The organism is Vibrio sp. T11.5 (assembly GCF_027587155.1).
In the GTDB taxonomy this organism is placed as follows: Bacteria; Pseudomonadota; Gammaproteobacteria; order Enterobacterales; family Vibrionaceae; genus Vibrio; species Vibrio neptunius.
On the sequence record NZ_JAPPTP010000003.1, the window covers coordinates 57,672 to 173,014 of the forward strand.

General features: G+C 45.2%; 105 protein-coding genes and 1 pseudogene (2 of these 106 cut by a window edge). 53 read left to right on the forward strand and 53 right to left on the reverse strand.

Going from position 1 to position 115,343, the window contains the following annotated elements:
* From OH455_RS04820 to OH455_RS04830, 3 genes are all read left to right on the forward strand, one after another.
* A protein-coding gene (locus OH455_RS04820; RefSeq protein WP_045974045.1) for a cysteine hydrolase family protein crosses the window boundary here: on the forward strand, nt 1–274 show its 3' portion. 245 nt of this gene lie to the left of the window's left edge; 274 of the gene's 519 nt are visible here — the last part of the coding sequence; its start codon lies off the left edge, out of view; it ends in the stop codon at nt 272–274.
* A 345-nt stretch (nt 275–619) separates the two neighbouring features.
* On the forward strand, nt 620–2,200 hold the full coding sequence (locus OH455_RS04825) for a S8 family peptidase (RefSeq protein WP_269980536.1): 1,581 nt from the start codon (nt 620–622) through the stop codon (nt 2,198–2,200).
* 447 nt (nt 2,201–2,647) lie between these two features.
* Nucleotides 2,648–3,241, forward strand: a complete 594-nt coding sequence (locus tag OH455_RS04830; RefSeq protein ID WP_269980537.1) for a helix-turn-helix domain-containing protein — start codon at nt 2,648–2,650, stop codon at nt 3,239–3,241.
* Between the two features lie 57 nt (nt 3,242–3,298).
* Here OH455_RS04830 and OH455_RS04835 read toward each other — a convergent pair whose 3' ends face one another.
* Nucleotides 3,299–3,694, reverse strand: coding sequence for a hypothetical protein (locus tag OH455_RS04835; RefSeq protein ID WP_269980538.1), 396 nt, complete (start codon nt 3,692–3,694; stop codon nt 3,299–3,301).
* 164 nt (nt 3,695–3,858) lie between these two features.
* Here OH455_RS04835 and OH455_RS04840 point away from each other — a divergent pair, with 164 nt between their 5' ends.
* Entirely contained in the window at nt 3,859–4,074 is a 216-nt protein-coding gene (locus tag OH455_RS04840; RefSeq protein ID WP_045974040.1) for a TIGR02450 family Trp-rich protein, read from the forward strand.
* Between the two features lie 136 nt (nt 4,075–4,210).
* On the opposite strand, the gene OH455_RS04845 is transcribed toward OH455_RS04840, so the two are convergent.
* Nucleotides 4,211–4,687, reverse strand: a complete 477-nt coding sequence (locus tag OH455_RS04845; protein ID WP_269980539.1) for a peroxiredoxin — start codon at nt 4,685–4,687, stop codon at nt 4,211–4,213.
* Nucleotides 4,688–5,076: 389 nt separating this feature from the next.
* Here OH455_RS04845 and OH455_RS04850 point away from each other — a divergent pair, with 389 nt between their 5' ends.
* The 6 genes from OH455_RS04850 to OH455_RS04875 all read left to right on the forward strand — a co-directional run bounded on the left by OH455_RS04850 (nt 5,077) and on the right by OH455_RS04875 (nt 13,129).
* Nucleotides 5,077–5,808 carry a GntR family transcriptional regulator gene (locus OH455_RS04850; protein ID WP_269980540.1) on the forward strand — a complete coding sequence of 244 codons (732 nt, stop codon included), beginning with the start codon at nt 5,077–5,079 and terminating at the stop codon, nt 5,806–5,808.
* Nucleotides 5,809–6,117: 309 nt separating this feature from the next.
* Nucleotides 6,118–7,563, forward strand: coding sequence for a xanthine dehydrogenase small subunit (gene xdhA / locus OH455_RS04855; RefSeq protein WP_269980541.1), 1,446 nt, complete (start codon nt 6,118–6,120; stop codon nt 7,561–7,563).
* Entirely contained in the window at nt 7,556–9,946 is a 2,391-nt protein-coding gene (gene xdhB / locus OH455_RS04860) for a xanthine dehydrogenase molybdopterin binding subunit (RefSeq protein ID WP_269980542.1), read from the forward strand. Before xdhA ends, xdhB begins: the two co-directional genes overlap by 8 nt.
* 37 nt (nt 9,947–9,983) lie before the next feature.
* Nucleotides 9,984–10,835, forward strand: a complete 852-nt coding sequence (gene xdhC, locus OH455_RS04865; protein ID WP_269980543.1) for a xanthine dehydrogenase accessory protein XdhC — start codon at nt 9,984–9,986, stop codon at nt 10,833–10,835.
* A gap of 30 nt (nt 10,836–10,865) precedes the next feature.
* Nucleotides 10,866–12,203 (forward strand): guanine deaminase, encoded by a 1,338-nt coding sequence (gene guaD / locus OH455_RS04870; RefSeq protein WP_269980544.1) that lies wholly within the window; start codon nt 10,866–10,868, stop codon nt 12,201–12,203.
* A 197-nt stretch (nt 12,204–12,400) separates the two neighbouring features.
* A complete protein-coding gene (locus OH455_RS04875) occupies nt 12,401–13,129 on the forward strand; it encodes a methyltransferase domain-containing protein (protein WP_269980545.1) in 729 nt (242 codons plus the stop codon).
* Nucleotides 13,130–13,145: 16 nt separating this feature from the next.
* On the opposite strand, the gene OH455_RS04880 is transcribed toward OH455_RS04875, so the two are convergent.
* From OH455_RS04880 to OH455_RS04890, 3 genes are all read right to left on the reverse strand, one after another.
* Nucleotides 13,146–15,248: an ATP-binding protein gene (locus tag OH455_RS04880; RefSeq protein WP_269980546.1), complete on the reverse strand. Its 2,103-nt coding sequence runs from the start codon at nt 15,246–15,248 to the stop codon at nt 13,146–13,148.
* Nucleotides 15,249–15,253: 5 nt separating this feature from the next.
* Nucleotides 15,254–15,754: a hypothetical protein gene (locus OH455_RS04885; protein WP_269980547.1), complete on the reverse strand. Its 501-nt coding sequence runs from the start codon at nt 15,752–15,754 to the stop codon at nt 15,254–15,256.
* Between the two features lie 123 nt (nt 15,755–15,877).
* Nucleotides 15,878–16,330, reverse strand: coding sequence for an Lrp/AsnC family transcriptional regulator (locus OH455_RS04890; protein ID WP_269980548.1), 453 nt, complete (start codon nt 16,328–16,330; stop codon nt 15,878–15,880).
* Between the two features lie 122 nt (nt 16,331–16,452).
* On the opposite strand from OH455_RS04890, the gene OH455_RS04895 reads away from it, so the two are divergent.
* Nucleotides 16,453–17,118 (forward strand): glutathione S-transferase family protein, encoded by a 666-nt coding sequence (locus OH455_RS04895; RefSeq protein WP_269980549.1) that lies wholly within the window; start codon nt 16,453–16,455, stop codon nt 17,116–17,118.
* 261 nt (nt 17,119–17,379) lie between these two features.
* On the opposite strand, the gene OH455_RS04900 is transcribed toward OH455_RS04895, so the two are convergent.
* The 5 genes from OH455_RS04900 to puuE all read right to left on the reverse strand — a co-directional run bounded on the left by OH455_RS04900 (nt 17,380) and on the right by puuE (nt 21,843).
* Complete coding sequence (locus OH455_RS04900) at nt 17,380–18,675, reverse strand: urate hydroxylase PuuD (RefSeq protein ID WP_269980550.1); 1,296 nt, start codon at nt 18,673–18,675, stop codon at nt 17,380–17,382.
* Between the two features lie 66 nt (nt 18,676–18,741).
* Nucleotides 18,742–19,305: an ureidoglycolate lyase gene (locus OH455_RS04905; protein ID WP_269980551.1), complete on the reverse strand. Its 564-nt coding sequence runs from the start codon at nt 19,303–19,305 to the stop codon at nt 18,742–18,744.
* A gap of 14 nt (nt 19,306–19,319) precedes the next feature.
* On the reverse strand, nt 19,320–20,306 hold the full coding sequence (gene alc, locus OH455_RS04910; RefSeq protein WP_269980552.1) for an allantoicase: 987 nt from the start codon (nt 20,304–20,306) through the stop codon (nt 19,320–19,322).
* A gap of 96 nt (nt 20,307–20,402) precedes the next feature.
* On the reverse strand, nt 20,403–20,918 hold the full coding sequence (uraD, locus tag OH455_RS04915) for a 2-oxo-4-hydroxy-4-carboxy-5-ureidoimidazoline decarboxylase (protein WP_206369520.1): 516 nt from the start codon (nt 20,916–20,918) through the stop codon (nt 20,403–20,405).
* A gap of 1 nt (nt 20,919) precedes the next feature.
* Nucleotides 20,920–21,843 (reverse strand): allantoinase PuuE, encoded by a 924-nt coding sequence (puuE, locus tag OH455_RS04920; RefSeq protein ID WP_206369521.1) that lies wholly within the window; start codon nt 21,841–21,843, stop codon nt 20,920–20,922.
* Nucleotides 21,844–22,195: 352 nt separating this feature from the next.
* Between puuE and uraH the strand changes: the two genes are divergently transcribed.
* The 4 genes from uraH to OH455_RS04940 all read left to right on the forward strand — a co-directional run bounded on the left by uraH (nt 22,196) and on the right by OH455_RS04940 (nt 26,586).
* Entirely contained in the window at nt 22,196–22,549 is a 354-nt protein-coding gene (gene uraH, locus OH455_RS04925) for a hydroxyisourate hydrolase (protein WP_045974022.1), read from the forward strand.
* Between the two features lie 130 nt (nt 22,550–22,679).
* A complete protein-coding gene (locus OH455_RS04930; RefSeq protein WP_269980553.1) occupies nt 22,680–24,023 on the forward strand; it encodes an NCS2 family permease in 1,344 nt (447 codons plus the stop codon).
* Between the two features lie 402 nt (nt 24,024–24,425).
* The gene (locus OH455_RS04935) at nt 24,426–25,277 is read left to right on the forward strand and encodes an alpha/beta fold hydrolase (RefSeq protein WP_269980554.1); all 852 of its coding nucleotides are present in this window, start codon (nt 24,426–24,428) and stop codon (nt 25,275–25,277) included.
* 154 nt (nt 25,278–25,431) lie between these two features.
* Nucleotides 25,432–26,586: a winged helix-turn-helix domain-containing protein gene (locus OH455_RS04940; RefSeq protein ID WP_269980555.1), complete on the forward strand. Its 1,155-nt coding sequence runs from the start codon at nt 25,432–25,434 to the stop codon at nt 26,584–26,586.
* 72 nt (nt 26,587–26,658) lie between these two features.
* On the opposite strand, the gene OH455_RS04945 is transcribed toward OH455_RS04940, so the two are convergent.
* On the reverse strand, nt 26,659–27,159 hold the full coding sequence (locus OH455_RS04945; RefSeq protein WP_269980556.1) for a GlcG/HbpS family heme-binding protein: 501 nt from the start codon (nt 27,157–27,159) through the stop codon (nt 26,659–26,661).
* A gap of 172 nt (nt 27,160–27,331) precedes the next feature.
* Between OH455_RS04945 and OH455_RS04950 the strand changes: the two genes are divergently transcribed.
* Both OH455_RS04950 and OH455_RS04955 read left to right on the forward strand, forming a co-directional pair.
* Nucleotides 27,332–28,006, forward strand: a complete 675-nt coding sequence (locus tag OH455_RS04950; RefSeq protein WP_269980557.1) for a response regulator — start codon at nt 27,332–27,334, stop codon at nt 28,004–28,006.
* Nucleotides 27,990–29,393 (forward strand): sensor histidine kinase, encoded by a 1,404-nt coding sequence (locus OH455_RS04955; protein WP_269980558.1) that lies wholly within the window; start codon nt 27,990–27,992, stop codon nt 29,391–29,393. The genes OH455_RS04950 and OH455_RS04955 overlap by 17 nt, the downstream gene beginning before the upstream one ends.
* 43 nt (nt 29,394–29,436) lie before the next feature.
* On the opposite strand, the gene OH455_RS04960 is transcribed toward OH455_RS04955, so the two are convergent.
* A complete protein-coding gene (locus tag OH455_RS04960) occupies nt 29,437–30,885 on the reverse strand; it encodes a coniferyl aldehyde dehydrogenase (RefSeq protein ID WP_269980559.1) in 1,449 nt (482 codons plus the stop codon).
* A gap of 255 nt (nt 30,886–31,140) precedes the next feature.
* Here OH455_RS04960 and OH455_RS04965 point away from each other — a divergent pair, with 255 nt between their 5' ends.
* Complete coding sequence (locus OH455_RS04965) at nt 31,141–32,028, forward strand: LysR family transcriptional regulator (protein ID WP_269980560.1); 888 nt, start codon at nt 31,141–31,143, stop codon at nt 32,026–32,028.
* 58 nt (nt 32,029–32,086) lie between these two features.
* Here the strand turns inward: OH455_RS04965 and OH455_RS04970 are convergent, their stop codons facing one another.
* The 3 genes from OH455_RS04970 to OH455_RS04980 form a co-directional block, all read right to left on the reverse strand.
* Nucleotides 32,087–33,460, reverse strand: coding sequence for an alkaline phosphatase family protein (locus tag OH455_RS04970; protein WP_269980561.1), 1,374 nt, complete (start codon nt 33,458–33,460; stop codon nt 32,087–32,089).
* Between the two features lie 118 nt (nt 33,461–33,578).
* Nucleotides 33,579–34,334 carry an MBL fold metallo-hydrolase gene (locus OH455_RS04975; protein WP_269980562.1) on the reverse strand — a complete coding sequence of 252 codons (756 nt, stop codon included), beginning with the start codon at nt 34,332–34,334 and terminating at the stop codon, nt 33,579–33,581.
* Nucleotides 34,335–34,469: 135 nt separating this feature from the next.
* Nucleotides 34,470–35,633 (reverse strand): AAA family ATPase, encoded by a 1,164-nt coding sequence (locus OH455_RS04980; protein WP_269980563.1) that lies wholly within the window; start codon nt 35,631–35,633, stop codon nt 34,470–34,472.
* A gap of 369 nt (nt 35,634–36,002) precedes the next feature.
* On the opposite strand from OH455_RS04980, the gene OH455_RS04985 reads away from it, so the two are divergent.
* The 8 genes from OH455_RS04985 (at nt 36,003) to OH455_RS05015 (ending at nt 42,616) form a co-directional block, all read left to right on the forward strand.
* Nucleotides 36,003–37,040, forward strand: a complete 1,038-nt coding sequence (locus OH455_RS04985) for a hypothetical protein (protein WP_269980564.1) — start codon at nt 36,003–36,005, stop codon at nt 37,038–37,040.
* 78 nt (nt 37,041–37,118) lie between these two features.
* On the forward strand, nt 37,119–37,859 hold the full coding sequence (locus tag OH455_RS04990) for a hypothetical protein (RefSeq protein ID WP_269980565.1): 741 nt from the start codon (nt 37,119–37,121) through the stop codon (nt 37,857–37,859).
* Between the two features lie 132 nt (nt 37,860–37,991).
* Nucleotides 37,992–38,483, forward strand: coding sequence for a lysozyme inhibitor LprI family protein (locus OH455_RS23390; protein WP_443088586.1), 492 nt, complete (start codon nt 37,992–37,994; stop codon nt 38,481–38,483).
* The gene (locus OH455_RS04995) at nt 38,480–39,229 is read left to right on the forward strand and encodes a hypothetical protein (protein ID WP_269980566.1); all 750 of its coding nucleotides are present in this window, start codon (nt 38,480–38,482) and stop codon (nt 39,227–39,229) included. Before OH455_RS23390 ends, OH455_RS04995 begins: the two co-directional genes overlap by 4 nt.
* Nucleotides 39,230–39,264: 35 nt before the next feature.
* On the forward strand, nt 39,265–39,681 hold the full coding sequence (locus OH455_RS05000; RefSeq protein ID WP_269980567.1) for a hypothetical protein: 417 nt from the start codon (nt 39,265–39,267) through the stop codon (nt 39,679–39,681).
* A 2-nt stretch (nt 39,682–39,683) separates the two neighbouring features.
* Nucleotides 39,684–41,225 (forward strand): hypothetical protein, encoded by a 1,542-nt coding sequence (locus OH455_RS05005; protein ID WP_269980568.1) that lies wholly within the window; start codon nt 39,684–39,686, stop codon nt 41,223–41,225.
* 24 nt (nt 41,226–41,249) lie between these two features.
* The gene (locus OH455_RS05010; protein ID WP_269980569.1) at nt 41,250–42,137 is read left to right on the forward strand and encodes a hypothetical protein; all 888 of its coding nucleotides are present in this window, start codon (nt 41,250–41,252) and stop codon (nt 42,135–42,137) included.
* A 2-nt stretch (nt 42,138–42,139) separates the two neighbouring features.
* Nucleotides 42,140–42,616: a hypothetical protein gene (locus OH455_RS05015; protein WP_269980570.1), complete on the forward strand. Its 477-nt coding sequence runs from the start codon at nt 42,140–42,142 to the stop codon at nt 42,614–42,616.
* Nucleotides 42,617–42,722: 106 nt separating this feature from the next.
* Here the strand turns inward: OH455_RS05015 and cyoE are convergent, their stop codons facing one another.
* From cyoE to OH455_RS05095, 16 genes are all read right to left on the reverse strand, one after another.
* On the reverse strand, nt 42,723–43,589 hold the full coding sequence (cyoE, locus tag OH455_RS05020) for a heme o synthase (RefSeq protein WP_269980571.1): 867 nt from the start codon (nt 43,587–43,589) through the stop codon (nt 42,723–42,725).
* An 8-nt stretch (nt 43,590–43,597) separates the two neighbouring features.
* Complete coding sequence (gene cyoD, locus OH455_RS05025; RefSeq protein WP_269980572.1) at nt 43,598–43,909, reverse strand: cytochrome o ubiquinol oxidase subunit IV; 312 nt, start codon at nt 43,907–43,909, stop codon at nt 43,598–43,600.
* Complete coding sequence (cyoC, locus tag OH455_RS05030; protein WP_269980573.1) at nt 43,909–44,505, reverse strand: cytochrome o ubiquinol oxidase subunit III; 597 nt, start codon at nt 44,503–44,505, stop codon at nt 43,909–43,911. The genes cyoD and cyoC overlap by 1 nt, the downstream gene beginning before the upstream one ends.
* Nucleotides 44,495–46,531: a cytochrome o ubiquinol oxidase subunit I gene (gene cyoB / locus OH455_RS05035; protein WP_045974000.1), complete on the reverse strand. Its 2,037-nt coding sequence runs from the start codon at nt 46,529–46,531 to the stop codon at nt 44,495–44,497. The genes cyoC and cyoB overlap by 11 nt, the downstream gene beginning before the upstream one ends.
* Nucleotides 46,531–47,418, reverse strand: a complete 888-nt coding sequence (gene cyoA / locus OH455_RS05040) for a ubiquinol oxidase subunit II (RefSeq protein WP_084720174.1) — start codon at nt 47,416–47,418, stop codon at nt 46,531–46,533. Before cyoA ends, cyoB begins: the two co-directional genes overlap by 1 nt.
* Before the next feature lie 701 nt (nt 47,419–48,119).
* Nucleotides 48,120–48,848: a transporter substrate-binding domain-containing protein gene (locus tag OH455_RS05045; RefSeq protein ID WP_269980574.1), complete on the reverse strand. Its 729-nt coding sequence runs from the start codon at nt 48,846–48,848 to the stop codon at nt 48,120–48,122.
* Nucleotides 48,849–48,870: 22 nt separating this feature from the next.
* Nucleotides 48,871–50,406 carry a methyl-accepting chemotaxis protein gene (locus tag OH455_RS05050; protein ID WP_269980575.1) on the reverse strand — a complete coding sequence of 512 codons (1,536 nt, stop codon included), beginning with the start codon at nt 50,404–50,406 and terminating at the stop codon, nt 48,871–48,873.
* A gap of 351 nt (nt 50,407–50,757) precedes the next feature.
* Nucleotides 50,758–51,273 carry a GNAT family N-acetyltransferase gene (locus tag OH455_RS05055; RefSeq protein WP_084720173.1) on the reverse strand — a complete coding sequence of 172 codons (516 nt, stop codon included), beginning with the start codon at nt 51,271–51,273 and terminating at the stop codon, nt 50,758–50,760.
* Between the two features lie 41 nt (nt 51,274–51,314).
* Nucleotides 51,315–51,869 carry a GNAT family N-acetyltransferase gene (locus tag OH455_RS05060; protein ID WP_269980691.1) on the reverse strand — a complete coding sequence of 185 codons (555 nt, stop codon included), beginning with the start codon at nt 51,867–51,869 and terminating at the stop codon, nt 51,315–51,317.
* Nucleotides 51,870–52,374: 505 nt separating this feature from the next.
* Nucleotides 52,375–57,120, reverse strand: coding sequence for an OmpA family protein (locus OH455_RS05065; protein ID WP_269980576.1), 4,746 nt, complete (start codon nt 57,118–57,120; stop codon nt 52,375–52,377).
* Nucleotides 57,117–58,277 carry a Tricorn protease domain-containing protein gene (locus tag OH455_RS05070; RefSeq protein ID WP_269980577.1) on the reverse strand — a complete coding sequence of 387 codons (1,161 nt, stop codon included), beginning with the start codon at nt 58,275–58,277 and terminating at the stop codon, nt 57,117–57,119. The genes OH455_RS05065 and OH455_RS05070 overlap by 4 nt, the downstream gene beginning before the upstream one ends.
* Before the next feature lie 13 nt (nt 58,278–58,290).
* Nucleotides 58,291–58,764 (reverse strand): hypothetical protein, encoded by a 474-nt coding sequence (locus OH455_RS05075; RefSeq protein WP_269980578.1) that lies wholly within the window; start codon nt 58,762–58,764, stop codon nt 58,291–58,293.
* On the reverse strand, nt 58,761–59,918 hold the full coding sequence (locus tag OH455_RS05080) for a Tricorn protease domain-containing protein (RefSeq protein ID WP_269980579.1): 1,158 nt from the start codon (nt 59,916–59,918) through the stop codon (nt 58,761–58,763). The genes OH455_RS05075 and OH455_RS05080 overlap by 4 nt, the downstream gene beginning before the upstream one ends.
* Before the next feature lie 13 nt (nt 59,919–59,931).
* Nucleotides 59,932–60,405 carry a hypothetical protein gene (locus OH455_RS05085; RefSeq protein ID WP_269980580.1) on the reverse strand — a complete coding sequence of 158 codons (474 nt, stop codon included), beginning with the start codon at nt 60,403–60,405 and terminating at the stop codon, nt 59,932–59,934.
* On the reverse strand, nt 60,402–61,565 hold the full coding sequence (locus OH455_RS05090) for a Tricorn protease domain-containing protein (protein ID WP_269980692.1): 1,164 nt from the start codon (nt 61,563–61,565) through the stop codon (nt 60,402–60,404). Before OH455_RS05090 ends, OH455_RS05085 begins: the two co-directional genes overlap by 4 nt.
* A gap of 36 nt (nt 61,566–61,601) precedes the next feature.
* Nucleotides 61,602–63,371 (reverse strand): hypothetical protein, encoded by a 1,770-nt coding sequence (locus OH455_RS05095; protein ID WP_269980581.1) that lies wholly within the window; start codon nt 63,369–63,371, stop codon nt 61,602–61,604.
* Between the two features lie 145 nt (nt 63,372–63,516).
* Here OH455_RS05095 and OH455_RS05100 point away from each other — a divergent pair, with 145 nt between their 5' ends.
* Together OH455_RS05100 and OH455_RS05105 are read left to right on the forward strand one after the other, a co-directional pair.
* Nucleotides 63,517–63,684 (forward strand): hypothetical protein, encoded by a 168-nt coding sequence (locus tag OH455_RS05100; protein ID WP_269980582.1) that lies wholly within the window; start codon nt 63,517–63,519, stop codon nt 63,682–63,684.
* A gap of 528 nt (nt 63,685–64,212) precedes the next feature.
* Entirely contained in the window at nt 64,213–65,253 is a 1,041-nt protein-coding gene (locus OH455_RS05105; protein WP_269980583.1) for a hypothetical protein, read from the forward strand.
* Nucleotides 65,254–65,443: 190 nt separating this feature from the next.
* On the opposite strand, the gene OH455_RS05110 is transcribed toward OH455_RS05105, so the two are convergent.
* From OH455_RS05110 to gcl, 4 genes are all read right to left on the reverse strand, one after another.
* On the reverse strand, nt 65,444–66,058 hold the full coding sequence (locus OH455_RS05110) for a TetR/AcrR family transcriptional regulator (protein WP_045977112.1): 615 nt from the start codon (nt 66,056–66,058) through the stop codon (nt 65,444–65,446).
* 302 nt (nt 66,059–66,360) lie between these two features.
* The gene (locus OH455_RS05115) at nt 66,361–67,257 is read right to left on the reverse strand and encodes a 2-hydroxy-3-oxopropionate reductase (RefSeq protein ID WP_045977113.1); all 897 of its coding nucleotides are present in this window, start codon (nt 67,255–67,257) and stop codon (nt 66,361–66,363) included.
* A 28-nt stretch (nt 67,258–67,285) separates the two neighbouring features.
* Nucleotides 67,286–68,062 (reverse strand): hydroxypyruvate isomerase, encoded by a 777-nt coding sequence (gene hyi, locus OH455_RS05120; RefSeq protein WP_269980584.1) that lies wholly within the window; start codon nt 68,060–68,062, stop codon nt 67,286–67,288.
* Nucleotides 68,063–68,123: 61 nt separating this feature from the next.
* Nucleotides 68,124–69,893, reverse strand: a complete 1,770-nt coding sequence (gene gcl / locus OH455_RS05125; RefSeq protein ID WP_269980585.1) for a glyoxylate carboligase — start codon at nt 69,891–69,893, stop codon at nt 68,124–68,126.
* 311 nt (nt 69,894–70,204) lie between these two features.
* Here gcl and aceB point away from each other — a divergent pair, with 311 nt between their 5' ends.
* Entirely contained in the window at nt 70,205–71,833 is a 1,629-nt protein-coding gene (aceB, locus tag OH455_RS05130; protein WP_269980586.1) for a malate synthase A, read from the forward strand.
* 20 nt (nt 71,834–71,853) lie between these two features.
* Nucleotides 71,854–72,291, forward strand: coding sequence for a GlcG/HbpS family heme-binding protein (locus tag OH455_RS05135; RefSeq protein ID WP_045977117.1), 438 nt, complete (start codon nt 71,854–71,856; stop codon nt 72,289–72,291).
* Nucleotides 72,292–72,713: 422 nt separating this feature from the next.
* Here the strand turns inward: OH455_RS05135 and OH455_RS05140 are convergent, their stop codons facing one another.
* The 5 genes from OH455_RS05140 to OH455_RS05160 all read right to left on the reverse strand — a co-directional run bounded on the left by OH455_RS05140 (nt 72,714) and on the right by OH455_RS05160 (nt 75,940).
* The gene (locus OH455_RS05140; protein WP_269980587.1) at nt 72,714–72,884 is read right to left on the reverse strand and encodes a hypothetical protein; all 171 of its coding nucleotides are present in this window, start codon (nt 72,882–72,884) and stop codon (nt 72,714–72,716) included.
* 346 nt (nt 72,885–73,230) lie between these two features.
* Complete coding sequence (locus tag OH455_RS05145; protein WP_269980588.1) at nt 73,231–73,365, reverse strand: hypothetical protein; 135 nt, start codon at nt 73,363–73,365, stop codon at nt 73,231–73,233.
* 346 nt (nt 73,366–73,711) lie between these two features.
* On the reverse strand, nt 73,712–74,500 hold the full coding sequence (locus tag OH455_RS05150; protein WP_269980589.1) for a DUF4225 domain-containing protein: 789 nt from the start codon (nt 74,498–74,500) through the stop codon (nt 73,712–73,714).
* Nucleotides 74,497–75,000 carry an Hcp family type VI secretion system effector gene (locus tag OH455_RS05155; RefSeq protein WP_206369553.1) on the reverse strand — a complete coding sequence of 168 codons (504 nt, stop codon included), beginning with the start codon at nt 74,998–75,000 and terminating at the stop codon, nt 74,497–74,499. The genes OH455_RS05150 and OH455_RS05155 overlap by 4 nt, the downstream gene beginning before the upstream one ends.
* Nucleotides 75,001–75,457: 457 nt before the next feature.
* Nucleotides 75,458–75,940 carry a MarR family winged helix-turn-helix transcriptional regulator gene (locus OH455_RS05160; RefSeq protein WP_045977122.1) on the reverse strand — a complete coding sequence of 161 codons (483 nt, stop codon included), beginning with the start codon at nt 75,938–75,940 and terminating at the stop codon, nt 75,458–75,460.
* 118 nt (nt 75,941–76,058) lie between these two features.
* Here OH455_RS05160 and OH455_RS05165 point away from each other — a divergent pair, with 118 nt between their 5' ends.
* On the forward strand, nt 76,059–76,958 hold the full coding sequence (locus OH455_RS05165; protein ID WP_269980590.1) for a DMT family transporter: 900 nt from the start codon (nt 76,059–76,061) through the stop codon (nt 76,956–76,958).
* Between the two features lie 62 nt (nt 76,959–77,020).
* Here the strand turns inward: OH455_RS05165 and OH455_RS05170 are convergent, their stop codons facing one another.
* Together OH455_RS05170 and OH455_RS05175 are read right to left on the reverse strand one after the other, a co-directional pair.
* Nucleotides 77,021–79,492 carry a putative bifunctional diguanylate cyclase/phosphodiesterase gene (locus OH455_RS05170; protein WP_269980591.1) on the reverse strand — a complete coding sequence of 824 codons (2,472 nt, stop codon included), beginning with the start codon at nt 79,490–79,492 and terminating at the stop codon, nt 77,021–77,023.
* Entirely contained in the window at nt 79,489–80,607 is a 1,119-nt protein-coding gene (locus OH455_RS05175) for a substrate-binding domain-containing protein (protein ID WP_269980592.1), read from the reverse strand. The genes OH455_RS05170 and OH455_RS05175 overlap by 4 nt, the downstream gene beginning before the upstream one ends.
* Nucleotides 80,608–80,690: 83 nt before the next feature.
* Between OH455_RS05175 and OH455_RS05180 the strand changes: the two genes are divergently transcribed.
* Complete coding sequence (locus OH455_RS05180) at nt 80,691–81,788, forward strand: substrate-binding domain-containing protein (protein WP_269980593.1); 1,098 nt, start codon at nt 80,691–80,693, stop codon at nt 81,786–81,788.
* A gap of 84 nt (nt 81,789–81,872) precedes the next feature.
* On the opposite strand, the gene OH455_RS05185 is transcribed toward OH455_RS05180, so the two are convergent.
* Nucleotides 81,873–82,490 (reverse strand): NUDIX hydrolase, encoded by a 618-nt coding sequence (locus tag OH455_RS05185; protein WP_269980594.1) that lies wholly within the window; start codon nt 82,488–82,490, stop codon nt 81,873–81,875.
* 77 nt (nt 82,491–82,567) lie between these two features.
* Entirely contained in the window at nt 82,568–83,479 is a 912-nt protein-coding gene (locus OH455_RS05190; protein WP_269980595.1) for a LysR family transcriptional regulator, read from the reverse strand.
* A gap of 119 nt (nt 83,480–83,598) precedes the next feature.
* Here OH455_RS05190 and OH455_RS05195 point away from each other — a divergent pair, with 119 nt between their 5' ends.
* The 3 genes from OH455_RS05195 (at nt 83,599) to OH455_RS05205 (ending at nt 85,647) form a co-directional block, all read left to right on the forward strand.
* Nucleotides 83,599–83,916 carry a monooxygenase gene (locus OH455_RS05195; RefSeq protein WP_269980596.1) on the forward strand — a complete coding sequence of 106 codons (318 nt, stop codon included), beginning with the start codon at nt 83,599–83,601 and terminating at the stop codon, nt 83,914–83,916.
* Nucleotides 83,913–84,284, forward strand: coding sequence for a hypothetical protein (locus OH455_RS05200; RefSeq protein WP_269980597.1), 372 nt, complete (start codon nt 83,913–83,915; stop codon nt 84,282–84,284). Before OH455_RS05195 ends, OH455_RS05200 begins: the two co-directional genes overlap by 4 nt.
* Nucleotides 84,285–84,399: 115 nt before the next feature.
* Nucleotides 84,400–85,647, forward strand: coding sequence for a leucine-rich repeat-containing protein kinase family protein (locus OH455_RS05205; protein WP_269980598.1), 1,248 nt, complete (start codon nt 84,400–84,402; stop codon nt 85,645–85,647).
* A 27-nt stretch (nt 85,648–85,674) separates the two neighbouring features.
* Here OH455_RS05205 and OH455_RS05210 read toward each other — a convergent pair whose 3' ends face one another.
* On the reverse strand, nt 85,675–86,016 hold the full coding sequence (locus OH455_RS05210) for a winged helix-turn-helix transcriptional regulator (protein ID WP_019277418.1): 342 nt from the start codon (nt 86,014–86,016) through the stop codon (nt 85,675–85,677).
* 104 nt (nt 86,017–86,120) lie between these two features.
* Here OH455_RS05210 and OH455_RS05215 point away from each other — a divergent pair, with 104 nt between their 5' ends.
* Nucleotides 86,121–86,888 carry an SDR family NAD(P)-dependent oxidoreductase gene (locus tag OH455_RS05215; RefSeq protein WP_269980599.1) on the forward strand — a complete coding sequence of 256 codons (768 nt, stop codon included), beginning with the start codon at nt 86,121–86,123 and terminating at the stop codon, nt 86,886–86,888.
* Between the two features lie 25 nt (nt 86,889–86,913).
* Nucleotides 86,914–87,570: a cupin domain-containing protein gene (locus OH455_RS05220; RefSeq protein WP_045977130.1), complete on the forward strand. Its 657-nt coding sequence runs from the start codon at nt 86,914–86,916 to the stop codon at nt 87,568–87,570.
* 52 nt (nt 87,571–87,622) lie between these two features.
* Here the strand turns inward: OH455_RS05220 and OH455_RS05225 are convergent, their stop codons facing one another.
* Nucleotides 87,623–88,354: an SDR family oxidoreductase gene (locus OH455_RS05225; protein ID WP_206369564.1), complete on the reverse strand. Its 732-nt coding sequence runs from the start codon at nt 88,352–88,354 to the stop codon at nt 87,623–87,625.
* Nucleotides 88,355–88,392: 38 nt separating this feature from the next.
* Nucleotides 88,393–89,298, reverse strand: a complete 906-nt coding sequence (locus OH455_RS05230; RefSeq protein ID WP_269980600.1) for a LysR family transcriptional regulator — start codon at nt 89,296–89,298, stop codon at nt 88,393–88,395.
* An 82-nt stretch (nt 89,299–89,380) separates the two neighbouring features.
* Here OH455_RS05230 and OH455_RS05235 point away from each other — a divergent pair, with 82 nt between their 5' ends.
* Nucleotides 89,381–89,620, forward strand: a complete 240-nt coding sequence (locus tag OH455_RS05235; RefSeq protein ID WP_269980601.1) for a DUF2798 domain-containing protein — start codon at nt 89,381–89,383, stop codon at nt 89,618–89,620.
* A 60-nt stretch (nt 89,621–89,680) separates the two neighbouring features.
* Here OH455_RS05235 and OH455_RS05240 read toward each other — a convergent pair whose 3' ends face one another.
* The 4 genes from OH455_RS05240 to OH455_RS05255 all read right to left on the reverse strand — a co-directional run bounded on the left by OH455_RS05240 (nt 89,681) and on the right by OH455_RS05255 (nt 92,452).
* Nucleotides 89,681–90,910: a lysozyme inhibitor LprI family protein gene (locus OH455_RS05240; RefSeq protein ID WP_269980602.1), complete on the reverse strand. Its 1,230-nt coding sequence runs from the start codon at nt 90,908–90,910 to the stop codon at nt 89,681–89,683.
* Between the two features lie 167 nt (nt 90,911–91,077).
* Complete coding sequence (locus OH455_RS05245) at nt 91,078–91,794, reverse strand: YebC/PmpR family DNA-binding transcriptional regulator (protein ID WP_198562688.1); 717 nt, start codon at nt 91,792–91,794, stop codon at nt 91,078–91,080.
* 89 nt (nt 91,795–91,883) lie between these two features.
* Complete coding sequence (locus OH455_RS05250; protein WP_006959884.1) at nt 91,884–92,093, reverse strand: DUF3283 family protein; 210 nt, start codon at nt 92,091–92,093, stop codon at nt 91,884–91,886.
* A gap of 161 nt (nt 92,094–92,254) precedes the next feature.
* Nucleotides 92,255–92,452 (reverse strand): PA3496 family putative envelope integrity protein, encoded by a 198-nt coding sequence (locus OH455_RS05255; protein ID WP_269980603.1) that lies wholly within the window; start codon nt 92,450–92,452, stop codon nt 92,255–92,257.
* Between the two features lie 371 nt (nt 92,453–92,823).
* On the opposite strand from OH455_RS05255, the gene OH455_RS05260 reads away from it, so the two are divergent.
* The 3 genes and pseudogenes from OH455_RS05260 to OH455_RS05270 all read left to right on the forward strand — a co-directional run bounded on the left by OH455_RS05260 (nt 92,824) and on the right by OH455_RS05270 (nt 95,069).
* Complete coding sequence (locus tag OH455_RS05260; protein ID WP_269980604.1) at nt 92,824–93,672, forward strand: ABC transporter ATP-binding protein; 849 nt, start codon at nt 92,824–92,826, stop codon at nt 93,670–93,672.
* Nucleotides 93,669–94,601 carry an ABC transporter ATP-binding protein gene (locus tag OH455_RS05265; protein WP_269980605.1) on the forward strand — a complete coding sequence of 311 codons (933 nt, stop codon included), beginning with the start codon at nt 93,669–93,671 and terminating at the stop codon, nt 94,599–94,601. Before OH455_RS05260 ends, OH455_RS05265 begins: the two co-directional genes overlap by 4 nt.
* Nucleotides 94,598–95,069: pseudogene (locus OH455_RS05270) on the forward strand (transcriptional regulator). The gene OH455_RS05265 and the pseudogene OH455_RS05270 overlap by 4 nt, the downstream one beginning before the upstream one ends.
* Before the next feature lie 494 nt (nt 95,070–95,563).
* Here OH455_RS05270 and OH455_RS05275 read toward each other — a convergent pair.
* On the reverse strand, nt 95,564–97,534 hold the full coding sequence (locus OH455_RS05275; RefSeq protein ID WP_269980606.1) for a replication initiator protein RctB domain-containing protein: 1,971 nt from the start codon (nt 97,532–97,534) through the stop codon (nt 95,564–95,566).
* A 1,259-nt stretch (nt 97,535–98,793) separates the two neighbouring features.
* Here OH455_RS05275 and OH455_RS05280 point away from each other — a divergent pair.
* The 3 genes from OH455_RS05280 (at nt 98,794) to OH455_RS05290 (ending at nt 103,096) form a co-directional block, all read left to right on the forward strand.
* Complete coding sequence (locus tag OH455_RS05280) at nt 98,794–100,011, forward strand: ParA family protein (protein ID WP_045977140.1); 1,218 nt, start codon at nt 98,794–98,796, stop codon at nt 100,009–100,011.
* 7 nt (nt 100,012–100,018) lie between these two features.
* Complete coding sequence (locus tag OH455_RS05285; protein ID WP_206369572.1) at nt 100,019–100,990, forward strand: ParB/RepB/Spo0J family partition protein; 972 nt, start codon at nt 100,019–100,021, stop codon at nt 100,988–100,990.
* A gap of 105 nt (nt 100,991–101,095) precedes the next feature.
* The gene (locus OH455_RS05290; RefSeq protein WP_269980607.1) at nt 101,096–103,096 is read left to right on the forward strand and encodes a GNAT family N-acetyltransferase; all 2,001 of its coding nucleotides are present in this window, start codon (nt 101,096–101,098) and stop codon (nt 103,094–103,096) included.
* A gap of 116 nt (nt 103,097–103,212) precedes the next feature.
* On the opposite strand, the gene OH455_RS05295 is transcribed toward OH455_RS05290, so the two are convergent.
* Nucleotides 103,213–106,422 (reverse strand): methyl-accepting chemotaxis protein, encoded by a 3,210-nt coding sequence (locus OH455_RS05295; RefSeq protein ID WP_269980608.1) that lies wholly within the window; start codon nt 106,420–106,422, stop codon nt 103,213–103,215.
* A gap of 504 nt (nt 106,423–106,926) precedes the next feature.
* On the opposite strand from OH455_RS05295, the gene OH455_RS05300 reads away from it, so the two are divergent.
* The 9 genes in view from OH455_RS05300 to OH455_RS05340 are tightly spaced (at most 46 nt apart) and all read left to right on the forward strand, a layout consistent with a single transcriptional unit that may run on beyond the window.
* Nucleotides 106,927–107,220 carry an STAS domain-containing protein gene (locus OH455_RS05300; protein WP_045977144.1) on the forward strand — a complete coding sequence of 98 codons (294 nt, stop codon included), beginning with the start codon at nt 106,927–106,929 and terminating at the stop codon, nt 107,218–107,220.
* Complete coding sequence (locus OH455_RS05305; protein ID WP_045977145.1) at nt 107,213–107,572, forward strand: response regulator; 360 nt, start codon at nt 107,213–107,215, stop codon at nt 107,570–107,572. The genes OH455_RS05300 and OH455_RS05305 overlap by 8 nt, the downstream gene beginning before the upstream one ends.
* A gap of 46 nt (nt 107,573–107,618) precedes the next feature.
* Nucleotides 107,619–109,700 (forward strand): chemotaxis protein CheA, encoded by a 2,082-nt coding sequence (locus OH455_RS05310; protein WP_269980609.1) that lies wholly within the window; start codon nt 107,619–107,621, stop codon nt 109,698–109,700.
* Between the two features lie 9 nt (nt 109,701–109,709).
* Entirely contained in the window at nt 109,710–110,255 is a 546-nt protein-coding gene (locus tag OH455_RS05315) for a chemotaxis protein CheW (RefSeq protein ID WP_269980610.1), read from the forward strand.
* Nucleotides 110,252–110,722, forward strand: a complete 471-nt coding sequence (locus OH455_RS05320) for a chemotaxis protein CheW (RefSeq protein ID WP_206369576.1) — start codon at nt 110,252–110,254, stop codon at nt 110,720–110,722. Before OH455_RS05315 ends, OH455_RS05320 begins: the two co-directional genes overlap by 4 nt.
* 35 nt (nt 110,723–110,757) lie before the next feature.
* A complete protein-coding gene (gene aer2 / locus OH455_RS05325; protein ID WP_443088583.1) occupies nt 110,758–113,538 on the forward strand; it encodes an aerotaxis transducer Aer2 in 2,781 nt (926 codons plus the stop codon).
* Nucleotides 113,523–114,377 (forward strand): CheR family methyltransferase, encoded by an 855-nt coding sequence (locus OH455_RS05330; RefSeq protein WP_269980611.1) that lies wholly within the window; start codon nt 113,523–113,525, stop codon nt 114,375–114,377. Before aer2 ends, OH455_RS05330 begins: the two co-directional genes overlap by 16 nt.
* Before the next feature lie 8 nt (nt 114,378–114,385).
* Nucleotides 114,386–115,027, forward strand: a complete 642-nt coding sequence (locus OH455_RS05335; RefSeq protein ID WP_269980612.1) for a chemotaxis protein CheD — start codon at nt 114,386–114,388, stop codon at nt 115,025–115,027.
* A protein-coding gene (locus OH455_RS05340) for a protein-glutamate methylesterase/protein-glutamine glutaminase (RefSeq protein WP_269980613.1) crosses the window boundary here: on the forward strand, nt 115,027–115,343 show its beginning. Its footprint extends 727 nt past the window's final position; 317 of the gene's 1,044 nt are visible here — the first part of the coding sequence; it begins with the start codon at nt 115,027–115,029; its stop codon lies beyond the right edge, outside the window. The genes OH455_RS05335 and OH455_RS05340 overlap by 1 nt, the downstream gene beginning before the upstream one ends.

Consider the following 115,343-nt stretch of genomic DNA (forward strand, 5'->3'; position numbering starts at 1 on the left):
GGAAGGGAATATTGTGGTTAAATCTTTCGCAGACAGCTTTGAACAAACAGAGCTAGACGATGTGCTCAAAAAGCATGGGGTAACTGAAGTGATTATTTGCGGCATGATGACGCAAAACTGCGTGACTCATACAGCGATTTCCAAAGCAGCAGAGCAATATGAAGTATCTGTACTGGCCGATTGTTGCACCACCACCGATGAAATGATTCATAACATCGCCCTTCATGCGATCTCTGCACGCGTTCCGTTGATAAATACTGAACAATTGATTTAAGGCTCAATTAAGGCCTCTTATCCAACAGAGGCCTTCTGCTGATGACTCATACAAAACAAACCACTATTGCCTTAGCACGTAGATTTCACCTCATAGAGCAAAAGCTCTCATCTTTGATTGTTATCCCACCAATCAAGAAATAGTAAAATATCAATTTCAATAATTTTATAAACCGTGCGCATATTTATAGATTAACTAAAACAACAATATGCAATTCAGTGAATAGATGCATAGTGTGAAAATTGTAATCAGGTTCTCTTTGCACAACGAGAACCCAGTAAACATGCTTGATGTTTGTAGTAGGCCATGTTCAACAATCTCTTTTACTATTCAAAGGAAGACAGTATGTTTAAGAAATTATTAAGTTGTTGTATCGCCTCGACTCTTTCAGTCGTCTCAACCGCGGGGCTTGCGCAACAAAACGAAGGAGGAGCCATTGCATCTGAGGACCAAATGCTTGCGCCTTTAATGACAGCGTCGGCAAAATCTGCGATTAAAAATCAATACATCGTTGTGCTAAAACAACCACTGACGATGAGTAACGATCAACAAGCCCTTCAGCAGTTTACCCAACAAACTGTGTCTGGTCTCGCTAGCCAACATGCATTTAAAATCGATAAAGTTTATGACCGCTCGTTAAGTGGTTTTGTCGCTACCCTTTCTGATGAACAATTGAAAGCCCTGCGTGCTGATCAACAAGTCGACTTTATTGAACAAGACCAAATCATCTCGCTCGATCCTGTTATCTCGGCGAACGCCACTCAAAGCAATCCTGTTTGGGGATTAGACCGCATCGATCAGCGTGATTTACCACTCAGCAACAGCTACACCTACAACTACGACGGTTCAGGTGTGACAGCTTATGTTATCGATACTGGTGTGACAAACACTCACGCTGAGTTCGGTGGCCGTGCAAGATCAGGCTATGACTTCGTCGACAACGATAGTGACGCGACTGACTGTAACGGTCACGGTACTCATGTAGCGGGAACCATTGGTGGTGCTCAATACGGTGTGGCGAAAAACGTCAATATCGTCGGTGTACGTGTACTAAGCTGTAGTGGCTCTGGTACAACTTCAGGTGTCATTGGCGGTGTGGATTGGGTCGCTGCCAATGCCTCTGGCCCATCGGTGGCCAACATGAGTTTAGGTGGGGGCGTTTCAACCGCTCTTGATCAAGCGGTAGCAAGCGCGGTTCAGTCAGGTGTCAGCTTTATGCTTGCAGCTGGTAACTCCAACGCTGACGCTTGTAACTCCTCACCAGCTCGCGAAGCGAGCGGTGTGACTGTCGGTTCAACAACCAGCAGCGATAGTCGCTCAAGCTTCTCTAACTGGGGTAGCTGTGTTGACGTGTTTGCGCCCGGTTCGAATATTAAATCGGCTTGGTACGATGGTGGCTACCGCACCATTAGTGGTACATCGATGGCAACACCTCACGTAGCAGGTGTCGCGGCTCTGTATCTGCAAGAAAACAACACTCTGTCACCAGCTCAAGTATCAACACTGATCAGTGAACGTGCGAGCACAAACAAAGTTAGTGATACTAAAGGTACCGTCAACAAGCTGCTATACAGCCAAACAGACAGTGGCTGTGACCCAGATTGTGGCACACCGAATCCAGGGGGTGAGTTGACTAACGGCCAACCAGTCACTGGTATCAGCGGTAGCAGCGGTGAACAAAAGCATTACTTCATCGACGTGACTGCCGGTCAGACTCTGACTGTCACCACTAGCGGTGGTTCAGGCGATGCTGACCTCTATGTTCGCTTTGGTGCTAAACCAACAACTAGCGCTTGGGACTGCCGTCCTTACCGCTACGGAAACAGCGAAACGTGCACAGTGTCTAACACTCAAAACGGTCGCTACTACGTGATGCTTAATGGCTACACTAGCTTTAGCGGTGTGAGCGTCCAAGCGAGCTACTAACGGCCTCCACAACCCTGAACAATCATGCCAGTCAGTATTTACTGACTGGCATTTTTTGCTGATAAATACATACCACCGAACTAATCAAGAAAACGCTTGAGTCCCAAAATCTGATCGAATAATCACGTTTTTAACGGTTATTTATGGCTTCTACCTTCTTGGATTTCAACCGCACTTTAGTCATCGCATCAGCCTGTTGCCATTCCTCGCCACAAATAAGCCCCCTCCCCTTTTGCAAAAACCTCCATATTCAGGGCAAAATGTCCCAGCCTTGTATGTGCAAAGCAGAGTAAAGAGATATAGCGTTCAATGACGAGATTTATGCTGACAGTTGCTCAGCCAGAGCGTTTGTCACCCCTTTGGCGCATGATTGGCATTAAACTGTCGTATCAGAAATGCTAATTTAATTATAGGCTTTTGTCTCAACCATTCGATATTGGACATACCATGAAAGTGAACACTAAAAAAATATCAAGTGAACGTAAATCAAGGGCATGGAGCCAACAACATCTCGCTGATGTCAGTGCTTTAAGTTTAAGAACCATTCAAAGAGTTGAGAAGGAAGGAACAGGTTCACCAGAAACAGTAAAAGCATTGGCGGCAAGTTTTGCATTAGACGTTAATCAACTTCTGCTACCCGAAGCGCCTCCTAAAAACTCATCCAAGATAAATGTCAAAACGAAACTCACCGCTTTGTGCTCTTCAATTGTCGTTTTTTTTGTCAGCGCTCTACTATTTTTTGTTCAGCCTACAATGGCTTCAGGGATTGAAATTAACGCAGATCAGATAGAACAATCTGATGCAAACGACTCTCAGATCTTCAGTGGCAATGTAGAAATATTTGTACCTGAAGATTTGACGTTTGAAGTCGAGTCAGATGAACTGTGGGGGACAGAAGCCGCTTCCGTCGTAACCGGAAGCGTAAAGGTAGTACTAGAGAATGCGACATTGGTCGTCGGTGATGGTGTCCTTATCAAAGTCGATAAAGGGATTAAAATTACTACCGACTACGCGGAGCTTCGTCCGTTACCACTGGGGTAGAATACTGAAACCATTGTCGGTGGATAGCCCTAGACACAGAACAAACGTTGCATGAATTTACTGGCAGTAGTCTTCGGGCAGAAGAGCGTCGCCTGAATGCTCAGCAAGATAAGTAAGTGCGTCAATCACTCGGATAGGCGTTAACAAGTTGTCTTCATGACAAGGGTCGAGTTCGAATGCTAGGTGAATTCGGTTTTGTTCAATTTTAGCAAACAGGTTGCCCTGAGGGGCTCGCTCCTGTGTAAGAGCGAAGACGCCGACGCCAATAAAGTGTGAGCTGTTGATGTTTCTCGTTGGGTAGATATCACATTTCAACTTATTAGCGAGTGCTAAGAAGTCGAGTAGTAAGTTGATCTGCTCATCTGAAACACTATCCAATGCTTGGACATGCGGCTCTTTGCAGAATCGCTCTAAATACCCAATCATCTCATTGATATCGTTGTTAAATAGCATGCTGACTCGTCTTTATGGGGGAGTTGAGATTGTACCTGTCACTTACAACATAACAAGAGGCTAGACGTTACTGTCTGATCAAACGCAAAATGAGACTGAACTTATGCAATATAACCTGCGTATCTAAGGCTTGTTTTTCTTATTTTAAGCGGTGTTGTACCTATATGAATCGAATTAACCCAGCTAAATTACTTAACAGCAAATGGACTGCCAAAGAACCGGTTAATCGGGAAAAGCACTTCTTGGTTTCTGACATTGAGTTCGATGACGATGGTGTAGTGATCTCCTGCAAAATTGAAGCGATACTCTCGAAAAAGGAATATTCTATTGACTGGCAAGAGTTGAAACACCAAGCTAAGTGGCTTCAAGGTTGGAAGTAAATACGGTTTTATCTATCAAAACTATAAGTAAGATTTCCAACCTCTGATATTGAGTGAGTGGCACGACTCTCGCCCCACAAGCCTCTTCAATAAGGGTTCAGAATAGATTAACCTGAACCCCTAGCAGTGTTATCGGTTACTCAAGAGCCGCTAGAATCGTCTCAGCCTTGCTCACTTCAAATTGCTTAGGTTCTTCGACATTTAACTGAGTCACCACACCGTTATCGATAACCATAGCGTAGCGCTGCGAACGAACCCCACCGAAGGCCGCTGTGTCCATTTCGAGTCCCAGCGATCTTGTAAAGCTCGCATCACCATCGCCCAACATCATAATTTCATTAGCATTTTGCGCTTCTCCCCACGCCTGCATAACAAAAGCATCGTTGACTGAAACACATGCGATGATATCGATACCCTTGGCTTTAATACTGTCGGCAAGTACGACGTAACCGGGCAAATGAGCTTCTGAACAGGTTGGCGTAAATGCGCCTGGAACAGCAAAAAGCACCACTCGCTTGTTTGCAAAAAGCTCCTCTGTGTGATGGGTAATCATACCCTCAGCGCTTAGTTCACTGAGGGTTGCGGTTGGTATAGATTGGCCTTTCTGAATCATGTCTGCATTCCTTGTTTTGTTTGCAGGAACAGTGTAACCGCCAAAGCAAAGCGGAACCACCTACATAAAGTCAGGGTATGAACTGGAGGCGAGCTAAGATGCAGAGCACTCCACTTAAGCAGATTAATAACTTGATGTGACGTTAGTGTTTAAGGTGATATGGCTAGGTTTTTGTAGTCGTATTGATCACACCTCATTGTTATGTGTTCTGAATCTAAGCCGTCTGAAAAACACTTTTTTAACAATCACGCTATGACAATGGATGGAATTTTGCGCTATATGTTTCACTTCTGTGTTGGCTAGCTTTGCCAAAGCTAGCCACATGTATACAAAGTGAAGTATCATTGTTTTATCAAGGAAATAAATAGGTTGAGGGTGACAAGCCGCCTATGGCAAATCTAAAAAATTCTGTGGCGAAAAATATAAAAACAAAAGTCGCTGGTCAAACGCAAGATGACGTGGTCTATTGCCATATCTTCGATGCAATACTTGAACAACGCCTACCACCAGCAACCAAGTTGAATGAAGAAGCTTTGGCCGAAATATTCGGCGTTAGTCGAACCATCATACGCCGGGCTTTACTCCGATTGTCGATGGAACAAGTGGTCAGCATCAGGCCAAACCGCGGTGCCATGGTATCTGCACCAACCAAAGAAGAAGCCAAGCAAATCATCAAAGCGCGGGAAGTCATGGAACTTGCCATTGTAGAGCTTGCCGTTGAACATACCACCACAGCTAAAATAGATGAATGCCGACGTTTAGTAGAGAAAGAAAACGAAGCCTTCGATAACGGTGATTATGGTAAAGGACTTCGACTGTCTGGTGAGTTCCACATTAAGCTGGCCGAAATGGCAAACAACGCCCCATTGCTCGCATTCCAGAGAAGCTTAGTATCGCAAACGTCATTGCTGATTGCTCAGTACGAGACTGGCAATCATTCAAACTGTTCGCAAGATGAGCATACGCAGTTACTGGATACGATTGAATCTGGTGATACCGAGCAAGCAATCAGCTTAATGGAAGCGCACTTATCTCATATTCGTTCCAAGCTAAACCTTGATAGCAGTACTGCGTCAAATGACCTCCATGTCGTGTTCTCAGACCTACTGAAAAGCAAATAATCCACTTATTCTTCATAATCTAAGCCCGGCTCCTCTGCCAGGCTTTCTCCAAATCGCATTTATTGTATACAAAATAAATACAAGGTTAACTCTCTTTTCCTTAAAATCCCCTACCTACTGATAGAAATTAATTTCAATAGTTTCAGAAACTTAATGGATTAAATTGTATCTTTTACCTTTTTACCCCCTCCTCTTAATGTTGCAATATTGTAAAATTAAAGTTGACCAAGAGGTCAAACTATCCAATTATTGACCCAAAGGTCAGAAAATTATTTTTGGAACAATAGTGTCAATGCACAAGGAGGTCTCTTGATTACTTTCCTACTCAATCAAGAACTCAGACAAGAGAGTGAGCTGTCACCAAATATGACAGTGCTGCAGTACCTGAGAACACATGTACAAAAAACAGGTACGAAAGAAGGCTGTGGCTCAGGCGACTGTGGTGCCTGTACCGTGGTACTCGGTGAAGCGGTCGAAGGCCAACTTCAATATCGCTCAGTGAATTCTTGTCTGACGTTCGTATCCGCACTACATGGTAAGCAGCTGATCACCGTTGAAGACTTGCAGAACAAAAACAAGCTTCACCCAACTCAGCAAGCGATGGTCGATTTCCACGGTTCTCAATGTGGTTACTGTACTCCAGGTTTTATCATGTCGATGTTTGCTCTAAGCAAGAACAAACCTGCGGCGAATAAGGAAGATGTCATGGAGTCTCTGGCGGGTAACTTATGCCGCTGTACCGGATACCGCCCTATTGTTGACGCCGCCTTATCTCTGGCTTCTGATGAACCATTGATGGATCAGTTTGTCGAGCTGGAAAAAGAGACCATTGCTCGGCTAGAAGCTCTTCAGGGACAACCCGCCAGTCTGAGCCAAGGCAACCTAACAGCATATATCCCTCGGAGCCTTGACGAACTGGCACAAATTTACACTGCAAATCCAAAGGCCAAGCTGGTTGCTGGCGGTACTGATTTAGCGCTTGAGATCACCCAATTCCATCGCGAAATAGAAACACTGATCAGCGTAAATCTGGTCGAAGACATGAAAGTATGCGAAGAAAGTAACGATGCTCTGCACATTGGTGCTAACGTTGCGATCAGCGATGCGTACCAGCTTCTGACTCAACATTTCTCTGATTTTGGTGAGCTGCTGCATCGCTTTGCTTCTCTGCAAGTCCGCAACCAGGGCACGTTAGGGGGCAACATTGGTAACGCCTCTCCTATCGGTGATGCGCCACCGCTGTTGATTGCACTGAATGCTCAAGTGAAATTGCGCCGTGGTAAGCAGACCAGAATCTTGCCGATTGAAGACTACTTCATCAGCTATAAAGTCACCGCTCAGCAGGAAAGTGAATTTATCGAGCAAGTGATTATTCCTAAATCAAAAGCGAACGAAACCTTCCGTGCTTACAAGCTTTCCAAGCGTCTAGACGACGATATTTCTGCGGTTTGTGGCGCATTCAATATCGAGATTGAAGACAATAAAGTCATTAATGCCCGCATCGCTTTCGGTGGTATGGCGGCAACGCCAAAACGTGCAACGCACTGCGAAAACGCGCTATTAGGCAAACAATGGACACAAACAACCATTGATGCCGCGATGGCTGAAATCGATAACGATTTTGAGCCACTGAGTGACTTCCGTGCCAGCAAAGAGTATCGCTCTATGACAGCGGCGAACATGCTGCGTCGCTTCTATATCGAGCAGACTCATCACAACAACCAGATCGAAACAAGGGTAACGTCTTATGTCTAACGCACATCATCAGACCATGACTCAAGAAGAGATGGTCGCCATCGTAAAGCAGGATCTGAAAACCGGCGTTGGTAAAAGCGTAAAACACGACAGCGCCCCGAAGCAGGTCACAGGTGAAGCGGTTTATATTGATGACCGTTTGGAATTCCCTAACCAGTTGCATGTGTATGCACGCCTGAGCACTCAAGCTCATGCTAAAATCACCAAACTGGATGTTTCGCCGTGTTACGAATTTGAAGGCGTTGCGATTGCCATCACCCACGAAGACGTACCGGGCCAGTTGGATATCGGTGCCATTCTACCGGGTGACCCACTGCTTGCTGACGGCCTGGTTCAATACTATGGCCAACCCGTACTTGCCGTTGCCGCAGAGGATATGGAAACCGCACGCAAAGCCGCGCAGGCCGCCATTGTTGAATACGAAGCCCTACCGCCAGTACTCGACGTGAAAGAAGCGCTTGAGAAAGAGCTGTTTGTTACTGAAAGCCACCAGCAAAAACGTGGTGACTCAGCGGCTGCACTCGCCAAAGCAAAACACGTGATTGAAGGCGATCTGGAGATTGGTGGTCAAGAACACTTCTACCTTGAAACTCAAGTCAGCAGCGTGATGCCAACCGAAGATGGCGGCATGATCGTTTATACCTCGACACAAAACCCAACTGAAGTACAAAAGCTGGTCGCCGAAGTGCTTGGGATTGCAATGCACAAAGTCGTAATAGACATGCGTCGCATGGGTGGCGGTTTCGGGGGTAAAGAAACGCAAGCCGCAGCGCCAGCGTGTATGGCGGCAGTCATTGCACACCTAACTAAACGCCCAACTAAGATGCGTCTGCCTCGCATGGAAGACATGACCATGACAGGCAAGCGTCACCCATTTTACAACCAGTACAAAATCGGATTTAACGATGATGGTGTCATTGAAGGGGCTGATATCATCGTAACGGGTAACTGTGGTTACTCTCCGGATCTGTCGAGCTCGATTGTTGACCGTGCCATGTTCCACTCAGACAACGCGTATTACCTGGGTGATGCCACCGTGACAGGTCACCGCTGCAAAACCAACATAGCGTCGAATACAGCTTACCGCGGATTTGGTGGCCCGCAGGGGATGATGACCATTGAGCATATTATGGATGAAATTGCCCGCTATCTGGGTAAAGATCCCCTCGAAATCCGTAAAGCGAATTACTACGGTGGTGAGGGGCGTAACGTCACTCATTACTACCAGACAGTTGAAGATAACTTCCTGCCAGAAATCACGGAGCAACTTGAACAAAGCAGTGACTATCACACCCGTCGTAAAGCCATCGCTGAGTTCAACAAGCAAAGCCCGATCCTTAAAAAAGGTCTGGCGATCACACCTGTGAAATTTGGTATTTCTTTCACTGCGACTTTCCTGAATCAGGCTGGTGCGCTCATCCATATTTACACCGATGGTAGTATTCATTTGAATCACGGTGGTACGGAAATGGGTCAGGGTCTGAACATCAAGGTGGCGCAAATCGTTGCTGAGGAGTTCCAAGTAGATGTTGAACGTATCCAAATCACCGCTACCAACACAGACAAAGTACCGAACACATCACCAACCGCGGCCTCATCGGGCGCCGACCTCAACGGTAAGGCCGCCCAGAACGCCGCACTGACCATCAAACAGCGTCTGATCGACTTCGCTGCCAGTCACTACAAAGTGTCAGCAGAAGAAGTGGTGTTCAAAAACGGTATGGTCGTGATTCGTGATGAAATTCTGACCTTTGAAGCCTTTGTCCAGCTGGCCTATTTCAACCAAGTATCGCTATCGAGTACAGGTTTCTACCGCACACCAAAAATCTACTATGACCATGAAAAAGCGCGTGGCCGTCCGTTCTACTACTTCGCGTACGGTGCCTCTTGTTCAGAAGTCATTGTTGATACCCTGACAGGCGAATACAAAATTCTGCGCGCAGATATCCTGCACGATGTAGGGGCTTCTCTTAACCCGGCCATTGACATTGGTCAGGTCGAAGGTGGCTTCCTGCAAGGTGTAGGCTGGCTGACCACAGAAGAGCTGATCTGGAACGAACAAGGTCGTCTGATGACCAACGGGCCGGCCAGCTACAAGATTCCGGCGATCGCCGATATGCCTATCGAGTTCCACACTCACCTTCTGGAAAATCGAGCCAACCCAGAAGATACCGTGTTTAACTCCAAGGCTGTCGGTGAGCCGCCATTCATGCTCGGCATGTCCGTGTGGAGTGCACTGAAAGATGCCATTGCCTCAGTTGCCGTTGAAGGTGCTATACCTAAATTAGATACGCCAGCAACACCAGAGCGTGTGTTGATGGCAATCAATGAGGTAACGCAAACGCAACAACAAGTGGCAAAGCAGAACACGCAAGAGGTTTAAGGGGTTATTTAAGGGTTTACCGTTCAAGGAGAGACGTATGTTTAAGGACAATTGGATTCATGAACTGGCACAGCTAGAGAAAAACAGTGAACCTTGCGTGATGGTGACCGTGTTGGAAGACCGTGGCTCAGTGCCACGGGATGCGGGAACAAAAATGTTGGTCACTCGCGACCGTTTGATTGCCACCATTGGTGGTGGTCATCTGGAGCACATCGCCACCAAAATGGCGCGTGAAATGCTGCTCGCGGGTGAACGTTCACTGAAAGTGGAGCGCTTTAATCTCGGGGCTCGCTTAGGTCAGTGTTGTGGCGGAATGGCAACACTGAGCTTTGAGCCAATAGGCACCGCGCAAAAACATCTAGTGGTATTCGGTGCTGGCCATGTTGCCAAAGCACTTTTACATATTGTCTCGACGCTCCCTTTCCGTGTCACTTGGATTGATGAGCGTGAAGACGTATTCCCTGATGAACTCCCTCGTAACGTAACCAAGCTGGTGAGCGATGATCCGGTCGCTGAAGTACGCGACATGTCACCAAATAGCTACTACCTGGTCATGACGCACAATCATCAGCTCGATTTTGAGCTGGCAAAAACCATCATAGATAGAGACGACAGTGCGTATTTCGGCATGATAGGTTCACTAACCAAGCGCAAAAAATTCGACATGCGTTTGGCGCAGCGAGGCTACAACCAGCAACAAATAAATACGATGATTTGCCCAATTGGAATCAGCATGGTGAATGGAAAACATCCTGCTGAAATTGCGGTATCGGTTGCGGGTGAATTAATCGCACACTATCAGGGAATTTCGCTTGAAGAAAAACGCCCTACGCCACACAGTAAAGAAGAACAACTGAGCGATTCATCATTGGAAGAGAAAATCGCCTAGCCCCAAAGAGGGCCTTTAAAGGAAGTAAACATGACAACTCAACGTAAAGCTTATCGTGCAAGCCTTCTGCACAGTATTGCTGACCCCAAAGACGTCGGACTGGAAAACTCGTATCAGTTTTTCGACGACGGTCTTCTCGTGGTAGAAGACGGCCACGTCGTCGATATCGGTGAGACAGACGAGGTGCTTAAAAGGCAGCCAAAGAACCTTAATATCACCGAATATGAAGACAAGCTGATCACATCAGGTTTTATTGACACCCATATTCATTATCCGCAAACCGGCATGATCGCCTCTTACGGTGAGCAGTTGCTCGACTGGTTAGAAAACTACACATTCCCGGAAGAAAAGCGTTTCAAAAATCCGGTTTACGCGCATAAGGTCGCAAAACTTTTCTTCAATGAGCTGGCAAGCAACGGTACCACCACAGCATTAGTGTTTGGCACAGTACATAAAGAGTCGGTCGACGTGTTCTTTGAAGAGGCACAGCGCCGCAACTTGCGTATGATCGCAGGTAAAGTGCTAATGGATCGCAACGCACCAGACTACTTAACTGATACGCCAGAATCTGGCTACGAGGCATCTAAACAGCTGATTGAAAAATGGCATAACAAAGGTCGACTACTTTATGCGGTTACACCTCGTTTTGCGCCAACCAGTACACCTGAGCAGCTAGCAACTGTAGGTAAACTTCTGGAAGAATACCCAGATGTATACATGCATACCCACCTTTCAGAGAACAAGAAAGAGATTGAATGGGTGCTTGAGCTGTTTCCAGAACGCGACTCTTATCTGGATGTCTATGACCATTACGGTCTGCTGCATAAACGCTCTGTGTTTGCTCACGGTATTCATCTCTCTGATTGTGAATGTCAGCGTTTGGCAGAAACTGAATCGGCAATTGCCTTCTGTCCAACATCGAATCTATTCCTCGGCTCTGGTCTCTTCAAATTGCCTAAACTGGAAGAACATGGAGTTCGCGTCGGTATGGGCACCGATGTCGGCGCCGGCACCAGCTTTTCGATTCTCGAAACGATGAGTGAAGCGTATAAGATCATGCAACTTCAACAGGAGAAACTGCACCCATTGAAATCCCTATTCCTAGCAACGCTGGGCGGTGCACGTTCACTCCACCTTGAAGACAAAATTGGTAACCTTGAAGTGGGTAAAGAAGCCGACTTTGTCGTGCTGGATTTGCACGCAACGCAACTGATGCGTTTCCGAATGGAGCAGGCCAAAACCTTGGAAGAAAAGCTGTTTGTGCTGATGAGCCTTGGCGATGACCGCACTGTGTCTCAGACGTACGTCTATGGCGAGAAAGCCTATGATGTAGAAGGACGCATCGACGCAAAAAAGTTTGCTAGTTAACTCAGTCTTTTAGTGTAAACGCTCTTGCAAAGCAAGAGCGTTTTTTTGTTTCATATCTCTTATTGATTCCCAAAATCAATTTCAAAATAACAACGTCTACAATACTTGAAATAAAATCATATAAAACAACAACTTAAGTAATAAAAATATCGGCACAATAACTGCTAAGTTTAATCGTAACAGTGGAGGTGTTGAATATGAGTGAACAAGCTAAATATTTTGGCCAAAACAAAATGGTTTTATCCAAGGGAGACATTATCGACAAGGAGCTATTTCACCTTGTCTCAGATATTATTGAACGCTATATACCAAATCCTAACCAAGCACATTTTCTCGATGTCGGGGGAGGCAAGGGTAGCTATGCAGACAAACTCATCGGCCGATATCCGGGCTGCCAGGTCACTATCGTTGACCCTGACGAGAATGCATTGAACGAGAACAACCCGAATAGTCGCAAAAACCTGATTCAAAGCCATTACCAAAGCTTCGACTGCTTCTTCAAATACGACTTAGTCCAGTTCAACTGGGTACTCAATCATTTTGTCGCGCCAAGCTACTCCAAGACGCATGACTTACAGTTAAAGGGGCTAAAAGATGCTTACGACATGCTAGCACCTGAAGGCATCGTGGTGATTTTTGAAAATCTATATGAAGGCGCTGACCACTCCAATGTGCCAGGCAAAAGGATCTATCAACTCACCTCCTCTACCCTGATTAAAAACCTAGTCGCCAAGTTAGGATCAAATACTGCCGGGATCGGAGTGTGTTTTAATTCAGAGCTGTTCTGGCGAGAGCAACTTATCAAAGCAGGCTTTAATAGCGTCTTCTCTGCCCACTGTTACGACTTTGGCAATTTAAATCCCATTAAAAAATGGCTGCTGGGTATCGAAAATCAAAGAGTGGGAATGATCGTTGGCGTGAAATAGGGTTAGAACGACACACTCATACGTGTTGCTCCAACATCTCTTTCAACCACTCTAACTTAAATGGTTTAGGGAGCACGTCATCAAAGCCTTGCTCTAAGTAGTTCTGTACATCACTCTCAAATGTGTTGGCGGTCAGGGCGATGATAGCGGTTTCTGGCGCAAGGTTGTCACACTTTATCTGTTTGAGTGCTTCTAAGCCATCCATTATCGGCATTTGAATATCCATCAATATAATGTCGAATTGCTCATGACTGAGTAGGTTGACACACTCCTGCCCGTTATTCACAGTCGTAACTTCAGCTTCCAAGGTGGCCAACATTTTCTGCGCGACAATTTGGTTCATGCGAATGTCTTCAACCAACATGACGGAGACGCCTGAAACACCAGCCCCATCGTCAGTGCACTCTTGCTGTGAGTCCGTATTCGCCAGTGCTTTTAAACAATCAAGCAAACTGAACAAATCGTACGGCTTACTCAATAATGTCATGTTTTCGCTCGGCGGAAGTGTCGTATTGATATTGCCATACACTATCAGTGTTTGGTCGTCACGGCAGTGTGCTTGCTTGAGCGTACTTTCCAAAATATCATCATTGCTCAGGTAACATAATACTGTATCCCCATGAGCGTCATGCAGCCCCAGCTTGTTGAGAGCTTTGGTAATCAACTCAGTTGCATAGTGGTTGTCTGAAAGCACTCTCACTGCTCTGGTCGCCTGCTTGTCATCAACTAAAGGTACAGAATCAGTAATACTCACAGGGACTTTGATGGTGAATTCACTCCCCTCACCCAGCGAACTTTCGACACTGATAGAACCCTCCAACAAATTCACTAAAGACTGACATATCGACAACCCCAGCCCTGTGCCTCCATACTTTCGGGTAATCGAATCGTCTGCCTGGGTAAACTCCTGAAACACCTTATCAAGCTGCTCTTGAGTCATACCAATCCCTGTATCCCTCACTACGATATTGAAAATCCCAGACTCTGAGCTGAGTGATATTTGGATCTCGACGTGACCGGATTCTGTAAATTTGAGTGCGTTGTAACCTAAGTTATTGATTATCTGCACAAGCTTGGTTTTGTCTGATTTTATCTTGTAGTTTCGATCCAAAGAGACTGAAAAAAAGACATCAACCCCTTGCTGCTTATCGAAGTTAATAAACACGGTTTTAGAGACATCAATCAACTCACTGATAAAGAACTCATCGTTCTCCAGTTTGGACTTGCCTTGCTCAATCTTGCTGAGATCTAACACGTTATTGATCAATTTGAGAAGGTGTTCCCCCGAGCTGTTGATCATCGACAGAAAGTGTCTGGTTTGCTCATCAGACGCTTGGTAATACTCTTTCTGGCTCAAGCCAATAATGGCATTCAGAGGAGTACGCATTTCATGAGACATGTTAGCGAGGAATCGGGCTTTCGCGATAGAGCTTTGCTCAGCGTTGCGCTTCGCTTCCTCCATCACCTTGGTTCTTTCCTCTAGATCTTTACCTAGCCTAATCTGGTGTAGATACATCCATGAAATCACGCTAATCATCAACATGGAACACAACAAAATGATACCTAAATAGACATACTGCTTGTTGTAGAAAGATTCTTTGAAGTTGAGAAATTCGATCTGCTGGCGTTGCACCTCAGCAACAAAGTCAGCTAGGTAAACATTGAGCCTCGAATAAGTGCCGTCGATGCGATTTATCACAGTATCGATAGCGTCCACATTGGTAAGACTAAGCTTGTCTATAGAGTCGAAAACAGACCGAATATCCACAACAACTTGTTGCAGCTCATTCAGATTACCAAATTGTGCATGTACACGATTGGTTCTCTCTGCGAGGAGATCCTGCAAGATACTCGACTTATAAATTCTGGACTTGAACCTAAGTTTTGACAGGCTCTTCTCATCTTGCAGGGCGGCGAAAGAAAGTACTTCAGATTTGACGAACAGCAGTTTTGTTTTCGCTGAAATATTGTTATTGATTATCGTGACATAAGGCTCAGAGGAAACATTTTTGATTTCAGTTACAGAATAAAAAACGTAAGCAATCACCATTAGAAGCAAAGCACACAATGCCGAAATAGTGACAACAAAGTAACGTCCCCTATCCCAAAACCGTTCCATACTGTTTACTCGATAACAATCTCACGAACTTGCCACACTGACAGGCTATAAAACAGATCATTTTGGATCTCGGGGTTATCAGTGAAAGGGAAAACAACGAAGAAAGGACCTTTACCGTCTATGGTCATTTTGATGCCATCTTCATGTGTTGCCAACAAAACACCGTATTTTTTGATGTCTGATACCGGAATACTGACCACATAATCATCCCAAGCAATCACTTTAACCGTTGAACCTTGTGCTCCGACATAATCCAACAACGCACTGAGTCTCGGTCCTTTGTATTCGACAACATTGGAAACGACATGGTTGTTGGTTTTGATCGTTCCTTGCTCAAGTTGCTTGATCATTGCAGAATCTAACTCAGCACCATCGGCAGTATTGGACTCAGTGATCGCTCCCGACACCCAAAGAACTGGGTCACCTTCCGGAGTAGGCAGAGCGTAAACCACATTGGCCAATATCAAACCAACCACCAACGTAATAAACCATGTTGTTTTGCGCATAGCTATCCCTCGAATATTCTGCTTCAATTATTCACACTATTTATCAGTGTTCAGAATCAGTATAGACAAGGATTGATTAAATGCCTTTTCAACCCTTTGAAGTCAAAACAAAAGCTGCACATTTCAGATAGGAAGTTCAAGGCCAACTTTACCCGGTTGGATCACCACTTTGGTCGAAAACTTTTTGATGTTTTGGTTGGACATAAACAGACGCCTCGACAGTGAGTCATAAGCTTTCATATCCCGAGTGACCACAATGACAACAAAATCCACGTCGCCCGCCACATAATAAAACTGCTGAACCTGCGATTCAGCTTCAAGTACATGAATAAACTCATCCAGCGCGGTTTCTCCGCCGCGATCCAGAGTGATATCCACCAATGTAGTGATGAATCCCGGAAGTTGACCAGCATCCAGCACCGCCACTTCTTGCTTGATCACCCCATGTTGTTTGAGTTTTTTGATTCGCCGCTGACAGGCCGATGGGGACAAACCAATCTCCGCACCTAATACTTCACTACTGATTCGACTGTTGTTCTGAAGAGCTCGAAGAATGTGATGATCAAAAGCATCCATGCAATTATTCCGCGCAAAATTAAGATATACGCTTTTTTATAGGCGTTTATATGTCGATATTCAAGCGAATCAGCAGCGGAACAATCTTATAATAGCGTCATCATCATCAGAAAGGACACAGCATGAAACGCATTCTCTACAGTGGCAATCGTAATGCCTCTAGCTGGGCATTCCGGGCTTGGTTGGCGTTAAAAGAACAGGGGATTCCTTTTGAAGAACGGATTATCGACATCCGCCGCCCCCAACGTTGGGAAAATCTGCAGCATATTGGTACCTTCTCTCCACCAGCGGCAGTGCCCGTGCTGGATGACGATGGCCTAATCATTTTTGATTCACTAGCGATCGCTGAGTACGCCAGTGAACTCGGTGAAGGTAGCTTGTGGCCAGAGGACATTAGCGCACGAGCCAAAGCCAGATCGTTTGCCGCCTGGCAGCATTCCACCTTTGGCCGCATCTGTTCGGCTTTATCGTTTGAAAGCGCATTTTATCCTGACAAAAAAGCGCTGAGCCAAGATGAAACGGCTCAAATTAAAGCCATTTATCAGCTCTGGGACGACACCATTAACGAGTACGGAGGGCATTACTTGGTAGGAGGGTTTTCCATCGCCGACATTATGCTGCTACCATCGGTGGTGCGTTTCTCTTCTCACCTTGAGGCCGATGAACGATGGCCTTATACCCAACGTTGGTTCAGTGAACTTCTCAATCGACCCTACGTGAGAGAATGGTTAGATGAGGCTTACCAGCAGAAGCCTATCTATCTCCCTGGCTACCGTAACGATCCCTAACTCTAATAAAAATAGAACTTTTGGCCGTCTTATGAGCTAGAAACATCGCTTTCAATCTATCAGCAAACGTGGCATGGCGATGTTGCTATACCCGTGGAATAAACAACGTCAAAAACCTTAAGTCTCAAGCTGCATAACAACTATAAAAAACCCCGGAACGTATTCCGGGGAAAGGGAAATGCACTGTCTGGAGACAGCCGGGAATGAGGAGTCGGCATCAGTCGGCAGGAAATCAGGCCGATACTCTGTCCCGCAGCGCAGTTACTGGATAACTGCACCTTGTTCCACCCAAACACCGATAAGGGATCGTTCCTCATCGGTCATCTGAGTCAGGTTGCCCAGCGGCATCACTTTAGTCGCAACCGACTGAGAAATGATGCGTGGAACATTAGTTAAGATCTCTTCAGGGGTATCTAATACAACACCTCCAGGCGCAACCGCAAATGCTGCATGCGTTGGCGTAGCAGAGTGACATACAGAGCAGCGCTCCTGAATGACCTTGTTCACTTCGGCAAAGCTGACACCACTTGTTGTAGATGCAGCTTGCTCCTGAGGAGCCTGCTCAGCGGTTGCTACCGATGCGCTTTTATTTGCCGCAGCTTCGGCAACAGGCGCAGCCTGCTGTTGTACAACCGGTGCTTGCCCTGCTGGTCGGTTCGCATAAGGAGAAGTCACAAATGCCAACGTGATCATACCCAAAGCGGCCACAGGGATCGTCCAGGCAAATTTCTGACTGCCATGACGTGTGTTGAAGTAGTGTCGCACTAGGATACTGAAGATCGCCAGACCCGCTAAAATAGCCCAGTTGTACTCCGAACCGTAAGTGCTCGGGAAGTGATTACTGATCATGATGAACAGTACAGGCAAGGTTAGATAGTTATTGTGGCGAGAACGCAGTAAGCCTTTCGCTGGCAGTGCCGGATCCGGTTCGCGGTTTTCTTCAATCGCACTCACCAGATTTCGCTGCGCAGGCATGATAACGCGGAAAACGTTGCCCACCATGATAGTACCTATGATGGCACCAACGTGAATGTAAGCACCGCGACCACTAAAGACCTGAGCCAATCCGTAAGTGGCTCCAACAAGCAGCACAAACAGAACCAGTCCCAGCAACATTGGGGTTTTGCCCAAAGGCGAGTCACACAAGAGATCGTAAATGAACCAGCCCGCGACTAACGCCCCCACACCAATCGCAATCGCAATCGCAGTAGTAGGTGACAGGCCAGAGCCCGGTGCAATCAGATAGATTTCTGCATTGAGGTAATAAACAACCGCCAGTAGCAACACACCGGTAATCCAAGTGAAGTATGCTTCCCATTTAAACCAGTGCAGGTGCTCTGGCATTTCTGGTGGCGCTAGTTTGTACTTTTCAAGGTGGTAGATACCACCGCCATGAATTGCCCACAAGTCGCCTGACAGGCCAGTTTTCGGGTTAACACGGTTTAGGTTGTTCTCCAACCAAACAAAGTAAAACGATGCGCCAATCCAGGCGATCCCGACTATCATGTGAACCCAGCGAATCGCCAGATTCAACCACTCCGTGATATGTGGATCCATAATAAACTCCTATTTACTGCCAGCGCTTTCTATCACAAGGGGACCCTGTGATGGGCAGTGCCAGCATTACAACGCTTGTTCGATGCGTTGCTCTTCATCCGTGCTGCTGTTGGCTGGAATATCTTCCAGATGCACAGAGACCAAATCGGTGTCGAAAAACACTTCATCACAGTTATGCCCGTCACCACCTCGATCAACGATCAAAAACTGATCATGCTCGGTCAACGCCAACACCGGATGGTGCCAAACACCTTTGTGGTAATTGACGCCTTGCCGGCCATTGCTGATAAAGGCACGGCTTTGCGACAACTGGGGCTGGTCTCCTTTCGGTGCAACAACAATTAAATAAGGTTGCCCAAGCAACGGAACGAAAGCCTGTGAACCAAGCGGATGACGCTCCAGCATCCTAATCGTTAACGGGTAGCTCAGCGGCGTGGCCTGAAAGATACTTATGATGGCTTCACCACCTTGATCTTGTACGTCCGTGCTCGCCAACTTGTGGTAACGACGAGTTGAGCCGTTATTGATCATAAAGTAGTCGCTGTTTTCGACTTCAATAACGTCGCCAAATTCTGCAAACGTCTCTTTGGTGAGTGGCTCTATTTTTAATCGGCGAGTTCCATTGCTCATTGCGCTTCCCTCGCTTATTCCGCTCTAGTCCCGAACAAACGCAAACGGCTAATACCACCATCAGGGAAGATATTCAGACGAACGTGCGTCACAGCGCCCAGTTGATTCACTTCAGAAACAAACTCATGAATGTCGTGTGCCTGGAGCTTCTGTGCTGGTAAAAGCTCACGCCAGAACAGGCTTTGTGTCTCCACTTGGTCATCCGTGCCACCTTTAACGTAGGCCGCCTGAATAGAGCAGCTGTCTGGGAAATTGCCTTTAAAGTGCGCAGTATCGACCACAACACGGTCAATATTGCCAGCATGGCCCAGCGCAACGATCACCCAGTCATTCCCTGGTGTACGTCGACGTGAGGTTTCCCAACCATCACCCATATTTTCGCCTCGGCCAGGACCAAGAATGTTTGATTTATTACCATAGTGCTCGTCACTACATGCCAACGCACGACCACCATTTTCAACAGCGGCTAAGTCCACTTTCTGCTGAGCATCAATGCGGTCCCAATCTACGCTTGGTCGGCCGTAAACACGAAGACGTGCCACACCGCCATCTGGATAGATGTTAAGGCGTAAGTGAGTGAACACTTCGTCGCTTTCAATTTTCTCAAGGTGATGATGATCGCCTTGCAAGCTCATTGAAGGCAGAATTTCTTGCCATTCAGTCGCATCCGTTGGGTCGCCATCTGGTGAGTAACACGCATCAATTGATGCCGATGGTGGGAAGTTACCCGTGAAGAAAGAGGTATCGATATCAACGCCTGCAATTGTGCCAGCTAGGCCTAGGCGAATCACACAGTGGTCGTAGCCTTCGCCACGTTTGCGACGACTTTCCCAGCCATCCATCCATTTGCCATTGTCATCATAAACTCCTTCCCTCCACTCTGGCACTTCACGGCGCAAAAGGCGGCTTTTATCAGCAAAGAAATCGTCGGTCGCGTAAATAGCTTGAGCGCCCAGTTTTTCATCAGCGAGGTTTATGTATTGTTCAAAATCTAAGGACATTTCCTTCATCCTTCCAATTAATCAAAAATAGGTTAAGTGAGTCAGTTATCTGCTCTCTGGAGAGCGTAATAGCGGGATAGTCGCCAACTCTGTGACTTACATATCTCGCAGGCGAAACAGCGCAATCTTGTTGATTTCCTGAATCGCAGTAGCAAACTCAGTTTCACTATCATTTCCTAATCGCATCTCGAACGACTCAAGAATTTGGTAACGATTGGCCCCTTTCACAGCCATAATGAAGGGAAAATTGAAGCGACTTTTGTAGCGGTTGTTATAAGTAGTAAATGTCTCGAACTCGTCCGCGGAGCATTGGTCAATGCCAGCCCCAGCTTGTTCAGCGGTGGAAGCGGCGGTCAGTTCCCCATCAACGGCAGCGCGTCCAGCTAAGTCTGGGTGAGCCTTAATCAGATCCAGTTGTTGGGCTTTATCTGCAGCCAGCAAGGTTTTAGCCATACGCTGATGCAAGTTTTCAATTTTGTTGTCTTCGGTATCAAGCCCTTGCTCAAACACAGATTCAGCCACCCATGGGCTATGCTCATACACATCACCAAAATGAGAGACAAATTCCGCGCGAGCCATCTCTGATGGTTTGCAAGTACGAAATTCAGTCATATTACTTCTCCTTCTGTAATGTGTATGGGTGGTGCTCATGCCAGTGGTGAGCAATATCAATGCGTCGACATAGCCACACATCATCATGTTGTTTAACGTAATCGAGAAAACGCTTGAGTGAAGCGAGACGACCAGGTCGACCAATTAGACGACAATGCAATCCAACCGACATCATTTTGGGTGCGGATTCTCCTTCCTCATATAGAGTGTCGAACGTGTCTTTCAGATACTGGAAAAATTGTTCGCCAGAGTTGAACCCTTGAGCGGTAGAAAAACGCATATCATTGACATCCAAGGTATATGGAATCACCAATTGCGGCCGACCCGCTTCGGTGTGCCAATACGGTAAATCATCATCATAGGCATCAGAGTCGTATAAAAAACCACCTTCTTCAGCCACTAAACGACGAGTATTTGGGCCAGTGCGTCCGGTGTACCAACCGAGAGGTCGGCTACCTGTGATCGTTTTGATGATTTCAATCGCTTTTGTCATATGATCACGCTCTTGTGATTCATCCATATACTGATAATCGATCCAACGATAACCGTGACTACAAATTTCATGTCCCGCTTGCACCATAGCATCCGCCACATCAGGGTGTCGCTCGATCGCCATAGCTACAGCAAAAACGGTGAGTGGAATTTCATATTCGTCAAACAGGCGTAAGATACGCCACACACCAGCACGGCTACCGTATTCATAGATAGACTCCATACTGATATGTCGCCCACCCTTGATCGGTTGAGCGGCTGGAATCTCAGAGAGGAAAGCTTCAGACTCGTCATCTCCGTGTAGAAGACAGCGTTCCCCCCCTTCTTCGTAATTCAATACAAATGACACTGCAATACGGGCATCGCCCGGCCATTTGGGATGCGGAGGATTTGCCCCATAGCCAACCAGATCTCGTGAATAATCCTTATCCATTCAGGCTCTCCTTAAAAAGCATGGCGTGATTGCAACGCCACATCAACTTTACAAACTCATTGTATACAATAAATTATCTTTATGTAAAGATTTTGTTTCTGATGTCAATATCTATAACTACATCTTTATTAATCAATAGTTTAAAAGTTTTAACCCTGCAATAAACACCAAATCTCAGTTCACATAATTCATTTTTCAACTCACTCACTAATAACATTTCTATAACAATAAGCTTTACTACATAAAAATTTTGTGTACATATATAGATATCCAACAAAATCACTATACAGCTTTGTATACAATTAAAAGCCCCCAAAAAAGCTAAGGAGAGCGCGACGCGCGGACAGGAATTATGGGAAAACTAACCACACACGTATTGGATACAATGCATGGTCTGCCTGGTGCAGGCATCCAAGTTGAACTGTTCAGAGTGGAAGGTAGCCACCTAACCAAGATTAAAACCGTCACAACGAACTTTGATGGCCGGACTGACGAGCCGGTTTTAGAAGGTGAAAATTTTGAGCTTGGTAAGTATCAGCTTGTTTTTCACGTTGCCGATTATTTTCGCAGTAAGGAAGTTGAATTAGGCGATATTGCGTTTCTCGATGACGTCGTAATCCGTTTTGGATTGGGTGATAAAGATGCGCACTATCACGTGCCGCTACTGGTTTCACCTTATAGCTTCTCGACTTATCGGGGCAGCTAGCGAATAACGACAAGCATCACCCAACCGTGTCATCACCCATCAATCAGAACCATTGAAGTTCGCTGAGGTAGAGACGTACGGCGAAGTGCTGTCTTCAATTCACGAAACACCAACAAAAGGACTTGCTGACATGAATGAAAGCAAAACAGAACTGCTTAACACCAAAGGCGAATCTGGTGGCTTTTTGGAGCGCTTTTTCAAACTGAAAGCACATGGAACCAGTGTCAAGAATGAAATGATTGGGGGTATCACCACCTTTGCCACAATGGCGTACATCATTTTTGTAAATCCTCAGATCATGGCCGCTTCTGGAATGGATTCAGGCGCTGTCTTCGTCGCAACCTGTATCGGTGCAGCCATCGGTTGTCTGTTGATGGGGTTATTTGCTAACTGGCCTGTCGGTCTGGCTCCAGGTATGGGCCTCAACGCCTTTTTCTCATTTACCGTTGTTAGCGAAATGGGCTATAGCTGGGAAGTGGCACTCGGGGCGGTGTTCCTCTCTGGTATCCTGTTTGTTGGGATGAGCTTCTACAAGATCCGCCAATGGATCATCGAAAGCATCCCGGAAAGCTTGCGCTTCTCGATGACAGCAGGTGTCGGACTATTTCTTGGTCTGATTGGCCTTAAAACTGCAGGCATTGTCGTCGAAAACCCAGCGACTTTGGTCTCATTGGGTGATTTCACAAAGCCAGACGCTATGCTCGCTGCCATCGCATTCCTGATCATCGCTGTGCTCAGCGAACGTAAAGTCTTCGGTGCGGTTCTTATTGGTATTCTGAGTGTCACTCTGATCGGTATGATGCTAGGGCTGGTTCATTACAACGGATTCTTCTCTGCGCCACCCAGTATTGCTCCCACTTTCATGGCAATGGATATTTCAGGGGCATTTAACATATCGATGGTGAGTGTGATTCTGGCCTTCTTGTTCGTCAATATGTTCGATACTGCAGGCACCCTGATGGGAGTGGCTGAAAGAGCTCACCTCGTAAACAAAGAAACAGGTAAGATCGAGGGATTAAGCAAAGCATTAAAAGCAGACAGTATCTCCAGTGTTGCAGGTGCGTGTGTGGGATGCCCTCCGGTCACCAGCTACGTTGAAAGCGCCGCTGGAGTGGCTGCAGGTGCCCGAACAGGTCTTTCTGCCATTGTCGTTGCTGTTCTTTTCCTCGCTGCTATATTTCTATCACCTCTGGCGGGGATGATTCCTTCATATGCAACGGCTGGCGCACTAATCTATGTTGCCTTTGTCATGATGAGTAGCATGCAACACGTCGACTGGAAAGACTTCACCAATGGTGCTCCCGCTGCGATTACCGCACTGATGATGCCACTGACCTTCTCAATTGCTAACGGCATTGCATTAGGCTTCATTACTTACACTGTGCTCAAAGTTGCCACGGGTAAAACAAAGGACGTCTCTATCTCGATGTACATTCTGACGCTCATCTTTGTTGCCAAACTGGTTTACATCTAATCCGTCTCTACCCCCTCGCCTGAGCACTCACCACTCAGGCGAGCCCCATACACCTCAATTCCCTTGCACTGACCAGCGTTTGTCGACGTTCGCCACCTATTAGGTTTACACGCCCCTACTCAAGGAGTGGTAACCAGCTAAGCCCACTCTCTCAATTCAAATCAAGAATACTGGATCGGCACAGATCCCGTTTGAGAACTGTCGATTGACAGCAAAACGTCGGTTGGTTAGATAACCGCTCTTGCCCCTAGCATCAGGCCAACGTTTTTAATAACATAGACAAATTCCCATTATGATGGCTTACCGATGAAACTTATTCGTTGACGTTTTTTTCCTTTTTCCAACTCAACAATCACTTTGTTAAATCTGAAGGGGTCGCTTACGACCTGAAAAAGGAACGACATGTACAACAAGACGACAAGTTTTATTCAAGCGGATGGGTTCAGGCTAAAAGTCATTGAGCAAGGCCAAGGACCAACACTCCTAATTATCGGCAGTGCAGATTACTACTATCGCATTATGCCGAATGACATCTATCAACATTTTTACTGTGTATTCATTGATCACAGAGGTTTTGCGCACTGCGAAAGGCCTGTTCATTTACATGACGTGTCATTGGAACAGATATCAAAGGATGTTGAACGAGCCTGCAGTCAACTCGACATTGAACCTTGTTGGGTGATGGGACATTCTGGCCATGCATATATGGCTCTCGACTTCGCCTATCGATTTCCAACTCGTGTAAAAGGGTGTGCTTTGATCGGCGCGGCGCCAAACTTATCAGAGGAAATGCGAACTCTACAGATGGCTAATTGGCAAAGACATGCCTGTCAGGATCGCAAAGCGGCGTTTGAGAAAAGTATCGCTTTATTGGCAGGTGATATTCAGCTTGAGCCTGATAGAAAGTTTGCCCACCTTTGCCGACGATTAGGTCCAATGCGCTGGTTCAATCCAAACTTCGATGAGCTCCCTTTGTGGCAAGACATTCCTATGCATACTGCCTTGCTCGATAAACTTTGGGGCAATGACTTTGCTCATTTGGATATCAGCACCTACACGCAATCTATTGTGGTACCTGTACTGGCACTGGGAGGCCTTCAAGATTTCAGTATTGCGCCGCTTTCTGCTTGGTCAGATGTTCATCCGCCTTTCCCCAACATAAACCTCTTCAGCTTACCTGAGTGCGGTCATACACCGATGCTGGAACAGCCAGACGACTTTATTTCTATCTTACGGGACTTTGTCAATCACTAACACTGGGCCTCGGAATCTCTCCGAGGCTTATCTTTTGCTTGATAACACGATCCTTCCCACCGACAAATGTTCGCACTTTCATTATACTGGTCAATCCAATTTACACTGCAAATCAGACGCTCATAGTACGGTAAATATAGGATTCACTCTTAGTATGGAAACACTCTCGATTGCGCAGGCTCAGAAGCTCGCTGTCCTGTCGCAAGGTTTGCCACAAAACCAGAAATCAGGCGGAGCCTTACAAAACACGCTTTCAGCATTTGAGCGTATCGGTTACGTACAAATCGACACTATCTCAGTCGTCCAGCGCGCCCACCATCACACCTTGTGGAGCCGCAATTCAAAGTATCAACCCAATCACCTTGATAAGCTGGTAAAAAATCGTTCTGTGTTTGAATACTGGTCTCATGCCGCCGCTTATTTACCCATGCGGGATTATCGCTTCACTCTGCCACGTAAACAGGCGATAAAATCCGGAGACCAAAATCATTGGTATCGCCGCGATAGCCAGTTGATGAATGACATCATGAGTCGAATTGAGCACGAAGGGCCATTAATGGCAAAAGACTTTGAGTCTGCGGGCGTCAAAAAACAGGGCTGGGGGACCAAGCCCACTAAGCAGGCGCTGGAGAATCTCTACATGCAAGGTGATTTAATGATCACCGAGAGGCGCAACTTCCACAAGGTGTACGACCTGACAGAGCGAGTCCTGCCGCAAGGGATAGATACCTCAATGCCAAGCGATGAAGAATATGGTCGCTATCTGGTGATGAATTACCTCAGAGCACACGGTTTTGGTCATCTGTCGGAAATCAATTACCTACTCAAAAACACCAAGCAGCTGGTGAGTAATACGTTGGGTCAATTGTACCAACAAGGTGAAATTTTTCCATTTAAGGTCAACGGTCACACCTATTACACGTTCCATGGAGCGTTTGATTTACTCAGTAAGCGCGTCAATCGCCAGAAGGCCAAAATACTCTCTCCGTTCGATAACTTACTGATCCAGAGAAAACGTGCTCAGAAGATTTTCAACTTCAATTATCTTCTTGAATGCTATGTACCAGCGGATAAACGTCAGTTTGGCTACTTCTGTCTACCTGTCATGTGGGATGGAAAGTTAGTCGCTCGCATTGATTGCAAAGTAGACAAGCCAACCTCAACACTTCAGGCGCTGAGCTTACATATTGAACCCACACTGAGAAAGCGAGATGACTTCCACTCAGCTCTCGAACAAGAGCTATCGGATTTTGCCCGATTCAATCAGTGTGAGCAGTTTCAAATACAGCAGATTCACGCCAAACCTTGAGATTTAAACAAGCCCCGACTAGGGCAACCAATCGGGGCATTGAATGCAGTGAAAGCCGATGATCAACTCAAATTAGAACACTTTTTTGATCGCGGCATCGGCACATTCCACATCTAGGTGACCACCTGGCGCTCCACCTACACCAACAGCCCCTATGAGGTTGCCATCAAGCTGAACAGGAACGCCTCCCGCTAAGAATAGCAAGTTATCGTCCATGTTTTGCAAAGGTTGTAAAATTGGCTTGTCAGCAATCAACTTCATCAGGTTACCTGACGGCTGTTTCATGCTGGCGACAGTAAAGGCTTTCTTTCGTGAGCTGTCTAAGGTGTGGATGCCTGCCCCATCTGAGCGAAGTTGAGCCAGTACATTGCCTGATAGGTCAACCACTGTCGCTGATACTTTATAGCCTTTCGCTTCACATTGGTGAACGGCTTCTTTTGCCAGACTGAAAGCGGACTGAGAGGAAATTTGCGTTACTGCTACTGTGTGGCCTTTATCTGCGGCTGACGCATTAAAAGACATGGAAAGGAAGCCAAAAGACGCTGCTAGTACGCTAAGTTTGATAGTTTTCATATTCACTCCTACGAGATAGACCTTGTTTGATTCAAACAGGTACATCCTAACCAAGGCTCGATTACTGAAGACTTTCTCAATCATTACAAAACTGTAATCTTGGTTAAATTCATCAAAGGTTATTGGTAGAGTATGAAAGACTGTTTAGGGAGAGTGAGGAAATGGACCGCTGATGAAAATACTGTTGATTGAAGATGACACCCACATTGCACGCTTTCTTGTCAATGGCTTCCAGCAGGAAAGCTGTACCATAACACACGCCACCAATGGCATTGACGGGTTACACCAAGCCATCAGCGAATCCTACGATGTGATTGTGCTCGACATCATGCTGCCACAGAAAGATGGCTTTGAAGTTTTAGCTCAACTCAGAGGAGAAGGCTATACAACACCGGTTCTCATCCTCAGCGCAAAACACTCTGTTGATGAAAGAGTTAAAGGGCTGCAATCGGGGGCGGATGATTATCTTGTTAAGCCATTCGCTTTTCCGGAACTGCTGGCTCGCTGTCAGTCATTGACCCGCAGAGGTCAGCAGAACACTGCCCAAAGTTATCAATTGAGCTATAGCGAATTATCTCTGGATCTGCTCAAGCACTCACTTGAAAGAAATGGCACCTCGATTCAACTCAATCAACGAGAATTCATGTTGATCAAACTGATGCTGGAAAACCCTGAAACCGTCCTTTCAAAAACCGCTATTCTTGAGCAAGTCTGGGGCCATCAGTTTGATCCGCAGACCAATGTAGTGGATGTCCTAGTCTGTCGTTTACGCAGCAAAGTGGACAAAGGCTTTGATAGCCCATTAATTCATACACTCAGAGGGGTTGGCTATGTCCTCAAGTCATAACATTGAGCAGGCACTGGCCAAGGCACGCAACACATTACTGATGCGTTTTATGGCGCTCTTATTGCTGTGCCTAATACTGGTTGAAGTCGTGGTGGGTGTGATGTTCTTCTTCGATTTATATCGCACCGAGAAGAAAATCCTCAACTCAATGGCCACGGAATACCAGCGTATTCTTACCTACGATTCAGCCGATCAACTGATTCACGTCTTGACGGCCAATCCGCATCGCCTGATTGAAAACAATATCGCAGCCTTTTCCATTTCGAAAGAGCGTGCTGCCAGACCCAACTTTGTCGCTGGTGATAGCAACTTGCCAGCCGACATCCAACTCGATAAGTACCTCACTGGTGATAAATCCTGGTTCACGGCTTTCATTCTTAACCCATATATATCGCTGCAGATTAAAGGAGAAACTCTGGATTTTTGGTTAGTTCTCGACAATCAACCGCGTTACGCCATCGCCTACAAACAATGGCTGATGACCTTGTATGCGTTGATTGTGTTGGTTGCTATCACGACCTTGTTCACTCACCGCATTATTCGCAGTGCGATGTCACCACTGGTGACACTCGGAGACTCTCTAGACAGGCTCAGCCAAGGCAAATTAGAGATGACGGACAAGCCAGCCGCTATGCCACAAGGACTGAGCGTCATCAGTGCCAGTGTGCATGACGCTATCGCCCGGCTTCACCATGTCACCACCACACTCAATACGACCGTCGATGCTATTGCTCATGATATCCGTACCCCCTTGTCACGGATCACGCTCAGTTCACAATCCGCACTGTTAGACAACAAAGACACTCAGCAAATGGAGCACGCTTTATCTGATTGCGCTGAATACGCCATGCAAGCCAACAATATGCTTACTGCTTTGATGAAGCTCAACGATGAAGTCACTGGCAAACGTGAGCAACAAAGCACCTCAACCCATGTCTCTGAGGTGCTGAAAACCGTCGTGAGCTGGTATGAAGACGTAGCGGATGACAAACAGATTCAATTGCAGGCAACGGCTGACGACAATCTCATCATTCAATCAGACCCAGAAAAACTCACTCAGGCGCTGGTTAATTTGGTCGACAACGCAATTAAATACACCGAAATGGGCGGTAAAGTTAGTCTAAAGGCGCATAAAACAAGTGATCATCAGGTTGAGATTCTTGTCTCAGATACGGGCATTGGTATCGACAAACAGTATCAGGATTTGATTTTCGAACGGCTCTACCGCATCGATGCAAGCCGCAGCAATATTGAAGGTTACGGGCTAGGCCTATCACTTGCCGCCGCTATGGTTGATAACTTAGGTGGTAACATTCAACTGGTGTCTGAACCGAATCAAGGCAGTACATTTACGATTACATTGACCGCAAACTCAAACAGTCATTGATACAAAAAGGGGACAAGCGTCCCCTTTTCATGTGTTACATAGCTCATCGACTGTAGCGCCATAAGCGGAACTTAACCAATAAATTAAACATCTTATTGTCCCATGGGGCAGCAATCATACTCGCAAGATCGATTTTTCCTTTCTTCACCACACCTTTTGCTTTGCTGAAATTCAGAAAACCCTCTTTACCGTGGTAATGTCCCATTCCTGATGCACCCACGCCGCCAAAAGGAATATCATCTGCCATCACATGAAGCATAGAATCGTTGATGCAAGCACCGCCAGAATGAGTCGTATCAAGAAGCTGATTTGCCCGGCGCTGATCATCATCGAAGTAGTACAGCGCTAGTGGTCTCTCGCCCGCTTGAACGTACTCAGTCACTTCCGACATATCCGAATAGGTGATAACCGGAAGAATCGGACCAAATATCTCTTCCTGCAACACCAACATGTCGGTCGTTGGATTAAGCACAAGCGTCATTGGCATTTTTCGAGTGCCCGAGAAGTCTTCATTTGCAGGGTTTATCTCAATTAATGTTGCGCCTTTGTCCTGTGCATCTTGTAGATAATGCTGAAGTCGGCTCAACTGACGTTCATTAATGATCGCGGTGTAGTCGTGATTATTTTTCATGCTTGGATAGCGGCTGGCGAACACTTCATTAAATGCCTCGCAAAACTCCTCCACTTGAGAGTGATGACAGAACACATAGTCAGGAGACACACATACCTGACCCGCATTAATCGCCTTACCAAATGCGAGACGTTTGGCCGCTTCTTTGGCAGAGTAGCTATCATGAATAATAGCGGGCGACTTCCCTCCAAGCTCCAGTGTTACAGGCGTTAGGTTCTCTGCCGCAGACTTCATCACCAATTTGCCCACGCTGGTTGCTCCCGTGAACACCAGGTGGTCAAAAGGTAATTTGGTGAACGCGCTGCTGACCTCAACATCGCCTTCCACGACTGCCACTTCATTCTCATCAAAAATAGAGCTCAACATCTCTTTCATTACCGTAGACGTGTTCGGAGCAAATTCTGATGTTTTGATCATGGCTCGATTGCCTGCCGCAAGAGCACCGACAAGCGGTGATAAACCAAGAAAAATCGGGAAGTTCCAAGGGACAACGATGCCAATCACACCGAGTGGTTGATATCTCACCTCAACCCGAGACGGCTTAAGGGAAAGAGGCACATGGCGTTTTTGCGCTTTCATCCATTTGCGTAAATGCTTTTTGTTGTATGCAATACCTTCCAATGCAGCAAGAATTTCCACCATCATGGTTTCCGCCGAACTACGGTTACTGAAGTCAGCACTGACAGCCTCAATAAGCTTATCTTTGTAGTCCAACACCGCGTAGTTCAGCTTTTTCAGCTTAGCGATACGCTCATCTGCATTTGGCATTGGGTTTTCTGCAAATGCTTGTTTCTGAACGTCAAGCACCTGATTTAGGTTGTCAAATGAAGAGTGTGAGTGGTCTATCATTACGGCTGTCATAATTCTGTCCTCCAATCTGATTTACACAAATTATACGAAGAGAGCGGCAATAAAATAATTGAATATTTTTCTTACCCGTTACCAAAAATTGGAATAACCAAGTTTATACTGTAGCTATGCACAAAGTTTGTCGGTGTTGGAAAGATCCTTCATTAGCCAAACTCTACCAGTGGCATACAATCAATAGCCATGAAACCAACCCACACTGACTCATTTGCTAATGTGCTATGTGGTCGACAATTGAAGAGAAGAACTATGCTTGATGTTTCGGATATAAAGCTACTGCAGAAAGTCACAGAATTGGGCAGTATCAACAAGGCTGCTGACGAGCTTTATATGTCGCAACCAACTTTGAGCAAGCGTATTTCACGACTGGAACAGACTCTGAATGTAAAGTTGTTTTTCCGTCATAGCTCAGGAATGCAACCGACTGACGTGACTAACTACCTGATAAAAAACGGACAGTTGGTGCAGGCCAAGTTGGACTCCATGTGCCGACACGTCGAACGACTTGCTTCTCTAGAAGGCGGTAAGCTGAATATCGGTGTTGGGCCTATCATTGAGCAACTATACTTTCCCAAAGTCCTATTGGATTTTGTCGAGCAAACCAGCCAGGTCAAGACGTTACTCAAAACCGCGAATGCCAGTGAACTGCTCACTATGACAATGGATGGCCACCTCGATGTCGCTGTAGGACCATTTAACATTGATGACTTACCCAATGAGCTGATTTCCGCCCCTGTACAAGGTGCGCCTATAGTGTTTGTCGCTCGTCCAGAGCATCCATTGTTTAGCGACAAGAAACCCAATTGGGATAAGCTTAAACAGTACCCTGTGATTGCGCCTGATGCGGGTAACACACTCAAAAGCCATCACTCAAGTCAGTTCAACAGTGACTTCGTCCAGATCACCTGCGATAACTACACCACATCGAAATCTCTGGTCAAGACATCAGACTTTCTCACCGCGGGCCCGAAACTGCTCTTTTCCCGCGAGATTCAAGAACAGCAGTTGGCTGAGATTCCACTAGAATCGAATATCTACTGGCAGTCATCGTGGATAGCACGGCGAGAAGCGGTGTACACTCCAGCAGTCAACAAATTCATTAAGATTCTGGAAGCTAACGCGCTCGCTGGAGGCTAAGTTCAGCCAACACTGGCCTGAACGTAAATGCTTCAGGCCAAATCATCAGATGATTTCGTTAACGCATTGCTTCGAAGCTGAGTGGGTCCGCGTTACCATCACAATCAAACTTAGCGACATGTTCGTCACCCCCTAACGTCGTCGGTACACCACTTTTCGCATTCCATTCAAAACCGCACTGCTTGCTCTCAATCAGGCTGTAAATGTAGCTGCTACTAATAGACAGCGGGTCGCCGTCATTGCTGCAATCAAACTTGGCTATATGCTCATTACTACCCATTGGGCTTGGTGTGCCTTTGGCGGCATGCCATTGCAATCCGCAGGAAGAGCCGTAAATATTGGCGTAGATGTAACCGTCTTCGACCTGCACAGGATCGGCTGAGCCATTACAATCAAATTTTGCCACATGCTCATAGCTGGCTAGCGCGATCGGAGAGCCCTTGTCTGCATCCCACTCCAAACCGCAACGTTTACTTTCAATCGTGGCATAGGCTTTCCTCTTGTTCGCCTCTATATCGCCAACAAGAGGAAAGCCATCAAGGCGTAATCGATTTTGCTTGATACCGAGAAACTCTAAAATCGTTGGCACAATAAAGGTTTGAGCTGGCAGGTTATACAGGCCGTCAAAGTCTTGGTTCGCTACCGAAACATAAGATTGATAGTGGTTGTGCAAAGTTTGGTTGGAAGCAATAAAAATGGTCTTTTCACTCGTAGTCTGGTTACCATGACCACCGCCTGTTCTAGCATTGCGGCCATGATCTGTGGTGACCAGAACTAACCAATCCTCATTCTTTTCAAGCTGGCGTTTCTCAACCGCATCTAGCAGTTTAGCCAGCCTAGCATCGCTGTCTGTAATTGATTTATCGTACTCGTCACCCCAGCCATGGCTATGACCTGCACTATCAGGCTCATCCAAATGAATAAAAATTAGATCAGGGCTTTGAGAGTTCAGAACATCCAAGGTTCGATTTACACTGTCATCGTCACCGCCCCCTTCAGAATGAGCTGTCAACAGAGGCATATCTGCAGGGAAATACAGTGTATTAATCGTTCCCCAGGTCGAAAATGAATACATCTGAGCTTGGTCGTTAGCATTGTGAACCTGACGAAAGATACTCGGCCATTCAGAATCAGCGGGGCCAACACTATTGCTCGATATGCCATGTTTGTTGACCCAAACACCAGTTAGAATCGTCGTCCAACCTGGGCCGCTGCTGGTCTTCTGTTCACTGAATCGCCCTTTGACACCTCCAGCATAAGCTTTCGTTATCTGGAGACGATCAAAAGCAGGGGTCGACAATTTACCGATATGTTCAAACTGCATGCCATCAATACCGACCAGTAAAACCTTCTTATTGCTCGCCTGCGCAGAGGTAGCAAACATAAAAAGCAGCAGAATTAGCCAACGAAACGCTGTTAGTCCTTGTGCCATGATTGTTATTCCTGTGGAGTTAAACACGCGGACGATTTAACACAACATTCATGACATCAATGTTATATGGCGATGAATTTTGACAAGCAATAAACTCAATAAGATAGCAGTATGCGAACTACATAGGTGGACGCATTGCAGTCAGATTGTACTCTAACGCGGAGCTAATCAGTTTCGGGGGCGGAAGTTTTGGCCTTGTGGCACTAGACTGATGAACAGAGGCCTGTTGGTGTAATTCATCACCTAGTGTCGTCTTATAAATCAACTCGTCTGAACCGCTTGGCTCATTGTGACATAGGTAGACTTGAGTCGAATCTTTGAGCTCGTATATCTTCGCCAAAGACTCATACGTCGGATCAGTCGCTTCAACCGGCGACCCTTCTCGCAAATGCAAATGTGAGTCCCCCACAAACAATGCGTCACCAATCTTAAAGGTTAGATCAGATGGCGGATGCCCTGGGGTTTCCAAGACTTCTATATGCGAATGGCCAAAATCCAGTTGCTCATTTTCCAGTAAGAAATGCTCAAAGTGATAAAGATCGGTGAGTGACAGATCATCCTTGCAGCTAGCGTACACCTCTTTGACATGATCAGAAATGTAGATTGGTGCTTGTAGTACCTTACTAAGATAGAACGAACCCGACAAATGATCAGCATGAATATGTGTTTCAAGAATCGCGGTGACATGAAGTTGATTTTGTTCAATATGGTCAATAATTTGCTGCGCGGATTCAAAACTGATGTGGCAGTTTTCCTCATCATAATCAGCAACAGGATCGATGACTATTGCCTCATTGGTGTCCGAATCTGCCACAACATAACTCAGGCTACCGGATTGAGGATGAAAAAAGTGCTGAATATTTTGGGTTGTCATTATGCCCTCCCAGAAAGACCGCTTTTGATTGAACGTAACGTTGAGTTTAGTCGCGATTGACGTTTAACGAGAGGTGCATAGACCATTATTTGATTCCCTTTTTAGGGAGAAAAAATACATTACGATTTTTTCTGTTTAAGAATCAGGCCAATACCAATTTGGCGATGAAAGAGGGTCCAAACCCGGAATAATCGTCTGACCAAACTCCTTGTCCAGTTGAATAGCATTGCATTCTGGATGCTCCGACAACGCCGCAATCAAACGTGGAGCATGAGACACAACCCAGACCTGAGTATTCTCGGCCGCGTGAGAAATCAAACGCGCCAAAGCGGGCAACAAATCGGGATGAAGACTGGTTTCAGGCTCATTGAGAATCATCAGACTTGGTGGTCGAGGCGTGAGAAGAGCGGCCACCCATAGCAAGTAACGTAAAGTCCCATCGGACAACTCAGCACCACTTAATGGCCTTAAAAGTCCGTGCTGGGAAAACTCCAATGAAAATCGACCATCGACCTGATTGACGATGCGGATGCTAGCGCCAGGAAAGGCATAGTCGATGGCTTTATAAAGCACCTCTTTATCACCAATTTCGATAATGGTTTGTAAGGTAGCAGCCAGATCACGGCCATCATGATGCAAAACCGAAGTGCGAGTGCCAAGCTGAGGTTGCCTAGCTGGGGCGTCTTTGTCAGTCCTGAAGTGATCGTAGAAACGCCAGCCGCGAATCGTTTCTCGCAGCATAAATGCCTCTGGCGTGGCCATCGGGTCGGCAATTTGATCAAACAGGCTATGATACGTGGCAATATGGCTAGAAATGACTTGCCATTTTCGTCCTTCACGCGCTTTAATTGCTGAGCCATTTCTGTCTATTAACGCACTGGCAGGTCGATAAAACGGACCATTCCAAATACATTCTCGTTTGATCTCAGGGTCAAAACCAAACATTGACATAGTCGGTGCTGGTAAACCCAACGAAATCGCGTAACTAAACTCTTCGGTTGCGAAGCCAAGCTTGAGACGTTTAACACTCTGCCTAACCGTGGCTTCAACGGCGTGTTCACCTCGCTTCATCGAGTTGGTTATCTTTTCCGGCCCTGCCCAAAATGTTGAATCAAGCCCACCTTCAGTTGCTAGCGCAGATACAACACCACCTTGCGCGGTATCAGCCAACAAACGCAGAGCTTTATATAAATTGGATTTACCGGAACCGTTAGCTCCCGTTATCACGTTCAATCTGCCTAGTGGCATAACCAGATTTAGAATTGAACGATAGTTTTTAATCGCCAACGCGGTAATCATAGTCCCCTCTCATCTGAGCTAAGCGATACACCTGTTACTTTTGGACAAAGACAACCGTAACATTCGCAGTTTTGGATGTCATGCAAACACCGCGTATTGAAGAGCATCACAGTATGGCCCAGACCTTTTTGTGAGACGTCCAGCACAAATCTATCAATTTAGTGACTTGGTATAGCCAATCGGGCACTTTAACTAGTCTTTTGGTTAGATCGATACAGACTTTGTTTTATATAATTGTTGATATTCTAAATTGATTAAGAAATTTTATAAGAACATCTATAAAAAATATATAATATATTTAGCACTTTATTTTTTAATAATAAAGAAAGTTTTTGTTGGTGTTCGATGTTAAATATTAGGAAAGACACATTGGTAAGATTATTATTACTTATAGTTTTATTTCCGAATTTCTTGAATGCTAAAGTATTAAAATTTGGTAATGATAATATAGAATTCATTTCTACTCGTGGTGATAAGTTTAATCTATATCCTGAAGTAAATAGATTTTTAATAGATAAATATCCAGACTCGATATCAATGTCACCAGACAGAAAAAATATAATCATACAAAAAACGCTTATTAGCTCATACGTTGATGAATCAGGAAAAGAATCAGAAGAGATAAAAGGTTATTGTGACATAGTAAGAGTGGATTCAGGATGTGTAATTGGTACCTATAGTGGTGAGGTATGCGGGGCAAACTGGTCTACTGATAGCAAGCTACTTACATCCTATGGAGAAATAAATATACCTAATCATTCTGAGCAACTGCCTCCCAAACTGATGGTCAGTGATATTGATTATCAAGATATCGATTTTACAATCGAAAGTTACATGGCATGCTATCCAATCACCGATGAAAATAAGTCTTTCTATATGGAGATATCGAATAAGCTTCTAAAGAAAAATAATAATATTTCTGATTATAACGTCATAAATGAAAGATTAAATCACCTAAAAAACAATTACAAAATAAAATTAGAACTTCATAGCCAATCACTTTGCTACAAAAATGAGTTAGTACTATCAACAGTGGTATTGGAGAATGAAAATCTAGTATCATTTTGCCTTGATGAACAGGATGTTATATATAGATACGGAAATATAGACAACGTAGAATTGACCTTTAGCGAAAGCTCTAGAAGAAAATTTTACTATGTTAATGAATCTGGCGGTTCCGTTAACGATGAATCTATATTTTTTTACATCGGAAAGTACAAACACTTATATAAGAATGTAACTTCAAATATAATACTATCAGCAGAAAAAAAGAATTCAAATGGTAAATGGGACAGGGTATTTTTTAAGCGAGAAGATTTAAAAAAACGTGGGAGATACGAATCATTTCCAGATCTCAAATTTTTTACTGAAATCCAAAGAACCGAGTATTGGAATGGGGATTGGTAATTTATCGAGTTAACTTTAACTCGATTTATATAATTATTCTAACGTTCAATTGATTCGTAAGGAGTAAATAAACTTTAAATGCTATTATTTAATGCTACAAGGAGAACAACCACAGTCATTAAAGTTTTATTAATTCTTATCTGTGGAGTTCTTTATCCATACACTAGTCAAAGTTCACAAAAAAAGGTGATAAATGAACTCGACCTAAGAGGTGTATCTGGGTATCTAGAACAAAACTATCGGTTAGAGAGGCTTTCGTCTCCCTTCAATAGTTATGTCTACATACGAAACGAAAATAATTGCGGTGTGTTATCCAAAATTGACCACGGTAAAGCAAGAACTTTAAGCCTTCCTGACAAAAGCGTGATCGCATTATGTGGCGATATTTCCTATTTTGGTAATACTATTTTACTTTATGACAAGCCAATGGGGTTTGGTAGTCGCATAGAGTACTCTTTCAAGCTAAATAAAAAAGAAATAAAGCTAGAAAACATGTATTTTAGTGATAATTTGGGTAATTACTATTCGATATTAGACAATAAAGAAATGATGATATCCTATGATGAAGACCCTAGAAAGAGAAAGTTAGTAGCGATAAAATCAAACTCAAAAACAATTTGGCTTTATGATATTAAAAATGAAAAAAGTGGAGAAAAAATCATTACCAAATTAAAAGAGATATCTATCAAAGAAAATGAAGATATCATAGTAACTGGTGCTACAGAAGAGTATATGGAGTCTGAATTTTTCGTATTCTATAAACTGGAATCAGACCGCTTTCAAGGCTATGTTTTGGAATCAGATATAACACTTAACTAGTAAAAATCAGTTTAATTATTTCAGATTAAGAGATTAATTTAAAATAACAATCATGGTAACTATATGATTTTGGTATTAAGAATATTTACTTTGATAATTATCACATACTCTGACTACTCGTTTTCTTATCAGATGTATGATTTTTACAATAACTATGCAGAAAAACTCAAACAGCGACAGTCAGAATATAAACAATATGACACAGAGCTCAATACTCGGTACAAAGCTCTCAAAAATAAGTTGAGAACATTCGAATTAGGCGAAGATTTCAAAGAGTCCCAGATCGAATGGATAAATTATAAGAATAAAGCTTGTTCTGTAGCAGAGTTTTTTCCTAGCGGTGAACCCATTACTGACGTAATGACAAAGTATTTAATCGCAGAATGCAATTCATGGGTGACCAAAGCAAGGTTAATTGAGTTTAACTATATAGAAAATAAAAATGTGGAGTTGGCCTATTTAATATCCAGTCGAGGAAATAATAATACATCCGTAGAGCAGAGGCTAAAATCATGGAATGATTATATAAAAAAAAGTTGTCGAATAAATAAAAAACTACACAAAGAGAATAGATCATCTTGCGAAATGAGATTAAATTTCTATTATAAGGAAATATCGTTGTGATTAGCAATATTACTGGAAACATAGTTACTATTACTTTCACAACATTCATTTTTTCTTCCTCTGTTTTACACGCTTCGGAGTCAGAAATGGGGATGAAATTTAACAATAACATAGCCTCTGTCAGAGTATGCGAGAATGAAATTTGTAGAAATATTTATTTAGAATACAGTGGCTTAAATGAATTTATAGATATAAAAAAACTCTCTACTCCATATGAAAATTATTACTACCTCTCTGATACCTTTTCCGGAGCCAATGAATGTGGGAAAATATATCACTTAAACAAGTCAGAAGATGCTTTCGTTTACATAAAGGATAAAAACATGGAAGAAGTTACTCTCTGTAATATAAAACAGTCCGACGACTATATTATTGATAGTAATAGAAGTTCAGCTTTAGAAACTTATGAAAGTGTATGGAAAATAAAGAATGAAAAGTTATTGCTAAGTTATGAAGACAAGATTGTAGGTGATTTTTACATAAAGAGAAAAACTTCGAAAGAAGAATTTTTAGTTAGCCATGAGAAAGATATATTAAAAAGACAAAGACTCCATGCTAAAGTCACTACCAATCGCTCCTATTTTTATGATAACGAGTTTAACAGACTCGGAAGTTACGTTATTGAAGGTGATGAAGTTAACATCACCGAATATTACTATGATGGCAATATTGAATGGGCACTTGCAAAGTATAATAATACAATTGGCTATCTAAAAAAAGATTCATTACTCGTGAGCGTAAATTAATATATGATTGATATAAACCGACAGGAATAACAAAAATGAATTTACTGTTTACATTCACGCTCATATCTAGCTTCATAGCCACTGAAAATTTTGATGGATATTATTCATTAGAGTGTGATGGTTTTCATGAACCTTCTGGAAAAGTATTAATCGAGAATGGTGAAGCAGTGATTGAATTGGCAACCAATCAAATATATATCAAAACTCAACTCCTGAATCAAGGTGATAGTTTTCAACTATATTATAAATCATCAGATATTGGACTAGGAGGCTTTGATATACCATTTGACACAATAGATGCTACATATCCGATTGCACAAATAAACCAAATAAGAAGTGGAATCGCGCTTAATTGGTTTGGGTTAATCGATTCCGATGGAAAAAAGATTGATCTCCCTTTTTATTCCTTACCTATCGATAAAGGTATATTGAAACTACAAAGGTGCAATTAATAATGAAGTCAATTTATGTGATATTTGTATTGTTTCAGTTAATTTTTATGAAATCGTCCTTAGCTTTTGAGGATAAATATTTTCACGCAAATTTTAAAAACTCATCCTTTATAATAAAAAGCAATCCTATAGAAAACGACCTTTTTATCTATAGAGACAATAGTTTGTTCGTCAAAGCTAGTAACTTTACTATCGATGGATACAGTGTTTTCAAGGAAATAAAAACCACATCAGATGGATTTATTATAACTAATAGAGGCAATGATTTTTCAGGCCAATTTGATATATATATAAAATATGAAAGCGGTAGGTTTAAAATAACTAAAACAAAGTCATATATTAGTTATGTATCAGATGGTATTTTTTTAGTAACCAAAACATGTCAGAAGGACACTAACATATTATTAGAAGATGCGATGGTGTCTGACTTAGAGCCTTTTCTATCAGTGGAAGGTAACAAGGGTTTTAATGACTATTGTCACGTCGACGTTGATTCTGACTACGGTTTATCAGAGATTGAAAGAAAATTTAGACAAAAAGAAGTAGTTATAAGCCAAAATCTATTGAGGCTTTTGAGTACTTTATATCCTATAAAAAAGGAAAATCAAGTTTATTATAATAATATAGCTTATTATATCTCTAAGGCAGGGCATCACCAGTCTTCGATTGATATTCTAGAAGATCTAATCGCTATAGTTCCCAATAGAACTGTCGCCTACCTAAATCTTGCAGACTCATATCAGGCATTAAAGAAAAACAAGCTGGCCAAAAAAAATTACCAGATGTATTACGAACTTATGAAAAAAAATAATCGATCTAATAAAATTCCTGAGAGAGTGTACATCTATCTTAAAATTGACCACCTTAAAGATAGCATAGTAGAAAACCCCCTATCATCAAAGATAGCAGTGTCCCACTCCAAACCAGTTTATAGAAGTGTCGAAAATCAACTTTGGATAAATGACACCTTATATACAGGCATACTAGATGTCTCTCATATTTCGAGTGTTAACCTTTTTGACTTCCAGGGCAAACCTGCATTAGATGTTACCAATAGCAATGGAAGAAATGCTAATTTAACCTTTCACCCAATGTATCCTGACAAAATTAATTGCATTTACAATAACAGTAAAAACAAATTTAATGGTTTACTCAATAGGAATGCAATTTGCGGCCTAAAGCTCGATATGAGGTACGCATTGGACAGTTATTCGTACTTAATCTCTGAAGTAAGCAGGGAGGAAGAAGATTATACTTTACCCAGAACCGCTGATGGTCAAGTTAAGCAGCCACTATCCATTACGATCGTAAAATACCGAGATGGTGACAACTATGTTTCCATCAACTACTCATCTTTGGACAATCTTATGGCAGCTAAACCAACGTTGAAAGCGACCATAAATGGACGCAGTGTAGAGTCCCAAAACTACTACATCCTATACAATACACAATCTATTTTGACTTCTTTTATCTATTTCTCCGAGCAAAAGGGCAGCTGGGAGCAAGTAGAACTACCACCACTTCATCAGATAGAGCGTCAGTGACACTCTTAGAGGCCTTACTGCGGAATGAAAATAAAAAACACCCTAGTAGCATTAGTTATGGCCACTGCATTTCCTGCTTTCTCAATTGACACACTAGTGACAGAACAAGGGTATAGAATTAATATTTCGGAACAAGATGACGAGTTTGCTCCCTATTTTCTATCAATAACCAATGGAGGTAAGACGACCAAAGTTGATGAATATTCCCATGAAGGCGCAAGACCTATAATCGATTCAATGAAGATAGTTAGCTTAGAAAAGTCTAACAACCTTATCGTTCTCGTATACTGGAATGTTGCAAACCCTGAATTAAGAGGAACGGTTTACAAAACTTACGTTTATACGTTGGAAAATGGCATTCTTTCTATAAACAAAAAAATCACCAATGATCGTAATCTAGAAGGTTTCGAAGGTATATACAACGAAGGTGAAGGTGGCAATGGTCAATATCAACTAAAAGAACTACCACAAGTAGAAGAATATCTACTATCTACGTATTCTCACTCTAGTAAAAAACCAAGCAAGCTATCTATGTGTAATGAAGGTACAGAAGAAGTTTTCTCATGCACTTTAGAAAACAATAAGAAGGTATCTTTATGTGGCATAGGATCTAGTTTTATTTATCGATATGGGGTTCCAAATAATATTGAGCTTGAATATCCAAATGATGGTGAAAAACCTCTGGATTGGCGCTTAATTCAAGGCCATAGCCTGACGCAAGAAGTATTCTTCAACAGAGGAAAATACAATTACACTCTCAGCTATTCAATAGATGTTGTAGATTTGCTTACTGCTGAATTTCTAGATACCTATGCTTTGGACGTGGAGCATAATGGAAAATCCATCTTTTCTAGAACATGTAAAGCAGTTTCCAAACCATTTCCTCCTCATTTTGGTGCGAGCTTTCAATAGTCATGAAAATTAGAAACACCCTAGTAGCATTCGCTATGGCCACTGCATTTCCCGCTTTCTCAATTGCCACATTGGTGACAGAACAAGGGGATAGGATTGATATTTCCGAACAGGATCACGAGTACGCTCCCTACTTTCTGTCCATCACTACCGGAAGTAAGACCACCAAAGTAGACCAATATACTGTTGAAGGAGGACCGCCGATTTTCAACGGTATGGATGAGATATCCTTAAGAAACAACCCGTACCTTTTAGTCCAAATACTCTGGGACGTAAACCACTTCGATATAAAAGGGACTCAATATACTTCTTATCTGTACAAGTTTGAAAATGGGTCACTGATACGTGAAAACAACATATCTCAGGACAACAACTTAGAGGGTTTTTCTGGATACTACTCTGATGGCAGTACAAGCGAGTATAAATACGATACGTTACTAAAGGTCAAAAAATACCTGTTATCTACTTACGAACAATAAAAAAGCGCCCCGTCCTTTCTCTGCTTACACAAACATGCCGGTATCGGATATCTCAGGCATAAAACCGTTATCGGCTTAGCAGGTTGAGGAAGGAGCGCTTAACTCGTTAGATGGGTAGTGGAATCAGCTCCAGCCCCAGCACGCCACTTATACTCATCACCACCAGCAGAGAGACTTTAAACACCGATTTCGACCATTGGACGTAATTGCTGTAGTCAACCTTGCGAAACGTCACCTGCGTCCACATAAAGCACACTGCAGCGGCAACCGCTAGGTATTCATAGCCAGCCTCTCCTAATAGGAATAAAGCCAGTGAGACGGCACCAAAAGCCACAACATAGGCCTTCATATGGCGATGAGCTTTGTTTATACCTTCTTTCACTGGCAAAACTGGAATGCCCGCGTCGCGATAATCTTGCATACGAAACATCGCAATCGCGTACGAGTGCGGCATTTGCCATAAGCAGAACATAGTAAACAGCAGAATGGCTTCAAGGCTGATGTAGTTTGTTACTGCCAGATAGCCGACTAGTGGTGGTACTGCACCGGAAATGCTCCCCACTAAAGTGCCGTACACAGAGGTACGCTTGTACCACATGGTGTAGAAAAACACGTAAAACACGTAGCCCAGTAGTACTACCACTGCCGATAGCGGGTTGGCGAGCTGAAGCAACAAGGCCGTCCCGCCAAGCAGCATTACCAAGGCGTAGACAAAAGCAATATCGATATTGATGTTACCTTTGACCGTTTCACGATTCTGAGTGCGCTTCATCTTTTGGTCGATGTCTCGGTCAAAGATGTTGTTCACAACACAGCCTGAAGCAATCACAAGCCCGACACCAGCGAGTGTCGCCAGTAACAAATGCAGACTGGCGTGCTCTGTTTTTGCGGCGAGGAAAAACCCCGCCGCAACAGATATCAGGTTGCCGAAAATGATGCCCGGTTTGGTAATAGACAAATAACTTTTCAGCATACTCTGGCCTACAGCTTCATATTGACGTTCATGTTGTAGATGATCCACACCGAGCCGGCGATAAGAATCAAGACAACAATAGCAGTAAACATCAGTGACACTAAGTTCCAGCGACCATCGGAAGTTTTCACTTCCATATGTAGGAAGTACTTAAAGTGCACAAAGATTTGTACCAAAGCACAGCCGAACAGAACAACATATGTCATCGTGTCAGGCAGCGATTGCGCCCAAACAAAGTAGAACGGAATCACGGTCAAAATCAGAGATGCAACGAAACCTTTAACGTAATCCGACGCACCCGTTTCCAGATGTTGATCCATTACATAACCCCCAACAGATAAACGATGGTGAAGACACAGATCCAAACAATGTCTAGGAAGTGCCAGAACAGACTCAGGCAGTTAAAGCGCATCGCCATATTGTCGTTTAGGCCTTTCGTCGCCAGTTGGTGATAGCACACCGCCAGCCAAATAAGACCAAACGTCACGTGCAGGCCATGAGTGCCCACTAGCGTGAAGAACGCAGACAAAAATGCGCTCGCCTGTGGGCCGTAGCCCTCAGCAATCAGGTGATGGAACTCGTACACTTCCATGCAGATAAAGCCGAGCCCGAGCAAGAACGTCACTTGCAACCAACGCTTTAAGCCCGCGACATCTTTGCGTTTCATCGCAATCATGCCAAAGCCAAATGTGATACTACTGAACAGCAGCAGCATGGTTTCAACGAACACAAATGGCAGTTCGAAAATATCTTTACCTGTCGGCCCGCTAATCGAGCCGCTTTCTAGTACTGCGTAAGTCGCAAACAGGGTCGCAAACAGTACGCAGTCGCTCATCAGGTAAACCCAGAAACCAAACAGTTTGTTGCCGCTGGTATCGTGGTGATCATGATCGTGAGACGCGATGTTAGCTTGCATACGTCACCTCCAGATCGTCTTTCTTATTATCATCTTGCACAGGTTTTTTATTCGCTTCTTCAAACTGAGCACGGCGCTCCGCTTCAATCGCTTTTATCTCTTCGACTTCAACGTAGTAGTCCACGTCATCGTTGTAGCTATGTTGAATACAGGTCACGATGATGCCGACGAAACTCGCAGCTGCCAGCCACCAGATGTACCAAATCATCGCAAAGCCAAATACTAGCGCCCATGCAGACACATAAATACCTGTTGGCGTGTTTTTCGGCATATGGATGCGTTCGTATTCCACTTCTTTGGTTGGGTCGAACTCACCGCTCTGCTTCTGATACCAGAATGCGTCTAGCTCGTCGCCTTTTGGCAAATGCGCAAAGTTATAGAATGGCGGAGGTGAAGACGTCGCCCATTCAAAGGTACGGCCACCCCATGGGTCACCGGTCAGATCACGATTCTGTTCGCGATCACGGATACTGACGTAAATTTGAATGAACTGGCATACCACACCCATCGCAATCACAGCAGTACCTGCCGCCGCAACCGCCAATAGAGGGAAATACTCTGGGTTAATGTCTTGGCTCAAACGACGAGTCATACCCATAAAGCCCAATGCGTACAATGGAAGGAAAGCCATCAGGAAGCCGACAATCCAAAGATAGAATGCCCGCTTACCCCACGCTTCGTTCATCGTGAAACCCGTCGCTTTAGGGAACCAGTAAGTGATTGCCGCAAAACAACCAAACACCACACCACCGATGATGACGTTATGGAAGTGCGCGATCAGGAATACTGAGTTGTGAAGAACAAAGTCAGCACCCGGAACTGCCATCAATACGCCTGTCATACCACCGACAGTAAAGGTGATCAGGAAGCCCACCGTCCACATCATTGGTGTAGTAAAGCGGATGCGGCCTTTATACATGGTGAACAACCAGTTGAAAATCTTCACCCCAGTTGGGATGGAAATGATCATGGTTGCGATACCGAAGAAGGCGTTAACGTTCGCACCCGATCCCATAGTGAAGAAGTGGTGCAGCCATACGACAAACGCCAGAATAGTAATCACTACCGTTGCCCACACCAATGAAGTGTAACCAAACAATTTCTTGCGAGAGAAGGTTGCGGTCACTTCCGAGAACACACCAAAAATTGGCAGGATCAGGATGTACACCTCAGGGTGACCCCATGCCCAAATCAAGTTGACGTACATCATCACGTTGCCGCCAAGATCATTGGTGAAGAAATGGAATCCGAGGTATCGATCCAGTGTCAGCAAAGCAATCGTGACTGTTAGGATTGGGAACGAGATGATGATAAGGATGTTGGCACATAGAGACGCCCAAGTGAACACTGGCATCTTCATCATTGGCATAGACGGAGTACGCATACGCAAGATGGTGGCGAAGAAGTTCACCCCTGTCAGCGTGGTACCAACACCAGATATCTGCAAGGCCCATATCCAATAATCGACCCCAACTCCTGGGCTAGCATCTATCCCCGACAGAGGCGGATACGCTAACCAGCCAGTACGACCAAATTCACCTAAACCAAGCGACATATTGGTCAGAATCACACCAACAATAAACAACCAGAAACTGAGGTTGTTCAAATAGGGGAAGGCGACATCACGAGCACCAATCTGCAATGGAACAATGATGTTCATCAGGCCGATAACCAGAGGCATCGCGACGAAGAAAATCATGATCACACCGTGCGCGGTGAAAATCTGGTCATAGTGATGAGGCGGTAGGTAACCCGCTTCTCCTGCAGAAGATAGTAACTGCTGACTGCGCATCATCACCGCATCGGCAAATCCGCGTATCAGCATTACCATCGCAACTGCGATGTACATAAAGCCAAGCTTTTTGTGGTCTACTGACGTAAACCATTCGTTCCACAGGTACTGCCATTTCCCTGCTTTGGTCACCGCGCCAACCACTGCCAAGCCAACCAGAGCAACAATCGCTAAGGTGATGACAATGATGGGTTCGTGGTATGGAATTGAATCGAGAGTTAATCTTCCAAACATTACGATTGTCCTTGGTTTTCAGGCAAACAGTTCATTGAACCAGGATGCTGGGTCACGACATCAGTAAACAAAAACGGCGGAACACTGGAGAACAGCGTCACTGGCTCAGCGACACTTGGCGCTGCCAGAGAGCGGAATTGCTCCCAGTCTTCGATGCGATCTGGGCTGGCTTTGACCTTCTGCACCCAGTTCAGGAATGCGGCGCGATCAGGCATAGCCGACGCAGTAAACTTCATCTGCGAGAAACCTTCGCCGCTATAGTTAGAAGCAAAACCTTTGTAATCGCCTTCATGGTTAGCAATCAGGTTGAGCTTGGTCACCATGCCCGGCATCGCGTAGATCTGTGTCCCGAGGCGTGGGATAAAGAACGCGTTCATAATGTTGTCTGACGTCAGTTTGAAATTGACTGGCACATCTTTTGGAAACGCAACATAGTTAACCGTTGCAATGTGTTCTTCTGGATAGATGAACAACCATTTCCAGTCGAGTGACACCACTTCAATCGTCATGGGTTTCACATCACTTACCAGAGGCTTAGAAGGCTCCAGTTCATGCGTTGAACGCCATGTAATGGTGGCAAGAATCCCGATGATGATGATCGGAATCGTCCATACCACCACTTCGATCTTGGTCGAATGAGCCCATTCGGGCGCATACTCTTCGTCGGTGTTGGTCGCTCGGTATCGGTAGGCGAAGTAAATCGTCATCAGAATCACGGGGATCACAACGATCAACATCAGCAACAGAGCAGTAATAATCAGCTCTTTTTCCTGGACACCAATAGCCCCTTTCGGGTCAAGCAAAGCAGAATTGCATCCTGAGAGCAGCAGAATGGCGATCACCAAACTTGCCCTCGACAAGATGCGTTTATATCTTGAGGCTTCCATTAACTTTCTCGATGTTTGTCCGGTTGCAGGGCAATGCCTGAAGGCCGGTTGTTATAGTCATTAGAATGTTTATGTGTTGAGCATGTGCAACATCGAAAATCAAAGTGCCAGATCATCAACAGATACCCTGTAAAAAACCACGCTATTAACGTGGTTTAATTGTTACACTTTGAAATACAATGTTACATTCTGGGCATTATGCTTAGATCGACAATCAAGCTCATCTGTCGAACTTGGAAACTAACCTTTCATTTATGAAATTGAACCGTGAGTTTGCAGCGGATTACCTTCCACAACACCAATCACGTGCCACAGAAGAAAGCCCTGAAAAGTAAGGGATAGGTATAGGTTTGTCACTCAGAGAAATGTAGGTTGATTGAATGGCCTCCACCACCTCAATCAGCGCGATCTAAAAGCCTCAAAATGTGATCAAAGTCAAACAATGGAGATCACGTATTTTTTCAATGGTATTCATAGATAAAACAATTAATCGAACGGATTATTCCGTAGAGAAATAACTTTGACCCAACTGAAAGGCCAAACGAAATGAGTTCAGGTATTGAAGAGATAGCAAGCCCCTGCGTTTAGGCAAAGCTGACGGGGAAATTCACAGACAATACGCCAGTTAAACCGCCTACCCTAACGCGGCGACTGAAAACAAAAAAGCCTCAGCAGTTGCTGAGGCTTTAGCAGGCAAAATGTTACTTGATCCCATACTTGGCGAGAATCTTATCGAACGTACCGTTAGACTTAATTTCCGCTAAACCCTTATTGAACGCATCGATAATCTCTGCATGTTTGGGATTGGCTAAACCTGACGTGACATGCAATGGGTTGACCGAAAGCGCATTGCTGGTGAACTCAAAATCATCGAGGTTCATACCCGCTCCAGACAAGGTGGACTTAGCCACTAGCTCATCTTCCAAGGTCAAATCGATCCGCTTCGCCATAAGTTTTTTTGCGTTGGAGACTAAATCATTCGCTTCCGGTTTCTTGAAGTTAGAAGCGCCAAGAAAATCATCGCCATAACCGTAATTACGAATGATACCGACCGTTTTACCCGACAAGCTATCCATACCATTGTATTCGAAGTCATCGCCTTTACGTTTAATGAACTTCAGCGAGTTCTCCAAATAGGGAGCGCTATAATGCAGATAAGACGTCCTTTCGTTGGTAAACCACGTCGCGACTAACACATCTATACGTCCGCCTTTCACTTCATTGAGTGCACGCGTCCAAGGCATGATCTTAAAATCAACATCATGACCTTGAGATTTGAAAGCTTCAGTAATAATTTCAACTGACACCCCAGGGCTGGCGCTATCTTTCTGCACAAAAGGCGCCCAAGGGTCCTGCGCTGCGGTAATCGTTGCCGTGTAGCCAGTTATTGAAAATAGGGCTGTAAACGCCAGTAAAAGCAAATTTCTCATAACAAATCCTCTTTGAAACAACTTATGTGCGGAATTTCGCCATATGGCTGGCGATACTCTGACTTAAGCCCAGAACTTCTTCTGTTCTTTGTGCATTTTGGGTCGCGCCAGAAGACACTTCATTGGTCGCTTCCGATGCTTCAACAATCGCTTGGCTGATTTCCTCTACAGCCATTCTTTGTTCATCGGTTGCCTGAGAAATCTGTCCACTGCGGTCCGAGATAATTGTGATTAAACTCTGTACTTCACCAACCGAGCTTTGAGAATCGCTCACCCGTGAAGCGGTAGACTCAAGCAAGGTCGCAATCCGGGTCAGTTCATCTTCAACCGATTTGGTTGCGACGCCTAACGCGGTAATGTTTTTTTGAATCTGCTCGGTAGACTGGCTGGTTTTCACTGCCAAGTTACGCACCTCATCCGCCACCACTGCAAATCCTCGTCCCTGCTCGCCAGCACGAGCCGCTTCTATGGCCGCATTCAGCGCCAGCAGGTTGGTTTGCTCAGAGATATCGTTGATCACGTTCAATACTGTTGTGATCTTGTCGCCTTCTTCAATCAATATGTGCATCTCAGCATTCACATGGTTCATTTCCTCACGCATATTGATGATGTCATTGGCTGAGCTTTCGATCGCTTCATTAACACTGGCGGCTAAACCTGTGGCGGCCTGTGCTTGATCGGCAGTTTCTGACGCCGTGTCAGCAACCGTAGCGACTGATTGGTTGAGCTCAGTGGCCGCGGCAGCAACAGTAGCAAGTTGATGTTCTTGAGATTTCAGCTTTTCGGCATTGTCTCGCGCCGTTGCACCATTCGCTGATGCCTTCTCTCCCAGAGCTTCTGAGGATTGATTAACATCTTGAACGATAACTCTTAAAGACTCAGTAAAACTATTGATGCCGTTGGTAATAGCGTCGAATTCTCGATATTTAGCCGGAGCAAGTTTATTGGTTAGGTCTCCGTCCCCTGACGCTAAATCCTTGATCACCTCCGTTAATTGGGAGATTGGCCTTAATACCGTAATCGAAAGCACAATTATAATGACGATAGAGATAATGATATCGAGAACAATTAACTCAATGATATTAGTTTGCAAAGAGTCCGCCAATTTGGCATCCATGGCGTGGGTATCGTAATAGACGGTGACTTCGCCGACGCTATTCTCTTCACCGTAATCGACAAACGTTAGAGGCGTCGTTTGGCTGTTTTCATCGGTGTAGGCCTGCTTGTCGGTCACGTCAATCAGTTGTTTATCCTCGCCTTCTCCCGTCTGGGTGAGAAACAACAGCTCACTGCCTTGCGCATCAATGAGTTTGATCGCAGATATCTCGGGCAGATCCAATTCTGCCGACATCGCCACTTTTGCCGTATCTAAATCAAAATCCCACACCGCTTTTGGTAAACTGATTGACATCCGTTGGCTAGTGTTTTGCACATTAATCACTAGCTCTTGATGCAAGTTACCTTTGAAATTTTGATATTTAATAAATGCTGAGACCAGCAATACCAGCGTCAAAGCGACAATAACTTGGACTAAAAATACTACCTTTAACCTTTTCAAAACTTGCCCCTTATGATTTTCGGCAGTTAATAAAAAAGTAGTAAGTGATTAATCAATTATCAAATTAAACTTTAAATGAGACACGAGTCACATTATTTCACATTTAAAGGTTGTCGTTCTGTATGAATTGAATATTAGAACACAAGAACTGACAAGCCTGATTATGCCTAGACTCACTTGTCAATGATCAGTTTGTCTAGATGAATAGCTACTGACTTCAATCAGGTTGCTATCAGGGTCAAGAATTAAACCGAGGCTTGAATATCTGAGACAGTAAGGACAATGTGGTCAATATGGCTAATCATCTAACCTCCTTATCTAATCCTACCCTGACTGAATACAATCACTGAGCTATACCAATGAACGGTAGACACAAACCTTACGTTGTTCACCGTGTATCTCAACCATCCGGTCTTCGCGGTACTCAATCCCCAGTTTTTCAATCACAGATTTTGAACGCTGGTTACACACTAAATGCTGAACTTCAATCTCGACCAGATTCAGGTGCTGTTTGGCATACTCAATTAAGGCTTGGGAGGCTTCAAACGCAATGCCTTTGCCCCAATAGGGTGTGCCTAACCAATAACCCAGAATGCCAACACCTTGTCTGAGTGTTGGAAGGCTGACAGCACCGATGATGTCATCACACCCTTTGATAGTGATGGCAAAAACCACGGCCGTTTGCTCGGCAAAATGATGACAATGGGTCTTGATCCATTCCACTGCCATATTCGATTCGTAAGGGTGAGGAATATTCGCCGTCATCTCAGCGATGACTTTTTCTCCCGCTAATAGCGCAACCCTCTCGCTGTCTGATAAACGAAAGGGTCTTAGTACTAATCTGTGTGTTTCTATATTAGGTTGCATTACATACCTTGGTTTACAGTGTAAAAATGGCCAGTGTGAAGTTATTGATCACCAAGCCCTACTTGAGTGTTAAGAGTCATAGTGAGCTCAGAAATAGACTCTTGATCAATTCGATAATAATCCGTCATTTCGCCAACAATTTGAAAGCCATGTTTGAGATAAAGATTTTTGGCGGCAAGATTGACTGATAGCACATTTAAATCAAGCCAGATGATCTGCTCGTGGTGCTGACAAAACTCGAGCACAGATTGGATTAACCGACTGCCGAGTCCCATTTTTCGGCACTCTTTCTCTACGCCCATCCCGAGCCTAACCCGATGGGAGCAATACGCTTCCATATAACGTCGAAGGTCAATGTGGCCGCAAATCTTCCCCTGTGCGTCCTTCGCGAGCCACAGTGGCCTCCACCCAATATCTGAAAACTCAGCACCCACTCCGTCGATAAACTTCTGCTGTGTTTGAGTCGGAATAGTCGTGTTATTACGAGATAAAGGTTGAAAAAGTGGCGTTCCATTGACACCGTTTTCTCTAAGTTGACGTTCAAGGTAAGTAAAAAAATCAGGCAAGTCAGCCGTTTCAGCCTGAACAATAGATATCTGCATCTGGGTATTTTTCGCAAGTAAATCGGTTATAGCTTCAGTTTGAAGCCCTCTTGGCTGGGTATAAAACCCAGTTTTTGCTTATTTCTCTAGCTCTCTATTCCTCTAGTTCTTTCGCAATGCGTTCTATCCTCACTAACTCCCAAAGCGACACACTGGTGACCAGTTCGATCAAATCATCTTCCTCTCAACATGAATTAACAGACGAGCTAAGGATAAGCGACAGTATCAGACGCTATGCAACAACACGAGTTCGTTGAGTTAAAAACGTGCCTCAGGTAGGAAGTCTTATCAATAAACACGGGCCCGCAAGTTGCGCGGCAACAGCAGAAGGTGCTTAAAGGAAGAACCAAACGGAGTCGTTGCGAGCAGTGAGCATACCAAATGAGACAATACAGCCGATGTTGTAACCAGCAGGGCTTTTGCTGTATCTCGAGTGCTGAATAAAAAAGCCATTTCTTCGCAGAAATGGCTTTAGGCTACCTCACCAACCCGCTCTGGGTTAGTTTGGGTCGTCCAACGATTTTTCTAGTGGTTTAGGCGCTAGTACTAGGGTGGGTTGCTTCTCAATCCAATCCCTAACCCACTGCTTACGCTTGTCTTGATCGTATTTCTTCCATATTTCTGCCGCCGATTTATCGACGCCATCACTGCAAGATTCTTTGCTGACTAACCACGGCATGTCGCCAAAATAGTGTTCATCGGCCGTCCCGATCTCGGCAAGAGAAGGAACACAAATCACCAAATCACGGTGTTTATCGTAATCTTCGCCTCCTACTAAACCGACCTGTTTAAGGTGAGCCACCGACAGCTCAGGAGAACCACTATTATAGATAGAGTTGCTCGGTTGAATCACTTGACCAAACGGCCTTAAGCCCTTGAGATTAAGCCCAGTGGGAGAAACATACCCAAGCTCGAAACGCATGCAATACACCACATAGTCTTTACCCCGAGACAAATCATTCTCTGCCTTTAAGCGCTTAATAGCTTGATCTAAAAACCCTTGCAGAGAAGGCATCTCGTTAAGGCTATCTACTTCGGCTGAGGCGCTAAATGACCACTGACCCGCATGGTGTGTAAACCCTCCAACATGATGCATCTTGGTAAAATAGATCGGCCCTTTCACCTTCTCATCATAACCATCGAGCTCCAATTGCATACACATATTCACCGATTTCCAATCCATCTCGAGGCGTTGGTAGGTGTCTTTTTCATGGTTTTCACCCAACAGCAGCATGTAGATTGAGGCTGGATCTTCTTTACCTCGATTTCCCCACCTGAATCCATCACGCATAATATTGTCGGCGGATTGATACCACTTAGGCTCATTGAAAAAGTTCAACCCAGAGACTTGGGTTTCGATAGCCACCACTTGCTGTTTAATGCCATGAAGCACAGGGATAGTATTTTTGCTGCCTTCCTCGCTGCGCAGAGTAAAACTTTCTAGCAGTAAATCCCTTTCAAGTAGCTTGAGGTGCTTGTCACCGACACGGGTTTGCAGCAAGACAGATTTTTTCTCTGTGGTGAGCACCCCCACCTGAATTTCGTTTTCTTCATTGTTCGCTTCGCCTTGCTCAAAAACCAGAGGAAGATAAAACGCACTCTTGCCATCTTTTTGTCTGATTGCCATAGAGTAACGCATATTTCTGAAGCCACCCGCCCCCACATAGCGGGTAAAGGAATCGGAATCACCGTAGTTAAACGCGGCGTGAGGACCAGAGGTCAGGGGCCCAAGCAGCGTATCGGTCAACAACAATCGCGCTTTTGATGTGATGGGTTTGAGCCCATCAAGCATCACTTCACCAAAGCGATAACAAGGCGTATGCTCTATCGCAATAAGCACTCCGTCATCATCCAACTGGTGATCACGATAATAGCGTTTAATATCATCATTCAGCTCAAAGTCACTGGCCTTCATCGGCAACATCCAATCACTGAATGCAGGGCCCTGAATATTGTAGCCGTCGACCCTATCGTAACCTATGGTCACCATACACGGTGTATCGTATTCCGATTTGAGTATTATCTGCACTTTGACTTTGTCGTATGGGCCAATATGCGCATGCTCGGCTTGTTGAATCCAATCCCGATAGGTTAACCACGCAGGCTTATCTTGTGGTGTTTGGGCCGCCGATTGAATCAATACTCGACAGTAACCGATAGCCTCTTGCTTCAATTCATACACTTGCGGGTTAAACGACTGAGAAAAGTGTTTAAACAAAGACTCTTCAGCATGGTCGTAGAGGGTGGTTTGCACCGGGAACACACGGTTGAAAGCACCCGAGGCTTTTGAATCACTGGCTAGGGGGCTATAACTGTAGGGGTGAAAACCCGCTAAAGCGTCGCTTCGCCTTGGCAGTGGCATACCTCTACTGCCATTGGGCATATTCTTAAGCAGCTTATCATAGTACTCATCGTCACAACGATTTTTCCAGTCGGCCGCTAAGGTGGTGCCCTTGATGGTGTTCACAGACCAATTGTCGCTAAGTATATAGTGCTCGATGTATTGCTGAACTTGGTATCGTTCAACCAAGTTTTCAAAGCTTTCGTCAGAACGGTGCTTCGCTTTCACCCCGAGATCGGCCAAGAGTAATATCAAGCCGTTCATCGCCAATGCTCTGAGTTGGTAGCGTTTTAACAACTCTTTCTGTGCCTTCTCACTATCAAGGTAGGCAACCAACTCTTTATAAGTGTGACAGGTGAACTCTAGGTCAATATTGGTATTGCGCAGCTTTGCCAACAACTCCATATGAATCTTAGACAAACGCTCTAACTCTCGAACCACATCGTGCTTTTGGTTGAGATCGGTAAAGAAGGAATCTAAAAAGGCATTGTCGATGAACTTAATCGCCGAGGTCAGTGCCTTATTGGCTTCTGTAATTAGCAAAACACCTCGCGCGACGGGAGCAATAACGGGAAGGTAAGAAGCGACATCAACAACCCCTTCAAAGATTGCCTTGCGCAACTCAACTTCGGCTTTGTCTTCGTCCGTCATGGCGCTTTCCACCGCCAACCGAGAGCGCTCCATCGCTTGTGAACCATATCGGCTCGGGTGAAACACCACATCCAATGATGACATATAGATGCGAATCTCTACGCGACGGTTTTGGCGCAGATTAGGGTTATTGCGATCGATGCTTTCGCCTTTTTTCGGGATATAGATCGGCTCACTTTCACCAAACACAGCCAGAGAGATCCTATCTTTAAACACATCGGATTTCTCCAGTAGCTGCTTGGCATAATTAGCCCGCTCCGCCGCGACCTTCATATTGGCTTCTTCGCTGTCGACCTGACAGGCGTGGCCTTCAATTTCAACCCTTAAGTTAGATTCACTTTCCAGCACCTCAGCCAAGGCGCTGGCGAGCTCAACAAACACCGGCTCATTGTGTTCAAGCTCACTTTTTCGGGAGTTAAAACTAAACTCAATTTTAATCCCTGCACCACGACGGTTATTGACCATGGTCGCGGCAATGTCACTGTTGCCCGCTCTGACTTTTTCCAGCGCTTGCTCGATCTTTTGTTGCTGATAGTCGCGGCTGGTGTTCCAAACCGGGATCTTGTCCAAATAGTCATAAGCGACTTCGCCTATGTCTTGCTTGGTCTCTTTGGCCTTTTGCGCCATTTCAACAACCGTTTTGCCCTTGGTGTACAGATCAGCAACGCTGCCGATGGTCCCTATCACGTTAAGGCCTAATGTGGCTCCGCCACTCAACCAAGCCTCTACGACTCGACCAGCGACCACGCGTCGTGCACCCAGCCGAGATTCAATCGCCGACGATAAGCCTTGTGCCAAGGCGGTTTGTTGATCAAACACCTTAGCGGTAAACAGGGCTTTCAAACCCACATTGGCAGTGGCGGGGTTTTGCAAACTGCGTAAGTTATCTAACGCCTCTTTGGTACTGTAGACACCATAATAGAGCTCACCAGCCGCTTGCATTGCATCGGGCAGCTCCGATTTGACCGCGTCCCAATACAGCTTGGAGACATTGTTCAGTACCGCTTGTCTTCCGTCCTCGCCTAAGGTTTGTTGCAAACTGCCGCTCATTAACCCCGCGCCGAGCTCCACCGATGCATCGCGGATGTCTTTAAGCAGGGCGATGCTGCGCGCCGCAGGGGTCGTGGCCGCTTGGCCTTGGGCGTTACCCGTTAGGTAGTGCTTCATATGGGTAAAGTACTGCGGGTACTGATACATCAGCGACTCTTCAAGAGAGATCATATCACCGCTCACAATAGCAAACTGACCTAGAGGGGTTTGGGAAGAAAAGGTGATTTTTTCACGCAGTTCATAAGTGTAAATAGTATCAGCACCGTCTTGATAACTTTCTATATTTGCCCGTTTAATAAAATCGGGAATCTCTTTCATTAGATTAGGGTTGAATTCTATCCTAATGCTGTATAGCCCTTCTTCAAACTCAGCCGGGTCTAGATGAAATAGTGCGCATGGGTATTGCTTAGCATCCTCAGCCAGTTCATTTTTCGGCAGCGCCGCTTGAACACTCGGACCGATTGGCACATATTCCCCCACTTCGGTGCCCGCTTGTTTGGTAACCTGAAACTTATACAGGCTGACGCGAGCACCGGCGTAGCCTTTATCTGAAAACACCACCGCGCAACTGGCAACTACCGGTAAAACAAACCCTTCAAGCGGCTGCTTGGCAGCGCTTACTGTTTGGTGCCAGGCATTGTAGGCTTGCTGATCGGCCGTTAGTTGGCCGCTGGCATCGCGGCTATAGGGCGGTGCAAGCTGAGCTGGGCTAATCGCGGTTAGGGTCAGTTCGGCCTCACTGTTACCTAACGCATTGCCCAGCTGAGTGATTTTGGCACTAAGCTCTTTGGCGCTTAAATCTGCCAGTGAAGCAAGCAGTGGCAGCGGCGGAAAGCGAAAGCGATATTGGCGTTGTTCGCTCTTAGCGATCGGGGAACCTAGCACATGAATCGGTGATTCGGGTTTGAGCGCTTCATATACCCCGTGCTCATCGGGCTGACCATTGTTAATTTGGCTGAGTTTAAAGTCATGCCGGGTGGCCCAAAGCTCGGGCTTATCACTATCGGTGACATTTAATAGCGGCACCCGAGCCAGCGGGCGCACATTGGTGATCTCTTGGTTCTCGATTAAGCTGGTTTCAGCATGCCAGGTTGGGTATGTTGTTTTGTTAGTTTTCTGATCCAGCTTTCCTTTAAAATAGACACCAAATAGATAGTAATTGGCTGGCAATGGGATGGCTTTATCGACTGGAGAAGTGCTCATAATGTCTCTCCTTTAATAAAATCGCCATTATTGGCAAAAGCGTTATACAGAGAAGACCCTTGAGATAGGTGGCCTGTACCTATTTGCTTCCATTTCTGATAGGTAACCAGTTTTTTATCTGGAGAAAGTTTACTTAAAAGAACTCTGGCAGCCCCATCTCGGATATAGTTAGCATCTTTACCCAGTATCTCGAAATAGCGGAGTTCTCCCATCGCTCGAGGGATAATTTCTTCCGATTGAAACGTTTGATTTTTCACATCAATTAAAAAACGGTATTTTCGGCTTTCACCCCAGACATAGTTTCCGTTAGGACTAATACTTCTTTTATGAAACTCATAATCTTGAAGATTATCCTCGTCTGCGTTAACTCCAACACCAAATAGAAATTGGTCTTTGGCCTCATCATAGACAGCTACACCAAAATCATTAGCCACCACACGTCGACCATTATAAATCGTCGCGTACTCATTAAACTCGGTATCGACTTGCTGCTTTTCACCGCTGCTTAAAGTGTATTTCCAGTCTTTAAATTTATCGACATAGTAGAGGTAACTGCTGTCTTCGGCCCATAAAAACTCCGGATAGCCCCGTGAGCGGCCCAGCTCAATATAGTCGCCAGTTTGCAAATCTTTAATCACCTTAAACATGCCCTCTTCGGCTGAATAAGCCAGCGCAAGATAGCGATTATTCGGTGACATTCGCACCAAGCGAACCTTGCCATTAAATTCATCGGCAACCAAACGCAGATCGGTGCCATCGGTTTTTATGCTCCATACTTTATCGCGTTGCTCATTAAAATCATCAGAAGAGTAAGTACCATTATCCCAGTAGAACACCACTCGCGGTAGATCGTACGAGTCTTGGTTGTTGAGATCTTCTCGGGGCCACTCTTTGGCCTTAAAAACAAAGTACTTAGGTTTCCCTGTATCTGGATCGTAAGTTACGTAGTTATGCTCTGTTATATACACCCGACCATCGTCCCATTGCTGGGCATTTTTGGCCGCGATCCGCTCTTCAACCGTTAGCGGTGGCGCAGCAACAGACTGCGGGGTTTGTGGTGGTTCGACGCTGGCCGTTGGCTTGGGCTGCGTTTCTTGCCACTTGCATCCTGCCAGTAAAACCAACCCCAGCAAGGGTAAGATTGAATGCGCTTTCATCATCGCCTCGTATTTATCGATATAAAAAGTGTATTGGTTTGCCGGTATGGGCAAAATAAACGGGGGATAGGGCCAGAAAGCGGCGCCTTTCCCCGTTGATGCTGTGAATTGCAGGAAAATGAATGCCAAATATTTCGCTCTTGGCGATCGGGGAACCTAGCACATGGATCGGTGATTCGGGTTTGAGCGCTTCATATACCCCGAGCTCATCGGGCTGACCATTGTTAATTTGGCTGAGTTTAAAGTCATGCCGGGTGGCCCAAAGCTCGGGATTATCACTATCGGTGACATTTAACAGCGGCACCCGAGCCAGCGGGCGCACATTGGAGATCTCTTGGTTCTCGATTAGGCTGGTTTCAGCGTGCCAAGTAGGGTAAGAGATTTTTTCATCTTTCCCATTTTGGCTTCGAGTAGCAGGAAAGTAGACACCAAATAGATAGTAATTGGCTGGTAATGGGATGGCTTTATCGACTGGAGAAGTACTCATAATGTCTCTCCTTTAACAAAGTCACCATTATTGGCAAAGGCATTATATAACCATGAGTTGGTGGCACTATGGCCTGTGCCTATTTGCTTCCATATCTGATAAGTAACCAGCTCTTTATTTTCTGATAGTTTACCCATCAGCGCTCGAGCAGCACCTTCACGAATATAGTTAGCATCTTTACCCAGAATTTCAAAATAACGCAATTTTCCCATCGCTCGAGGGATAATTTCTTCTGATTGAAACGTTTGATTTTCTACATCAATTAAATAACGCTGCTTACGTGTCTCTGCCCACACATAACGCCCTGTAGGGCTAATGCTGCGCTTACGAAAACGAGCGTCTTCAACGCTGCTGGTTTCATCAGGAATCACACCATATAACCTTTTGTCGGTGGCTTCATCGTATACGCCGACCCCCAAATCCGACGCAATAATGCGCTTACCATTATAGATAACCGAATCTTCATTAAACTCAGTGTCGACTTGCTGCTTTTCACCGCTGCTTAAGGTGTATTTCCAGTCTTTAAATTGGTCGACATAGTAGAGGTAACTGCTGTCTTCGGCCCATAAAAACTCCGGATAGCCCCGTGAGCGGCCCAGCTCAATATATTCGCCAGTTTGCAAATCTTTAATCACCTTAAACATGCCCTCTTCGGCTGAATAAGCCAGCGCGAGATAACGGTTATTGGGTGATATACGCATTAAGCGAACCTTGCCATTAAATTCATCGGCGACCAAACGCAGATCGGTACCATCGGTTTTAATGCTCCACACTTTATCGCGTCGATCATAAAGATCTTTTGCTTCGTTACGGGCATTGTCCCAGCGGAACACCACACGCGGTAGATCGTACGAGTCTTGGTTATTGAGATCTTCTCGGGGCCACTCTTTGGCCTTAAAAACAAAGTACTTAGGTTTCCCTGTGTCTGGATCATAAGTAACGTAGTTATGCTCTGTTATATACACCCGACCATCGTCCCATTGCTGGGCATTTTTGGCCGCTATCCGCTCTTCAACCGTTAGCGGTGGCGCAGCAACAGACTGCGGGGGTTGTGGTGGTTCGACGCTGGCCGTTGGCTTGGGCTGCGTTTCTTGCCACTTGCACCCTGCCAGTAAAACCAACCCCAGCAAGGGTAAGATTGAATGCGCTTTCATCATCGCCTCGTATTTATCGATATAAAAAGTGTATTGGTTTGCTGGTATGGGCAAAATAAACGGGGGATAGGGCCAGAAAGCGGCGCCTTTCCCCGTTGGTGCTGTGAATTGCAGGAAAATGAATGCCAAATGTTTCGCTCTTAGCGATCGGGGAACCTAGCACATGGATCGGTGATTCGGGTTTGAGCGCTTCATATACCCCGTGTTCATCGGGCTGACCATTGTTAATTTGGCTGAGTTTAAAGTCATGCCGGGTGGCCCAAAGCTCGGGATTATCACTATCAGTCACGTTTAACAGCGGCACCCGAGCCAGCGGGCGCACATTGGTGATCTCTTGGTTCTCAATTAAGCTGGTTTCAGTGTGCCACTTTGGGTAAGAGATCTCTTCCTGTTCACCGTTTTGGCTTCGAGTAGCAGGAAAGTAGACGCCAAACAAATAGTAATTGGCTGGCAATGGGATCGCTTTATCGACTGGAGAAGTGCTCATAATGTATCTCCTTTAATAAAATCACCATTATTAGCAAAGGCGTTATATAACCATGACTTGGTGGCACTATGACCTGTGCCTATCTGCTTCCAAACCTTATACTCATCAAGCTGGTGTTGGCTATTTAATTTAAAAAGAAATACTCGTGCTGCGCCGCCGCTACGCGCGTAGTTACCATTTTTGCTAATCACCTCTAGCATTTCAAACTTGCCAATCACATTGCCATCTTTGACCTCTGATTGAAACGTTTGATTTTCCACATCAATGAAAAAACGGTATTTTCGGCTCTCACCCCAGACATATTTACCTGTCGGACTGATACCTCTCTTGTGGAACTCGTAATCTTGAAGATTATCTTCGTCCGCGTTAACTCCAACACTAAATAGAAATTGGTCTTTGGCTTCATCATAGACAGCCACACCAAAATCATTGGCCACCACACGTCGACCATTATAAATAATGGCGTATTCATTAAAGTCGGTATCGACTTGCTGCTTTTCACCGCTGCTTAAGGTGTATTTCCAGTCTTTAAATTTATCGACATAGTAGAGGTAGCTACTGTCTTCGGCCCATAAAAATTCTGGATAGCCCCGTGAGCGGCCCAGCTCAATATAGTCGCCAGTTTGCAAATCTTTAATCACCTTAAACATGCCCTCTTCGGCTGAATAAGCCAGCGCGAGATAACGGTTATTCGGTGATATACGCATTAGATTGACAATGCCAACAAACTCATCGGCGACCAAACGCAGATCGGTGCCATCGGTTTTAATGCTCCATACTTTATCGCGCTGGTCATAGTGATCTTTTGCTTCGTTACGGGCATTGTCCCAACGAAACACCACACGCGGTAGATCGTACGAGTCTTGGTTATTGAGATCTTCTCGGGGCCACTCTTTGGCCTTAAAAACAAAGTACTTAGGTTTCCCTGTGTCTGGATCATAAGTAACGTAGTTATGCTCTGTTATATACACCCGACCATCGTCCCATTGCTGGGCATTTTTGGCCGCTATCCGCTCTTCAACCGTTAGCGGTGGCGCAGCAACAGACTGCGGGGTTTGTGGTGGTTCGACGCTGGCCGTTGGCTTAGGCTGCGTTTCTTGCCACTTGCATCCTGCCAGTAAAACCAACCCCAGCAAGGGTAAGATTGAATGCGCTTTCATCATCGCCTCTTTATGGTTGTTGCCCGCGCCCATGCATTATGATTCCTCGGCCAACGCCACATCAGATTGAGATGCCAACAAGTCACTCAACGTTTTGTTACTGAAAATCTCCGTTTGGTTGTTGCGCTTATGGCGGCTTTGTCCGAGATACACTCGCACTAAATCGACATTTTTCACCTCAGCAGGCCAACCTGAAAACTGGATAGAGCGAATCCCTTTTTGGTGGGCAACGCAATCTTTTAAGTAGTGGCGCTGACACCAGTCACCTTGGGTATCTCGTAATTCAAAGTAGTCGTCAAGCTCATCCACCGTCGTATCCATTGGATAAGTGAAGGTTAACTTGGACTTTGGTCCATTGATATAGGTACCTGCTATCGTTTTATCTACCTGATTGGCCAGCACTAAATATCGCCTGATTTGCTCTTGCGACACTTCAGGCATCACTAAGGCTCTTGTCACGCCCTCTGATTGTTTAAAACTTTGCGTACTGCTGTAGTGTTCGATATCGGTCAGTTCGGTCGCTTGACATGGGTCCGACTCAAAGGCAGTCAACTGCTGTAAGCTCAGTTGGGTTTCGCTGTAGTAGAGTGACACACTCTGCTGTTCGCCAAGAATTTTGTAAGGTATCCATATGTGCGGTAATGGGTGACCTTCGGCTTCACGGTAGTTCGGGGTTGCCCCAGTGAATGGGCTGGGCTTGGTGGTGATTTTTACCACTCGATGAGGGTCAAAATCGGTCAGCACCACTTCAATCTCTTCTTGAATGATATTGAAGACACGCGCTTCGCCGACATCATTAAGCCTTCCCTTATAAATCACGCTGCCATCGACACGGACTTGAAACGGCTCGTAGCAGTACGGGCTGCCTGTTTCTGGATGAGTAAGACGAATATCGGCGTGTCGTTTCGGTTTCTGTTCCCCTGGCTTGGCATAACGGTAATAGTCAACATCGATATCTAAAAAATAGCCACTGTCATTAATCTCTAATTCGCGCCAAATCTTATCTTTCCACAGCACGTAAATGTAACCCTTCATATGACGTGCAGCGGATTTTTCCGACTTTTCATCAGTGACAAAATACATTGGCACCACAGGCACCAAGACATTGTCCCATTCGTCCTTCTCGACACTGCGATCCACAGGCTCGACACCTTTTGCCAGTAACAACTTGAGTGGTTGTGGTAAGCCACGCATCGGCAGGGCCAAATACAGGTTTCTTGGGCTTTCATCGAGATCATCAAACACGGAAAGGCTGCGATGGCGATTGTGAGGGTCTTGCTTCGGTTTGGCTGTTTTTTGATAATGAAACTCTGTCTTAGACAACATCAGGTTCGCGGCATGATTTGGCAGCTGTCCGGCAACCTCAACCACGATCTTTTTGTCTGGAGAAGGTTCAACTGGGGTAACCTTAGGATTGGGGGCCAAATAAACGTCATCGCTGACAGCATCGTAGCTGGCTTTGAGGAATTTCTTAGCTGGTTTCGCTGCTAGCGCTTCAACACGCTTCTTGAGCATAGGGTAAGCGATCAGTTCTGCTTCTGAAAGCGGGTGTTGTCGCCTAAATGTTGAGAGCGCCAACCAGTCAGCACGCGCGAGTTGCTGTTTAATATGTTCCAGTAGGCGGTAGCTGTCTTTGTGGGCCGATTGAGGAATAGCATCAGATAGGGGCTTAGGTAGTGCTGCGAGTAAGTCCTTTGGACTGTGGGCACGCGACAGCTGCCCGATGCATTCATCTGGCGAGAGTAAGTAGTCCAGCATATCACGAGAAGCCGTGTATCCCGGCACAAATTTGCAAACCAATAACATTGTGAGTCCTCCACAACCCTTAATGTTTTTAAAGCGATAGCCAATAAACCTGAGGTTTATATAAGGATTTGGTGAACAACAAACTAATGACTATGTGGTTAAAATTCAACCACACAAAGGCAAGTAAGTTATAATGCACAGCAAAATGGTTAGAAGCACTATGATTAATGGCGGTTTTTCTGGTAAATGCGCGCTCGTGATAGTGCATTTTAGTGGCATGCGTTCGGTGCTCGCGAAGCGAGATAACCATACCACTAAAACACAGCCTGACTTCGTCGCTGGCGTAACCCGTTATGCCAAGCTTGACCATTAATGGTTATTCTACTTTTCGTTATCTGAGCAGTGTAACCTAAGCACAGTTTGTCGCTTAAAAATCACACAACATTGCCGCCATTATGGCGATGTGATTCGAAAAGCGGAAGCGCACCGTCGATAATACCTCTTATGTCACTGGCAAACAGTGAGACAAATTCACTTATTCCTCATCCACTTATGCTGCGTACCTTTGCCTACCTTAATCATCGATGCAATGTCTACTTTTAAGTAAACAAGCTCATATTCTAGGTTCAAATTTCATTCACAAAATACTTATATTGATCTCACTATTGAGCTACATTCAACTAGAAGCTATGAAATCGGATTGACTGGTCCAGACTTGTACACATCTTGTCTTGTTCGCAATCGCGTATTTAGAAGCTCATGAGCTGTATGACACAGCACGCTAACGCACTATCTGCATCCAACAGTGCATATTTAACTGGCTACAAGTAAACAACAAAACACGGCACTTTTAAGATGGTATAAACACGAAGACGCGACAACAATTGGGGGAGAGGAACCAATGTATAAAAATGATGCGATTGCGAGTCTAAAACAATACAACAAACTGGACGAGGTTGAAGTAGAACCCGGAGACGTACTGATATTTAAAGTCTTTCCCGGGTGGGCATTTGGTAAAATCGAACTCGGAATTACATGGGGACAAAAACTTCTTCATAAAAAATCAGCGGACGAGAAATTTGGCATAAAACTAAGAGGTTCATCATCGTCTGAGCATGCCGCCATTGGTTTGGAAAATGACACGGTCGCTGAGGCTTGTGCAGAAGTGCATGAGGTTCATGAAATAGAAAATAACCCAGCGATTGTATTTAAATGTAAAAACAAAGAATTGGCTAAAGGAGCGGTGGCGGTATCCAAGGCGTTATGTCGAATCGAGGTCGACACCAGACCCAAAGGTAGGACCATTCATAATGGTTATTATGATATGGATGGAGCCAAAAAATCTTTGTTCAAAGAAAGAGAATTTAAGTCAACGACCAATCAGTTTATCGAAGAAATTGTCGATTTCGTTTATGGTACCAGCAATACAATCCCTAACATGTTTTGTTCACAGCTCGCTGTCGCCGCCTATGAGGGTGCCTCTGTTGCCATCTATGGAAAAACGTGTTTCGGCTCAGATCCTCGAGGCGTCACCCCGAAATATTTGGAACACCTACTGAACACCAACGGGAATTTTTATCTCGCAGGAAAGCTTAAAATCCCTCCTCTGATCCTCCACACTCATAAGGTGATAAAAAAATATGAGCATGCAAAGAAGTGGAAGCAAAGTGAAGCGTCTAAAGAGCTGATCGAAGTTCTAGAAGCGGCGTGGAGTTTGCAGGGAGACGAAAGAGGAACCGGTTACGGCCTACTCCTCGATATTTATGAGCGCTATTTCGGACTGAATGTAAAGCCAGAGTATCGGGATGACATGCTCGAACTGTCTGATGAATATCTAGATCAGTGTCCTGCAATGAAAGCAATGGGTATGAAACCAAAAAGAAGCGGCCGCTTATACAAAATGGTGTTTAAAGAGATTGCTCCGTTAAAATACTTTTTATGATACCAATGATGGTTGGGCGCTAAAGCGGTCCTAACCTCCAAAGTAACAGGTAATGCGTAACCATCAGTGGGTTACGCATTTTTTTAGCTGCTCTAACAAGCAGCATGAGTTCGTCATTGGGTCACACCAACCTAGAAGTAAAGACAACCACAGCAAACAACTTCAGCGGCCCATTCGCAAAAGATGTTGCTTACGCTTTACCCTTTACTCCACAACCTTTGATCACTAACTGGGTGATAAATTCAGCGGCTTGTTGGTAATCGTCATTATCTAGGCTATCTTTCTGCATAACGGTACCGATCTGCCAGCTAAAATCAGCGTAAGTCTGCGTCGCCGCCCAGATGGTGAACATTAGGTGGTGGGCAGGGACTTTATCCATCAGCCCTTGTTCACTCCAAGTCGCGAACTTATCCAAAATCATCTGTGACTGCTTAAATAGCTCCTGCCCGATATCTTGTGGCAGCGCCTTAGCACCGGACATCACTTCATTAGCAAACACCTTGGACGCGTGTGGGTGGTCGCGTGAAATGCGCAGCTTAGCTTCAATGTATTGAGTTAAGGCTTCGACTGGGTCGTCGAGTTCTTCAATCGGGCGAGAGGCTTCCAGCAACGGCTGAGTCACCGTCTGGAGTACGGCATAGTAGAGCTTGTCTTTGCTGCTGAAGTAGTAGAACACATTGGGTTTAGGGATATCCGCGGCTTTTGCAATATCCGCCATCTTTGTCGCTGCGTAGCCATGGCTGGCAAATTGTTCACTCGCGACATCGATAATCAATCCCTGATTTTTCTGCCTGATACGAGACATTGTTATTCCCTATACATCTGGTGTAACAACATACTAAACAATATGTTAAGAGAGACAAAGTGATGAGGCTAAAAAATCCCGAAGTAAGCACACCAGAAGCCTGCAATGTGGAGCCCGAGGAAGGGACAACTCCAACCTGCTGTGTTACGACGGGAACGCGTGTAAAAGGAGACGAAAAACGACGCGGTTTAGTAATGAGTCATTTAGGGACAGCGACTACAGATTCAAGCCATGCGAGAATCAGTTGGGCCGCTACCCCATAGAAGGATACGGGAGAAGAATCCACATCGTCCCGACAGGAATTAGTCCCTTATTGAGTGGCCTGAGCGTTTCTCGATCGCTTTAATCAGCGCAGAGTGATCCCAGTTCTGACCGCCCATTGCCGCACAATCTTCAAACAGCTGCTGAGCATTGGCGGTGTTGGGCAATGCGACATCCAACGCTTTAGCGCCAGACAGTGCAAGGTCGAGATCTTTCTGGTGCAGAGTAATCTTAAACCCTGGGTCGAATGTGCCTTCCACCATGCGCTCACCGTGCACTTCAAGAATCTTTGAGTTAGCAAATCCGCCAAGCAGTGCCTGACGTACACGCGCTGGATCGGCGCCCGCTTTTGACGCAAATACTAACGCTTCAGATACCGCTTCAATGTTCAACGCAACAATGATTTGGTTAGCGACTTTACACGTCTGACCCGCGCCATTTTCACCCACTAGCGTAATGTTTTTACCCATCACCTCAAACAGTGGACGCGCTTTATCAAACGCCGCTTGCTCACCACCAACCATAATGCTCAGCGACGCATTAATAGCCCCCACTTCACCACCTGATACTGGGGCATCGAGATATTGCGCACCACTTTCATTGACACGTGCTGCAATAGCCTTGGTGGCGATGGGTGAAATCGAACTCATGTCGATAACCAATTTGCCAGCTGCGGCACTTTTGTTGAGGCCCGCTTCAACACCGTTGTCGCCGAATAGTACATCTTCTACCTGTGGTGTGTTGGGCAACATCAGAATAATCACGTCAGCCAGACGCGTTGCCGCTGCTGGGGAATGACAAACCAGAGCACCCGCTTCTACGATCTCAACCGGTGGCTGATTAAAATGATCGGTCAGCACAATATCGTAGCCCGCTTTTTGCAGGTTGATCGCCATTGGCTTACCCATGATACCTGTACCAATAAATGCAATTTTCATTCGTTGTTCTCCATAACGTTAACCGCGCTTAGCGGTAGAGGTTTAGCCAATCTAAGCCTTCAGTTGTGGTGGTTTTTGGCTTGTATTCACAGCCCACCCAGCCTTGGTAGCCCAGTTGATCCAGATGTTTGAGGACAAACGGGTAGTGAATCTCTCCCGTTCCCGGTTCATGACGGCCTGGGTTGTCTGCCAGCTGCACGTGGGCGATCTGGCCGATGTTGTCACTCATGGTTTGCGCTATATCTCCTTCCATGATCTGCATGTGATAGATGTCGTACTGAATGAATAGGTTGTCACTGCCTACTTCTTTGATCACGGCTTTGGCCTGCTCAGTGGTGTTGAGGAAAAAGCCCGGAATATCACGAGTGTTAATCGCTTCAATCACTAGTCGAAGCCCCGCTTCCTGTAACACCTGAGCGGCATATCTGAGGTTAATGACAAAGGCTGCATGCGCATCCTGTTGGCTGACACCGGCAGGGAGAATCCCCGCCAAACAGTTGACCTGCGTATTACCTAACACCTTGGCGTACTGGATGGCTAATGCCACACCAGACTGAAACTCTTCGATACGTGATGGGTCACACGCAATGCCGCGATCACCAGCATCCCAATCCCCCGCTGGTAGATTGAACAACACCTGTGTCAGGTTGTTTTGCTCCAGTTTCTGTTTGATTTGCTCAGCATCAAAGGCGTAAGGAAAGAGGTATTCCACACCGCTGAATCCAGCTTGAGCAGCAGCGTCAAAACGCTCAAGGAAATCAACCTCGGTAAATAACATGGATAAATTTGCAGCAAACTTTGCCATAGCGATGTCCTTTTCTTGCAGCCCTTTTAAGCTGCTTCAGTATTTTGTGATAAACGGATGATTAATTGGCGAGCGCAGTGGGTGCGTCATCAATGTTGTCTGCCAAAGGTTCGAACTCGTTGATGGCATCAATCTCGACACCCATAGCAATGTTGGTCACAGGCTCAAGAATCACTTCTACCACAACCGGTACTTTGTGTTTGGTCATCAACTCTTTCGCCTGCGCAAACGCGGCCTGCATTTGCTCTGGGTCTGTGACACGAATCGCCTTACAGCCTAAGCCTTCAACCACTTTCACGTGGTCTACACCGTAGCCATCCAGCTCCGGCGCGTTTTGGTTTTCAAACGCCAACTGAACACAATAGTCGATATCGAACTGGCGCTGTGCCTGACGAATCAATCCTAGATAGGCGTTGTTCACCAATACGTGGATGTATGGCAGGTTGAATTGAGCGCCTACTGCCAATTCTTCCATCATGAACTGGAAATCGTAGTCTCCTGAAATTGCCACGATGTTGCGGTTTGGATCCGCAGCGCGTACGCCTAGCGCGGCTGGTATTGTCCAGCCAAGCGGCCCTGCTTGACCACAGTTGATCCAGTGACGTGGTTTGTAAACGTGAAGGAACTGCGCCGCTGCAATCTGAGACAGACCAATAGTGCTGACATAACACGTATCGCGGCCAAAGGCTTTGTTCATCTCTTCATAAACACGCATTGGTTTGATTGGCGCGTCAGTGTAGTGCGTCTTACGCAGCATGCTCGATTTCCGCTGCTGACATTGCGCCACCCAAGCGCCACGGTTAGGCAATTTACCTGCGTCACGCCACTCACGAGCGACTTCAACCAGCAATTCCAGCGCTGCTTTGGCGTCAGAAACAATACCAAGATCCGGACAAAACACGCGACCAATTTGAGTGGGCTCAATATCGACGTGGACAAACGTGCGGCCCTTGGTGTAGACATCCAGTGAACCAGTGTGACGGTTGGCCCAGCGGTTACCAATGCCGAACACAAAGTCCGATTCCAGCATAGTCGCATTGCCGTAACGGTGCGCGGTCTGTAGCCCGACCATACCGGCCATCAGTTCGTGATCATCCGCAATGGCACCCCAGCCCATCAAGGTCGGGATTACTGGCACGCCAGTCATTTCCGCGAACTGTTGCAGTAACTCTTCCGCACCAGCGTTAATGACACCACCTCCAGAAACAATGACTGGGTTTTCAGACTCACACATCATCGCCATCGCTTTCTCAATCTGTGCACGTGTCGCTTTGGGCTGATACGCTGCTAGCGGCTGATAGGTGTCGATGTCGAATTCAATTTCCGTTAACTGAACATCCAGTGGCAGGTCGATAAGAACCGGGCCTGGACGGCCAGAGCGCATTAAGTGGAATGCCTGCTGGAACGCTCGCGGCACCTGAGCGGGCTCAAGAACCATCGTCGCCCATTTGGTGACGGGTTTAGCAATGGATTCAATATCCACGGCCTGAAAATCTTCTTTGTGCAGTCGAGCTCTTGGCGCCTGCCCCGTAATACATAAGATGGGGATGGAATCCGCCGACGCTGAATACAACCCAGTGATCATATCTGTCCCAGCTGGGCCAGATGTACCGATACAGACACCAATATTGTCTTGACCAGTACGGGTGTAGCCCTCCGCCATGTGCGAGGCACCTTCTACATGTCGTGCTAACACATGATCAATACCGCCAAGCTTTTTCATTGCCGCGTACATAGGGTTGATGGCAGCGCCTGGAACGCCGAAGGCAATGTCGACGCCTTCCTTTTTCAATACTTCTACCGCTGCTTCGATTGCCTTCATCCTTGCCATACGAACCTCCATTTAAATTGTATACAATTTCAACTCACTTTGAATACTATGTGAGAGTTTCTAAATATAGCAACCCCTATTGCGATATTTTTTCAACATAGAATATTTACCCTAAGTGATTGCTAACCCTATAAGACCAAGAAATCATTACTTTATATAAAATATCTTTACGTAAAAATAATTTATCAAACATGCAAATGAAAAATAAATGTTAAATACTCTTTGATTGTTTACAAATTTTCTCATATAAGTATTCATGCAAAGACATTTTGTACACAAAATCGATCAATATTGTTTAAAGGAGACGAACAATGAATTTGAACGATCCAGCCGAAAGAGAAGACACTGCCTGTCTGGAGGTTGTCGGTCATACAGACAAACCAGGCTATAAGGAGATCCTGTCAGATGAAGCCCTTTCTTTTCTGACCGTATTGATACACAGATTTGGCGCCCGTCGTAACGCTTTACTGCAAGCACGCGAGGAACAGCAAAAGCAATACGATGCAGGCGCATTGCCAGATTTCAGAACCGACACGCAAGCGATTCGTGATGACACATCGTGGAAAGTGGCCCCACCACCACCAGAGCTATTGGATCGCCGCGTAGAAATTACCGGCCCAGTTGATAGGAAAATGGTCATCAACGCTCTGAATTCCGGCGCAAAAGTCTTTATGTGCTGCTTTGAAGATGCTTCTTCTCCAACATGGGAAAACATGGTCGAAGGACAAATCAATCTCAGAGACGCCAACGCAGGCACCATCAGCTACTTTGACGATAAAAAAAATAAGCAATATAAGCTGAATGCCAACCCTGCCCTACTGATCGCTCGTCCACGCGGCCTGCACCTGCCAGAGCAATCAATCCAATTCAATCAGCAAGCGATTCCAGGCTGTCTAATGGATTTCGCTTTGTACTTCTATCACAACTACCTGACCCGAGCGCAACAAGGGCTGGGCGTTTACTACTACATCCCTAAACTTGAAAGCATGGAAGAAGCAGCATGGTGGGAGGACGTATTTACTTTCACCGAAGATCACTTCGGCGTGGCTCGTGGCACGATCCGCGCGACGGTACTGATCGAAACCCTGCCTGCTGTGTTCCAGATGGAAGAAATGCTCTATGCCATGCGCGATCATATTGTGGCGATGAACTGTGGCCGCTGGGATTACATTTTCAGTTACATCAAAACGTTGAAAAACCATCCAGATCGCATCCTGCCGGATCGTCATGTGGTCGGTATGGACAAAGAATTCCTCAATGCTTACAGCCAGTTATTAGTCAGAACCTGCCACCAGCGTGGGGCGTTAGCCATGGGCGGCATGTCGGCCTTTATTCCAACCAAAGACCCGCAGGAGATGGAACGCGTTACCGCCAAAGTGATTGAAGATAAAGAACGCGAATCGCGCAATGGTCACGATGGCACTTGGGTGGCTCACCCTGCTTTGGTCGGCTTGGCGATGTCTGTGTTTGATAAAAATCTTGCAGGCAAAGTTAATCAGCTTGATTTTGTTAGCCCTACGCACGAGATCAGCGCAGACCTGCTGCTTAAACCGTGTCAAGGCTCGCGTGACGAAGCGGGTGTGCGCAAGAACATTCGCATTGCCCTGTACTACATTGAGGCATGGATTCAGGGTTCAGGTTGTGTGCCTATCTATGGCCTGATGGAAGACGCCGCAACCGCCGAAATCTCACGCGCAAACATCTGGCAGTGGATTCATCACGGCGTCAAGCTGGATGACGGCCAGACCTTCAACAAACAATTATTCCACACGTGGTTGTATCAGGAACTCGACACTATCAAACAGGAAGTGGGTGAGGCTCGCTATGCGGCAGGCCGCTTTGAGCAAACTGCTGACCTTTTCTATCAGTTGTCTACCGCAGAAGTGTTCGCCACCTTCCTGACCTTACCGAGCTACGAGCTTCTGCAAGGAGCCGCGTAAACAGAAAATCAGGAGATAACATGGGAAGTTTAACTCTAGAACAAGCACTAGCCGTTATTGACGGTACATTTCAGGCTGGACAAAAGAGCCACAGCGCTCCTCTGACGGTCGCTGTACTCGACAGCGGCGGCAAGCTGATTACGTTGCAACGACAAGATGGCAGTAGCATGATGCGGCCAGACATCGCAATCGCCAAAGCTTGGGGAGCGCTCGCGCTCGGCTGCTCTTCCAGAAAGCTCGCTCAAGACGCAGACAACCGCCCCGCGTTTATCTCCGCTGTAAACGTTCTGGCGCACGGTAATATGGTCCCTGTTCCGGGTGGCTTACTGATCCGTGACGCGGAGCAAAACCTCCTTGGCGCAGTGGGTGTCAGTGGCGATATCTCTGACCTCGACGAAAGCTGCGCCTTGCGTGGTATCACTCACGCCGACCTGTTCTGTGACGAGAACGCGGTATAACTCTTGATAAAAAAGCGGCTCCGGCCGCTTGTTTTGTTATCACTCTTAACGGTCAACCACGATACCACCCCATCACTGCCAACGAAACAACATAACAAACTAGCGTCTGCCCTTGTTTAAGAAACGATTTAAAAAAGTCAGCCTAGAGGGTGGCAATGTACAAACCGTAACTATCATAAACACCAATGCAATATAGCGGTACAAATCCGTAAAGGCAGAGTTATCTGTCTCGAATATGAATAACCAGTTTCTTACAAAGGTTTTGTCGAAAGTTAAGGAATAGTGTTGACTACCGAATTCAACAAAAACAAGAAAATAGACAATAAATAAAATCACTTTATCTTTGCGCAGATACAGTTCAGAGAGATAGTGGCAAATAATCACACCGAATAAACTGACAAATACGTACAGCCAAATAGACATTATTGTTCACCATTGGTGTAAACGCGGGCCAGCATCAGAGAATGGCTAGCCTTATTATCGCAACCAGTTAAGTAGTCACTGAAGGTAGCTCGTTCTTTCAACATCTTGACCATCGCAGGTACGAAGAGGATAGAAGCATCTATCCATGACCTAGGTCGTCTGACAAACATTAACATCGCCATAGATTAACAAACTAGCGTCTGCCCTTGTTTAAGAAACGATTTAAAAAAGTCAGCCTAGAGGGTGGCAATGTACAAACCGTCACTATCATAAACACCAATGCAATATAGCTATACAAATCCGTAAAGGCAGAGTTATCTGTCTCGAATATGAATAACCAGTTTCTTACAAAGGTTTTATAGAAGATTAAGGAGTAGTGTTGACTACCGAATTGGCCAAAAACAAAAAGATAGATAATAAATAACATCACTTTATCTTTGCGCAGATACAGTTCAGAGAGATAGTGGCAAATAATCACACCGAATAAACTGACAAATATGTACAGCCAAATAGACATTATTGTTCACCATTGGTGTAAACGCGGGCCAGCATCAGAGAATGGCTAGCCTTATTATCACAACCAGTTACTTTCATCATCGCGACCATAGAGGATAGAAGCATCATCCATGATCTAGGTCGTCTGACAAACATTAACATCGCCATAGATTAACAAACTAGCGTCTGCCCTTGTTTAAGAAACGATTTAAAAAAGTCAGCCTAGAGGGAGGTGTTGTCAGGAGCATAACTATCACGAACACCAATGCAATATAGCGGTACAAATCCGTAAAGGTAGAGTTGCCTGTCTCGAATAAAAATAACCAGCTATTAAGGAAGGCTTTGTCAAATGTTAAAGAGTAGTGTTGACTAAAAAAGTTAACAAAAACAAAAAAATAAACAATAAAGAAAATCACTTTATCTTTGCGCAGATACAGTTCAGAGAGATAGTGGCAAATAATCACACCGAATAAACTGACAAATACGTACAGCCAAATAGACATTATTCATCCCCTTCAAGATAGGGACTTATCGCAGATTTAGCGGTCACAGCGTTACCAATACCTTCAAAACCCAGAGCTGATTTAGACATCGAACGCCACCCTTTAGCGTAATCTCGTTTAAAGTATCGAAATAACAAAAGTTGTTCAGAGTCTGGCATATTGGTCCATTTTTGAACGACTCGCTTTTTAGAAACAAGGCCATATCCGCTTGAAGCGAGATCAACCACGGCATAAGCAGCGTCACCCTCTCGTTTACTGAAGCCGAGAGATGATGCAGCCTTGTGATATTGTTTGCGCAACATGCTATTCCGATTTCTATAGCTGCCAGTGAACTCCCCTTTCCAGTTTTGAATTACATTTCCTGCAATATTGTGTGAGTTTTCATAAATATTGTTACCACCATGCGCCATCATTGGCATGCCTACCGTACTACACCAAGATGCCCCCGCAATAGAGAAAATCGAGCTGGTAACACACCCCCCATAACCGACCGACAGTTGCCCAATCCCCGCCACTAGACCTAGACCATACACACCTAGCTCCAAGGCTTGATCAATCAGGCTTTGACGTTCTCGTCTGACTAGTCGGACAACCCTCTCTCCAACTAAAATACCATTCTCGTAGTCTCGCAATAGACATTTTCCAAGTAAACGATACTGCTCTCGGAACTCATGCTGAATGGTTGGGTCAGACAAGTGCGTCAGACTGTACGTGTTGGCTTGTTGAAGCAGCCCACGGACAATCATTTTCACCTCATCTTCGCCGATTTGACCTCGACTTGGGCTCATCGTTCGTCCTTATCCCTAACGTCTGAGAATGCTTGAAGCCATGAGGAAAAAGCTCCAGTATTTGCTCCTATATGCCTCCAACTGATGTCTCGGTACGAGATCAGCATGGTTTCATTCATTTCGTTGTCGTTGAAATCAATAACATGCGGCATATGTGTCGATAAAGAACGTATCAGCGCCCCTGTCAGCTTAACTTCGTAAAACAGTTCGCTGCCACCTTTAGAGCTTGGACGGTAGAAATTTAAGCAACATTTTAGTTCATCGCCATCAGAACAAGCCTGAGCGAGAATTGGACTGGCCTTATCTATCTTTTTCACTATTTGAATCGGGTGATGAATAGCCTTGTTATCGTAATCGATGGAATGAGAGAAAGACAAAACGGTGATCTGATCTTCATGACCAGATTGGTAGCTGTTCCCCATAGATAGGGGGGTATTACAAGCATGAGACAGACATCCGTTGTCGACACTCTCTATTGAAAGAAAAGCTCTTGTTGACATGTTATACCTCCGATAAAAAAATAAACGTACCAAACCTGGTCAAAAATCGCACTATTGCATATCGACCCTAAAAACGGTCAAAAAACAACCAAACCTTAATCAGTGACAGTATTTTGTACTGAAAAGCTAGATTTAATGCCGCTATTGACTGGTATATCGACAGATAGAGCCCAGCGGTGACGAAATTAATATCTTTCGGTATGTGATGCCCAATCAAAAAAAAGATTGAAATTACACCAATTCGAGGAAAATATGCGCCACGTGTCATTCTTGATATCATGCACGCACGGCTCAAAGCGCGAGTAACTGAAGGCAAGTTGGCCTTTCCTCATCTCGAGCATCGCAGGTGCGAAGAGGATAGCAGCATCATCCATGGCCTAGGTCGTCTGAGAGAGTCGTGGTAAGTAAAACTGGCTAAGATTAACCCGATGAACACCCATCGGGTTGCGATAGGAGGTTATTCGAACTGAGTCTGCCAACCTTTGAGGATTTGATTAATCTGACGCTTCTGGTTTGAGTTCATGCCTTTTACTAGTTTCTGCTGAACTTGAGCATGCTCTTCAATGATTTTATCAATCAAGGTAAATCCTTCATCTGTCAGTTGCACGGTGACACTGCGACGGTCTTGTTTACTGTGCTCACGCGCAATGAGGCTTTTGGATTCCAACTTATCAAGACGATTTGTCATCGCACCAGAAGTGAGCATCATAGAATCGATTAATTCAGAAGGGGTTAGGCGAAATGGTGAACCACTGCGCCGTAATGTGGCCAGGACATCAAACTCACCCAGCTTTAAGTCATAGCGCTTGTGCAATTGCGTGACTTCCGTTTCCATATGTTTGGCAATTCTGAGCAGCCTGCCCATGATGGCCATGGGTTCAGTATCTAATTCGGGCTTTTCCTTTGCCCATTGTTCGACCACTCTATCTATAGCGTCCATGAACTGGTTTCTCCACTAAGAAAATGACGTATCGAAGTATCTTAACATAAAGATACTTTACAAACAGAACTTTTAGGCGTACATTCACGCAAAATATCTTAATGTAAAGATAAAAATTATGAATATATTACTGGCGATGATCCCCGCTTTCTTCTGGGGTACAACATACGCAGTAACACAATATAGCTTGACTGATTGGCCTCCCCTACTGCTGGGAGCGATTCGCGCACTTCCTGCCGGGCTCTTGTTACTGATGATTAAGCCGTCTCTGCCAAAAAAAGGAGACTGGCAAATTCTCTTCAGTCTTGGACTGATTAACATTGCGACCTTCTTCGGACTGATTTTTGTTATGGCATTGACCTTGCCATCGGCCATTTCCGGTGTGGGTATGGTGTCTGTCCCCGTGTTTGCCATGGTGTACAACTGGGTAGTGAACAAAACTCGCCCTAGCCCGATTCAGGCTGTCTGTGGTGCGGCCCTAGTTGGTCTGGCTTGGATACTGTTCTCTCCAAGCTCCATTAGCCTCAATCCGATTGGTTTGGGGGCGATGCTCGCTGCCATCATGTGTATCGTTGCAGGTAGCTCCCTGACCAAGTCATTGGGCAACCGCATGCACTGGTGGACAGTGCTGACGTGGCAGCTGATTCTCGGCGGCGCGATTCTGTCTATCGCGGCAGGCTTTCAAGCGGTCGTGGACCCAGCGCAATACAGCAACGCACTAGTGAATTTCTCGCTTAGTAATGGCTTAGGTTTATTGTGGGTCGTCGGTCTCAACACCGCATTGGGTTACGGCATGTACGTGTGGCTTTTGCAACGCATGACTGTGGTGGACTTTACCTTTGGCGGCATTGCCAACCCAATTGCAGGTATCGTAACGGGACTGGTGCTGCTGGGTGAATCTTTTACCCCACTCCAATACAGCCTAATGAGCGGTATGATCGTGATGTCTCTTCTACCACAGGCAATACTGGCACTGAGACAAAACAAACCGTCACCAGCGCGGTGTCAATCAAGCTAAGTCCATTCGACCTATTGCAAAGGGCCACTTTTGATGTGGCCCTTTTTGATTGACTGCACATGTCAGGAAACAATGACTGGCTGCTCAGTTTCAGCAAGATAGTGAATCCACTCTTCAACCGGTAGAGGTTTGGCAAAGTAGTATCCTTGCGCAAATCGGCAACCAATATGCCGCAGAGTTGCAACGTGAGATTCAGTTTCGACTCCTTCTGCAATCACCGAAAATTCAAGAATCTGCGCCAATTTAAGTACCGCTCGGGTGATCTCGTAGTCAACTTTTGAGGAATTCACATCCTCGATAAAGCTCCGGTCAAGCTTGATGCAATCTGCTGATAGATTTTTGAGTACCGATAGTGATGAGTAGCCAGTGCCAAAATCATCAATGGCAATCTTGTAGCCTTTCTCACGTAAAGTCGCAATGGTTCGAACGCAGGTTTCAAAGTCACGCATCATATCGCGCTCAGTGATTTCCAGTAACAGCTGATGCGGCTGGCAGTCGGTGTTATCTAATATCTGTTGCAACTGCTGAGCTAAATCCGTTCGATAGAACATCCGCGCTGAAAAGTTAATAGAGAACAACAAGCCTTGTAATTCAATGCCATCACGTTGCCATTGGGTGATCGAATTCGCGACTTTTCTGAATACCCATGTGTCAATTTCAGTGATTAAATCCGTTTTCTCAGCCACTTCCAGAAATTCAGCTGGTGGAATCATCCCCAATTTAGGATGATTCCAGCGAACCAGAGCCTCGGCCCCAACAATGGTGTTTGAATCCAAATCCACCTTGGGCTGGAAATACACCACCAGCTCATCGTTGGCTATCGCTTGGCGAAGACCGATATTGGTCTCAACTAAGTCCGTCACTTCATGGGTCATCTTATCAGCGTAGACTTTGTACTGATCGCGGCCACATCGCTTGGCATGATACATAGCCGTATCCGCATTACGAACTAGAGTTTCACCATCCTTACCATGAAGTGGGAATTCACATACACCAATGCTGGTAGAAACAAAAATCAAGTTGTCTTCGATGTAATAAGGTTTGCGCAATGCCTTGTTGATTCGCTCTGCGAGTAATTCACCATCTTTAAGGCTGGCGTTAGAGATAACAATCATGAACTCATCACCGCCCATGCGTGCTACAAACCCTGAATCTCCAATTATCTTCATCAGAATTTCCGACATGTTAACCAATAGGTTGTCCCCAGATGCATGACCTAAGGAATCATTGATAGTTTTGAACTCATCGGTATCAAGATAAAGCAAAACAAACGACTCGCCATTTTTGGTACTCTGTGCAATTTCACGTTTGAGCTTTTTCGTCGCGAGCAGGCGATTAGCCAGACCAGTCAAAGGGTCATGGTGTGCGAGAAAGTCGAAGTTCTTTTTCTCATCATGCAGTTCTAAGTAAGCATCTGACAGGCGTGAGGCCATGTTGTTGTAGGCGCTTTCTATGTGTCCCCATTCGTCTTGGCGTCCTAGATCGATGGGCTTTTTAATCGAGTCGGACTCAAGACGATCAAAGCCGTCTTTTAAATCATCAAGTGGTTTTCGGATATGACGACGTACCACGTGACTCACCAGCAGCACAGATAGCAGCACAGCAGCAAAGCTCATCGTCACCGCATTGAGCCGCGATGCTTCGATATCTTTTTCCAGCTTTTTAGTTAACTCAAGCGCCTGATTGAGTACGCGCGCTTCGGTATTCTCCACCATGTTCAGTAGCTGAGTTTGTGCGTCCACCAGCGATGCCATCACTATCCAACGCTGCTCTAGGTTAGCGCGGATACGTCTCAAAGCCGAGTTATAGCGCTTGACCGTACGATGGATACGCTGCTTTTCTAGCACCACAGCTTCTGTTTTAATGTCGACGTTTTCCAGATGAAGTAGGAAGATATCAAGCTCTTTTTCGACCTCGATCAACAGCACTTTTTCTGTTTCAGGAGTAATTCTGCTGTGAATATCACCGACCATTTTACCTGCAGAAAGAAACGCTTCTCTCAGCATGTTGACTAAGTCTAACTCATTGTTGTAACGCATAAAGTCAGGCTCATTAATGTGGCGAAGCTTGCTGTCAGCAATCGCTAGTTCTAGTTTATCCAGCTGATCCGCTAAGGTTTCATCGATCTCATGAGTTTGCTTAAGTATGCGGTTTAGCGCTAGCGAACTGCCAAGAAATCGATGAAAGCTTTCGATAAACGCATCTATCCTCAACGAGAACGCTTGGTTGGTCGAGAGGTCGCGTAACCTCTGCAACTGGAAATCGACATTAAATGCTTCTTCTGACAAGGTGGTTTCACTGAAGAGAAATGTCTGTTCAAGCAGTTTTACTCTAGAGGTGAGCGCAAAAACGCGCCGACTGATCTCTGAATTGACGATAAGATCGGACACATGTGACGTAGTTTCCGTTTTTAGGGTCGACTCGACAGAATGAAGTGAGCGAATGACCATAAATACCGCGAAACTAACGATCAACAAAGAGAACAAGTTAGCAATGATCAGGCGCTGAGTTAGGTTAATAGGGCTGAATTTCATTGCGGCTTCCATATGCTGAGATACGCTTCGCGATAGCCATTTTGTGGGTCATATATCCCGCTATCTTTTGGGCTGATTAACTCTGCAACATTGTCAGGTGTCACAAGGTGCACAGGCGCGGAGTAGCCGCTAGGCGGCATGTTATGAAAAGCTCGATTAAGCTCATCAATGATTTGCCACCCCTGTAAGTAAAGGGGCTCAGGTACAGTAGCCAGCTGAAAGGTGTCGCTATCGATACGTTTGTAGGCGGCTTTGCTGCCATCGCCAGCAGAAATGTTCTGAGGCACCGGTTTATTGTCTTCTAAAATCGACTCCAAAGAAGGAATCGCATAATCGATATATAAATCATTGATAGCCAGTATGTGAGTGATCTCATCACCATGTTTTTCCCACAATTGATCGAGAATAGCAGGCATTTGTTGAGCAATCTTATCCAAGGGTAACGCTTTAAGTTCTAACACCTTACAGGTTGCACAGCGCTCAATGGCCGCAACCATAGCATCCGACTTAATCGTTGCAATCTTGTAGTTCGGATCAGTAAATACCAACGCATTAACATGGCGATTAGAATCCACAATCGCCAGCAAAGCGGCCACTTCTGCAACAGCCAATGGATCTGTGGTGATGTTAGTGAACAAGCCAATATCAGCGTTGCCCCCAGCGAGCTCCGTGGCATGCCAACCGATAACCGTAATACCTAAACTTTCAGCCAGCTTGAGGATACGCTTATGTCGGTGTGCATCAATCCCACCTAACACAATCGCATCGGGTTCAAAACCAATCGCCTTTCTTATCGCCGCGCCCTGGCGAACTTCTGAGCCAAGGCCGTCAATAAATCTTAAGTGCCAATCAAGGTGAGATATCGCTTCAGACATACCTCTCGCCACTCCATATACACCGCCATTACGAAGGTCTGAAGCAACGAAAATAATGTTTCTTTCACGAACAATTTTAGGGCCTATTTTCGGACCATCCCACGCCTGATCGCTGGCTATCGCGAGCGCTACTTTCTCTTTGGCATAGGTGAAAAAATCGATGTCAGTCGAACTAGCAAATAATGGCAAGCTACAAACGGTGGTGAGCAATAGGCTCGCCACACTCAAGAATTTATGCATACTTAGTATAAAAAATCTTTAACTCATAATTTTTATATATTTATAATAATGTTAATACACAATCAAAACATTTGGTAACAAGTATGCGATTTCACATCAATAAAGTGCTAACAGCCGCACTGACTGGCACTTTATGCGTTTCATCTTTTGCTTTTAGTTCCGACACTTCCCAAACCCAAAAAGATCAAAAGAAGTTGGAAACGTTTCAAAAGACAGTGAGCGGCGCTGCAGTTCCTGTCACTAAAACTGCAGCCGAGAAATCAATAAAAATCGCCTTAATTTACCCAAGTGCCGATATCTCTGATTTCTGGGTACGCAACTATACTGCACTAGTCGAACGCCTTAAGGATCTCGAAGTCCCTTTTAAAGTCGTTCAATATACCTCAAAACAAATCGAACACTCATTGCAAACTCAATATACCCAACAGGTGTTAAACGCTGAGAAGCCTTACGATTTTGTTATTTTTGGACCGTCAGAGCTTAGTCTGCAATCAGGAAACATCCAGAAGTTGTCCGCCTCTAACGATTTCAAAACCTTTATTTGGGCGTTTCATACTCCAGATTCACAGTGGCAGCACCAACCCGATGCATGGTTTGACTTTTCCAGCGCTATGGGGGCAGAAGTATTGTGTCAACATGTTGTCAAACATCTAGGCAACGAGGTCGATTTTGCTGCTAACCGAGGTATTCCTGGTATTACAGATACCCAGCGTTCTCAAGGGTTTATAGATTGTGTAAGAGAAAAAGGTGACTGGTTCACAGCCTACGAGCACTTCGGCCAATACCAGAAACTGGGCGGCGCTGATGGTGTCAAACTGGTACTGGATAACTTCCCTGAAGTTACTATGATCCATAATGCAAACACAGCGATGACAATGGGCGCCATTGATGCCCTAGCTGAAGCAGGGAAGCTCTCTGACATCTATGTCACTGGTTGGGGTGGTACGGCAAAGGAAATAGAAAAGATACGCTCTGACGAACTTGATGCCACTCCGATGCGCATGAGTGACGACCTTGGTGTAGCGACCGCAGAAGCGATAAAATTTCATTTGGAAAATCGAGCCGATGAAATTCCACTAATCTACCTTGGTCGCATCAGCGTGGTACACAATGAAATGGAGAATACAGAGCTCGATAAACTGACTCATGAAGCCTTTCGTTATTCAGGAGTCAGTAACTAGCCAAGTCTCTATAGTCCAACAAACCTCAATGCATGACGTTGTCATCGCATTGAGGTTTACACTGTAAACATCAATTCTCAACGATTAGTCAACGTAAATAGGCTTATCTGGGTTGGCCAGATAATCAAACATCATTTCAATGTCTTCGACCAAAACACGCCCTTGGGACAGTTGAGGAAGCTCATCCGGTGCAAAAAATTCAATTTCAGAAATCTCGATATTAGTCGTGGCTTCACCAGATACAAAATCACACAGAAAGAACATCTTATAGATATGAAACGGAAACTCTGGCTGATAGTCATGCACTGCACGATCTTTCACCGCCACCAGCCGAGGATTATTCACCACATAACCAGACTCTTCCAATACTTCACGCACAACACCTGCTTTCGGTGTTTCACACACATCACCCCAACCTCCGGGTAGCGTCCAGCAATCATCTTCTCTTTCTCTGACTAAGAGTATTTTTCCATCCTTGATCACAGCAGCGCGTAGGTCTATTTTTGGTGTTGGGTAACCTGATTCCGGAATAAACAGTTTCTGTACCTGCTCAACTGGGCTACCACTCAAATGAGCAAACATTTGATGGGCAATCTCATCTAACTGACGGTAGCGCTCCAGATCGTACTTATCTCTACCATACGTTTCACCAGCCTGTGCGATGGCTTTAATTTGTTTAGCCCAATCTAACCACGGTTGCATTCACGATTCCCTGCAAAAATCCAAACTTAGCGCCCATAGTAACCCATTCACTGTGCAATGATTCACTTATCGTCTCACTACTGACTTTTTTCACCAGATTCTGAGCAAGCTCCATTGCGCAATAACTCATAGAAACACCGCGCTACTGGGCCGGTTTTGGCCCCTTTGGGTAGAGTAAGATGAAGCGGGACCTGATAACAGTCACTCTCCTCCACATTAAGTACCTGCAACTGTCCTTGATTTCGCTTGGCAATAATGTGAGTCGGCAAACGGCAAAAACCCACACCCTGCTCTACCGCCCGAAAGGCGTGGTCAAAGTTATCAACAGTAATTCTCTGGTTGGATTTCAGCCAGCCGACATTTTGCGCCTGCTCATTGGTTTGAGACGCGCCAAGATCGCGAATAACGATCTGACAATGCGTCGCAAAATCGGCCATGGTTAAGCTTGTTTGCTGAGCAAGCGGGTGTTCGGTCGACACAACAGGAACCATACTGGTCAGCGAAAACGCCTGTGCCGGATAGTTGGTCACTGGCAGGGTGATGATGGCAATATCAGCCTGCGCACTAGTGACCATGTCAGATGTTTTCGATAGTGACGTTTCCACAACCTGAATCGAAGTCGCGCTGTTTTGCCTGAGGTAATATGCCATTGGACGATAGAGCAAAGACGGATCGCACAAGTGATCCATTGCAACAATTATTTCAGACTCAACGCCAGCTGCCATCTGCTGGCTAAGCTCCTCAAGTTCTTTTGCCTGATCCAGCATGCTATTTGCTCTACGCAGCAGAGACTGGCCATGCTCAGTCAATGTTGCTCGCTTACCTTTTACTTCAACAAGCTGAACACTGAGTTGCTCTTCCAGCTTTTTGACCGAGTAAATTAAGGTCGTGTGGCTCTTATTGAGCACGACCGCGGCGGCCTGAATGCTACCAGCTCTTTCTATCTCACGAAGCGTGACCCACTGCTCTAACGTGCTTTTTAATCTCACCGCTTTCAACCTGTCAGTTTTTTAGACATTTACACGCAATATTATGAACTTTTCTGTTTATTTTTTATAGGTAACAATCATCCTAACAGCAACCAAACACCACTTACGGAGAAACCATCATGAAACTATTGCAAGTCGATTTTGAATACCACGGTCCGATGGGAGAAGAAATGTCTCAGGCGTTGATAAAGCTAGCTGAGTCAATCAATCAAGAACCGGGCATGATCTGGAAAATCTGGACTGAGAGTGAAGCTAAAAAGCTCGGCGGTGGAATATACCTGTTTGAAGATGAAACCAGCGCTCAACGCTATCTTGAGATGCACGCTGCACGCTTAAAACAGATGGGGGTCGCAGAAGTACGCGGCATTATCTTCGACATCAACCAACCACTGACAGCCATTAACCAAGGCCCTGTAAATCAGCACGCAGCACAATGAACAACAAAACCTTCCTAACCCTACATGGCGGTATTTATACCGCCTTTGCTATCGCTCTGTTTTTTCTGCCCCATGTGATGTGGCCGATGTATGGCGTAGAAATCAATGATCGATACGCCTACTTCTTATCTCAACATACCAGCATCTTTTTGGGCGGGATGGCCGCTGTCAGTTTGTTTCTGCGCCACATTGAACACAAAGATACTATGCGCCAGCTGTTCAAAGCTCTGGTGGTGACTAACCTGCTTGGCGTAGTGATTACCGGCTACGCAGGATTTGTCGGCATTTTCGTCGGTTGTGGCTGGAGTGACCCGGCGTTTTTCACTCTGCTGACCATACTGAGCTATCGGCAGCTCACCCAGCAATAACGTAGTAACGAGCGCCTCTCATGATTAGGCGCATCGTTCTTGTCTCGCCTTTCATCCATTTACTGCGTAGAATACGCGCTCTTTTTCATCCCCAAACATTGATAGGCAGACAAGTTTGCACACAGTAGAACAACTAAGAAATGGCCAGCTGGCAGGCATTCAACGCCTTCAGCTTTCTGAGCAATTAACTGAGTTACCACGAGAGATCTTAACGTTATCTGACAGCTTAGAGATCCTCGATGTGTCCAACAATCTACTGTGCGAACTGCCGGAATGGCTGACCGAGCTTACCCAACTCAAGATTGTTTTTGCTTCCAATAACCGCTTTACCCGTCTTCCTTTGGTGCTCGGCCAATGTGAACGGTTAGAAATGGTTGGCTTTAAGAGCAATCAAATTGTCCGTGTGGCGGAAGAATCTTTACCAGAACAACTCCGCTGGCTGATTCTGACCGATAACCAGATAAAGCAGCTACCAGAATCTTTGGGCCACAGACCACGACTGCAAAAACTGGCGTTAGCGGGTAACCAGATCACGGCTCTACCAAAGAGCTTTAAAAATTTGTTTAATCTAGAGCTAGTCAGGCTGTCAGCCAACCAACTCGATGTGTTTCCTCAAGTCTTGCTTGAGCTGCCAAAGCTGGCTTGGATGGCGTTTGCGGGCAACCCATTCTGTGAGCGTCTGTCGCATAACGAAAGTGTCCCTCAGATCTCATCGGCCAGCTATTCAATCAATCACGTGCTTGGCCAAGGTGCTTCTGGGATAATCTCACACGCAGACTGGCTCGATAGGGATTTTGATTTCCCTGCAGAAGTCGCGGTAAAAGTATTTAAAGGCGAAGTAACCAGCGACGGCTACCCGCAAGATGAGTTGCAAGCTTGCCTGCAGGCAGGACTACACACGAATCTAGTCAAATCGATTGCACAGGTGAACGAAGATGATCACCTTGCGCTGGTCATGGAGTTGATCCCATCGGATTATTTTAATTTGGGATTACCGCCGACTCTGGATACCTGCACGCGTGATGTATTCAAACCAGAATTTACCCTTAGTGTCGAAAAGATCGAATACATCGTTGATCAAATGCTCAACGTTTTCAGCCACCTGCATGATAGCAAAGTCTGCCATGGTGATTTGTATGCCCACAACGTGTTGATCAATCGACAAGGTGAGATGATATTCGGCGATTTCGGCGCCGCTTCAGTGTACGACTATCTGACTGATGCTCAGCAGCAAGGTGTACGCCGCGTTGAGGCCAGAGCTTTGAGCCACTTTATTGAGGACTTGCTGTCAGTTTGCGATCATAACGACATAGGCAGCACTAGTTACCAACGCTTAAGTAACATGATGCGTTTGGCGGGCTAATCAATAGATGGGGTGAGTTGATACGACTCACCCGATTTGATCGATTTCGTCTTGTAAAGCTTCCAACTGTTCTAGAATGGCTAAGAATTTCTCTCCGAACTCTGTCACCTGATACTCCACTCTCGGTGGCAACTCGTTATAAATCACTTTATCGAGTATTCCAAACTCCACATTGCGCTTCAGACACTGATTCAACACCTTTGTCGATAGCCCCTCAACATTGCGCACCATTTCTCCCGGTCGATTAACCCCTGCAGCGAGCAATTGATAGACAGTTAACGACCATTTGCAGCCATAGATTGCTTCCACCATTCGCGCGCTGCTTTGGGGGGCAGTTTTTCTCGTAAAAAGTTTTTCTTTGTTATTCATAAAGATGGACCAAAAAGTACCTACCCTACTGATTTGTACTTACTATTCAGTGATTTACATTGCTCCTAATATTAGCACGTCACAATCAATCAGGAGAAAGAAAAATGACATACAGTAATCACGGTACCGCACTCATCGTCGGTGGTTCGAGCGGCATGGGTTTTGAAACCGCCAAGCTACTGCTACAAAATCAAGTCCCAGTCACGCTAGTAGGCAGAAGTGCCGACAAGCTCGCACAGGCGGCTAGCGAGCTTGGTGAGTTGGGCATGGTAAAAACGCATCAGACAGATTTGTATAATGCTGACTCTGTCTCGCAACTTGTACAGGAAATCCAAGATTCCCAGCAAACCATCAGCTATTTAGTCAATGCCGCGGGTTACTTTAACCCCAAAGCCTTCATTGACCATACTGAACAGGATTATGATCGCTACCACCAGCTTAATAAGGCGATATTTCAAATCACGCAGGCCGTTGCGCAAAACATGATTCAGGCCAACCGTGGTAGTATTGTCAATATTGGTTCCATGTGGGCGAAACAAGCGATTAAAGCCACACCTTCTTCAGCTTACTCGATGGCTAAAGCGGGTCTGCATGCACTGACTCAGCACTTGGCGATGGAGTTGGCTGATTACAATATTCGAGTCAACGCTGTCTCGCCAGCCGTGGTAAAAACGCCCATCTATGAAGCGTTTATTGACCCTAAAGACGTCGATCAGGCTTTGGAAAGCTTTAACGATTTTCACCCGATAGGTCGAGTCGGAACCGCGACGGATGTGGCGAACAGCATCAGCTTTTTGCTCTCGGATCAGGCGAGCTGGGTGACAGGAGCTATCTGGGACGTGGATGGCGGCGTGATCGCTGGCCGTAACTAATGCATATCAACCTAAGGAGTAACTGATGCTCAATATGAACTTTGCCCAGCGCGTCGTCATTGATACTGAGTCGATGCCTTGGGTTGCTAGCCCAGCCAAAGGCGTTTGGCGCAAACCGCTAGAGCGAGAAGACGCAGAATCCGGCCATACAACCAGTGTCGTCCGCTACGATGCGGGCTCTCGTTTCAACACGCATCCACATCCAATGGGAGAAGAAATATTCGTCTTGGAGGGTATCTTCTCCGATGAACAGGGGGACTACCCCGCAGGTAGCTATCTGCGTAACCCACCCGGCAGTCAACACGCTCCTTTCAGCGATCAAGGCTGTACCATCTTGGTGAAACTGAATCAGTTTGATGAGAGAGATAGCGCGAGCATCAGGGTGAACACCCACACGCAAGCTTGGTTACCTGGAATTGGCGGCCTTGAAGTGATGCCATTGCATGAGTTCGAACATGAACACGTCGCTTTGGTGAAATGGCCAGCGGGAGAAAGGTTTCAGCCGCATCGACATTTTGGCGGTGAAGAGATCTTTGTCCTATCAGGAGAGTTCGCCGACGAACATGGCCGCTACCCAAAAGGGAGCTGGTTACGTAGCCCACATATGAGCGAGCATTTTCCTTTTGTTGAGCAGGAAACAATCATTTTGGTCAAAACAGGGCACTTGCCCTTATTGCGCTAAATGATTCGATAACATGGCCATCTGGTTAACCTAGATGGCCAGTTCCGTTTGCCTATTTTCCACCTGCGATATCGATGAACGAACCGGTCACAAACGATGCTTCATCAGACAGTAGCCAAGCGATCGACTGAGCAACCTCTAGTGCCGTGCCACCACGTCCAAGCGGAATTTGAGAGGCGAGTCGGTCTACACGCCCTGGTTCACCGCCATCGGCGTGCATCTCAGTGTAAATGCAGCCCGGCCTGACGCCATTGACTCGAATATCACGTTCAGCCAGCTCTAAAGATAAACCTTTAGTTAAGGAATCCATCGCTCCTTTCGATGCGGCATAATCGACATATTCAAACGGCGCTCCTGTTCTTGACGCTGCCGATGAGACATTGACGATAGCTCCTGACGCATCCAGTTGATTGATAAACGCTTTGCAGCACAGGAAACAACTCACTACATTGGCTTCCATCACCTGTCTAAACCGCTCAACATCAACCTTATTCAACGTCGTTTGCTGAAACAAGACACCAGCGTTGTTCACCAGATGAGTCACCACACCAAAACGAGCCTTGACGACACCGAACATAGTTTCAACCTGATCTTCATCCGACACATCCGCTTGATGGGCGAACGCACGACCACCCGACTGAGTTATCGCCTCCACCACCTCATCAGCACGCTGGTGGTTCTTAAGATAATTGACACACACAGCGTAGCCCTGCTTTGCAAGAAGCTTTGCGGTTTCTGCTCCAATCCCTCTTCCCGCGCCTGTCACGATGACCACTTTATCCATCTGCTCGTCCTTTCCTTATCTTTTCTATTAGGTTGGTTTTACACTGTAAAATGCGTTGGTTCCTGCATTTTCTCCACACCACTCATTAAACGCTCAACCAGTAAGGTCAACGCCTTAGGTTGGTAGCGCCTTTGTTTATATACCAGATACGCCTGTCTCACACTACGCTGATACTGAGGCAACACTCGGACAATATTCATCCCTTCGTGAACATGCCTAAATGGTAAAGAAGCCACGCCTAACCCTTTTTCAACCGCACCGCATACCGCCAATATATCGTTAACAATCAACTTAGGTTTGACCGTCATGACATCAACCAAACGTTCCTGTTCGTAAACCGAGATGTCTAATGCATGATCGACACTAACCCAATCCAGCTTGCTGAGCTGCTGTAAATCTTTTACATTCCCCACTCGCTTGATGTATTCAGGGCTGGCAAAGAAGGCATGGCGAGCTTTAAACAAAGGTCTGGCTATCATGTCATTCATTTCTGCCAAATCGAAGGTGATCAATAAATCTCGGTCAGTTTGGGGAACGGCTTGCTCCTGACTCAGCACCAAGTCGAGTGAGACTTTGGGGTAATCAACCAAAAACTGTTCAACGACATCGCCCACAAAAGCACAATAAAAATTGTGGGGTAGTGCAAGCTTTATCTTACCCGAGACTTGCTGAGTATCTGAAACCATCTGACCAAAGCCAGACTCGATCGACTCCATACCGCTCTGCAACACCTCAAACGTCTGTAGACCACTTTGTGTTGCGACCAGCTCCCTACCCTTCTTCTCAAGCAAACGGATATTCAGACGCTGCTCTAACGCCGAGAGACGGCGCGACATGGTTGATACTGGCAATTGCAGTTTCTTAGACGCAGCCAGTAAAGAACCTTCTTCGACAACGCAACAGAACAAATAAAGGTCATCAATGTTTCCAAATATGGAATTCATACTTCTAAACCTGCTTATTTTTTTCACTTATGGCTAGTTATATCCTTAGTGACAACATAAGAACAAGCAGAGGAGGCGAAATATGAGTCGCAAACATTTTTGGATTTCAGCCCTACTTTCTTCACTGACTATGGCCGTCATCATGTCTGGATTAATTTCTGGCTATAAACTTGGCTTTAGTAGCGAATGGCCAGCGATCTGGCTCGACAGTTTTATCCTTGCGTGGCCAGCAGCACTCGTACTCAACCTGACCGTACTGCCGCTAATACGTAAGCTCTCAAGTTGGCTAGCTGGGGGCGGTGTTGTATCACAGGCCCAATGATTGCTTTGTGAGCGATACGGGAGCGTCTGATTTGCTCCCTCTTTCACTGTTTTGAAATGGTTATTGAATCATGATGTCGCGCAGTTGCTGTTCTCTTTGAGCGGTGAGCCAATTCAGGCATTGCTCTTTTAACGACGGATGAGGCGCAGTCACTAAGCGACAAGTCGCATCTCGGTGCTTTAACCACTGTCTTTGTACCTCTCGTAATTCGAAAGAATGAGGTTTCGGCAACATATACTCTGGGGATGGCAGCTTGAGATAATCCATCACCTCATGGTAAGTCGCATTGAGACGCCTGTCAGTTTCAGCCAACGGCGTAAGCACATTCTGGATATGACCTTGAACCGCTTTATCCAAAGCCTCAAGATAGCGGTTTTTCTGTTTTTGAATGGATTCACTAATCCAAGCTCCTCTCCCAGAACCACCATGCATTTCTTCTTGTTGCGCTTTAAGAGTAACAAAAGTCGTCATTTCGTTGTAAGCGGCCTCTATCAATGCTGAATACTGCCCTGAGAGTTGCGCATTCAAAGCACTTAACTCACTCTGACGACGAGTTTCTTGTTCTAGTGCATCTCTATTAGCGCAATACCCAGCACCTGCACCGCTGGAAATGTAATAGCATAGGTTAAAAGGCACCACTTGGTTGTCTTTCCAATGCTGATAATAGTCTTTGACCGCATATGACAGCTCAGCGGGAACCCAACCACCACGAGTGATGAGCCAGAATATCAGCTCAGGGTCGGGTTTACCAAATACACTCCCTTCACGCGATGCCTGTTCTGCCAACTCCCATACATCATAAAATGGCCAGTTACCATCTTCATCCTTTACGTCATACATCTCGAAGAACGCTTCTACGTCCCGCTCAGGTAGCTCTGCCGCATAGCGGAGCGTTTGGATTATCTGTTCTTCACCATAAAGCGATAAAGCGGGGTTGTGTTTTTTGGCCTTCTGATAGGTCTCAAGCGCGCTTTTAGGGTCTGACATTGATATACTGCCCGCTCTAAAAAACACCTTCTGAAGGTAGTTGTCTAGTGCCTCTTGATGGCCCTGCAAAGCGGCTTGCTGATAGTGATAGACACTCTGCTGGTCAGACAGGATATATTGATAAGCGAGCCTGAAATGCGCCTCAGCGCTGCCCTGTTCTGCGGCAGCCATGTATAACGATTTGGCTTGCTCCTCATCCCCCTGCTCAAAGAGTGTATTGGCTCGTTCAAGCGCATTCGTTTGTGCAGAGATTGCGGGAAATGCTACACAGCAGCTAAGAAATATCGCAAGTCGTTTACTCATCTGTCGTCCGGTACCTTATCTAACCAGCATCTATTGAAAGCGTTTATTACCTAAAAAACAATGCCCTGTCTAATCAGATGATGAGTTTTCTCAGTGTTCAGAAACAAAAAAGGGATCACGAGGATCCCTTTTTAGCAATTTTTCAGCACTCGTTAATGTGCCTGAGATTACAGCTCAGCGTTGTGGTAAACCTGCTGAACATCATCACAATCATCTAGCATATCGAGGAATTTTTGGAATTTCTCTGCATCTTCACCCGCAACCGGCGTGTGAGTTTGAGGAACGAATGTGATTTCTTCAACATCAAGCGTTAGATCTGGGAAAGCGCCGTTTAGAGCCGTCTTCGTTTTGAAGAACTCAGTGTGAGGGGCGAATACCGTGATCACACCATCCTCTAGTTCAACGTCTGTGACATCCACATCATCCATCATTAGCGTTTCTAGAATGATCTCGTCATCATCGCCTTTGAACTGGAATACCGCTTGGTGATCAAACATATGCGAAACTGAACCTTCAACGCCAATTTTCGCACCTGTTTTAACAAAACACTGGCGTACATCTTGGAAAGTACGGTTACCGTTATCCGTTAGACAATCAACGATAACACTAGTACCGCCAGGGCCAAAGCCTTCGTAACGTGCAGGAACGTAGTCTTCACCGCCGCCACCACTCGCTTTATCAATCGCTTTGTCGATAACGTGTGCAGGAACTTGGTCTTTCTTCGCTTTTGCGATCAGGTGCTTAAGAGACAAATTCATGTCTGGATCTGCACCGCCATTTTTCGCGCACATGTAAATTTCTTTACCGTATTTGGAATAAACTTTAATTTTTGCGCCAGCTGTTTTCGCCATCGAGGCTTTGCGCACTTCAAAACTTCTTCCCATCGGGATGTTCTCTCTAATTCAATTTAACGCGAAGGATTTTAGCAAAAATCGAGACCATTTCAATTTCTCGATGTCTTGCACATAGGGCGTCAGGCGACACCCATCACTCGCTTGTACTTGGCTACAGATTCGAGAAAAGATGCTCGTTCATCTTCATCTCTGATTTTATCCGCTTGCTGATCAATTTCATCTGGCCCTGCTTTCGCTTCACGCAGCTTCCAGACTAAAAATGAGGCCTGTTTATCAAGCTCAATTTTGTTTTTTTCGTTGGCCGGGAGGGTAGATAAATTAATCGACATACAAAGGGGCTGAATCTGCAAAAATATGGAGAGGGAATATAGCACATCCGCAACTTAAATGGACATCAAAGCACGACAAGTGCGTTAACTAAGATCAAAAAAAGAAAAATTAAGGGTGGCGATATGACCCACCCTTACATCGATTATCACTGTCATCACATCTAGTGCAGTATGCCTAGGTCTTTCGCTTCCTCTATGGTTAAGCCGCTTTCGCGAATCTCTCTTAATGCTTCAATACGACGACGAGCCTCCGCCGACTTAACACTTTTGGTTGGCTTCTGTGATTGTACTTCTTCCGTGAAGTCCCACTTGTCTGTGATTATCGTCATTTCATCATGGTCAATAGAATTAATGGACATTGTAACCTCCGAACAAACCATGCAAGGGACAGCTAATCTGTAGCAAAAGCTCGCCGTCCTTGTTAAGAATTTTAGCTTGATAATGTGATTGCGCTAATAGTTCGCACATAGTTACTGTTTTTTGTATAAATAAGCTTTGCGCGTGGCCAAATGGCGAAGTATATTTAAGGGATTACCCCTAACACTTGTAAGGCGATCCAGCTCTCACTTTTCACGCCAACTCCAGTGGTACTTCTCCTTCACAAATGACAAGCCTGTTCAGATACCAAACCTTTTTCGAGTCACTTCACTGTTTTAATCACGACTTCTTTTCAGTCAAAAACTAAAAGTTAATGATAATTATTCTCTTTTATTTTTAGGTAAGTGTGATTATGAGTGATAAAGAGTTAACGCATGCGGTACATCACGACCCGATCATTCAGGTTCGTAATTTGTGCATCGACTACATAACGGACAACGGCGACTTTCGCGCCGTGAAATCGGTCAGCTTTGATATAGGCAAAGGTGAAATATTTGGTCTTGCGGGCGAATCTGGCTGTGGTAAAAGTACGATAGCTTTTGCTATCAATCGCCTCCACAAGCCACCCGCGTTCATCTCTGAAGGGCAAATCCATTTCAACGGTCAAGATCTGCTTAAGCTGTCAGATCGCGAGATAAACGCGATTCGTTGGAGCGAAATTGCGATGGTTTTCCAAAGCGCAATGAATTCGCTGAACCCAGTTCTGCCCATTCAGGAACAGTTTGCCGACGTGTTACGCCATCATAAAGGCATGAGTGACCTTGAGGCGAAAGACCGAGCAGAAAAGCTGCTGGACTTGGTCAACATTCCCCGCGAACGATTAAGCGAATATCCTCACCAGTTCAGTGGCGGCATGCGCCAGCGACTCGTGATTGCGATTGCTTTGTCGCTCAACCCGAAGCTGATCATTATGGATGAGCCCACAACCGCACTGGATGTCGTGGTACAACGTGAGATCCTACAGCAAATCTATCAATTGCGTGAAGAGTTTGGTTTCTCAGTCCTGTTCATCACTCATGATCTGGCACTAATGAGCCAGTTGTGTGATCGGATTGCCATTATGCGCCACGGAGAAATCGTTGAAATCAATCAGTCGACGCAGATCCGTAACCATCCTCAGCATCCTTACACACAGAAGCTTTGGGCGTCATTCCCCAACATTCATACAGGTAAGCATCACGCGCAAGGAGCCACGGTATGAACCAGCCTATTATCCAACTCAACAATGTTGTCAAAGAATTCACGATTGGCGGTGGTTTCGCCTCACAAGATAGGTTTAAAGCACTGCAAGGCGTCAGCTTTAGTCTCCACAAAGGCAAAACTCTGGCTCTGGTCGGTGAGTCCGGTTGTGGAAAAAGCACCTGTGCCCGCTTGATCACCAAAGTCCACTCGGCCACATCAGGAGAGATCCTGTTTAACGGCAACAACATTGAACAGATCCAAAGCCGAAAAGCCCTGCTTGATTATCGCAGTAAAGTGCAAATGGTGTTTCAGGACCCGTTTGGTTCACTTAATCCAACTCATACTATTGCTCATCACCTCACCCGCCCTCTTAAGATCCATAAGCAGGTAAAGAGCAACCACGCCATCACACGACGATTGAATGAGTTATTGGACTTAGTCGAACTCGCACCAGACACATTAGAAAAGTACCCTCACCAGTTAAGTGGAGGCCAGCGACAACGGGTGAATTTAGCGCGAGCACTAGCAGTTGGCGCGGAAGTGATATTGGCTGATGAGCCAACATCGATGCTTGATGTTTCGATCCGGCTTGGCGTGCTTAAACTGATGCAAAGAATGAAGAAGGAGCTGGGTATCGGCTTTTTGTATATCACCCATGATTTAGCGACCGCTCATTATATCGCGGAGGAAACCGCCGTCATGTATAAAGGCCAGATTGTTGAGTGGGGTGACACACAGGCGATCTTAACCGATCCGCAACATCCTTACACCAAGCTGTTGATCTCTGCGGTACCGGATCCTGATCTGCCGTTTGGCCATCTGGTCAAGAGTGAACCAAACTACTCTGTGGACGCTGATCAAATTCGCGCGACTAGTGCAGTAGTGCAACAAGGCTATGATCAAATTGGTCCAAATCATTTTGTAAAACATTGGGTTAAAGCTGCATGATGACGCTTGATAACTGGGTTTCACACATCGACAACTGGTACCAAACACAGAAGCATGATCAAGGTATTGAAGCTTTAGTACTAGGTGTGCCTGACGAAGTTTGGGGGCCAGAGATTAGCGAATTACAAAGTAAAGCTATTGCCTGCTGGTTGGATACTTGTCTGCGAGTTTTCCATTTTGAGCGCTACTCACAACCTGATAAGGCTTACCAGTATCTGCAACTTGCCTACAGCAAACTCCAATTGTGCGCCTGCAAAAGCGAAACAGAGTTATTGTTAAAAGACTGGTGCATGAGACGCCTGCAAAACCTGGCGGTGCTCAGTTTAGAGTTTTGTAATCAACGTCCCGAAGCACACTGGCAAACTCAGTCACATCAACTGATTGAGTCACACGTCCAGTTTATGGCCGCACAAAACTGGAATGAATCATCGGAACGATGATCAAGGTTTATCCGCACAGTGTCATTGATCGTTTGAATGACAGTGTTACGGAGACCGTGTTGATATTGTTGAGATTTTCAAAAACAGCGATCTTATTGGTTTATCTGCGGTTGATTTGGATGATCGCAAAACCAATAGCGCTCACAACAAAACTCACGGTTTTTACACTGACGGAACAATGATCAAGGCTTTGCCATGATCATGCTTTCAGTGGTTGAGAAATAGCAGGCAAAAAAAAGCGAGTTCTTAAGAACTCGCGAAATATTCAGAATGAATGTAACAATATGAGCCAATCTATCAGGGATAATCCAGATCCCTTATTCATCAGAAAGGACAAAAGGTTGTCTATTCGAGGTAAATGTTATCCAACTCAGTTGCAACCAATGTCAGTTCACTGTCAGGGGAATGTAGTAGATTTGTCTATTCACTCTAGGTGTGTAACAGGCTGTGTCACTGTGTAATCAAGGGTAAAAAAGCCAGCAATGAACGGCTGGCTAATACGAAAGTGAGCGGTATCTTTAATCAGACTGCTACTTCGTCAAGCACTCTAAATACAGCTTCATCAAGATGTCCTTCATAAACCTGTTTACATATTTTGCGTCTCACAGCTAAGCCGGCGATCAGGCGTTCAATGGATAAATGCTTGTTTTCACTTTGGCCATTGTAAAGTTCAATCAGCTTGCTAAGTGTCTCGTATGGAATGATCTTTTCCCCTACACGAAGGAAATCAAGCTTCTCAATGAGCTCCTGACACTCTTCTTGAATTGAATTGTGAGAATGGCCGGTCATCGCTGCTAAAGCCGTTATAGAGCGTTCTAGAGCCTCTGGTGAGGTATATTTAGATAGAGTAATAGTGATTTCATCCGCGTTAATCTCAACAAGATGCTTGCGAACTTTTACTCGACGGCCCAATTTCCCTTTAGGCGATCTTTGTTTACGTTGAATTGGCTCGAACTCGCCATCAATGATCTGAGACATTTCATCCAATTGCTGTTTTGTCACCATTTCATTACGTAGCGGGTTTGGTAAAGTGGGAGCCATATTGCGCTTACCAGCATTGGTCGTGCGGGCACGAGAATAACGAAGGACTTCTTCGGCGTCGCACTTAATGTCAAGCTGATAGTCTTTGATCTTACCGCCCTCTTCAATCGTCGAGATCGTCAGGTGGTAACCCCAGAGGTTTACCTCAAACAGTTCCTCTGTCCTCTCTCCTTCAGATAATCTCTTCAATTCGCGGATCAAATCCATAGAAAATCGACGCCACTCTATGTTGCGCGCCAATTTCTGATTGAGAGTGCTGAGTAGCATAACATCCGTATGACGGCGTGACATTCGGCTTCGGAAATAGCTATAAAGCTGGAAAACTAACGTATGTTGTTTCAGGATTTCCGGTGGAAAGAGGAAAAAATAGTCCCGAGTCAGCAATTCTTCGTAAAAGGACGGCTCCCAGACCAAGATATAGAGGTTTGGCTTAATACGAATTTCGCCATCTGCACCTTCTGTTGGCGCTTCCTCTGAAGCAGTAATGGTTCGAGCTAAGAAACGAAAACGATCACTCTTAAAGCCTTCTGGCATGTTCTCACTCAACCAGCGCCCTGTGAGTTCATGTAATTGAAAATCGGTAAATTCGATCCTATCGATGCTATCGCGGATCGAATCACGCGCTGGACCACTGTCTTTCTTGCCACGCATTGACAAAATATCGGTAATGTAGAGTGGTGTTTTATTTGGTGCCTGCTTCGCATCTAACTGGTACTGATGCTGATGATGATCGTGATATTGAACGGTTAGAGTAAACAAGGCAAACAACGTCATAAGATCATCTACTGTCATGATGTTCTTCGAAGAGCGCGTTTCGATCACGGCTTTAGTACCTGAGATCGACACCATACTTTTCTGATACTGCTTACGCGTACGAGGAGGAGCTAAGGCCTGATCAATAATGCCAGCCCAGTTGGTGGGTGACACAACAAACTGGTCTGCTTCATCTTTCATTGCTGGTGGAGTGTTCAGACCATATTCATTCAACAAACGTTTGTTAACGTGAGTCTGCGCTAACGCTTTAGAGCGTTTTTGCTTTTCGGTCTGTTTTACCGATTCGGTCATAAGGCTAGTTGCGCCAAGTACTGAGATCAGTTTGTTGGGGTTCACAAAACGATGTAGCATTGTTTTTCCTGCGAGACCCTCTTCAAATCGAACTGGAATTTGCTGGAACAAACCGATGTTCACAGCAGCGCGTAATCGTTGCTGGATCGCTGCTCTAGTCAGTTGGCCATCTGTTGCTTCAATCAGTTCTGTCGTGGAGACTAGGCCATCTTTACTACTGAAACCTTGTAGAGAGATGAGATTCAGAAGTTCAACTATGCTTTTAGTGACCCCTTTGAAGTGTTGATACTGTTCAACCCAATTGACTGCGGCTTCAGACACTTCAAACATGTGCCCATCTTTATGGCTCCTAGGAGCTTTGATCAATACTTTTTCTTCTGAGCTCATTTATTATGATCCGTATCACAATGGCCGTAATATCGCTATGGTTCCGAAAGGATAAAGAAAAATCGATCATAAATAAAGGGGAAACTTATTGTTTTAATAAGCTGATCTTTATGATTAAAGTGATCTTAAATGATTATATGATCTATTGATCTGAGTGTGATTTCGATTTTAAGTTAATGTAATTTAAAGTGTTTTTTTATACACCGTTGAAAGCATGATCATGAATAGTTCGGAACGATGATCATAACTAGAGTGAAAGCATGATCAATATTGTCCAGAACGATGATCAATAGCAGCTCGAATGCATGATCATTAGTTCTTCAGAAGCATGATCATCGTGCACTCACACTTTATCCACAACGAATATTCACGATTAACTAGACATGCATACAGAGTAATGCATTTTGGTACAAATAAGTAGGAAACGATGATCAAGGTGTTCTTGATTCGTCTGGAAAATGGCTCATAAATGTCGCTTTATTCATCAACGTGAAATCCATTTAACATCTTTGCGTTGATTGACATCGATTTCATTCCCTAGCTTGGCGTATGAAAGCATGATCAAGATAAAAGCCGATGTACAATACATCACGAAGTTGGTTCCTCGATTGATGTTGAGAATTGGTCATATTAGCTTAATCCCTTAGTTCATCTGCACTCTGCCGTAACTTAGTAAGATATTTTCATGCTTCCGAGGAACAAACGAGCTTGATCATTGATCCGTACTATGATCATTTTAAATTATGCGTATGAGTCCTTGAATCATGTCTAATTTTACCTTGATCATGGTTCCTCTCTCATGATTTACATTCGAAAGCATGATCAAAGGAGTTACCTTGATCATGCTTTCAGAGAGTGAATTTATCGCTCATCTAGAGTACTAATTCGAAAAGCTTGTTTCAGTCGTACTCGCTGTATGTCATTAGCAAGTAATAAGGTTATTCGCAATCGGAATTACACTGGCCGTAAATCATACGCTGATATCAATCGTTCCGAGAAAATAAGACGGTTTTTAGTGGCTATCAAGTTTACAATGTAAATATGTGACCTTGTAACACTTTTATTGTGGGAGATTCTTACAGGGTTATTTCACCATATTTATGGTTAAATATTGACAGGTTTTATTGAGGATTCATTAAATCGATTAAAAATTCTCTTATTAATGTGATTGCTGTCGATAAATGTATGTTCACCTTTTCGTTGTTTTTTGTTTATTATGCTGTACAATTGATAACAGTCACTAATAATGGAATTTGGCAATGAAAAGAGAACAGACAATCGAAAGTCTCATTCAGCTGGCTGAGCAAACAGCTCAGGTTCAGGCCGACCGCATTGAGATTGTTTTAGAAGAGCGCAGTGATGAGCATTTTCCACCAATGTCGAAAGCTTTGATGGAAACTCGTTCAGGTCTGACTCGCCGTAAACTGGATGAGGCCATCAGTAAACTTGAAGAATCCGGTCATCAGTTTACTAAGAATAATGCAAACCATTATTCAATTTCGCTGCAAGAAGCACATATGCTGATGGACGCTGCAGGTGTAGCAAAATTCCATGAGCGTAAGAAGAATAATGACAACAAACCTTGGATCATTAACGTTCAAAACCAGAAGGGCGGCACTGGTAAATCCATGACGGCCGTACATCTAGCTGCATGCTTAGCGTTAAATTTAGACAAGCGTTACCGCATCTGTCTGATTGACTTAGATCCTCAGGGCTCGCTACGGTTATTCCTTAATCCGCAAATTAGCCTGACTGACCACGATAACATTTACTCAGCTGTGGATGTCATGCTCGACAACGTGCCTGAAGGCGTTGAAGTCGACAAAGAGTTTCTGCATAAAAATGTGTTGCTTCCCACTCAGTACCCGAACCTGAAAACCGTATCAGCGTTCCCAGAAGACGCAATGTTTAACGCAGAAGCGTGGCAAAACCTGTCACAGAATCAGTCGTTGGACATAGTAAAACTACTTAAACAAAAACTGATTGACCAAATTGCTGACGATTTCGATATCATTATGATTGATACGGGACCACACGTTGATCCTTTGGTCTGGAACGCGATGTACGCCTCCAATGCTTTGCTGATCCCATGTGCGGCAAAACGCTTAGACTGGGCGTCAACGGTTAACTTTTTCCAACACCTGCCAACTGTCTATGAGATGTTCCCAGAAGATTGGCAGGGACTAGAGTTTGTTCGCTTGATGCCGACTATGTTTGAAGATGACAACAAGAAGCAAGTGGCAGTTCTGACCGAAATGAACTATCTATTAGGCGATCAAGTCACAATGGCCACTATTCCACGTAGCCGTGCTTTTGAAACTTGTGCTGATACCTACAGTACTGTGTTTGACCTGACAACGGGCGATTTCGAAGGTGGTAAAAAGACCTTGGCGACAGCGCAAGACGCTGTTCAAAAGAGTGCGTTGGAACTAGAACGTGTCCTTCACAGCAACTGGTCATCACTAAATCAGGGGTAATTAGACTATGGCAATTAAGACTTCAGATTTAAACGCAAGATTGTTTGGCAAGGCGAACAAACGCCACGTTGCCACCCCTCAGGAAGCACAAAAGGCGGCGAAAGATCAGGCTCAGGTTATTGAGCTCTCTGTCGCTGGTGAAGACGTAGTGACCTTTGAACTAGTGCGTATTCCGGCTAATCAGGTTGCAGAAGATACTGTCGTGTTTGCTGAAAATGCTCGCGAGCAATCGTTTCTGAATGAGCACGCGTTATCCGATGTTCTCGCTACGTTGAAAGAGCGCGGTCAGCAATATCCGGCAGTCGGTCGTAAACGTGATGATGGTAAAATCGAAGTACTCGATGGTAGTCGTCGTCGCATGTCATGTATCTTGGCTGATAAAGATTTTTTGATTTACGTTGCTGAAAACATCAACGGCGAGCACGCAAAATTCCTGTCCGATGTCGCTAACGCGCACAAGCCGCTGTCTCTGTATGAGAAAGGCAAAGAGATGCAGGCTAAATTGGAAAGTGGCGAAGCGGAAGATCAGAAAGCACTGGCAAAAATGTTCCAATGCAGTGAGGCTTTGGTGAGTGGGGCATTAAAAGCAGCCGATTTGCCGCTCACTTTACTTCAAGCTTACCCAAATGTCGCAGACTTAGGTCGTCCTACCATTGTTAAGTTGCATAAGCAGTTTAATGAGCTGAGTAGCGCGAACCGCAGTAAACTTTTGGATAAATGCCAGTCAACCGATGGTTTCGTCTGGCAACGTAGCCAGGCTCATGGTGTGGCTCGTATCACTAAAGAAGTATCGGAGACCATTGAGCAATGGATTGAAGCGCTTGCACCAAGCAAGAGGCCTACCACTCGTAAAGTTGATCTCATTAAAGGAAGAGCGAGCTATAGCCGCAAAGGCGCTGATTTAGCGCTCAACCTGAAGAAAGTCGACGATACCACTATGCAGGAAATCCTAGATTTTGTTTCGTCTAAATTGAAATAACATCAGTCAGTACATGAAAGCCGCGAAGAGCGGCTTTTTTCTATCTCTCATTTCTAGTTCCAAGTTGTTATAATTCGCATACATTCTGAAACCGGACAACGGCCCATGCGCGATTATTTCTCTCAGCTAATGCATTCTGCTCGTACGGCTAATCATAGATTCGGTGTTGTGCTCAAAGGTGATGAGCTTTGGCAAAAGCAAACTCTATCGACGATTAAAGACTTGTATGCAGGAGCCAATATCTTTCAGCTTGGTGGTGACCTTTGTGTTGACAGTGACCAGCGCTATTGTGTGTCTTACAAACACGGGCTGCGGTTATTGGGGCAAGAGTGTTCACTGTTGGTGTGTGATTTGTCCTCAGAGTTTGATGCTAGCTCATTCAGTGCGGTACTAGGTTGTGTGAAAGGTGGGGGCGTAGTGGTGATTTTGCCACCGCCATCTGACTCTGCTGCCCTAGCCACACAGTGGCTAAATTCCGCATTAGAGCGTTTGATTTGTATCGAACAGGCTCAATCATTTCCGTCACTTCCTTTGGTTGAAAAGATTGAAGCTACTCCCTTTCTGCAGCAAAACATCGCTGTTGAAAAGATTCGCAAAGTTGTCGAAGGCCATCGCAAACGTCCATTGGTCTTGACTGCTGATCGCGGAAGAGGAAAAAGTAGTGCGTTGGGCATAGCGGCTGCTGAGCTGATGCAAACTCGCACCCTTCGTATTCTAGTGACTGCACCTAGCTTAGCTACCGTCACCCCTGTGTTTGAGCATGCTCAGCGATTGTTGCCTAGTGCGTCGTTGAACAAGGGAAACCTTCGCTATAATGCTTCCTCACTCACGTTCATAGCACCAGATGAATTGATCAGACAAGAACCAAAATGTGATTTTCTTTTGGTTGATGAAGCTTCCGCGATTCCAATTCCTATGCTGAAAAAAATGGTTGAGCGACACCATCGCTGCGTCTTTTCTACCACGATTCATGGTTATGAAGGATGTGGCAGAGGGTTTACGCTCAAGTTTCAACAATGGCTGAAACAACAAAGAGCTGGAACCGCATTTTATCATCTTGAACAACCTATACGTTGGAGTAAGGATGACCCTTTGGAAAATTGGTTGTTCGACACATTTTTGCTGAATGCGGAACTGACCCCGACGGAAACGGTTCTTTCATCTGATGTTAAGCTCAGTAAGATTGATAAGACTCAATTGATAAACAACCCTGAATTGTTGCGAACTTGTTTTGCTTTGCTAGTGAATGCGCATTACCAGACATCGCCGAATGACTTAATGTTGTTGCTGGAAGATGAGGCGATTCAGCTTTTTGCTGCATTCAATTATGGTGACTGTCTTGGGTGTATGCTGACTGTTTGCGAGGGGGAACTAGAGCCAACCTTGATAGAATCGATTCAGCAAGGCAACCGGCGACCTAAGGGGCACCTAGTGCCAGTGATGCTGGCAAACCAAATCGGAGTGGGGGAGGCTGCTCGCCAAGCCAGTTTACGAATCATGCGAATTGCTACTCACCCGGATTATCAGCAGCAAGGGATCGGCTCATCTATGGTGGAGCAGCTGTCTCTAGGTAGTGACGCGGCATTTATTTCTACCAGTTTTGGAGCGACTAGCGAATTGCTCCAGTTCTGGTTCAAGAATGGATTCACAGCGGTGAAGCTGGGTATCCAACGTGACCAAGCAAGTGGCTGCCACTCTGTCGTGATGATAAAAGGGCAGCCAACCTGGCTACAAACTGCTGAGAACCACTTTGAGCAATCAATGCCCTATCTGTTAGGTGAAGCTTTTAATGATATTGAAACCGACATTGTACGTAATCTATTGCGTAAGGAAGATGCTTCCGATGAATTCGGAGGGTTCTTTGAGTTGATCGCTCGTTATTGCAAGGGAGGTGCTGGGTACGAATGCGTGGCTCCTTTTATTGCAAATATGTTGCTAGCCTCAAATACGGCATTGCAAAACAGCTCTGATTTAATGATTAGAAAATTATTGCAGCAGCGAAGCTGGCAAGAATGCGGTGACGAGTTCAGTTTGAGTGGAAGGAAGCAAACCGAGCAGCAATTGAGAGTTGATATTCAGGTTATGCTCGATTTGATGACAGTGTAAAATAGACTAATTTACACTGTAAAAAGCCTCAAGCTCATTCACTGTTATGGCAACTCAGTCGTAACATTCAATTAAAAGAGGAGAAACTTCTCCTCTTTTTTTATCGGTTACTTCACTTAGTTGGGGTAGTTACTTAGCTTTAGAACGGTCGAATTATTGGTGTCTCTTCTTGATGAAGGAGAGGCGTCTTCAATCTTAAAATTGGACAGTTGCTGAATGACACTTTTTACTTGTTCTTCCATTGATGTACTGTTACCTGACGCTTGTTCTACCAAAGCTGCGTTCTGTTGAGTCATACCATCCATTTCTTTAATCGTTTCATTTACTTTAGTAATGCGGTCACTTTGAGTGGAGGAACTGGTAGAAATGTCAGATATCATGGTGTTGACTTTCTCTACAGCAGATACAATATCTTTTAGAGTTGAGCCAGATTCGTTAACCAATTCAGTACCTTCTTCTACTTTAGAGACGCTGTCTCGTATCAACTCTTTGATTTCTTTGGCAGCCTGCGCTGAACGTTGAGCGAGGTTTCGAACTTCTCCAGCAACAACGGCAAAGCCTCGGCCTTGCTCACCGGCTCTGGCCGCTTCAACGGCTGCATTAAGCGCAAGTAAATTGGTTTGAAAGGCTATTTCATCAATTACGCCTATGATGTCTGAGATTCGCTTACTGGAACTATTGATTTCCGCCATGCTGATTACTGCCCGGTCAACCACGTGGCCCCCTTTCTGCGCTTTTGTCTGGGCGTCGCGAGCCAGTTCTGTAGCTAAGTTCGCGTTGTCAGCATTTTGCTTCACAGACTCTGTCATGTCTGACATGGATACGGAAGTTCGTTCTAGTGACGTCGCCTGATCTTCTGTTCGATGACTAAGGTTTACTACTCCACTTGATAGTTCACTGACAGAACTGCGAACAATTCCAGCAGACTGGTTGATGTTCTTAATCAATCCCATCAGGTTTTCAATACTGGCGTTCACCGCTTGCTTTAATATAGAGAACTCGCCTTTGTAGTGGCCGTTGACTGTACAGGTTAAGTCCCCATTTGCTAGTTTTGCTAGGACATTCTTGCTCTCATTGATAGGTTCCACCATGGCATCCAACGCTTGGTTCATTCCTTGTACGATTTGTTTAAAATCTCCCTGATGGAGTGAGGTATCAGCGCGGCTGTCTAGATTACCCTCTACGGCTGATGAGGCTAGTGAATTGGCGTCGACGATCAGTTGGTTAATGGCCGAAATACAGGTGTTTAGATTGTTTTTGAGTAAGTTAAAGTCACCATTGTAATGTTCTTCAATAGGTGAGGGAACTTGACCTTTCGCAATTTGATCGACGCAATTAGCTGCCACTGTGAGCGGTGTGACGACTGCATCTAGCGTATTGTTTACCCCTTTGATGATGGTTCTGAAATCACCTTTATGTTGAGTTTCATCGGCTCTGGCTGATAGTTTACCTGCGACTGCTGCATCTGCTAGGTTGTTGGCATCATTGACCAGAAGATTGATCGCTGAAATACAGGTGTTTAAGTTGTCTTTCAGTCGGTTGAAGTCACCTCGATACTCATCGGTTATTGTGTCGGGGATCTGGCCTATGGATATTTTCGCTACGCAGTCCGCAGCGATTGTTAGTGGCCCGACGATGGCGTCGAGCAGCTCATTAATGCCATCGCCCAGCTCATACATGAACCCGGATAAACGTGTTGTATCCAAACGTGTACTTAGCTGACCCGATGTGGCGGCTCGGATGACATTTTCGACTTGTTGCTCGGCGTCTCTCTGCTCTGTGAGATCCGTCCATTCAATAACGGTTCCTAGTCTAGCTCTGTTATCACCCAGAACAGGGTTAGCGATAATGTTGTAGGTGCGATTATCTATGCTTAGTTCAATGTTGACTCTAGCATCTGAGCTATTCAGAATACGTTGATATTCGTTCGTCTGATTGAAGTGACCGATGTTTGCCCCTAACAAATTAGTGGGATCAAATCCGCTGATGGATTTTCTAAAACTTGCCGCATTAGTATTGAACTCATTGAGCATTGCGTGATTGAGGTAGATGAGTTCATTGTTGTTATCCGCTACCATGACATTGGCTGAAACTTGGTCCAGCGCTTGTCGTATCCGGCTATTTTGTTCAGCTAAAACTCGCTCCTTTTCCATTCTCTCTTCTAGGCTGTGTTGCGCTTGACGCAGATTTTGTTGCATTTTGGACAGCGCCTTGAGCAACATGCCTGACTCATCATTAAAGTTATAACTTACCTGATTGTTCAGTTCTCCAGATGCGATAGAGTTAGCAATTTGTACAGCACTTGAAATAGGGGTGGTGATTCTTTTTTGTACAAAGTAGACGGCCAAAGCAGTAAGAAGTATTGAAACTAAAGTTAGAATAATATCTTGTATTAACAAGTATCTCGCTTTGTCTGCATAAGCTTGAGTGAGGGCAATAACATCGTTTGCTAATTTATCTTCAACTTGCTTGAGCATGTTGATTTTTGATGTTTGTGCGGTGAACCAGACGGAAGCATCAATACCAAAATTACCAAAAGTCCCTTTTCTTATCGCCACCTGGCGATAAGCAAGTGTTTCTTCAATAATTGGTCCAGTCATAATCTTTTCGTAGACAGCCAATTGAGAGGGAGCGGCGAGTGTTTTAAAGACGTTCAAATAATTATTTTGAGCCGAGACCAAGTTGAGGAAACGCTCGTATTGGCGTCCTCGAAATGTATCTGTTGAAAAGACATTCGTTAATACGGTCCGTTCTAATCCTGCCCGTTCTTTGCTTTGTAAGAAATTCACATATGCCGCAGCCATGGAACTGAGCTCACCACTTGAGCTGGCTTTAGATAAATGAACAATATCTGCAAGAAACAGGGCGTTCAGCTCAGTATAGAAACTCACAGCTTGGCTACTAGGAATATTTAGTGTGTCAATTGCCGATCTTGTTGATGCGATGTTGCCGAGTTCAGTTATTGAATGCTTCAACTGACTTTCAAACGCCGAACCGTAGATGGCGGGATCAAACCAATCCATAAACTGCCGGAGTTGTTCTCTCTTCGCATTGACATTCTCACGTTGTTGTTGGAGTTCTTTGAAGAAGCGTTGACCTCGGCTGTTAATGAAGCCAGCGGATATATCACGCTCGTTTTGCAATTCATGAACAAGGGCGCTTGCTTTAACGGAAAACTCAGACAGCATCAATATATTGTTGTCTTCCTTGAGCAATGCCATATTTCCCATTACTTGAGTTTGGGAAAAATACACCAAACAAACAACGGGAATGACAACAATGGCTATTAACTTCCAACGTAGTTTTAGATCAGCAAAAAGGCTCATAGATTTATTCCTATGTTTCGTCTTCCAAATCGCCAAGTGCGAATGTCGGTTATGTAAACGTAACGTAACAATGAAATATGAGCTTAGTTTAATAAGATGTGGATTGCGTATTGCTTGTCTTGGAAATGTTACTTCTATCGACTACAGCTTGAGAAAACATCACACTCGTATGCGCAGATTTACAATGTAAACTTACCGTGTCGCTGGTTGTTCGCGTATGTCGTACAGAGCCACTAACTGATGACAAGCTTAAAAAATGTTTTTGATTTCTATGTCAATTGTCATTTATCTACAAAAAGAGTGTGGAAATTATTTTTGAGGTGAATGCAATGCTAAGTAACTGAAAAATAGTTTATTTATCTGTAATTTAACTAACGCTATATGATTTTTGATTCATAAAATACTCGAGTGCGTTTGCTAAATGACTATTCCTTCCTAAACTCAAAAATAAGCGAACAGCTTCCATAACGGCTAGGAAAATATAAGAAAAGTGTAGGTAGAAACATGGAATGTTTACTTCCTGAGTCTCTAGACATTTCTACAGTGCTAGATACAACAACTCAGTATCAAGAATGGCTTGCAAACCAAGACACTATTCACTTAGACGCCACAGCAGTGGTGAGGGTGGATGCTGCAGGTATACAACTCCTCTCTTCTCTTTTTATTTCCGCAAAGAAGAATCAACGAGAAATTCAATTGCTTAAACCTAGTGAAGTTTTGCTCGAAGGCATTGAGACGCTGGGTTTACAAGACGTATTTGATTTAAAACTAAAGTCGGAGAGTAATCAAAATGACTAAGATTCTTGCAGTAGATGATTCTGTATCAATTCGTCAGATGGTAAGCCACACATTACGCGATGCTGGATACGAAGTAGAAACCGCGAACGACGGTCAAGATGCATTAAACAAAGTGGCGAGTAGCAAATTTGATGTGGTTATTTCAGATGTCAATATGCCCAACATGGGAGGGTTTGAATTAGTCAAAGCGCTTAGGGGCAAGCCACAATATAAATTTGTTCCAATTTTAATGCTCACGACAGAAACCAGTACCGAGAAAAAGCAGCAAGGTAAATCGGCTGGGGCAACTGGGTGGTTGGTTAAACCTTTCAATCCAGAAACGCTACTCAAAACACTAAAACGCGTTATTTAAATAAGATTAGTATTCACTAACAACGTCGTTTGGCAGGGAACCGCTCATGGCTTTAGATATGGAACAGTTGCGCAAGATGTTTTACGAAGAGTGTCGTGAAAATCTTGAAGTGTTGGAAGATGTGCTGCTTAATTTGGATGTGACCTCTATTGACGAGGAGTCCATCAATACTATTTTTCGGGCTGCTCACTCTATCAAGGGTGGAGCGGCTACGTTTAATTTGTTCGATATCAGTGAATTTACCCATTCCGTAGAAGCTTACCTAGATCGCGTCCGTAATAACGAAAGAGAGCTCACTGCTGGGACGGTGGATCTTCTTCTTAAAAGTGGTGACTGTATTCGAAGTATGCTCGAGGGGCATGAGCAGGGAAGCGAGGTTAATAGCGAATTACAACAAGAAGTCAGTGCTGAACTTCATCAATTGTTAGGCGAAGACGTTTCTACGCCAGATTGCCAAACCACACAAACTAAGGTTTCAGTCGATGAGGGAGAAGAGCCTGAGACTGACTCCACTCAAGGTGATTGGCATGTCATCTTTGAGCCTCATCCCGAGATGTTCTTTAGCGGCAATGATCCACTCAGAATTCTAAGAGAACTAAACGAACTTCATCCTTCGTGTGTTGTCACTGTGATCACTGAATCTTTGCCTGATATTGAGGCCATAGAAGCTGAGCTTTGCTATCTCAAGTGGCAAGCGCAACTAGCTGCCAAGGTCGAAGAAGCAGACATTCGAGAAATCTTCGAATGGGTGGAAGATGAATGTGATCTGTCGATTGAGTTCGTCTCACAACCTCCGACCGTAATGGAGAGCCAACCGTCAGAGTCAGTGGAACAGGAAGCGGCTGCTGCCAAAGATACACACCCAACCGTGATGGCAAAAGCCGAGCAGAAATCAGCAAAAGTGGCTAAAACGGAGTCTAGTGTCAGTTCTATTCGTGTTGATATCGACAAGGTAGATAGTTTGATCAATTTGGTTGGTGAGCTGGTGATTACCCAATCAATGCTTACTGAAATTGGCAATGACTTTACGATGGAAAAGCTTGAAAAACTCAAAGTAGGCTTGGCGCAGTTACTCCAGAATAGCAAAGATCTGCAAGAAAACGTGCTCAACATTCGAATGTTACCAATGAGCTTTGCTTTCAGCCGTTTCCCTAGGTTAGTTCGAGATTTATCCAATCGCCTAGAGAAGCAGGTCGATCTACAAATTCAAGGTGAGCAGACTGAACTGGATAAAACCGTATTAGAACGCATTGTAGACCCTTTGGTTCATTTGGTTAGAAATGGGATTGATCACGGAATAGAACAACCTCAAACCCGATTGGAAAGAGGCAAAGAAGAGCAAGGTGTGATCAAGTTGAATGCCTATCATCAAGGTGGGTCAATCGTGATTGAAATCAAAGATGATGGAGCGGGTTTAGATTGTGACAAGTTGTGGAACAAGGCGACTGAAAAAGGTGTACTCGCACCAGATGCGCGCCGTGAAGACATGAGCGATAAGCAGATAATGAACTTGATCTTTGCGCCGGGTTTTTCGACCGCAGAAGAAGTGTCTGATATCTCTGGACGAGGTGTTGGGATGGATGTAGTCAGAAGAAATATTGAAGAACTCGGTGGTCACATTGAAGTCGAATCAGAATTGGAAGTGGGCAGCTGCTTCACGATCAGCTTACCTTTAACGTTGGCGATTTTAGATGGTCAGTTGGTCAAAGTTGCTGGTGAAGTGTATGTCATCCCGCTCTTAACTATAGTGGAGTCCATACAGATTGACCCTGAGTGTATCAAAGTCGCCTCTGGAGGTATTGAGTTATACCGCTTGCGCGAAGAAAACATTCCAATCCTGCGTCTCCAAGAAGAATTAGAGATGGGTCAGAGTGGTTCGCTAGATGAACGTATTCTTTGCTTTGTTGAGGCTGCTGGTAATCGGGTTGGTCTACTGTTGGATGAGTTGCTTGATCAGCAACAGGTGGTTATTAAGAGCTTGGAGTCGAATTACAGTAAGGTGGCTGGTATTTCAGGCGCCACTATTCTCGGTGATGGTTCAGTATCGTTAATTCTCGACATACAAGGGCTGATCACCAATTTCCTCAATCGAGCATCAGACTCATCGCATAGCGGCTTGGCTGCATAAGGAAGCATGATGGAATCGATGGCAGCGGAACAAGTAGACTCTCGCCAAGCAATTGAAGCTAAGGCTCAAGCGGTATTAGAGCAAGTCAGCGAAGAGGGAGTGTCTGAAAGTGCTGACTTCTTAAGTTTTAAGCTTGCAGGTGAGTTATATGGTGTTGAGATAAAAGATGTTGAGGAAATTCGTGTCTGGGAGCGTCCAACACCGATCCCAAGAGCACCACAGTATGTGAAGGGAGTAATAAATCTACGTGGAATGATTGTTCCAGTTGTGGATTTGCGAAGTCGATTTGAAATTGGTGAATGTGAATATCTGCCAACTACGGTTGTGATTGTTTTGCGTTTTCAGACAGAAGAGAACGAGCGTTTGATGGGCCTAGTGGTCGATGCAGTGAGCGATGTCGTTAGCCAAGGGCAAAATGAGCTTTATCCAGGAGTGGGTGAATCGGCCGTGACTCCTTATCTTCAGGGATTAATCAACGTAGGTGAGCAAGTCATGTCGCTACTCAATACCGAAGAGCTCCTCAATATAGACAGAATTTTGAGGAGCGTTTCATGAGTATTCCATATGAATTTTTGAGCTTTGTCTTAGGGGGAGATGAATATGGCGTGCCTATTTTGGATGTGCGTGAAGTTCGCGGTTGGAGCTCTGTACGAGAAGTCCCTAACTCTCCAGATTACATGATCGGTGTTTTGGAGATTCGCGGAGAGTATGTCCCCATTGTTGATTTACGAGCTCGCTTTGGATTGCCCCCAGCAGAGATCAGCGCCACCACGGTAGTGATCGTTCTCAATGACGCAGATATGCATCCGCTTGGCATCATTGTTGATGGTGTCTCAGAGGTTTATCCATTAACCGATGAGCAAATAAAGCCCGCACCGCATGTATCTCATACCGTTGATCATAGCTATATCAGAGGTATAGCCTCTGTTGAAAATGGTCATCTGATTTTAATAAAACTTGAGGCTCTGTTTGATGTTTCAGAGCTTGTTGTACCTGACCAGAACGAAGAGAGTTGGGCCTAAATACGTCAAACGAAGCAACCAGTGAGAGGTGACTCATGGCATTTTGGAATCGGAAACCACAACCTGCTGCAGAGCAATTTTCATCCACTGCACAGGATAGTTTAATGGAAGACTACGAGCCGGAAAGTAATCAAGGGTTATCGAAAGATCAACTCTTTTCTGCATTGAATGCCGCTCAAACAGCATTGATGATGATCGATAGGGATTTTAACATTACCTACGTGAATCAAAAATCACTGGACTTACTGAAAATGCACGAGGCGCTGTTTCAGTCGCTGTGGCCAAACTTTCGTGCCGATGAAAAGTCTTTAATCGGCTATTGTATTGACGGTTTTCACTCCAATCCAGCGCATCAGCGCCAAATGTTGTCCAATCCTTCCAATCTGCCTTATACCACGACCATTGACGTCAAAGATGTAAAAATTGAGTTGAATGTCGGTGCCATCATAGACGGACAAGGTAACTACGTTGGTAACACACTAGAATGGGCTGATGTGACGGCTGCGATTGCACAGCAAGATGATATTGCTAGGTTGCAAGCAGCGGTTGATCAAGCCCAAACGGCTATGGTGATGATAGATCGTGACTTCAACATCACGTATGCCAACCAAGAAACCCTCAAGTTATTTGGTAAACACGAAGCGACACTACGAACAGTATGGTCAGGCTTTACGGCTTCAGAAGAGTGGCTTATGGGGCGTTGTATTGATGAATTTCATAAGAACCCCGCTCATCAAAGGCAATTGCTGTCGGACCCATCGAATTTACCATATAAGACCGATATTCAGATTGCAGAGTTAACCATAGAGCTTAATGTCGCTTCGATTACTGATTCGCAGGGCAATTACATAGGTAATACTTTAGAGTGGTCAGATGTCACTGCGATACGTGCTCAACAAGACGATGTAGCAAGGCTACAAGCGGCGGTTGATCAAGCTCAAACCGCGATGGTAATGATTGATCGTGATTTTATTATCACTTATGTCAACAAAGAAACCATTGATCTTTTTGGCCAACACGAGTCTAAGCTTCGTACGGTTTGGTCTGGCTTTAGGGCATCTGAAGAGTGGCTGATGGGCCGTTGTATTGATGAGTTTCATCACAATCCAGCTCATCAAAGGCAACTCCTTTCTACTCCAAATAATCTTCCCTATAAAACGGATATTGATATTGCAGGTATCAAAATAGAGCTTAATGTTGCTGCGATTACTGATGCGCAAGGCCAGTACATTGGCAATACTCTCGAGTGGCGTGACGTCACCGAAGAGCGTGAAAAAGAGCAGGAAGTCGGTCGTTTAGCCTCGGCGGTAAAAGGCATGACGACGAACCTAATGATGGCTGATAAAGATGGCATTATTCAATATCTCAACCCAGCATTGGCCACGTTACTCAAGTCCAGAGAGAGTGATTTACAACAAGCGCTACCAGGATTCGATGCTAGCAATTTGGTCGGAAAAAATATTGATGTTTTCCACAAGAACCCGAGTCACCAGCGAAACATTATCAATAACCCCGACCGCTTGCCCTTTAACTCAAATATTGCCGTGGGTGGTCTTGAGTTTAATTTGACCTGTATTGCCATGCATGACGCGCAAGGCAATTACATTGGACCAGCATTGCAGTGGGAAGATATTACCGAGCAGCAAGATGGTCAGCGTCAGGTTGAAGCATTAATCCAACGTGCCATCTCCGGTGAGTTAAACGAGCGAATTGATACCTCTGTTTACAGTGGTTTTATGAAAGAGTTGGGGGATGGGATCAACAACCTACTTGATACCATGGTTGAGCCAATAGGCCAATGTATTGATGTGATGAGCCGTGTAGCGGATGGGGATCTGAATACCAATATGTCGGAAGACAACAAAGGCGAATTCGGTCGTCTATCGGATGCCGTCAACACGTCAATTCTGAATCTACGCAATATGGTTGATAAGATCACTCAGGCCTCGGCACGAGTTGCTACCGCTTCTACTGAAATTGCTGAAGGCAACAATGATCTTAGCCAACGTGTAGAAGCACAGGCTTCCAATCTAGAAGAGACAGCAGCAAGTATGGAGCAGATGACGGCTACGGTTCGTCAAAATGCTGATAATGCGAAAGGAGCAAATTCTCTTGCGGAAGATGCGACTAAGAAAGCGAGTAAAGGTGGTGAGGTGGTGGGCCAAGCGGTTTCAGCAATGTCGGAGATCAATACCGCGAGCAAGAAAATTGCTGACATCATTGGTGTTATCGATGAAATTGCCTTCCAGACAAACCTATTAGCACTGAATGCTGCTGTGGAAGCTGCACGCGCTGGTGAACAAGGGCGCGGCTTTGCCGTGGTCGCGGGTGAAGTGCGTAATTTAGCGCAACGCAGTGCGGCTGCGGCTAAGGAAATCAAAGGCCTAATTAAAGACAGTGTTGAAAAAGTAGACGAAGGCTCACGATTAGTAGACGAATCAGGTGACACCTTGAGTGAAATTGTCGAGGCCGTGGAGAAGGTGACCGAACTCATCGCACAGATAGCTTCGTCTAGCGTTGAGCAATCGACTGGTATTGATGAGATAAACCGAGCGATAACGACCATGGATGAGATGACTCAACAGAATGCATCGTTGGTTGAACAAACCTCGGCAGCTAGCCAGTCGCTTAAAGATGAAGGTAAGCAACTCATTCACTTAATGAACTTCTTTGCTTCCGATGACAACGTCGCGAGTTTTGATACATCGACGAAAGAGACTAGGCAGAATGACAATGTTAGGGAGATAAGAACACAGCGTGTCGTTAACTCTGGTTTTAAAGCCAGCGAGGAAGGGGACGAATGGGAAGAGTTCTAAACCGAGAGGGCGGCGGACTGTCTGGGGAAGAGTTTGAACTGACAGATAAAGACTTTAAGTTTATCCAGTGGTTCATGCACAAACATGTGGGCATCTACTTTGCAGATAGAAAGCGGGCAATGGTTTATGGACGAATTAGTCGCCAGCTCAGGCGACTGGGGCTTACTCGCTTTGCCGATTACAAATCTGTGATCGAACAAGACAGCAATGAGCGAGTGAGGTTCATTAATAGCCTAACGACCAATAAAACGCAGTTCTTTCGTGAATACCATCATTTCGAGTTTCTCGAGAAGGTACTACTGGAAGAGTGGCAGCAGCAGGGGACAGAAAACATTAAGATTTGGTCTGCGGGATGCTCAACAGGAGAAGAGCCATACAGTTTTGCCTCTTCTCTTTACTGTGCAAATGCATTCGAGATGTTTGAGCGAGTCTCGATTACTGCCACCGATCTTGATAGCAAAGTATTGTCGCATGCAAAACTGGGGATTTATAACGATGAGGCCATTTCTTCAATCCCCAAGCAATACTTGAAGCGCTGTTTTTTTAAAGGTAAGGGCGACCAGGAAGGCAATATCAAAGTGGCCAAAGGTCTGCAGAATTGTATTCAGTTTGCTCAGCTGAACTTGTTGGATAAATGGGATTTCAAACAATCTTTTGATTTAATTTCTTGCCGCAATGTCATGATTTATTTTGATAGGCCAACTCAAGAAAAACTGATCAAACGGTTTCATCAACAGCTTAAACCGAATGGGATTTTGTTTATTGGACACTCTGAAAGTGTAGGAGCTTGTAGCAATATTTTCCGTCACTTAGGCAAAACCATCTATGTAAAACAATAGGGACAGCTATGATTGGGCTAAAAAACGGGAAGCCGAAAAACGAAAACAGCCATTTCAATCGCTTTTATCATCCTCAAAAAGAAAAACACATGATCAAAGTGTTTCCTGGAGGCGTGTATTGCACTCGAGAAGACGTACTCATTGCTACGGGGTTGGGCTCGTGTATCGCGGCGTGTATATGGGATGAATATGCCGCTATAGGAGGGATGAACCACTTTTTGTTGCCTTTCCATAATCACTCTGAAATTAACGCCTGGCGTCCTAATGAGATGATGTCTATAGCATCACGCTACGGTAGCCATGCAATGGAAATGTTAATCAATACTTTGCTCATCCATGGTGCTAGACGATCATCCCTCAAAGTGAAATTGTTCGGGGGTGCACAAATGTTAGGTCGCCACTCTATGGTCGGAGAAAAAAATATCGCCTTTATTCTGAATTATGTCGAGCAGGAAGAACTGTCGGTCGTGGCGCAAGACTTGGGAGGCGTCGATCCGCGCAAAATCATTTTCAACCCACTAACAGGACAAGCTTGGATGAAGCGGATCCCCTACAACGAAATCCACCACTTGCAGCACGAAGAAGATAAGTACGCTAGTCAATTGGATAAAGAAAGTCACCGCCCTCATGATGATGTGGAGCTGTTCTAATGAAAAAAATGAAAGTACTGGTGGTTGATGATTCTCCTGTTTTTAGGGCGTTATTGGCTCAAATGATTAATTCTGATCCTTTGCTGGACGTTGTCGCTATGGCTGAAGACCCTTATCAAGCGAGGGATCTAATCAAGATTCACAACCCAGATGTGCTGACGTTAGATATCGAAATGCCCAAAATGAATGGCGTCCAATTCTTAAAAAATCTGATGCGATTGCGCCCAATGCCCGTGGTGATGATATCCACTTTAACTCAGCATGGTGCGGAAGCCACATTAGCTGCACTTGAGTTAGGTGCTGTGGACTATTTTCC

Coding starts and splice junctions, on each gene's coding strand:
- OH455_RS05330 (WP_269980611.1), top strand. CDS start 113,523: ATGGGAAGAGTTCTAAACCGAGAGGGCGGCGGACTGTCTGGGGAAGAG.
- OH455_RS04885 (WP_269980547.1), bottom strand. CDS start 15,754: ATGCGCAAAACAACATGGTTTATTACGTTGGTGGTTGGTTTGATATTG.
- OH455_RS04830 (WP_269980537.1), top strand. CDS start 2,648: ATGAAAGTGAACACTAAAAAAATATCAAGTGAACGTAAATCAAGGGCA.
- aceB (WP_269980586.1), top strand. CDS start 70,205: ATGAATTTGAACGATCCAGCCGAAAGAGAAGACACTGCCTGTCTGGAG.
- OH455_RS05160 (WP_045977122.1), bottom strand. CDS start 75,940: ATGGACGCTATAGATAGAGTGGTCGAACAATGGGCAAAGGAAAAGCCC.
- OH455_RS05135 (WP_045977117.1), top strand. CDS start 71,854: ATGGGAAGTTTAACTCTAGAACAAGCACTAGCCGTTATTGACGGTACA.
- OH455_RS05005 (WP_269980568.1), top strand. CDS start 39,684: ATGAAGTCAATTTATGTGATATTTGTATTGTTTCAGTTAATTTTTATG.
- OH455_RS04940 (WP_269980555.1), top strand. CDS start 25,432: ATGGAAACACTCTCGATTGCGCAGGCTCAGAAGCTCGCTGTCCTGTCG.
- OH455_RS05185 (WP_269980594.1), bottom strand. CDS start 82,490: ATGCAACCGTGGTTAGATTGGGCTAAACAAATTAAAGCCATCGCACAG.
- OH455_RS05105 (WP_269980583.1), top strand. CDS start 64,213: ATGTATAAAAATGATGCGATTGCGAGTCTAAAACAATACAACAAACTG.
- OH455_RS04980 (WP_269980563.1), bottom strand. CDS start 35,633: ATGATTACCGCGTTGGCGATTAAAAACTATCGTTCAATTCTAAATCTG.
- OH455_RS05255 (WP_269980603.1), bottom strand. CDS start 92,452: ATGTCCATTAATTCTATTGACCATGATGAAATGACGATAATCACAGAC.
- gcl (WP_269980585.1), bottom strand. CDS start 69,893: ATGGCAAGGATGAAGGCAATCGAAGCAGCGGTAGAAGTATTGAAAAAG.
- OH455_RS04930 (WP_269980553.1), top strand. CDS start 22,680: ATGAATGAAAGCAAAACAGAACTGCTTAACACCAAAGGCGAATCTGGT.
- OH455_RS04825 (WP_269980536.1), top strand. CDS start 620: ATGTTTAAGAAATTATTAAGTTGTTGTATCGCCTCGACTCTTTCAGTC.
- OH455_RS05245 (WP_198562688.1), bottom strand. CDS start 91,794: ATGGGAAGAAGTTTTGAAGTGCGCAAAGCCTCGATGGCGAAAACAGCT.
- OH455_RS05305 (WP_045977145.1), top strand. CDS start 107,213: ATGACTAAGATTCTTGCAGTAGATGATTCTGTATCAATTCGTCAGATG.
- OH455_RS05235 (WP_269980601.1), top strand. CDS start 89,381: ATGAGTCGCAAACATTTTTGGATTTCAGCCCTACTTTCTTCACTGACT.
- OH455_RS05280 (WP_045977140.1), top strand. CDS start 98,794: ATGAAAAGAGAACAGACAATCGAAAGTCTCATTCAGCTGGCTGAGCAA.
- OH455_RS05260 (WP_269980604.1), top strand. CDS start 92,824: ATGAGTGATAAAGAGTTAACGCATGCGGTACATCACGACCCGATCATT.
- OH455_RS04890 (WP_269980548.1), bottom strand. CDS start 16,330: ATGGATGCTTTTGATCATCACATTCTTCGAGCTCTTCAGAACAACAGT.
- OH455_RS05240 (WP_269980602.1), bottom strand. CDS start 90,910: ATGAGTAAACGACTTGCGATATTTCTTAGCTGCTGTGTAGCATTTCCC.
- xdhB (WP_269980542.1), top strand. CDS start 7,556: ATGTCTAACGCACATCATCAGACCATGACTCAAGAAGAGATGGTCGCC.
- OH455_RS04970 (WP_269980561.1), bottom strand. CDS start 33,460: ATGGCACAAGGACTAACAGCGTTTCGTTGGCTAATTCTGCTGCTTTTT.
- OH455_RS05335 (WP_269980612.1), top strand. CDS start 114,386: ATGATTGGGCTAAAAAACGGGAAGCCGAAAAACGAAAACAGCCATTTC.
- OH455_RS05310 (WP_269980609.1), top strand. CDS start 107,619: ATGGCTTTAGATATGGAACAGTTGCGCAAGATGTTTTACGAAGAGTGT.
- OH455_RS05220 (WP_045977130.1), top strand. CDS start 86,914: ATGCTCAATATGAACTTTGCCCAGCGCGTCGTCATTGATACTGAGTCG.
- OH455_RS05100 (WP_269980582.1), top strand. CDS start 63,517: ATGGTTAGAAGCACTATGATTAATGGCGGTTTTTCTGGTAAATGCGCG.
- OH455_RS05115 (WP_045977113.1), bottom strand. CDS start 67,257: ATGAAAATTGCATTTATTGGTACAGGTATCATGGGTAAGCCAATGGCG.
- OH455_RS04955 (WP_269980558.1), top strand. CDS start 27,990: ATGTCCTCAAGTCATAACATTGAGCAGGCACTGGCCAAGGCACGCAAC.
- OH455_RS04900 (WP_269980550.1), bottom strand. CDS start 18,675: ATGGATCCACATATCACGGAGTGGTTGAATCTGGCGATTCGCTGGGTT.
- OH455_RS05085 (WP_269980580.1), bottom strand. CDS start 60,405: ATGAGCACTTCTCCAGTCGATAAAGCGATCCCATTGCCAGCCAATTAC.
- uraH (WP_045974022.1), top strand. CDS start 22,196: ATGGGAAAACTAACCACACACGTATTGGATACAATGCATGGTCTGCCT.
- OH455_RS04990 (WP_269980565.1), top strand. CDS start 37,119: ATGCTATTATTTAATGCTACAAGGAGAACAACCACAGTCATTAAAGTT.
- OH455_RS05015 (WP_269980570.1), top strand. CDS start 42,140: ATGAAAATTAGAAACACCCTAGTAGCATTCGCTATGGCCACTGCATTT.
- OH455_RS05140 (WP_269980587.1), bottom strand. CDS start 72,884: ATGTTTGTCAGACGACCTAGGTCATGGATAGATGCTTCTATCCTCTTC.
- OH455_RS04835 (WP_269980538.1), bottom strand. CDS start 3,694: ATGCTATTTAACAACGATATCAATGAGATGATTGGGTATTTAGAGCGA.
- aer2 (WP_443088583.1), top strand. CDS start 110,758: ATGGCATTTTGGAATCGGAAACCACAACCTGCTGCAGAGCAATTTTCA.
- cyoB (WP_045974000.1), bottom strand. CDS start 46,531: ATGTTTGGAAGATTAACTCTCGATTCAATTCCATACCACGAACCCATC.
- xdhC (WP_269980543.1), top strand. CDS start 9,984: ATGTTTAAGGACAATTGGATTCATGAACTGGCACAGCTAGAGAAAAAC.
- OH455_RS05230 (WP_269980600.1), bottom strand. CDS start 89,298: ATGAATTCCATATTTGGAAACATTGATGACCTTTATTTGTTCTGTTGC.
- cyoC (WP_269980573.1), bottom strand. CDS start 44,505: ATGCAAGCTAACATCGCGTCTCACGATCATGATCACCACGATACCAGC.
- OH455_RS04965 (WP_269980560.1), top strand. CDS start 31,141: ATGCTTGATGTTTCGGATATAAAGCTACTGCAGAAAGTCACAGAATTG.
- OH455_RS04945 (WP_269980556.1), bottom strand. CDS start 27,159: ATGAAAACTATCAAACTTAGCGTACTAGCAGCGTCTTTTGGCTTCCTT.
- OH455_RS05200 (WP_269980597.1), top strand. CDS start 83,913: ATGAACAACAAAACCTTCCTAACCCTACATGGCGGTATTTATACCGCC.
- OH455_RS04875 (WP_269980545.1), top strand. CDS start 12,401: ATGAGTGAACAAGCTAAATATTTTGGCCAAAACAAAATGGTTTTATCC.
- OH455_RS05275 (WP_269980606.1), bottom strand. CDS start 97,534: ATGAGCTCAGAAGAAAAAGTATTGATCAAAGCTCCTAGGAGCCATAAA.
- OH455_RS04850 (WP_269980540.1), top strand. CDS start 5,077: ATGGCAAATCTAAAAAATTCTGTGGCGAAAAATATAAAAACAAAAGTC.
- cyoA (WP_084720174.1), bottom strand. CDS start 47,418: ATGGAAGCCTCAAGATATAAACGCATCTTGTCGAGGGCAAGTTTGGTG.
- OH455_RS05265 (WP_269980605.1), top strand. CDS start 93,669: ATGAACCAGCCTATTATCCAACTCAACAATGTTGTCAAAGAATTCACG.
- OH455_RS05295 (WP_269980608.1), bottom strand. CDS start 106,422: ATGAGCCTTTTTGCTGATCTAAAACTACGTTGGAAGTTAATAGCCATT.
- OH455_RS05095 (WP_269980581.1), bottom strand. CDS start 63,371: ATGTTATTGGTTTGCAAATTTGTGCCGGGATACACGGCTTCTCGTGAT.
- OH455_RS05170 (WP_269980591.1), bottom strand. CDS start 79,492: ATGAAATTCAGCCCTATTAACCTAACTCAGCGCCTGATCATTGCTAAC.
- cyoE (WP_269980571.1), bottom strand. CDS start 43,589: ATGCTGAAAAGTTATTTGTCTATTACCAAACCGGGCATCATTTTCGGC.
- hyi (WP_269980584.1), bottom strand. CDS start 68,062: ATGGCAAAGTTTGCTGCAAATTTATCCATGTTATTTACCGAGGTTGAT.
- OH455_RS05055 (WP_084720173.1), bottom strand. CDS start 51,273: ATGCAACCTAATATAGAAACACACAGATTAGTACTAAGACCCTTTCGT.
- OH455_RS05070 (WP_269980577.1), bottom strand. CDS start 58,277: ATGAAAGCGCATTCAATCTTACCCTTGCTGGGGTTGGTTTTACTGGCA.
- OH455_RS05080 (WP_269980579.1), bottom strand. CDS start 59,918: ATGAAAGCGCATTCAATCTTACCCTTGCTGGGGTTGGTTTTACTGGCA.
- OH455_RS05000 (WP_269980567.1), top strand. CDS start 39,265: ATGAATTTACTGTTTACATTCACGCTCATATCTAGCTTCATAGCCACT.
- OH455_RS05165 (WP_269980590.1), top strand. CDS start 76,059: ATGAATATATTACTGGCGATGATCCCCGCTTTCTTCTGGGGTACAACA.
- OH455_RS05110 (WP_045977112.1), bottom strand. CDS start 66,058: ATGTCTCGTATCAGGCAGAAAAATCAGGGATTGATTATCGATGTCGCG.
- OH455_RS04935 (WP_269980554.1), top strand. CDS start 24,426: ATGTACAACAAGACGACAAGTTTTATTCAAGCGGATGGGTTCAGGCTA.
- OH455_RS23390 (WP_443088586.1), top strand. CDS start 37,992: ATGTATGATTTTTACAATAACTATGCAGAAAAACTCAAACAGCGACAG.
- puuE (WP_206369521.1), bottom strand. CDS start 21,843: ATGGATAAGGATTATTCACGAGATCTGGTTGGCTATGGGGCAAATCCT.
- OH455_RS05145 (WP_269980588.1), bottom strand. CDS start 73,365: ATGTTTGTCAGACGACCTAGATCATGGATGATGCTTCTATCCTCTATG.
- OH455_RS05290 (WP_269980607.1), top strand. CDS start 101,096: ATGCGCGATTATTTCTCTCAGCTAATGCATTCTGCTCGTACGGCTAAT.
- OH455_RS04895 (WP_269980549.1), top strand. CDS start 16,453: ATGAAACGCATTCTCTACAGTGGCAATCGTAATGCCTCTAGCTGGGCA.
- OH455_RS04840 (WP_045974040.1), top strand. CDS start 3,859: ATGAATCGAATTAACCCAGCTAAATTACTTAACAGCAAATGGACTGCC.
- uraD (WP_206369520.1), bottom strand. CDS start 20,918: ATGACTGAATTTCGTACTTGCAAACCATCAGAGATGGCTCGCGCGGAA.
- alc (WP_269980552.1), bottom strand. CDS start 20,306: ATGTCCTTAGATTTTGAACAATACATAAACCTCGCTGATGAAAAACTG.
- OH455_RS04950 (WP_269980557.1), top strand. CDS start 27,332: ATGAAAATACTGTTGATTGAAGATGACACCCACATTGCACGCTTTCTT.
- OH455_RS04960 (WP_269980559.1), bottom strand. CDS start 30,885: ATGACAGCCGTAATGATAGACCACTCACACTCTTCATTTGACAACCTA.
- guaD (WP_269980544.1), top strand. CDS start 10,866: ATGACAACTCAACGTAAAGCTTATCGTGCAAGCCTTCTGCACAGTATT.
- OH455_RS05010 (WP_269980569.1), top strand. CDS start 41,250: ATGAAAATAAAAAACACCCTAGTAGCATTAGTTATGGCCACTGCATTT.
- OH455_RS05285 (WP_206369572.1), top strand. CDS start 100,019: ATGGCAATTAAGACTTCAGATTTAAACGCAAGATTGTTTGGCAAGGCG.
- OH455_RS05225 (WP_206369564.1), bottom strand. CDS start 88,354: ATGGATAAAGTGGTCATCGTGACAGGCGCGGGAAGAGGGATTGGAGCA.
- OH455_RS05250 (WP_006959884.1), bottom strand. CDS start 92,093: ATGTCGATTAATTTATCTACCCTCCCGGCCAACGAAAAAAACAAAATT.
- OH455_RS05150 (WP_269980589.1), bottom strand. CDS start 74,500: ATGAGCCCAAGTCGAGGTCAAATCGGCGAAGATGAGGTGAAAATGATT.
- OH455_RS04845 (WP_269980539.1), bottom strand. CDS start 4,687: ATGATTCAGAAAGGCCAATCTATACCAACCGCAACCCTCAGTGAACTA.
- OH455_RS05315 (WP_269980610.1), top strand. CDS start 109,710: ATGGAATCGATGGCAGCGGAACAAGTAGACTCTCGCCAAGCAATTGAA.
- OH455_RS04905 (WP_269980551.1), bottom strand. CDS start 19,305: ATGAGCAATGGAACTCGCCGATTAAAAATAGAGCCACTCACCAAAGAG.
- OH455_RS05175 (WP_269980592.1), bottom strand. CDS start 80,607: ATGCATAAATTCTTGAGTGTGGCGAGCCTATTGCTCACCACCGTTTGT.
- OH455_RS05210 (WP_019277418.1), bottom strand. CDS start 86,016: ATGAATAACAAAGAAAAACTTTTTACGAGAAAAACTGCCCCCCAAAGC.
- cyoD (WP_269980572.1), bottom strand. CDS start 43,909: ATGGATCAACATCTGGAAACGGGTGCGTCGGATTACGTTAAAGGTTTC.
- OH455_RS05180 (WP_269980593.1), top strand. CDS start 80,691: ATGCGATTTCACATCAATAAAGTGCTAACAGCCGCACTGACTGGCACT.
- OH455_RS05320 (WP_206369576.1), top strand. CDS start 110,252: ATGAGTATTCCATATGAATTTTTGAGCTTTGTCTTAGGGGGAGATGAA.
- OH455_RS04975 (WP_269980562.1), bottom strand. CDS start 34,334: ATGACAACCCAAAATATTCAGCACTTTTTTCATCCTCAATCCGGTAGC.
- OH455_RS05075 (WP_269980578.1), bottom strand. CDS start 58,764: ATGAGTACTTCTCCAGTCGATAAAGCCATCCCATTACCAGCCAATTAC.
- OH455_RS05195 (WP_269980596.1), top strand. CDS start 83,599: ATGAAACTATTGCAAGTCGATTTTGAATACCACGGTCCGATGGGAGAA.
- OH455_RS05090 (WP_269980692.1), bottom strand. CDS start 61,565: ATGAAAGCGCATTCAATCTTACCCTTGCTGGGGTTGGTTTTACTGGCA.
- OH455_RS05300 (WP_045977144.1), top strand. CDS start 106,927: ATGGAATGTTTACTTCCTGAGTCTCTAGACATTTCTACAGTGCTAGAT.
- OH455_RS05065 (WP_269980576.1), bottom strand. CDS start 57,120: ATGAGCACTTCTCCAGTCGATAAAGCCATCCCATTGCCAGCCAATTAC.
- OH455_RS05045 (WP_269980574.1), bottom strand. CDS start 48,848: ATGAGAAATTTGCTTTTACTGGCGTTTACAGCCCTATTTTCAATAACT.
- OH455_RS04880 (WP_269980546.1), bottom strand. CDS start 15,248: ATGGAACGGTTTTGGGATAGGGGACGTTACTTTGTTGTCACTATTTCG.
- OH455_RS05155 (WP_206369553.1), bottom strand. CDS start 75,000: ATGTCAACAAGAGCTTTTCTTTCAATAGAGAGTGTCGACAACGGATGT.
- OH455_RS05215 (WP_269980599.1), top strand. CDS start 86,121: ATGACATACAGTAATCACGGTACCGCACTCATCGTCGGTGGTTCGAGC.